125 protein-coding genes, 3 tRNA genes and 3 pseudogenes (2 of these 131 only partly in view) are annotated in these 109,282 nt (G+C 61.7%); 58 read left to right on the top strand and 73 right to left on the bottom strand.

Going from position 1 to position 109,282, the window contains the following annotated elements:
* A protein-coding gene (locus BSL82_RS05425; RefSeq protein WP_072596366.1) for a ligase-associated DNA damage response exonuclease crosses the window boundary here: on the bottom strand, positions 1-173 show its beginning. The gene continues 829 nt to the left of window position 1, outside the view; 173 of the gene's 1,002 nt are visible here — the first part of the coding sequence; its start codon is at positions 171-173; the stop codon falls past the left edge of the window.
* Positions 174-192: 19 nt separating this feature from the next.
* On the opposite strand from BSL82_RS05425, the gene BSL82_RS05420 reads away from it, so the two are divergent.
* Genes BSL82_RS05420 through ku (BSL82_RS05410) form a run of 3 tightly spaced genes read left to right on the top strand, consistent with a single transcriptional unit; the run spans position 193 to position 4,157 of the window.
* The gene (locus BSL82_RS05420) at positions 193-2,610 is read left to right on the top strand and encodes a ligase-associated DNA damage response DEXH box helicase (RefSeq protein ID WP_072598615.1); all 2,418 of its coding nucleotides are present in this window, start codon (positions 193-195) and stop codon (positions 2,608-2,610) included.
* 40 nt (positions 2,611-2,650) lie between these two features.
* Positions 2,651-3,310: a ligase-associated DNA damage response endonuclease PdeM gene (pdeM, locus tag BSL82_RS05415; protein WP_072596365.1), complete on the top strand. Its 660-nt coding sequence runs from the start codon at positions 2,651-2,653 to the stop codon at positions 3,308-3,310.
* A 37-nt stretch (positions 3,311-3,347) separates the two neighbouring features.
* Positions 3,348-4,157 (top strand): non-homologous end joining protein Ku, encoded by an 810-nt coding sequence (ku, locus tag BSL82_RS05410; protein WP_072596364.1) that lies wholly within the window; start codon positions 3,348-3,350, stop codon positions 4,155-4,157.
* 23 nt (positions 4,158-4,180) lie between these two features.
* Here the strand turns inward: ku (BSL82_RS05410) and ligD are convergent, their stop codons facing one another.
* Together ligD and ku (BSL82_RS05400) are read right to left on the bottom strand one after the other, a co-directional pair.
* Complete coding sequence (gene ligD / locus BSL82_RS05405; RefSeq protein WP_072596363.1) at positions 4,181-6,670, bottom strand: DNA ligase D; 2,490 nt, start codon at positions 6,668-6,670, stop codon at positions 4,181-4,183.
* Positions 6,670-7,545 (bottom strand): non-homologous end joining protein Ku, encoded by an 876-nt coding sequence (gene ku / locus BSL82_RS05400; protein ID WP_072596362.1) that lies wholly within the window; start codon positions 7,543-7,545, stop codon positions 6,670-6,672. The genes ligD and ku (BSL82_RS05400) overlap by 1 nt, the downstream gene beginning before the upstream one ends.
* Before the next feature lie 296 nt (positions 7,546-7,841).
* Here ku (BSL82_RS05400) and ccmA point away from each other — a divergent pair, with 296 nt between their 5' ends.
* From ccmA to BSL82_RS05385, 3 genes are all read left to right on the top strand, one after another.
* Positions 7,842-8,432: a heme ABC exporter ATP-binding protein CcmA gene (gene ccmA / locus BSL82_RS05395; RefSeq protein ID WP_072596361.1), complete on the top strand. Its 591-nt coding sequence runs from the start codon at positions 7,842-7,844 to the stop codon at positions 8,430-8,432.
* Positions 8,429-9,076: a heme exporter protein CcmB gene (locus tag BSL82_RS05390; RefSeq protein ID WP_072596360.1), complete on the top strand. Its 648-nt coding sequence runs from the start codon at positions 8,429-8,431 to the stop codon at positions 9,074-9,076. The genes ccmA and BSL82_RS05390 overlap by 4 nt, the downstream gene beginning before the upstream one ends.
* Positions 9,077-9,394: 318 nt before the next feature.
* Positions 9,395-9,604, top strand: coding sequence for a dodecin (locus BSL82_RS05385; protein ID WP_072596359.1), 210 nt, complete (start codon positions 9,395-9,397; stop codon positions 9,602-9,604).
* Between the two features lie 43 nt (positions 9,605-9,647).
* On the opposite strand, the gene BSL82_RS21735 is transcribed toward BSL82_RS05385, so the two are convergent.
* From BSL82_RS21735 to BSL82_RS20395, 10 genes are all read right to left on the bottom strand, one after another.
* Positions 9,648-9,797: a hypothetical protein gene (locus BSL82_RS21735; RefSeq protein ID WP_418361272.1), complete on the bottom strand. Its 150-nt coding sequence runs from the start codon at positions 9,795-9,797 to the stop codon at positions 9,648-9,650.
* The gene (locus BSL82_RS19915) at positions 9,742-10,422 is read right to left on the bottom strand and encodes a hypothetical protein (protein WP_158010706.1); all 681 of its coding nucleotides are present in this window, start codon (positions 10,420-10,422) and stop codon (positions 9,742-9,744) included. The genes BSL82_RS21735 and BSL82_RS19915 overlap by 56 nt, the downstream gene beginning before the upstream one ends.
* Positions 10,419-11,210 (bottom strand): hypothetical protein, encoded by a 792-nt coding sequence (locus tag BSL82_RS05375; protein ID WP_226998636.1) that lies wholly within the window; start codon positions 11,208-11,210, stop codon positions 10,419-10,421. The genes BSL82_RS19915 and BSL82_RS05375 overlap by 4 nt, the downstream gene beginning before the upstream one ends.
* Positions 11,200-11,388, bottom strand: a complete 189-nt coding sequence (locus BSL82_RS05370) for a helix-turn-helix domain-containing protein (RefSeq protein ID WP_226998635.1) — start codon at positions 11,386-11,388, stop codon at positions 11,200-11,202. The genes BSL82_RS05375 and BSL82_RS05370 overlap by 11 nt, the downstream gene beginning before the upstream one ends.
* 89 nt (positions 11,389-11,477) lie before the next feature.
* The gene (locus BSL82_RS05365; RefSeq protein WP_072596357.1) at positions 11,478-12,254 is read right to left on the bottom strand and encodes a hypothetical protein; all 777 of its coding nucleotides are present in this window, start codon (positions 12,252-12,254) and stop codon (positions 11,478-11,480) included.
* Positions 12,255-12,335: 81 nt separating this feature from the next.
* A complete protein-coding gene (locus tag BSL82_RS05360) occupies positions 12,336-15,137 on the bottom strand; it encodes a DNA methyltransferase (protein ID WP_072596356.1) in 2,802 nt (933 codons plus the stop codon).
* A gap of 66 nt (positions 15,138-15,203) precedes the next feature.
* Positions 15,204-16,427: a tyrosine-type recombinase/integrase gene (locus BSL82_RS05355; protein WP_072596355.1), complete on the bottom strand. Its 1,224-nt coding sequence runs from the start codon at positions 16,425-16,427 to the stop codon at positions 15,204-15,206.
* 189 nt (positions 16,428-16,616) lie between these two features.
* Positions 16,617-16,692: transfer RNA gene (locus BSL82_RS05350), tRNA-Val, on the bottom strand.
* A 70-nt stretch (positions 16,693-16,762) separates the two neighbouring features.
* A complete protein-coding gene (locus tag BSL82_RS05345; protein ID WP_072598612.1) occupies positions 16,763-17,389 on the bottom strand; it encodes a sigma-70 family RNA polymerase sigma factor in 627 nt (208 codons plus the stop codon).
* A complete protein-coding gene (locus BSL82_RS20395) occupies positions 17,370-17,606 on the bottom strand; it encodes a NepR family anti-sigma factor (protein ID WP_226998634.1) in 237 nt (78 codons plus the stop codon). Before BSL82_RS20395 ends, BSL82_RS05345 begins: the two co-directional genes overlap by 20 nt.
* On the opposite strand from BSL82_RS20395, the gene BSL82_RS05340 reads away from it, so the two are divergent.
* Entirely contained in the window at positions 17,605-19,410 is a 1,806-nt protein-coding gene (locus BSL82_RS05340) for a CHASE domain-containing protein (protein ID WP_072596354.1), read from the top strand. The two genes, BSL82_RS20395 and BSL82_RS05340, sit on opposite strands and share 2 nt — an antisense overlap.
* 19 nt (positions 19,411-19,429) lie before the next feature.
* On the opposite strand, the gene BSL82_RS05335 is transcribed toward BSL82_RS05340, so the two are convergent.
* Together BSL82_RS05335 and BSL82_RS20390 are read right to left on the bottom strand one after the other, a co-directional pair.
* Positions 19,430-20,230 (bottom strand): response regulator, encoded by an 801-nt coding sequence (locus tag BSL82_RS05335; RefSeq protein WP_072596353.1) that lies wholly within the window; start codon positions 20,228-20,230, stop codon positions 19,430-19,432.
* A gap of 97 nt (positions 20,231-20,327) precedes the next feature.
* A complete protein-coding gene (locus tag BSL82_RS20390) occupies positions 20,328-20,723 on the bottom strand; it encodes a DNA-binding transcriptional response regulator (RefSeq protein ID WP_162274357.1) in 396 nt (131 codons plus the stop codon).
* Between the two features lie 79 nt (positions 20,724-20,802).
* Between BSL82_RS20390 and BSL82_RS05325 the strand changes: the two genes are divergently transcribed.
* Positions 20,803-21,564 carry a Crp/Fnr family transcriptional regulator gene (locus BSL82_RS05325; protein ID WP_072596351.1) on the top strand — a complete coding sequence of 254 codons (762 nt, stop codon included), beginning with the start codon at positions 20,803-20,805 and terminating at the stop codon, positions 21,562-21,564.
* 33 nt (positions 21,565-21,597) lie between these two features.
* Here the strand turns inward: BSL82_RS05325 and BSL82_RS05320 are convergent, their stop codons facing one another.
* A complete protein-coding gene (locus BSL82_RS05320) occupies positions 21,598-22,437 on the bottom strand; it encodes an ABC transporter substrate-binding protein (RefSeq protein WP_072596350.1) in 840 nt (279 codons plus the stop codon).
* Positions 22,438-22,563: 126 nt separating this feature from the next.
* Here BSL82_RS05320 and BSL82_RS05315 point away from each other — a divergent pair, with 126 nt between their 5' ends.
* The 10 genes and pseudogenes from BSL82_RS05315 to BSL82_RS05270 all read left to right on the top strand — a co-directional run.
* Positions 22,564-23,562 carry a FecCD family ABC transporter permease gene (locus BSL82_RS05315; RefSeq protein ID WP_072596349.1) on the top strand — a complete coding sequence of 333 codons (999 nt, stop codon included), beginning with the start codon at positions 22,564-22,566 and terminating at the stop codon, positions 23,560-23,562.
* On the top strand, positions 23,556-24,329 hold the full coding sequence (locus BSL82_RS05310; RefSeq protein ID WP_072596348.1) for an ABC transporter ATP-binding protein: 774 nt from the start codon (positions 23,556-23,558) through the stop codon (positions 24,327-24,329). Before BSL82_RS05315 ends, BSL82_RS05310 begins: the two co-directional genes overlap by 7 nt.
* A 129-nt stretch (positions 24,330-24,458) precedes the next feature.
* A complete protein-coding gene (locus BSL82_RS05305) occupies positions 24,459-25,730 on the top strand; it encodes a 3-methyl-2-oxobutanoate dehydrogenase (2-methylpropanoyl-transferring) subunit alpha (RefSeq protein WP_072596347.1) in 1,272 nt (423 codons plus the stop codon).
* A gap of 17 nt (positions 25,731-25,747) precedes the next feature.
* Positions 25,748-26,752: an alpha-ketoacid dehydrogenase subunit beta gene (locus BSL82_RS05300; protein ID WP_072598611.1), complete on the top strand. Its 1,005-nt coding sequence runs from the start codon at positions 25,748-25,750 to the stop codon at positions 26,750-26,752.
* A gap of 2 nt (positions 26,753-26,754) precedes the next feature.
* Positions 26,755-27,969, top strand: a complete 1,215-nt coding sequence (locus BSL82_RS05295) for a dihydrolipoamide acetyltransferase family protein (protein WP_072596346.1) — start codon at positions 26,755-26,757, stop codon at positions 27,967-27,969.
* 141 nt (positions 27,970-28,110) lie between these two features.
* Entirely contained in the window at positions 28,111-29,019 is a 909-nt protein-coding gene (cysD, locus tag BSL82_RS05290) for a sulfate adenylyltransferase subunit CysD (RefSeq protein ID WP_072598610.1), read from the top strand.
* Positions 29,019-30,926 carry a sulfate adenylyltransferase subunit CysN gene (gene cysN, locus BSL82_RS05285; protein ID WP_072596345.1) on the top strand — a complete coding sequence of 636 codons (1,908 nt, stop codon included), beginning with the start codon at positions 29,019-29,021 and terminating at the stop codon, positions 30,924-30,926. The genes cysD and cysN overlap by 1 nt, the downstream gene beginning before the upstream one ends.
* Before the next feature lie 17 nt (positions 30,927-30,943).
* On the top strand, positions 30,944-31,672 hold the full coding sequence (locus BSL82_RS05280; RefSeq protein ID WP_072598609.1) for a 3'(2'),5'-bisphosphate nucleotidase CysQ: 729 nt from the start codon (positions 30,944-30,946) through the stop codon (positions 31,670-31,672).
* Positions 31,673-32,261: 589 nt separating this feature from the next.
* A complete protein-coding gene (locus BSL82_RS05275) occupies positions 32,262-33,533 on the top strand; it encodes a tyrosine-type recombinase/integrase (protein ID WP_158010703.1) in 1,272 nt (423 codons plus the stop codon).
* 142 nt (positions 33,534-33,675) lie between these two features.
* A pseudogene (locus BSL82_RS05270) lies at positions 33,676-33,920 on the top strand (integrase core domain-containing protein); the annotation flags it as partial.
* A gap of 18 nt (positions 33,921-33,938) precedes the next feature.
* Here the strand turns inward: BSL82_RS05270 and BSL82_RS05265 are convergent.
* On the bottom strand, positions 33,939-34,658 hold the full coding sequence (locus tag BSL82_RS05265) for a sigma-70 family RNA polymerase sigma factor (protein ID WP_226998633.1): 720 nt from the start codon (positions 34,656-34,658) through the stop codon (positions 33,939-33,941).
* 545 nt (positions 34,659-35,203) lie between these two features.
* Between BSL82_RS05265 and BSL82_RS20940 the strand changes: the two are divergent.
* Positions 35,204-35,995, top strand: a pseudogene (locus tag BSL82_RS20940) (phosphohexomutase domain-containing protein); the annotation flags it as partial.
* A 169-nt stretch (positions 35,996-36,164) separates the two neighbouring features.
* A complete protein-coding gene (locus tag BSL82_RS20935) occupies positions 36,165-36,770 on the top strand; it encodes a phosphohexomutase domain-containing protein (RefSeq protein ID WP_226998632.1) in 606 nt (201 codons plus the stop codon).
* Between the two features lie 9 nt (positions 36,771-36,779).
* Here the strand turns inward: BSL82_RS20935 and BSL82_RS05255 are convergent, their stop codons facing one another.
* From BSL82_RS05255 to BSL82_RS05235, 5 genes are all read right to left on the bottom strand, one after another.
* The gene (locus BSL82_RS05255; RefSeq protein WP_072596343.1) at positions 36,780-37,325 is read right to left on the bottom strand and encodes a DUF488 domain-containing protein; all 546 of its coding nucleotides are present in this window, start codon (positions 37,323-37,325) and stop codon (positions 36,780-36,782) included.
* 7 nt (positions 37,326-37,332) lie between these two features.
* Positions 37,333-37,866 (bottom strand): uracil-DNA glycosylase family protein, encoded by a 534-nt coding sequence (locus tag BSL82_RS05250; RefSeq protein WP_226998631.1) that lies wholly within the window; start codon positions 37,864-37,866, stop codon positions 37,333-37,335.
* 86 nt (positions 37,867-37,952) lie between these two features.
* Positions 37,953-38,528: a hypothetical protein gene (locus BSL82_RS20385; RefSeq protein WP_072596341.1), complete on the bottom strand. Its 576-nt coding sequence runs from the start codon at positions 38,526-38,528 to the stop codon at positions 37,953-37,955.
* Between the two features lie 65 nt (positions 38,529-38,593).
* A complete protein-coding gene (locus BSL82_RS05240; RefSeq protein ID WP_193408596.1) occupies positions 38,594-38,998 on the bottom strand; it encodes a c-type cytochrome in 405 nt (134 codons plus the stop codon).
* Positions 38,999-39,003: 5 nt separating this feature from the next.
* Positions 39,004-39,579 carry a ferritin-like domain-containing protein gene (locus tag BSL82_RS05235; protein ID WP_072596340.1) on the bottom strand — a complete coding sequence of 192 codons (576 nt, stop codon included), beginning with the start codon at positions 39,577-39,579 and terminating at the stop codon, positions 39,004-39,006.
* Between the two features lie 508 nt (positions 39,580-40,087).
* On the opposite strand from BSL82_RS05235, the gene BSL82_RS05230 reads away from it, so the two are divergent.
* Both BSL82_RS05230 and BSL82_RS20930 read left to right on the top strand, forming a co-directional pair.
* Positions 40,088-40,915 (top strand): two-component system sensor histidine kinase NtrB, encoded by an 828-nt coding sequence (locus BSL82_RS05230; protein WP_226998630.1) that lies wholly within the window; start codon positions 40,088-40,090, stop codon positions 40,913-40,915.
* Between the two features lie 107 nt (positions 40,916-41,022).
* Entirely contained in the window at positions 41,023-41,307 is a 285-nt protein-coding gene (locus BSL82_RS20930; protein ID WP_072596339.1) for a hypothetical protein, read from the top strand.
* 2 nt (positions 41,308-41,309) lie between these two features.
* Here the strand turns inward: BSL82_RS20930 and BSL82_RS20925 are convergent, their stop codons facing one another.
* The 7 genes from BSL82_RS20925 to BSL82_RS05190 all read right to left on the bottom strand — a co-directional run bounded on the left by BSL82_RS20925 (position 41,310) and on the right by BSL82_RS05190 (position 44,759).
* A complete protein-coding gene (locus BSL82_RS20925; RefSeq protein WP_237267732.1) occupies positions 41,310-41,507 on the bottom strand; it encodes a response regulator in 198 nt (65 codons plus the stop codon).
* Positions 41,508-41,654: 147 nt separating this feature from the next.
* A complete protein-coding gene (locus BSL82_RS05215) occupies positions 41,655-41,912 on the bottom strand; it encodes a hypothetical protein (protein ID WP_072596337.1) in 258 nt (85 codons plus the stop codon).
* A 12-nt stretch (positions 41,913-41,924) separates the two neighbouring features.
* Positions 41,925-42,623 (bottom strand): superoxide dismutase, encoded by a 699-nt coding sequence (locus BSL82_RS05210; protein ID WP_072596336.1) that lies wholly within the window; start codon positions 42,621-42,623, stop codon positions 41,925-41,927.
* 75 nt (positions 42,624-42,698) lie between these two features.
* Positions 42,699-43,097 (bottom strand): hypothetical protein, encoded by a 399-nt coding sequence (locus tag BSL82_RS05205; protein WP_072596335.1) that lies wholly within the window; start codon positions 43,095-43,097, stop codon positions 42,699-42,701.
* On the bottom strand, positions 43,094-43,783 hold the full coding sequence (locus tag BSL82_RS05200; RefSeq protein ID WP_083579058.1) for a carbonic anhydrase: 690 nt from the start codon (positions 43,781-43,783) through the stop codon (positions 43,094-43,096). Before BSL82_RS05200 ends, BSL82_RS05205 begins: the two co-directional genes overlap by 4 nt.
* Positions 43,783-44,424, bottom strand: a complete 642-nt coding sequence (locus BSL82_RS05195) for a peroxiredoxin (RefSeq protein WP_072596334.1) — start codon at positions 44,422-44,424, stop codon at positions 43,783-43,785. The genes BSL82_RS05200 and BSL82_RS05195 overlap by 1 nt, the downstream gene beginning before the upstream one ends.
* A gap of 98 nt (positions 44,425-44,522) precedes the next feature.
* Positions 44,523-44,759: a hypothetical protein gene (locus tag BSL82_RS05190; RefSeq protein WP_072596333.1), complete on the bottom strand. Its 237-nt coding sequence runs from the start codon at positions 44,757-44,759 to the stop codon at positions 44,523-44,525.
* 89 nt (positions 44,760-44,848) lie between these two features.
* Between BSL82_RS05190 and BSL82_RS20380 the strand changes: the two genes are divergently transcribed.
* The 4 genes from BSL82_RS20380 (at position 44,849) to BSL82_RS05170 (ending at position 47,668) form a co-directional block, all read left to right on the top strand.
* Positions 44,849-45,025 carry a hypothetical protein gene (locus BSL82_RS20380; protein WP_158010702.1) on the top strand — a complete coding sequence of 59 codons (177 nt, stop codon included), beginning with the start codon at positions 44,849-44,851 and terminating at the stop codon, positions 45,023-45,025.
* Between the two features lie 238 nt (positions 45,026-45,263).
* Positions 45,264-46,112, top strand: coding sequence for a LysR family transcriptional regulator (locus BSL82_RS05180; RefSeq protein WP_072596331.1), 849 nt, complete (start codon positions 45,264-45,266; stop codon positions 46,110-46,112).
* A gap of 13 nt (positions 46,113-46,125) precedes the next feature.
* Complete coding sequence (locus tag BSL82_RS05175) at positions 46,126-46,620, top strand: DUF6306 domain-containing protein (RefSeq protein WP_158011036.1); 495 nt, start codon at positions 46,126-46,128, stop codon at positions 46,618-46,620.
* A gap of 199 nt (positions 46,621-46,819) precedes the next feature.
* Complete coding sequence (locus BSL82_RS05170) at positions 46,820-47,668, top strand: LysR family transcriptional regulator (protein ID WP_072596329.1); 849 nt, start codon at positions 46,820-46,822, stop codon at positions 47,666-47,668.
* A 95-nt stretch (positions 47,669-47,763) separates the two neighbouring features.
* Here the strand turns inward: BSL82_RS05170 and BSL82_RS05165 are convergent, their stop codons facing one another.
* Complete coding sequence (locus tag BSL82_RS05165) at positions 47,764-49,542, bottom strand: chloride channel protein (RefSeq protein ID WP_072596328.1); 1,779 nt, start codon at positions 49,540-49,542, stop codon at positions 47,764-47,766.
* A gap of 47 nt (positions 49,543-49,589) precedes the next feature.
* On the opposite strand from BSL82_RS05165, the gene BSL82_RS05160 reads away from it, so the two are divergent.
* Positions 49,590-50,033, top strand: coding sequence for a MarR family winged helix-turn-helix transcriptional regulator (locus tag BSL82_RS05160; RefSeq protein WP_072598604.1), 444 nt, complete (start codon positions 49,590-49,592; stop codon positions 50,031-50,033).
* Positions 50,034-50,360: 327 nt separating this feature from the next.
* Here the strand turns inward: BSL82_RS05160 and BSL82_RS05155 are convergent, their stop codons facing one another.
* Genes BSL82_RS05155 through BSL82_RS05125 form a run of 7 tightly spaced genes read right to left on the bottom strand, consistent with a single transcriptional unit; the run spans position 50,361 to position 56,554 of the window.
* Positions 50,361-50,735, bottom strand: a complete 375-nt coding sequence (locus BSL82_RS05155; RefSeq protein ID WP_072596327.1) for a DUF488 domain-containing protein — start codon at positions 50,733-50,735, stop codon at positions 50,361-50,363.
* A complete protein-coding gene (locus BSL82_RS05150; protein ID WP_072596326.1) occupies positions 50,735-51,064 on the bottom strand; it encodes a hypothetical protein in 330 nt (109 codons plus the stop codon). Before BSL82_RS05150 ends, BSL82_RS05155 begins: the two co-directional genes overlap by 1 nt.
* Entirely contained in the window at positions 51,048-51,548 is a 501-nt protein-coding gene (locus BSL82_RS05145; protein WP_072596325.1) for a redoxin domain-containing protein, read from the bottom strand. Before BSL82_RS05145 ends, BSL82_RS05150 begins: the two co-directional genes overlap by 17 nt.
* A gap of 31 nt (positions 51,549-51,579) precedes the next feature.
* Positions 51,580-51,825 (bottom strand): hypothetical protein, encoded by a 246-nt coding sequence (locus BSL82_RS05140; RefSeq protein WP_072596324.1) that lies wholly within the window; start codon positions 51,823-51,825, stop codon positions 51,580-51,582.
* 37 nt (positions 51,826-51,862) lie between these two features.
* Positions 51,863-53,035 (bottom strand): cystathionine gamma-synthase, encoded by a 1,173-nt coding sequence (gene metB / locus BSL82_RS05135; protein WP_072596323.1) that lies wholly within the window; start codon positions 53,033-53,035, stop codon positions 51,863-51,865.
* Entirely contained in the window at positions 53,028-54,746 is a 1,719-nt protein-coding gene (locus BSL82_RS05130) for an NADPH-dependent assimilatory sulfite reductase hemoprotein subunit (RefSeq protein WP_072596322.1), read from the bottom strand. Before BSL82_RS05130 ends, metB begins: the two co-directional genes overlap by 8 nt.
* 11 nt (positions 54,747-54,757) lie before the next feature.
* On the bottom strand, positions 54,758-56,554 hold the full coding sequence (locus BSL82_RS05125; protein WP_072596321.1) for an assimilatory sulfite reductase (NADPH) flavoprotein subunit: 1,797 nt from the start codon (positions 56,552-56,554) through the stop codon (positions 54,758-54,760).
* 405 nt (positions 56,555-56,959) lie between these two features.
* Between BSL82_RS05125 and BSL82_RS05120 the strand changes: the two genes are divergently transcribed.
* The 5 genes from BSL82_RS05120 (at position 56,960) to BSL82_RS05100 (ending at position 61,450) form a co-directional block, all read left to right on the top strand.
* Entirely contained in the window at positions 56,960-57,937 is a 978-nt protein-coding gene (locus BSL82_RS05120) for a universal stress protein (RefSeq protein ID WP_083579057.1), read from the top strand.
* 136 nt (positions 57,938-58,073) lie between these two features.
* Positions 58,074-58,487 (top strand): hypothetical protein, encoded by a 414-nt coding sequence (locus tag BSL82_RS05115; protein ID WP_158010701.1) that lies wholly within the window; start codon positions 58,074-58,076, stop codon positions 58,485-58,487.
* 388 nt (positions 58,488-58,875) lie between these two features.
* Positions 58,876-59,301 carry a nucleoside diphosphate kinase regulator gene (rnk, locus tag BSL82_RS05110; RefSeq protein WP_072598603.1) on the top strand — a complete coding sequence of 142 codons (426 nt, stop codon included), beginning with the start codon at positions 58,876-58,878 and terminating at the stop codon, positions 59,299-59,301.
* A gap of 119 nt (positions 59,302-59,420) precedes the next feature.
* Positions 59,421-60,221 (top strand): Glu/Leu/Phe/Val family dehydrogenase, encoded by an 801-nt coding sequence (locus BSL82_RS05105; protein WP_226998628.1) that lies wholly within the window; start codon positions 59,421-59,423, stop codon positions 60,219-60,221.
* Between the two features lie 260 nt (positions 60,222-60,481).
* Positions 60,482-61,450, top strand: a complete 969-nt coding sequence (locus tag BSL82_RS05100; RefSeq protein WP_237267730.1) for a rod shape-determining protein — start codon at positions 60,482-60,484, stop codon at positions 61,448-61,450.
* 212 nt (positions 61,451-61,662) lie between these two features.
* Here BSL82_RS05100 and BSL82_RS05095 read toward each other — a convergent pair whose 3' ends face one another.
* From BSL82_RS05095 to BSL82_RS20375, 3 genes are read right to left on the bottom strand one after another with little or no spacing between them, the layout of a single operon-like run.
* Complete coding sequence (locus BSL82_RS05095) at positions 61,663-61,863, bottom strand: hypothetical protein (RefSeq protein ID WP_226998627.1); 201 nt, start codon at positions 61,861-61,863, stop codon at positions 61,663-61,665.
* A 3-nt stretch (positions 61,864-61,866) separates the two neighbouring features.
* On the bottom strand, positions 61,867-62,430 hold the full coding sequence (locus BSL82_RS05090) for a hypothetical protein (RefSeq protein ID WP_072596318.1): 564 nt from the start codon (positions 62,428-62,430) through the stop codon (positions 61,867-61,869).
* A 22-nt stretch (positions 62,431-62,452) separates the two neighbouring features.
* On the bottom strand, positions 62,453-62,614 hold the full coding sequence (locus BSL82_RS20375; protein ID WP_158010700.1) for a hypothetical protein: 162 nt from the start codon (positions 62,612-62,614) through the stop codon (positions 62,453-62,455).
* Between the two features lie 714 nt (positions 62,615-63,328).
* Between BSL82_RS20375 and BSL82_RS05080 the strand changes: the two genes are divergently transcribed.
* Positions 63,329-64,123 (top strand): pseudouridine synthase, encoded by a 795-nt coding sequence (locus BSL82_RS05080; RefSeq protein WP_072596316.1) that lies wholly within the window; start codon positions 63,329-63,331, stop codon positions 64,121-64,123.
* Positions 64,120-65,736, top strand: a complete 1,617-nt coding sequence (locus tag BSL82_RS05075) for an FMN-binding glutamate synthase family protein (RefSeq protein ID WP_072596315.1) — start codon at positions 64,120-64,122, stop codon at positions 65,734-65,736. The genes BSL82_RS05080 and BSL82_RS05075 overlap by 4 nt, the downstream gene beginning before the upstream one ends.
* A gap of 11 nt (positions 65,737-65,747) precedes the next feature.
* Here BSL82_RS05075 and BSL82_RS05070 read toward each other — a convergent pair whose 3' ends face one another.
* A complete protein-coding gene (locus BSL82_RS05070) occupies positions 65,748-66,194 on the bottom strand; it encodes an Lrp/AsnC family transcriptional regulator (RefSeq protein ID WP_072596314.1) in 447 nt (148 codons plus the stop codon).
* A gap of 121 nt (positions 66,195-66,315) precedes the next feature.
* Here BSL82_RS05070 and alr point away from each other — a divergent pair, with 121 nt between their 5' ends.
* From alr to BSL82_RS05050, 4 genes are all read left to right on the top strand, one after another.
* On the top strand, positions 66,316-67,458 hold the full coding sequence (gene alr, locus BSL82_RS05065) for an alanine racemase (RefSeq protein ID WP_072596313.1): 1,143 nt from the start codon (positions 66,316-66,318) through the stop codon (positions 67,456-67,458).
* Entirely contained in the window at positions 67,455-68,714 is a 1,260-nt protein-coding gene (locus BSL82_RS05060) for a D-amino acid dehydrogenase (RefSeq protein ID WP_072596312.1), read from the top strand. Before alr ends, BSL82_RS05060 begins: the two co-directional genes overlap by 4 nt.
* A 249-nt stretch (positions 68,715-68,963) precedes the next feature.
* Positions 68,964-70,007 (top strand): IS110 family RNA-guided transposase, encoded by a 1,044-nt coding sequence (locus BSL82_RS05055; RefSeq protein ID WP_072595607.1) that lies wholly within the window; start codon positions 68,964-68,966, stop codon positions 70,005-70,007.
* 9 nt (positions 70,008-70,016) lie between these two features.
* Positions 70,017-70,364, top strand: a complete 348-nt coding sequence (locus BSL82_RS05050) for a RidA family protein (protein ID WP_072596311.1) — start codon at positions 70,017-70,019, stop codon at positions 70,362-70,364.
* A 31-nt stretch (positions 70,365-70,395) separates the two neighbouring features.
* On the opposite strand, the gene BSL82_RS05045 is transcribed toward BSL82_RS05050, so the two are convergent.
* The 3 genes from BSL82_RS05045 to BSL82_RS05035 form a co-directional block, all read right to left on the bottom strand.
* On the bottom strand, positions 70,396-71,133 hold the full coding sequence (locus BSL82_RS05045) for a uroporphyrinogen-III synthase (protein ID WP_072596310.1): 738 nt from the start codon (positions 71,131-71,133) through the stop codon (positions 70,396-70,398).
* Complete coding sequence (locus tag BSL82_RS05040) at positions 71,106-71,606, bottom strand: globin family protein (RefSeq protein ID WP_193408595.1); 501 nt, start codon at positions 71,604-71,606, stop codon at positions 71,106-71,108. Before BSL82_RS05040 ends, BSL82_RS05045 begins: the two co-directional genes overlap by 28 nt.
* A 238-nt stretch (positions 71,607-71,844) precedes the next feature.
* A complete protein-coding gene (locus tag BSL82_RS05035; RefSeq protein ID WP_158010699.1) occupies positions 71,845-72,306 on the bottom strand; it encodes an NUDIX hydrolase in 462 nt (153 codons plus the stop codon).
* A 667-nt stretch (positions 72,307-72,973) separates the two neighbouring features.
* Between BSL82_RS05035 and BSL82_RS21535 the strand changes: the two genes are divergently transcribed.
* Together BSL82_RS21535 and BSL82_RS05025 are read left to right on the top strand one after the other, a co-directional pair.
* Positions 72,974-73,105, top strand: a complete 132-nt coding sequence (locus BSL82_RS21535; RefSeq protein WP_257786821.1) for a hypothetical protein — start codon at positions 72,974-72,976, stop codon at positions 73,103-73,105.
* A gap of 38 nt (positions 73,106-73,143) precedes the next feature.
* A complete protein-coding gene (locus BSL82_RS05025; protein ID WP_072596308.1) occupies positions 73,144-73,317 on the top strand; it encodes a DUF465 domain-containing protein in 174 nt (57 codons plus the stop codon).
* Between the two features lie 133 nt (positions 73,318-73,450).
* Here BSL82_RS05025 and BSL82_RS21530 read toward each other — a convergent pair whose 3' ends face one another.
* From BSL82_RS21530 to BSL82_RS20370, 4 genes and pseudogenes are all read right to left on the bottom strand, one after another.
* The gene (locus BSL82_RS21530) at positions 73,451-73,582 is read right to left on the bottom strand and encodes a hypothetical protein (protein ID WP_257786820.1); all 132 of its coding nucleotides are present in this window, start codon (positions 73,580-73,582) and stop codon (positions 73,451-73,453) included.
* Positions 73,583-73,816: 234 nt separating this feature from the next.
* Complete coding sequence (locus BSL82_RS20920) at positions 73,817-74,215, bottom strand: hypothetical protein (RefSeq protein ID WP_226998626.1); 399 nt, start codon at positions 74,213-74,215, stop codon at positions 73,817-73,819.
* A 273-nt stretch (positions 74,216-74,488) separates the two neighbouring features.
* Positions 74,489-74,725: pseudogene (locus tag BSL82_RS05015) on the bottom strand (transposase); the annotation flags it as partial.
* 125 nt (positions 74,726-74,850) lie between these two features.
* Positions 74,851-74,965: transfer RNA gene (locus tag BSL82_RS20370), tRNA-OTHER, on the bottom strand.
* Between the two features lie 81 nt (positions 74,966-75,046).
* On the opposite strand from BSL82_RS20370, the gene BSL82_RS05010 reads away from it, so the two are divergent.
* Positions 75,047-76,264, top strand: a complete 1,218-nt coding sequence (locus tag BSL82_RS05010) for a tyrosine-type recombinase/integrase (RefSeq protein ID WP_072596307.1) — start codon at positions 75,047-75,049, stop codon at positions 76,262-76,264.
* On the opposite strand, the gene BSL82_RS05005 is transcribed toward BSL82_RS05010, so the two are convergent.
* Entirely contained in the window at positions 76,261-76,839 is a 579-nt protein-coding gene (locus BSL82_RS05005; protein WP_072596306.1) for a hypothetical protein, read from the bottom strand. The genes BSL82_RS05010 and BSL82_RS05005 overlap by 4 nt on opposite strands.
* 108 nt (positions 76,840-76,947) lie before the next feature.
* Between BSL82_RS05005 and BSL82_RS05000 the strand changes: the two genes are divergently transcribed.
* The 9 genes from BSL82_RS05000 to BSL82_RS04965 all read left to right on the top strand — a co-directional run bounded on the left by BSL82_RS05000 (position 76,948) and on the right by BSL82_RS04965 (position 82,835).
* On the top strand, positions 76,948-77,142 hold the full coding sequence (locus tag BSL82_RS05000) for a helix-turn-helix transcriptional regulator (protein ID WP_072596305.1): 195 nt from the start codon (positions 76,948-76,950) through the stop codon (positions 77,140-77,142).
* Positions 77,139-77,342, top strand: coding sequence for a hypothetical protein (locus BSL82_RS04995; protein WP_072596304.1), 204 nt, complete (start codon positions 77,139-77,141; stop codon positions 77,340-77,342). Before BSL82_RS05000 ends, BSL82_RS04995 begins: the two co-directional genes overlap by 4 nt.
* Positions 77,342-78,172 carry a helix-turn-helix domain-containing protein gene (locus BSL82_RS04990; protein ID WP_072596303.1) on the top strand — a complete coding sequence of 277 codons (831 nt, stop codon included), beginning with the start codon at positions 77,342-77,344 and terminating at the stop codon, positions 78,170-78,172. The genes BSL82_RS04995 and BSL82_RS04990 overlap by 1 nt, the downstream gene beginning before the upstream one ends.
* 145 nt (positions 78,173-78,317) lie before the next feature.
* Positions 78,318-78,935, top strand: coding sequence for a HEAT repeat domain-containing protein (locus BSL82_RS04985; RefSeq protein WP_072596302.1), 618 nt, complete (start codon positions 78,318-78,320; stop codon positions 78,933-78,935).
* On the top strand, positions 78,932-79,489 hold the full coding sequence (locus BSL82_RS04980; protein ID WP_072596301.1) for a hypothetical protein: 558 nt from the start codon (positions 78,932-78,934) through the stop codon (positions 79,487-79,489). Before BSL82_RS04985 ends, BSL82_RS04980 begins: the two co-directional genes overlap by 4 nt.
* A gap of 1 nt (position 79,490) precedes the next feature.
* Complete coding sequence (locus BSL82_RS04975; RefSeq protein WP_072596300.1) at positions 79,491-79,967, top strand: hypothetical protein; 477 nt, start codon at positions 79,491-79,493, stop codon at positions 79,965-79,967.
* Complete coding sequence (locus BSL82_RS04970) at positions 79,967-80,584, top strand: hypothetical protein (RefSeq protein WP_072596299.1); 618 nt, start codon at positions 79,967-79,969, stop codon at positions 80,582-80,584. The genes BSL82_RS04975 and BSL82_RS04970 overlap by 1 nt, the downstream gene beginning before the upstream one ends.
* On the top strand, positions 80,581-80,727 hold the full coding sequence (locus BSL82_RS20365; RefSeq protein ID WP_158010698.1) for a hypothetical protein: 147 nt from the start codon (positions 80,581-80,583) through the stop codon (positions 80,725-80,727). Before BSL82_RS04970 ends, BSL82_RS20365 begins: the two co-directional genes overlap by 4 nt.
* An 11-nt stretch (positions 80,728-80,738) precedes the next feature.
* Positions 80,739-82,835, top strand: coding sequence for a transglycosylase SLT domain-containing protein (locus BSL82_RS04965; protein WP_158010697.1), 2,097 nt, complete (start codon positions 80,739-80,741; stop codon positions 82,833-82,835).
* A gap of 267 nt (positions 82,836-83,102) precedes the next feature.
* On the opposite strand, the gene BSL82_RS20915 is transcribed toward BSL82_RS04965, so the two are convergent.
* From BSL82_RS20915 to BSL82_RS21730, 3 genes are all read right to left on the bottom strand, one after another.
* Positions 83,103-83,702 carry a PEPxxWA-CTERM sorting domain-containing protein gene (locus tag BSL82_RS20915; protein ID WP_072596297.1) on the bottom strand — a complete coding sequence of 200 codons (600 nt, stop codon included), beginning with the start codon at positions 83,700-83,702 and terminating at the stop codon, positions 83,103-83,105.
* A 187-nt stretch (positions 83,703-83,889) separates the two neighbouring features.
* On the bottom strand, positions 83,890-84,408 hold the full coding sequence (locus BSL82_RS04955; protein ID WP_072596296.1) for a hypothetical protein: 519 nt from the start codon (positions 84,406-84,408) through the stop codon (positions 83,890-83,892).
* Positions 84,409-84,588 carry a CopG family ribbon-helix-helix protein gene (locus BSL82_RS21730; RefSeq protein ID WP_083579054.1) on the bottom strand — a complete coding sequence of 60 codons (180 nt, stop codon included), beginning with the start codon at positions 84,586-84,588 and terminating at the stop codon, positions 84,409-84,411.
* Positions 84,589-84,675: 87 nt separating this feature from the next.
* Between BSL82_RS21730 and BSL82_RS04945 the strand changes: the two genes are divergently transcribed.
* Positions 84,676-84,984: a hypothetical protein gene (locus BSL82_RS04945; protein WP_072596294.1), complete on the top strand. Its 309-nt coding sequence runs from the start codon at positions 84,676-84,678 to the stop codon at positions 84,982-84,984.
* 2 nt (positions 84,985-84,986) lie between these two features.
* Positions 84,987-85,394, top strand: a complete 408-nt coding sequence (locus BSL82_RS04940; protein ID WP_072596293.1) for a hypothetical protein — start codon at positions 84,987-84,989, stop codon at positions 85,392-85,394.
* Positions 85,395-85,523: 129 nt separating this feature from the next.
* Here BSL82_RS04940 and BSL82_RS04935 read toward each other — a convergent pair.
* Positions 85,524-85,599, bottom strand: a tRNA-Lys gene (locus BSL82_RS04935).
* A 266-nt stretch (positions 85,600-85,865) separates the two neighbouring features.
* Between BSL82_RS04935 and BSL82_RS04930 the strand changes: the two genes are divergently transcribed.
* A complete protein-coding gene (locus tag BSL82_RS04930; RefSeq protein WP_072596292.1) occupies positions 85,866-87,287 on the top strand; it encodes a tyrosine-type recombinase/integrase in 1,422 nt (473 codons plus the stop codon).
* Here BSL82_RS04930 and BSL82_RS04925 read toward each other — a convergent pair.
* From BSL82_RS04925 to BSL82_RS04895, 7 genes are all read right to left on the bottom strand, one after another.
* Entirely contained in the window at positions 87,269-87,475 is a 207-nt protein-coding gene (locus tag BSL82_RS04925; protein WP_072596291.1) for a helix-turn-helix transcriptional regulator, read from the bottom strand. The two genes, BSL82_RS04930 and BSL82_RS04925, sit on opposite strands and share 19 nt — an antisense overlap.
* Positions 87,476-87,664: 189 nt before the next feature.
* Positions 87,665-88,228 (bottom strand): 2-phospho-L-lactate guanylyltransferase, encoded by a 564-nt coding sequence (cofC, locus tag BSL82_RS04920; RefSeq protein ID WP_072596290.1) that lies wholly within the window; start codon positions 88,226-88,228, stop codon positions 87,665-87,667.
* Positions 88,225-89,160: a 2-phospho-L-lactate transferase gene (cofD, locus tag BSL82_RS04915; RefSeq protein ID WP_072596289.1), complete on the bottom strand. Its 936-nt coding sequence runs from the start codon at positions 89,158-89,160 to the stop codon at positions 88,225-88,227. The genes cofC and cofD overlap by 4 nt, the downstream gene beginning before the upstream one ends.
* Positions 89,157-89,912, bottom strand: coding sequence for a coenzyme F420-0:L-glutamate ligase (gene cofE / locus BSL82_RS04910; protein ID WP_072596288.1), 756 nt, complete (start codon positions 89,910-89,912; stop codon positions 89,157-89,159). The genes cofD and cofE overlap by 4 nt, the downstream gene beginning before the upstream one ends.
* Positions 89,909-90,580, bottom strand: coding sequence for an NADPH-dependent F420 reductase (gene npdG / locus BSL82_RS04905; RefSeq protein WP_072596287.1), 672 nt, complete (start codon positions 90,578-90,580; stop codon positions 89,909-89,911). The genes cofE and npdG overlap by 4 nt, the downstream gene beginning before the upstream one ends.
* A gap of 10 nt (positions 90,581-90,590) precedes the next feature.
* Entirely contained in the window at positions 90,591-92,807 is a 2,217-nt protein-coding gene (gene cofH / locus BSL82_RS04900) for a 5-amino-6-(D-ribitylamino)uracil--L-tyrosine 4-hydroxyphenyl transferase CofH (RefSeq protein WP_083579053.1), read from the bottom strand.
* An 85-nt stretch (positions 92,808-92,892) separates the two neighbouring features.
* A complete protein-coding gene (locus tag BSL82_RS04895; RefSeq protein WP_158010696.1) occupies positions 92,893-94,170 on the bottom strand; it encodes a phosphotransferase in 1,278 nt (425 codons plus the stop codon).
* A gap of 27 nt (positions 94,171-94,197) precedes the next feature.
* On the opposite strand from BSL82_RS04895, the gene BSL82_RS04890 reads away from it, so the two are divergent.
* Positions 94,198-95,220 carry an IS1595 family transposase gene (locus BSL82_RS04890; protein ID WP_048575010.1) on the top strand — a complete coding sequence of 341 codons (1,023 nt, stop codon included), beginning with the start codon at positions 94,198-94,200 and terminating at the stop codon, positions 95,218-95,220.
* 34 nt (positions 95,221-95,254) lie between these two features.
* On the opposite strand, the gene BSL82_RS04885 is transcribed toward BSL82_RS04890, so the two are convergent.
* Entirely contained in the window at positions 95,255-95,578 is a 324-nt protein-coding gene (locus BSL82_RS04885; protein ID WP_072596284.1) for an alpha/beta fold hydrolase, read from the bottom strand.
* Between the two features lie 265 nt (positions 95,579-95,843).
* On the opposite strand from BSL82_RS04885, the gene BSL82_RS04880 reads away from it, so the two are divergent.
* A complete protein-coding gene (locus tag BSL82_RS04880; protein ID WP_048575010.1) occupies positions 95,844-96,866 on the top strand; it encodes an IS1595 family transposase in 1,023 nt (340 codons plus the stop codon).
* On the opposite strand, the gene BSL82_RS04875 is transcribed toward BSL82_RS04880, so the two are convergent.
* From BSL82_RS04875 to BSL82_RS04865, 3 genes are all read right to left on the bottom strand, one after another.
* The gene (locus tag BSL82_RS04875) at positions 96,863-97,567 is read right to left on the bottom strand and encodes an epoxide hydrolase family protein (protein WP_072596283.1); all 705 of its coding nucleotides are present in this window, start codon (positions 97,565-97,567) and stop codon (positions 96,863-96,865) included. The genes BSL82_RS04880 and BSL82_RS04875 overlap by 4 nt on opposite strands.
* A 1-nt stretch (position 97,568) precedes the next feature.
* Positions 97,569-98,411, bottom strand: coding sequence for an enoyl-CoA hydratase/isomerase family protein (locus tag BSL82_RS04870; RefSeq protein ID WP_072596282.1), 843 nt, complete (start codon positions 98,409-98,411; stop codon positions 97,569-97,571).
* A 105-nt stretch (positions 98,412-98,516) separates the two neighbouring features.
* Positions 98,517-99,272, bottom strand: coding sequence for an SDR family NAD(P)-dependent oxidoreductase (locus BSL82_RS04865; RefSeq protein ID WP_226998625.1), 756 nt, complete (start codon positions 99,270-99,272; stop codon positions 98,517-98,519).
* A gap of 181 nt (positions 99,273-99,453) precedes the next feature.
* Here BSL82_RS04865 and BSL82_RS04860 point away from each other — a divergent pair, with 181 nt between their 5' ends.
* The 3 genes from BSL82_RS04860 (at position 99,454) to BSL82_RS04850 (ending at position 101,782) form a co-directional block, all read left to right on the top strand.
* Positions 99,454-99,849, top strand: coding sequence for a GlcG/HbpS family heme-binding protein (locus BSL82_RS04860; protein WP_072596280.1), 396 nt, complete (start codon positions 99,454-99,456; stop codon positions 99,847-99,849).
* Between the two features lie 119 nt (positions 99,850-99,968).
* A complete protein-coding gene (locus BSL82_RS04855) occupies positions 99,969-100,709 on the top strand; it encodes a glucose 1-dehydrogenase (RefSeq protein WP_072596279.1) in 741 nt (246 codons plus the stop codon).
* A gap of 203 nt (positions 100,710-100,912) precedes the next feature.
* On the top strand, positions 100,913-101,782 hold the full coding sequence (locus BSL82_RS04850; protein ID WP_072596278.1) for a haloalkane dehalogenase: 870 nt from the start codon (positions 100,913-100,915) through the stop codon (positions 101,780-101,782).
* 97 nt (positions 101,783-101,879) lie between these two features.
* Here BSL82_RS04850 and BSL82_RS04845 read toward each other — a convergent pair whose 3' ends face one another.
* The 9 genes from BSL82_RS04845 to BSL82_RS04805 all read right to left on the bottom strand — a co-directional run.
* Positions 101,880-102,674: an SDR family NAD(P)-dependent oxidoreductase gene (locus tag BSL82_RS04845; RefSeq protein WP_072596277.1), complete on the bottom strand. Its 795-nt coding sequence runs from the start codon at positions 102,672-102,674 to the stop codon at positions 101,880-101,882.
* A 129-nt stretch (positions 102,675-102,803) separates the two neighbouring features.
* Positions 102,804-103,970, bottom strand: coding sequence for a phosphotransferase family protein (locus BSL82_RS04840; protein WP_158010695.1), 1,167 nt, complete (start codon positions 103,968-103,970; stop codon positions 102,804-102,806).
* A gap of 41 nt (positions 103,971-104,011) precedes the next feature.
* Positions 104,012-105,118 carry a Gfo/Idh/MocA family protein gene (locus tag BSL82_RS04835; RefSeq protein ID WP_072596275.1) on the bottom strand — a complete coding sequence of 369 codons (1,107 nt, stop codon included), beginning with the start codon at positions 105,116-105,118 and terminating at the stop codon, positions 104,012-104,014.
* A 61-nt stretch (positions 105,119-105,179) separates the two neighbouring features.
* Positions 105,180-105,995, bottom strand: coding sequence for an SDR family NAD(P)-dependent oxidoreductase (locus BSL82_RS04830; RefSeq protein ID WP_072596274.1), 816 nt, complete (start codon positions 105,993-105,995; stop codon positions 105,180-105,182).
* Positions 105,996-106,007: 12 nt separating this feature from the next.
* A complete protein-coding gene (locus tag BSL82_RS04825) occupies positions 106,008-106,763 on the bottom strand; it encodes an SDR family NAD(P)-dependent oxidoreductase (RefSeq protein ID WP_072596273.1) in 756 nt (251 codons plus the stop codon).
* Between the two features lie 105 nt (positions 106,764-106,868).
* A complete protein-coding gene (locus BSL82_RS04820) occupies positions 106,869-107,678 on the bottom strand; it encodes a sugar phosphate isomerase/epimerase family protein (RefSeq protein ID WP_158010694.1) in 810 nt (269 codons plus the stop codon).
* Positions 107,679-107,785: 107 nt separating this feature from the next.
* On the bottom strand, positions 107,786-108,454 hold the full coding sequence (locus BSL82_RS04815; protein ID WP_072596271.1) for a 3-oxoacid CoA-transferase subunit B: 669 nt from the start codon (positions 108,452-108,454) through the stop codon (positions 107,786-107,788).
* Positions 108,454-109,161: a CoA transferase subunit A gene (locus BSL82_RS04810; protein ID WP_072596270.1), complete on the bottom strand. Its 708-nt coding sequence runs from the start codon at positions 109,159-109,161 to the stop codon at positions 108,454-108,456. Before BSL82_RS04810 ends, BSL82_RS04815 begins: the two co-directional genes overlap by 1 nt.
* 29 nt (positions 109,162-109,190) lie before the next feature.
* Positions 109,191-109,282, bottom strand: the 3' portion of a protein-coding gene (locus BSL82_RS04805; RefSeq protein WP_072598600.1) for a nuclear transport factor 2 family protein. 556 nt of this gene lie beyond the right edge of the window; 92 of the gene's 648 nt are visible here — the last part of the coding sequence; its start codon lies off the right edge, out of view; it ends in the stop codon at positions 109,191-109,193.

The raw sequence follows: 109,282 nt of genomic DNA, 5'->3' as shown, positions 1-109,282 counted from the left end.
GCGAGCGTCTCAGGCGTGGCGAGCACATGGCCGTGGCCGCCGCGCGCATGGTCCGAATGGCCGTGGGTGATGAGCGCGCGTTCCGTCGAAAGCGCCGGATCGATCCAGAAATCCCCGGCAGGCACGTGGATGCCAGTTGCATGCGCTTCAATCCAGGAACCAAGTCGAGCCATTGGTGACTATATAGCGATGATGGCCGAAAGTTCCCTTCCCGTCACATTGCAGAACTGGTTCGATGCGCGCGGCTGGCGCGTGCGCGGTCATCAGCTTGCGATGCTGGATGCGGCGCGCGCCGGAGCCAGCGCATTGCTGGTCGCGCCGACGGGATCGGGCAAGACGCTTTCGGGCTTTCTGCCGAGCCTTGCCGAATTGATCGCCCAGCCGGGGTTCGATGGCCTCCACACCCTCTATGTGTCGCCGCTGAAGGCGCTTGCAGTCGACGTCCAGCGCAACCTGCTGACCCCGATTGAAGAAATGGGCTTGGGCATCAGGGTGGAGACGCGGACGGGTGACACGCCCCACGCGCGCAAGGCCCGGCAGCGGATCATGCCGCCGCAGATGCTGCTGACCACTCCGGAATCGCTGAGCCTGATGCTGTCCTGGCCCGATGCGGAGCGCATGTTCGGATCGCTCAGCACCGTCATCATCGACGAGGTCCACGCCTTTGCGCCCACCAAGCGCGGCGACCTGCTGAACCTGGCCCTGTCGCGGCTGGAGCGGTTCCGGCCCGGTTTCAGGCGCGTGGCACTGTCGGCCACCGTGCAGGACCCCGCCGCCTATGTGCACTGGCTCGCGCCTGCGGACAAGCAGGACAGCGTGCGGCTGGTGATGGGAGAGAAAGGCGCGGATCCGCAGGTCACCATCCTCATCCCTGAAGGGCGGGTGCCGTGGCAGGGCCATTCCGGCCGCTATGCCATCGATCAGGTCTATGAGCAGATCAAGGCGCATCGGCTGACGCTGATCTTCTGCAACACACGCGGCCTGGCCGAACTCATCTTTCAGGATTTGTGGAAGATCAATGAGGACGATCTGCCGATCGGGGTCCATCACGGCTCGCTTTCGGTCGAGGTGCGGCGGCGCATGGAAGCCGCAATGGGCGAAGGCAGGCTTCGCGCTCTGGTGGCGACGGCAAGCCTCGACCTCGGCGTCGACTGGGGCGACGTCGATCTCGTCATCCAGATGGGCGCGCCAAAGGGCTCGTCGCGGCTGACCCAGCGGATCGGCCGCGCCAATCACCGGCTGGAAGAGCCTTCGCAGGCGCTCGTCATTCCCGGCAACCGCTTTGAATATCTGGAGGCGCGCGCCGCGCTGGATGCGGTCGAAGGCGGCGATCTTGATCCCGACGGGTTCCGTCCAGGCGCGCTCGATGTGCTGGCGCAACATGTCATGGCCTGCGCCTGTTCCGCGCCGTTCGATGCGGACGTTATGTTCGACGAGGTGCGCCGGTCCGCGCCCTATGTGGCGCTGGAAAGGGAGACGTTCGACCGGCTGATCGATTTCATCTCGACCGGAGGCTATGCGTTGCGGGCCTATGACCGGTTTCGCCGCCTTCGTCAGGGCGCGGACGGCCTGTGGCATGTCTCGCACCCCCGCTTCGTAGAGCAGCACCGCATGAACGCGGGCGTTATCGTCGATGCGCCGCTGATCGAGGTGCGCTTCAAGAGGGGACGCAAGCTCGGCACGCTGGAAGAAGGCTTTGCCTCCACCCTGTCCCCCGGAGACACCTTCGCCTTTGCGGGCCTTTCGCTTGAGGTGGAGCGGATCGACACGACCGAGATGATCGTGCGCGCGACCAGCAAATCGCCGCGCATCCCCACCTATGGCGGCACGCGCCTTGCGCTTTCGACCAATCTCGCGGCCCGGGTCCGCCGGTTCCTGCACGAGCCGGAGGAATGGCGGCGCTTTCCCGATGACGTGCGCGAATGGCTGGAGGTGCAGGGCAGGCGGTCGCTGCTGCCCCGGCCGGACCAGATGCTGGTCGAAACCTTCCCGCACGAAGGCACACACTATATGGTCGCCTTTCCGTTCGAAGGCTGGAACGCGCACCAGTCGCTCGGCATGCTCCTCACTCGCCGCATGGAGACGGCGGGCTATGGCCCACTGGGCTTCATCGCCACCGATTATGCGCTTGGCGCGTGGTCGGTGAAGCCGGTTATCGATCCCCGCCCGCTCTTTTCGCCGGACATATTGGAGCATGAGTTCGTCGAATGGGTGCAGCGCTCCCACCTGTTGAAGCGCGCCTTTCGCGAGGTCGCGCTGATCGGCGGCCTGATCGACCGCCAGCATCCCGGCAAGCGCAAGACCGGGCGTCAGGTCACCTTCTCGACCGATCTCATCTATGACGTTCTGCGCCGTTACGAGCCTGATCACATGCTGCTGCGCGCGGCGTGGGAGGATGCGCGCACCCGCCTGACCGATGTCGGGCGGCTGGCCGATCTGCTCAATCGCTCCAATGAAGCAATCGTCCACATGGCGCTGGACCGGGTGTCGCCCATGTCGGTGCCGCTGATGATGATCATCGGCCGGGAAAGCGTGCGGCAGGAAGCGACCGAGGACATGCTGCTTGCGGAAGCCGATGCGCTGGTCGCCGAAGCCATGCGGCTCGATTGATCGGGCTTGCGGCCACGCGCGGCGCGGCGTAGGCGGGGGCATGGTTCCCTTTTCGTTCGCGGGCGAGGATTTCCTGATCATGGGCCAGGGCGCGCTGTTCTGGCCCGCACGCAAGGCGCTGTTGATCGCCGACCTGCATCTGGAAAAGGCAAGTTTCTTTGCGCGTTTCGGGCAGATGCTGCCACCTTATGACAGCAATGCGACATTGGCGGCGATAGAGGCGCTGGTCGATGAAACCGGCGCGCGCGAACTCTGGTGCCTTGGCGACAGCTTCCATGATGGGGAGGGACCATTTCGACTGGACGAGCAGGCACGGAGGCGGCTTCTGACGCTGACCGCACGGCTCGACTGGACATGGATCACCGGCAACCATGATCCGCTCACAGCCGCGCCGGGCGGCCGCGTGCTGGACGAGGCGTGCCTCCACGGCATCTGCCTGCGCCATGAAACGCTTGGCAGCGACCGAAGGCCCGAGATTTCCGGGCATTGGCATCCCAAGCTGCGCATGCGCGTGCGCGGGCAGAATCTCTCCCGCCGATGCTTCGTCCATGCGCCGGGCCGGTTGATCCTTCCCGCCTTCGGCGCATTCACGGGGGGCATGCGGGCGGACGACCCCGCCATAACAAGGGCTGTCGGGACACCGGCCGAAGCGCTTGTCCCTGCAAACGGGCGGCTGCTGCGCTTTCCGCTGGCGGGGTGAGGAGGAACCGTTTCGCGCGTCCGCTGGTTGATCCGCCATGGCGCAGCGCACCTTCTGGAAGGGCTATCTGAAGCTCTCCCTCGTCACCTGTCCGGTGGCGATGATGCCGGCCACGACGGAATCGGCAAAGATCCGCTTCCACACCATCAATCGCGCCACCGGCAATCGCATCATGAGCCGTTATGTCGACAGCGTGACGCACAAGGTGGTGGACGATGACGAGCAGGTGAAGGGCTATGAAACGGGCGAGGGCGAGTATGTGATGCTGGAGGAGGACGAGATCGCCTCCGTCGCGCTTGAAAGCACGCGCACGATCGACATCGAGCAGTTCGTGCCGAGGGATTCAATTGAATGGCTCTGGTATGACAAGCCGCACTATCTGGTGCCGGACGACCCGGTGGGGGAGGAAGCCTTTTCGGTCATCCGCTCCGCGATGGAATCGACGCAAACGGTGGGCATCGCCCGGCTGGTGCTGTACCGGCGCGAGCGGGCGGTGATGCTGGTTCCGCGCGACCAGGGCATCACCTTGTGGACGCTTCGCTATGGCGACGAGGTGCGCGACCCGGATGACTATTTCGACGCGATAAAGCCCGAAAAGCCCGAGGCCAAGCTGCTGTCCCTGGCCCTGTCGCTGATCAAGGAACGGACGGAGCGCTGGGACCAGAAAATGGTGAGCGACCCGGTGCAGGACAATCTGCGCAAGATTATCGCCGCCCGGAAAAAGGGGGCCCGCAAGACGCCGAAGGCCAAGGCGGCGGAGCCAGTCGAACAGGCCGGCAATGTCGTCAACATCATGGACGCGCTGAAGCGCAGCATCGCGGCGGAACAGAAGGGCAAGGGCCGCTAGACGAGCAAAGCGGGGGTGACCGCCTATTTCTTCCCCGGCAAAGCTACCGCGCTCTTCCGAAAATCGGCCCAGGGATCGCTCTGCTGGTGCGCCAGCCGCGTCAGCGCATTGGCGACGGTGAAATATGCCGGGCCGATCTCGCCGCCCAGTTCATCCCAGCCGATCGGCATAGATACGGGCGCGCCGGGCCGCGATCGGGTGGAAAAGGGCGCAACCGCCGTCGCGCCGCGACCGTTCCTGAGATAATCGACCAATATCTTGCCCTTGCGCTTCGATTTGGTGACCGTCGCGACAAAGCGGTCGGGGCTGTCGGCGGCCATCGCATCGGCGATGCGCTTCGTGAACGGCTTCACGACATCCCATCCGGCGTCCGGCTTCAGCGGGGACACAACGTGCAGTCCCTTGCCGCCCGATGTCTTGAGGAAGGCGGCGAGACCCAGCTTTTCCAGCCGCTCGCGCACCTCCTGCGCCGCTTCGATCACCTGTTGCCATTCGACGCCGGGGCCGGGGTCCAGGTCCATGATGATCATGTCCGGCTGTTCCATCGCTGCAAGCGTCGATCCCCAGGGATGGATCTCCAGCACGCCCGCCTGAACCAGACCGTAGAGGCCTTCCAGATTGTCGATGCTCAGCACCGGCTCCTTTGACGATGACTTTGGGTCGGGCGTCTGCCTGATGCTTTTGCTCAGCCCTTTCCAGGCGCGCTTCTGGAAGAAGCATTGTTCGGTGATCCCGCCCGGACAGCGGACGAGCGAAAGCGGGCGGCCGGTGACATAGGGCGCGATGTGCGGCCACACCTCGGCGTAATAGTCCGCGAGACCCGCCTTGGTGACTCCCGCGTCGGGCCAGTAGAGCCGGTCGGGATGGGTGAGCACGGCCTTGGGGCGCTGCTGCCTGCTGGTGCTTGCGGGCGCGACTTCCGTCTCGATCACGATGTCCGATGCGGGCTTGTCCTCTCGCAGCCCGCGAAACGCCGCGTGGCGCAGGTTGCGGTCGGCCGTCCAGCCGCGAAACTCCACCTCGGCGACCAGTTCGGGCTTTACATAGCGGACCTGCCGCGCCTGTTCGGCAGACAGCTTTTTAGCGAACGGGCTGGAACTGGTCCTGATCTTCTCCAGCCGCCGATACAGGTCTTCGGCGGCGCGGACGGTGTATCCGGTGCCCACGCGGCCGACATGGATCAGATTGCCCTTGGCGTCATGATAGCCAAGCACCAGCGATCCGATCGCCTTGTTGGAGACGGTGGACGGCACATAGCCCGCCACGACGAACTCCTGCCGCTCGGAACACTTCGATTTCACCCATTCCTTCGTCCGCCCGTTCCGATACTTTCCGTTGGCCTGCTTGGAGATGATGCCTTCCAGGCTCAGGCGGCAGGCGTGGCGCAGAACGATTGCCGCTTCGGCCTCAAAATGCTCGCTGAAGCGCAGGACGGCGGCATCGCTTGCCGACATGATTTCCTGGAGTGCGGCCTTGCGCGAGAGAAGGGGAACGCCTTGCAGGTCATGGCCGTCCAGGTGGAGCAGGTCGAAGGCGTAGAACACGAAGCGGCTGGCGCGCCCGGCGCTCAACTCCGCCTGAAGCGCTGAAAAGTCCGACGCGCCCGCGTCATTTTCGACAACCAGTTCGCCGTCGATCACAGCTTCCTTGACAGGAAGCGCCGCCAGCGCCTGTGCGATCGCCTTGCCGAAGCGGCCGGTCCAGTCCAGCCCGCCGCGCGTGATGAGCTTCACCTTGCCCTTGGCGATGTGCGCCTGAAGCCGGTAACCGTCGAGCTTGATCTCGTGGAGCCATTTCTTGCCCGTCGGAGGCTTCGGCACCAGCGTTGCAAGCATCGGCGGAACGAAATCGGGCATCGTCGCCTTGACCGCGCCCTTGAGCTTGGCGGGAGCGGCCTTGGGCGGCGGGGGCGCGATCTTGCCGGTCTTTGACGACCAGCCCGGCGCTTCACCCGCGATTTCGTCCACCGTCCGTCCGGTCTTCACCGATTCCGGCCGTTCCTCCAGGATATCGGGGTCATCCTCCGCCCGGGCGGCGTCATCGTCGCTCTTGATGAGCAGCCAGTTGTCGGCCTTTTCGCGCGGCTTTGGCTTCAGTCGGACAAGGTGCCATTTGCCATTCAGCTTTTCGCCGAACAGCTCGAAATCCAGATGCCCCTTGGCGAGGCCCTTCTTGGCGTCTCCCACCGGCTTCCACTGTCCGCGATCCCACAGAACAACGGTGCCGCCGCCATATTCGCCCTTGGGGATCGTGCCTTCAAAGTCGCCATATTCCAGCGGGTGATCCTCGACATGAACGGCAAGCCGCTTTTCGCCGGGCACCAGGCTTGGCCCGCGCGTCACCGCCCAGCTCAGCAGCACACCGTCCAGCTCAAGCCGTAGATCGTAGTGCAGCCGTCGCGCGGCGTGTTTCTGGATCAGATAGGCGTTGCTGTCCTTGGCGGGTTTCGCCGCGCCTTCGGGCTCGGCGGTTTTCGTGAAATCCCGTTTCTGCCGATAGACCTCCAGCGCCATCAGCCGGCCTTCCGTTGCCGGGCGGTCGTCTCGGCCTTGCGCTTGCCGCCGGAGGGCGATTTCGGCTTGGCCGCCGCCCGTTTCGGCGCGGCCTTGGTCTTCTTCACCCCGGCGCTTTCACGCAACGCGTCGAGCAGGTTGACGACATTGGTGGGCGCAGGGGCTTTCCTCGGCTTGATCTCGCGCCCTTCAAGCTTGGCCTTCACCAGATCGGCAAGCGCTTCCTCATAGCGGTCGTCATATTTCGCCGGGTCGAAACTGCCCCGCTTGGTCTTGATGATGTGCTCGGCCAGCTCCAGCATTTCGGCCGAGATTTTCCTCTTGGGGATGGAGGAAAAGGCGTCTTTGGCTGAACGCACCTCATAATCGAAGTTCAGCGTCGTCGCGACCAGTCCGCATTCGTGCGTACGGATCAGCAGCGTCCTCACGCGCCTGAACAGCACGGTGCGGGCAAGCGCCGCGACATTGGCCTTTCGCATCGCCTCGCGGATCACAGCATAGGGCTTTTCCGCAACGCCATCGGCGGGGGTCAGGTAATAGGGCTTGTCGAAATAGACGTCGTCCACTTCGGAGCAGGGGATGAAGGCCTCGATCTCCAGCGTCTTGTCGCTTTCGGGTATGGCTGCGGCGACTTCCTCCGGCTCCAGCACGATATAGTCGCCGTTGCTCGTCTCATAGCCTTTCACCTGGTCGTCGCGTTCGACGGGCTTGCCTGTCTCCTGATCGACATATTGCCGCGACACCCGATGGCCGGTCGCGCGGTTGAGGGTATGGAAGCTGATCCGCTCGGACGTTGACGCAGCCGTATAGAGGCCGACCCGGCACGCCAGCTCGGCCACCGTCAAAAAGCCCTTCCAATTGGCCCTTGCCGCCAAATCCAGCACTCCAGTCGGCCGATGTGTCCACGTCTTAACCCTTCAGGGCTGGCGCTGGTTGCATTGGCTCGTGAACCGCTTGACGTACAACTGACACCGATGTAAGCCCGCGCCTCCCGTGGGTGAGCCGCGCCATATGGTCCCCCCTGAGAAGCGCGGCTCCTCCCTTCGGGTCGCCGCATCACCCCTTGAGGGTTGAGCAAGGCGGGCGGCGTTCCTGCACATGCACGGGGCGTCGCCCATTGCCGACAAAGCCTTTTCCCCTTTCCGTCAAATTGGATTAATGGCTTGCCGGGATGACAGGGGCGGTTCTCCTCAGCTTTGATGGCGTGGCCTGCCGCCGTGGCGGCCGGCGGCTGTTCAGCGGCCTTTCCATTGACCTGCGCGCGGGCGAGGCATTGGTGCTGACGGGGCCCAACGGCGCGGGGAAGTCCAGCATCATCCGGCTGTCGGCGGGCTTGCTGGCGCCGGACGAGGGACGGGTGGCCGCTTCCGCATCGCCCGGCCTCTTGACCCACGATCTTGCGCTTGACGACATGCTCGGCGTTGAACGCGCGCTTCGTTTCTGGGCGCGCCTTGATGGCGTGGAGGAAGCGGCGGTGCGCGAGGCGATGGACTCGATGGACCTGATGCCGCTCGCCCCGGTGCCCGTCCGAATGCTTTCTTCGGGGCAGAAACGCCGCGTTGCGCTTGCCCGCGTGATTGCCGGCGGATCGCGGCTGTGGCTTCTGGATGAACCGGGTGTCGGCCTTGATGCCCATTCGTTGACGCTGCTGGCCGATGCGATGCGGCGGCACCGAGCAGCCGGTGGTGGCGTGCTTGCCGCCACCCATATGGATATCGGCCTGGAGAATGCGCGCGTGCTCGATGTCGGGGCAATGGCTTGAGCGCCTTCTCGGGCATAGCGCTGCGCGAGTTTCGTCGGGCATGGCGGGGGGGAGGCCTGTGGCCGCCAATCGCCTTTTTCGTACTGGTGGCGATCCTGTTCCCGTTCGCCATCGGCCCGGACTCGCGCCTTCTTGCACGGGCGGGGGCGGGGGTGGCCTGGGTCGCGGCCCTGCTTGCCGCCCTGCTTCCGGTTGAACGGCTGGTGGAGCCTGATCGCGCCGATGGAGTGCTGGACCAGTTCGCCGTGCGCGGCATCGCCGATGAGAGCGTGGCGGCTGCAAAGATTGTGGGGCACTGGCTTGGCTTTGCACCCGCGCTGCTGATCGCTGCGCTGGTCGCGGCCGCCCTGTTTCAGATGGACGGAGCGGCGATGCTGCGGCTTATCGCGGCTCTTGCGGTCGGGACTCCGGCCTTGGCCGCGCTCGGCGTGACGGCGGCTGCGTTGACTGCGGGCCTGCGCGGCGCGGGGGCCATCGCCGGCCTGCTCGTGCTGCCACTGGCGATTCCGGTCGTCATTTTCGGCGCGGCCGCCGCCGCAGAGGATGGATCGGCGGCGCTGAAGCTGCTTGCCGCGTCCAGCCTGGTGCTGACGGCGCTTGGCCCATTCGCGTCGGGCGCAGCCATTCGCGCCTCCCGAAGCTAGGGAGCCGCGTCCCTCCTACGCCAGCCTACTGTCAAAAAACCGCGCTTTTCCGCGGTTCTGGTGGTGGGCGGTGACGGGCTCACATTACGGGGCAATTTTGGCTGATATCAGCCGTTTTCTCCGCGTGTGGTTTTCTACGTACCCCCAATAATACCCCCAGAAGGCGCCAGATAGCTCACTTTGCCATAGATCGTCACTCGCCTATCTCGGCAATTCGGCAGGCATGACCCATAGCTTTCTGCAAAGGCCTCGCCGCAGACCTACCTGCAAAGTGTCTGCCGAAAGGTGTATGCTCCGTTGCAGAAAAAGGAGGATGCCATGTCAGACCATGTTTATAAATTGACCGAAATTGTCGGCACATCCCATGAAGGGGCTGATCAGGCGATCAAAATGGCACTTTCGAAGGCCGGGAAGACACTTCACAATATCCGCTGGTTCGAAGTGGTGGCAACGCGCGGGATCGTTGATAAAGATGGAGCGGTCCAATATCAGGTCACGCTCAAGGTTGGATTCACTCTAGATGAGTGATCGCAGGCGCTGAATCTCGCCGCACTCCTCGCATTCCGCTAGATCAATCCAGCAGCCGCGCCAATTCCCGCAGGTAGCGCGCTGCCGACAGCGTAGCAGCAGAGCGCCCGCCATGCTTCCAGGCGTTGCGATTGCATTCAGGTGCTCCGCTGCCCTTGCCGCCGTGCATCCTGCATCGCCGTCTCCCCTTCACCGCCGGGGATTGGCACGCTGTTCCCGAACGGGTCCGGGCCAGACAGCGTCGGGCTTGCGCCAGCCGTTCCGGTTGCATGGGGTTGTTCGCTCGCTTTTCCATTTTCCCTGCTCCCCCCATGATGGTGGAAATGATCGGCAACAACAGCCTGTCCGCCCTCGCTGACATGAACATGGCGCACCGTCTGTTCGCGCGGCTGGTGTAGCTTGGCTAGTGCCTCCAGCGCGGCACGGCAGTTGGATTGGGCCTTGAACGCCAGACGGGCATAGCGTTCTGCCGCCAGCGGATAATCGCCCAGGTTCATCGTGGCGCGCCGGGCCAGTTCTGTGAACATGGTATCAAGCGAGAGCGCCTGCGCCGTCAGCAATTCGCTTGCCAATGACGTATCACCTTTCAGGGATGTTTCAGCCTTCGCTTTGATCGCCTTGCCGAAGTCGTCGAAGTTCGGTTCACCCGGCAGCTTGCCGACCATCTTCTTGGCAATATCGCTGCCGACGATCCCGTGCCGCAGATAGGGCCCGACCATTACGCGCGCCATGGTGTCGGGTTCAGTCTCGTCCTTCTCGGCTTTCACCACCAATGGCCTTTGCTCGCCAGTCTGTTTGGTCTTGTTTGATTTCGTCATGCCGCGACCTTTCGATTTGACGCCCCAGCCGATGTTGCCTTGGCGAGCGCGGCCGCGAATGCCACCCCTGCCAGCGACGGGGTCCAATCCGGTTGCCACCAGCCAAGCAGCCCTTTCGTTGCCCCCAGACCCCATGGTGTAGCTATATGTGCAGCGGAATCCCGAACGCGGCTGTCTGGCGGAAAACCGCCATTTCCTGAAATGAGCGTATCGGAATCCAATACCGTAATGGCCTGCGGCGCGGGCCGAAATGGGCTGAATGTACCGGAATCCAACACCGGCAATCGGCCTTGATCCCTTGCTTTATGATACGCCTTCAACGTCTTGAGCCCCCGTTCCATTCGCCTGCGCGCCTTGGTTTGCGGTTCGGGTTCTCGCTCCAGGAACTCCCATGACGGCGCTTTGCGTCCCGGCCCGACAAGCCAGGTCAGCCGCCAGCACCGGGCGCGGGATGATTCCGATGCCTTTACCTTGAAATAAGCCTCTTGCGCCAGTTCGATGAAACCGAGACTCGTTAGTTCATCGAATGACCGGCTGGCCGCTGTCAGGTCCGCGATGCCCATGCGGTGCGCTGCATCCCGCACTCCAAGATAAAGACTGCCGTTATTCTCGCCGTTGTAGAGCATGATCAGTTCGACAAGCAGCGAGCGGGCATTGGGGCACAGGCTGCGATAGGCGTTGCTGTTCAGAATGCGATAATCGAGGCGAACAAATCGGCTGGTATTGTTCCGCCCCGTCGCGTTCACCCGATTGCGGTTGCGCCGCTTTGCCACGCGCTCAACCTTCACCGCCAATGAGTGCGCGAAGCGATGCTGCGGGAATGAGTGTGCGCTTGCCGATCTTGCGCACCTCCAGCCGCCCTTCACCGATCAATTGGTAAAGACGGGTGCGGCCCAGCGATGAAACGCGACAGGCCTCGCTGACAGAATAGGCAAGCGGTTCAATAATGACATTTGCGCTGTTCACTGGAAAACCTCCGTTCAGTTGCGAACGGGGTCATACTGCGCCGGTTGCGTACATCCGGTCCGCCAGGAACTGCGGGAATTTGCCAGTTATCAGCCAGTATTGAGGTTCTTGGCAGATCGCAACTTTACCGCGTTAAGTTCAGTTATGAAGCGTTTTCCATAATCACGAAGCTGACTGTCTTCCGGTGCTTTGTCGCTGGTGCCAATAAACCATTCCTGCAAGTGCCGCGCGATGTCGGATTGATTAGGCTCGCCACCATCCTTGCGATGCAAGCCGTCCGCCCCATGGTGCGCTATAGCTGCAAGATGGAGCAAAGCTCCATCCCAATCCCATTTGCGAGGCGCGCCACCCTGCCTGCGTGACGGACTGGCCGCTGTGGTATCGGCCGCATCGACACCGGCATCATCCTTCACATCCATGGCAACTGCGGGCAGCCCGGCTAGATCAAATCTTACCCCATGGGCAAATCCATCAGTTTCGATACAGTTATCGACTTCACGGGAGAATGAAAAGTCGCCAGCGATCCAGTCGGCATGCCGTTCGGCATCTCTATGTTTGAATTCACGCCAAAAGCGTTTCGGTATCGTGCTGCTTGGTTCATCAAGCGATAGTTCATCAAAAACAAAGCGGAAATTAAAAGTCGAAGGCCGTGCTAGCAACGAGCCCTGCTCGAGACGCAGCAAGATGGCTTCGGTTGCAGAGTGCATTGCCGCCGACCGCGCGATTTCTTCGCTGTAATAGTCGGTGAAATCGAACCGAGCATAGGTGGCGGCAACCTGTTGAACCGCTGCACATGATGAAATCCATTGTCGGAATTCGTCGGCCTGCCCAAACGAATCAGGGCGCAAACGGGCGATGTTCTCCATTTTTCCAGGATAAGAACATACGGTGAAAATTCAAGTGCGTCCGTTACCGTATTTTGTTGTCCGCCTTATCGGGCATAGGTTCTATGCAGAGCAATCATTCTGTTCTGCCATGCGCGCCACGCGCCGGTTCTTTGCCGCACCGATGCGCTCCAGCGGGTTCACCAGCGCCTCATAGCGGCCGAACAGATGTTCCACCCGGTCGCGGTCGGAAGCGAACGGGGCGGAGCGATACAGCCGGTCCACGGCAGCATCGAGCGCGGCATGGGCCTTGCGCAGATTGGCGGGCATGGTGTCGGGGTCGTACAGGTCGGCAAGGCTGGAGGTGGGATGCGCGGCGCGAGCATCGAGCACCGCTTGGGCCAGTGCTTCGATCTTGGCACGCTGCGCCAGTGTGGTGTCCGGCCAGGGGAAGGTATTGTAGACAAGGCCGATGGAGTAGCGGAAATCGCTTTTCAGCCGTCCACCGATATGGGCAAGCCATGCCATATGAGCACGGCTTGTGAGGATAGCAAAATCGAACAGGTTGGCATTTGGGATGAACAGGCAGCTGTCATGCGCAACGCTGTCAGCCGGACAGAAGCCGAATGGTACGAAATCACGCCGTTCAGACGAGTGCCTAGGAACCAATACGTAGGGCTGCTCAGTATGTCGTATCTCTCCAAACAAACCGGGAAAGTCCGCCAACTGCTTCGTCGTCTTCCGCGTGCTGGCAGCCCGGTATTCTCTATTTCTTCGTAGGCGTTCGACGACGGGTGGAACCGACCTGATAATGGTCGAATCCGCGCCGGGCAACCAAAGGCAATATCGAAAATTGCCATCGATGAAGTCTTTGGCCCCGTATAGCGGCCGAACATATGGGGCCATCTGGGGGTATGCATCCAATAGGTCAGCTCTCTCACTAGGCGAAAGGATCAAGTTGCCATCATCGTTTGGCATGTTCCCAAAGGAAATGACCGGGCGAGTGGAAAGTGGCCTTGTCGATTCAACTACCACAAGATGCCGGTTCGCCACGCCACGTGCGTCGAACAGATAGGCGGTCAATGCCGCATGGCGGCTTTCCACCGGATCGCCCTTTATGTCGGGATAGCTGAACAGCCGCTTTTCAGCCGGTTCATGGTCGCGGTGCGCCAGCCCGATGATAACGACGTGAACATGCGCCTTGCCGCGCGCTTCGCTGCCCCATGAAAAGGTGCGGTGGGCGAAGGCAATTTCCAGCCCGTGGCGGTCGAACAGGATCGGCCAGAGCTGCGCCACCTGTTCGCCCTGGGTGATCGAATTGGTCGCAACAAAGGCGATACGGATGCGGCGGTTAAGCTGGAGATACTGCCCCGCCTTGATGAACCAGGCCGCCACATAATCCAGCGTGCCGCCGCTGCCGCCAAGGCCCGCCACGCGCCGCACCTGCGCGCGCTGGACTTCGCTCTGGTATTTCGCACCGACAAACGGCGGGTTGCCCATGATGTAGCTGCATTTTTCAGGCCGGAGCAGGCTCGACCAATCCGTCTCCAGCGCGTCGCCGTGCAGGATGTGCGCGGAATCCTTCAGCGGGATGCGCGCATAGTTCAGCCGGAACGCCTCGTTGATCTCGTTGTTGGCGATATGGTCCATCATCCACATTGCCACTTCGGCGATCTTCGCCGGGAACTCCTCATATTCGATGCCGTAGAATTGATCGACTGTGACGCGCGACAGCAGCGCGGCCTCGATCTGTTGATCGCCGTAGAGCGCCTTCAGGCATTCCAGCTCCAGCCGCCGGATTTCCCGATAGGCGATGACAAGAAAGTTGCCGCAGCCGCACGCCGGATCGAAAAACGTCAGGCGCGTGAGCTTGGCCTGAAACTCCAGCAATGCCTTGTCGCGCCCGGTCTTGCGCTGGATGATGGCCGCCAGCTCGGCTCTCAAATCGTCAAGGAACAGCGGGCCGATGACCTTCAGGATATTGGCCTCGGTTGTGTAGTGCGCGCCCTTTGCCCTGCGTTCCTTGGCATCCATCACCGACTGGAATAGCGAACCGAAGATCGCGGGTGAAACGCCGGACCAATCGTGCCGCGCGGCGTCCAGCAGATGGTCCCGCATGATCTGGGTGAAATGTGGCGTGCGCAGCCGTCCGGCAAACAGTCGGCCATTCACATAGGGAAAGGCGTTCAGTTCGGCTTGCAGGGTCGATTGGCGCGCATCTTCGGGCGTGTCGAGCACGTCGAACAGATCGTTGAGCACGCGGCCAACGTCGCTGCCGTCCGGCCGAGTATCGTTCTCGACCAGCTGAAGGAAAATGTCCTTTGGCTGGAATATGCCCGTGTCATCGGCAAACAGGCAGAACAGCAAACGCACCAGCAACTGTTCCAGATCGTGCCCGACATAGCCGGATTCCTCCAGCGCATCGTGCAGCTTGCCCATCAATTCCGCCGCCGTGATGGTGACGCCCGCCTGCGTCTCAAAGCTGACCTTGCGGCCCAGCATGAAATCAAAGGCGGTGATGTGCTTGTGCAGGTCGGCCAGCCGGAAACGAAGCTCCTTGCCGGTATCCAGGTCCAGCAGCACCCAGGTCTGGAAATCGCAGGTCAGCACCCAGCGCGGTTGCAGGGTGGGGTGGATGCCTTCCACATAGTCAAGCGCCTGCCCTTGCGCCTTGCCAAGGTCCAGGCGGCTGGACTTTTGTTCGACAAGCAGGGTGCCCGGCCAGAACAGGTCTATGAAGCCGTGCCGGTTGGAAAGTAGCTTTACCCGTTGTTCGTAGATCGCCACCTGTTTGCGGCGGATGCCGAAAATCTCGAAGAACTCGTTGTAGAAGGTCTGCGTCTCGCCCTTTTCGTAATGGGCGTCCTTCCATTCTTCGCTGAACGCCTTGGCGCGCCGCTTTATATCATCCCAGCCAAGCCGCATTAGTTCCCCCCAGTTGTAAGAAGGACTTAGCGGCGGAAATGCCAGTGCGGCAAGCCGGGAAAGGACTTAAACGGCTTGCCGGTCAGGAAACTTCACAATGTCCGCGCCTTTCCGCAGCTGATCGAGATAGTCCGACCACCATTGCGCCATTTCCACCCGCTCTTTCCAGTGTGCCCCCCGATGATAGGCAGCGCGCACCCTGTCATCATCGCCGTGGGCCAGGGCGCGTTCAATCGCATCCGGGTGCCATTTGCCGGACTCATTCAGCAGGGTGCTTGCCATGGCACGGAAGCCATGCGCCGTCATTTCATCGCCAGAGAACCCCAGCCGCCGCAAACCGGCGTTGACGGTATTCTCGCTCATCGGGCGGGTGCGGGTGCGAATCGAAGGAAAGACATAGCCGGAAGGGCCGGTAATCGCATGAAGCTGCCGGAACAGTTCAACCGACTGGCGCGACAGGGGCACATGATGGGGCTTGCGCATTTTCATCTTGCTTGCCGGAATGATCCAGAGTCCCGCGTCCAGATCAATTTCCTCCCATTCGGCATGACGCATTTCACCGGGGCGGACAAAAACGTGCGGTGAAAGTAGCAAGGCCAATTTCGTAACAATCTGGCCTTCATATCCATCCATGGCCCGAAGCAACTCGCCTGTTCGCTTGGCCTCTATGATTGCCCCGTAATGCTTTGGCTGGGGCGCTGTCAGGGCTCCCCGCAGGTCGCGGCTGGGGTCCGATGTCAGCCGCGCCGTCGCCACGGCATAGCGAAACACCCGGCCTGCCAGTTGCAGCACGCGGCGCGCGGTTTCGTAGTTTCCCTTGGCCTCAATGCGGCGAAGCACGGCAAGCAGGTCAGGCGCGGCTATCTCTGCTATCGGCATCCGGGCAATCACCGGGCCCATGCGGGAAATATAATACTCGCTTTTGTCGGCAGTGGACGTGGAAAGGCCTTCGCGCCTGCGCTTGTCGATAAACTCTTGCGCGATTTCGCCAAAGCTGTTCGCAGCCGAAACCTTCGCCCGGTGTTTGGCCTGCTGCTTCTCTCGCGCGGGATCGGCTCCGGCCGCCAACGCCTCTCTCGCTTTGTCCCGTTCCTTCCTCACCACGGCAAGACTCACGTCCGGCCAGCAGCCCAGCGATAGCAGCTTTTCCTTCCCGGCGACCCGGAACTTCAACCGCCACAGCTTTCCGCCCGCTGGAGTGACAAGCAGATAAAGGCCACCAGAGTCGGCCAGCTTGTAGGGCTTGGCGGCGGGCCGTGCATTGCGGATTGCTACATCGGTCAGCGCCATGGCCTTGGTTCCCCCGTTGCTAGCTTGGGGGTATTTTGTCAGGGGGTTTTTAGGATACCCCGCATCATACCCCCAGATCGGTGAGGCTGCCAGTGAACAAGCCTGAACGCCTGCGGCCTCACAGGCGATGTAATAGCTAGGTTTTCAGGGATTTGTCCAGACGAATGCGAACGTCAATGGATGGAAATATGGTGGGCGGTGACGGGCTCGAACCGCCGACCCTCTCGGTGTAAACGAGATGCTCTACCAACTGAGCTAACCGCCCTCGCAACTGCCGGCGCTCAATGCCGCGCTTTCCCGCCGGAGGCAACCCCCGACGGACTCGGTTGGCGCAGCTAGCCGGCCGGTCCGGACAGCCGGTCGACGGAAGCGAGGATGGCGGCGTGGGGATCGCTCAGATTTGCGCCCTCGGTGCTTTCGGTAAAGCCGCCCTCCGTGACGATCTTTTCCAGTGCCACCCGGGCGCGCGCGACGCGGCTCTTCACCGTGCCGACCGCGCAGCCGCAGATCTCGGCCGCTTCCTCATAGGAAAAGCCGCCCGCGCCGACGAGGATCAACGCCTCTCTCTGACTTTCAGGAAGTTCCAGAAGGCCGCGCTGGACGTCGGACAGATGGAGGCTGTGGTCCTGCCCCGCCGGGGCCGACAACATCCGGTTCATCGATTCCTCGTCCACCTCCCCACGAAAGCGCGAGCGGCGCAAAATGGTGAGATAGCTGTTTCTGAGGATGACGAAGGTCCAGGATTTCATGCGCGTGCCGGGTGCATAGCGATCCCGCGCCGCCCAGGCCTTCAGCAGGGTTTCCTGGACAAGATCATCCGCAAGATCGGCGCGTCCCGTCAGGCTGCGCGCAAAGGCCCGCAGGTGCGGAATGACCGTCAGCAGTTCCTGTTTGAATTCGTCCCGCGCAGCGCCGGATGTGGACCGAGCTGTTGATTCAGCATCATTTTTTTCTGCTGTCATCATCAGCCTTGTCTAGTTTTTCCAGCAATTTCTCAAACGCATCCGGCAACGGCTCCTCAAGCACGGAACTGTAGATGCGCTTCAGTCCTTCGGCCCAAGGTGGGTTTGACGGAGATGAGGTTTGCCGCTTCACTTTATCCTTCATCATTGGTCCCTGCGGGGGATAATCACGGCCGGAACCAATATGCCCAAGTTCATGCGTCGATAACGCCGACATGCGGCGGTGGTTCCACGGTCGTGAAACGCTGACGCACAATTCTTATGTTTATGAACGCCAATGGACAAGGCTGCTTGGCGAGGCTGCCGCGAAGGGCTATCGAAAAAATGTGAAGCCCGTAAAGATCGTCAAGGCCCTTCTGGCCGATCAAAGCGATTTTCTGCTTCGATATCGGCGTGTCCTGCCGGCGGCGGTGTTGTCGCTGACGCTTTTGCTCGCCCTTGGCTTCGGCCTGTTGCTGACCCGCTACGTCGAACGGCAGGAGCGGGCGATGCTCAGGATTCAGGTGGTCGAGCTGGCGTCGGGGATCGAACAGCGGATGAACGCCTCCGAGGCGCTGCTGAGAGCGTCGGCAACCGCCTTCGCCTTTGTGCCGCGTATCGACGCCGATTTCTTCTCTTCCTATTTCAAGGGCCTGCAGCTGGATGTCGCATCGCGCGGTATGATTGCCATGGGGTGGACCGCGCCTGTCGGCCGTGATCGGCTCCACGAGCTGGAAACCATGATGAGATCGGAAGGAGACGACGATTTCTTTACCTGGCCGGTCACCAGTGAAAAGCAGATATATCCCGTGCTTTACCTGGAGCCGCAAAACCCGGTGAACCATTCCGCCATTGGGTTTAACGCCTATAGCGATTCGGCGCGGCGCGCGGCGATGGTTCGTGCGTTCGATGCTGGAGCGCCCCGGGCGACCGCGCCGACCGTCCTTCGGCAGGAAGGCTGGGAGACGGACCCCACAGGCTTTCTCGTCTATGCGCCGGTGCATGATGCGATCTCCTCAGCGCGTAGGGAGGCGCCGTCGAGAAGGAGCTTCAAGGGTTTTATTTTCGGCGTCTTCCGGGCCGAGGATCTTATCCGCACCTCGATACCCGCCGACCAGGCGCAAAAGCTGGACCTGGAACTTTATGACATCACGGGTGGCAGGCGGCGGCTCCTTTATGATTCCCGGCCGGAAATGTGGTCGGCGCGCAGCGTCGATGAAGGCAACCGAACCACCCTTGTGGTCTCCGGCCGCAGATGGGAACTGGTCGTGGCTCCGGTTTCTGCCTGGGAATATCGCGACCTGCCGCAAAGGCTGCTCATCTATTTCCTGATCGGCACCGCGGTTGTGGTTTCCTGTCTTCTTGCAGGGATCATGTGGTTTGCGATGCGCGCCGCCGCGGCGACCCGCGAGGCGCTGGACCGGGAGACGGAGCAGGTGGAAATGCGCACCATCCTGCTTCGCGAGCTGAACCATCGCGTAAAGAACACGCTGGCCACGGTGAACAGCCTTGCGGCTCTGTCGCGGGAAGGGGCGACCGATGTCGCGAGCTATTATGCCGCGCTCAACGGACGCCTGCGCGCGCTGTCGGCGACGCACGACCTGCTCACCTCCTCCGACTGGGGAGATACGGAGCTACGCGACATCGCCGAGGCGGAGCTTGCCCCCTTTATGGGTGTGAAAGGGCAGATCGTCATTGAAGGACCGCCCGTGCGCTTCGAGCCCACCAAGGCGCTGTCGCTTGGCCTCAGCCTGCACGAACTCGCGACCAATGCCTCCAAATATGGGGCGCTTTCCACAATCACGGGCCAGGTGTTTCTCAACTGGCACTTCGACCGGGAAAATCGTCTTCACCTTCGCTGGGCGGAAAGCGGCGGGCCGGCAATCGTGGAAGATCGCAAGCAGGGTTTCGGCAGCATGCTGGTGGAAAAGCTGATGGCGCGCCAGCTGAAGGCCGATGTGAAGCTCAGCTTCCCGCCGACCGGCGCGGTTTGCGAATTCGTGATCCCGCTGGACAAGCAGAAGGGAGCGGCAGAGCGCTGAGCGCCGCTCCCCTCGGGCATCAGGCTGCGATCTTGCGACTTTCCGTCGTGCCCAGGAACAACGCCTGGCTGATCGCCGCGCGCACGGTCTCTTCCTGGAAAGGCTTGGTGATCAGATAGGTCGGCTCCGGCCGCTCGCCCGTGAGCAGGCGTTCGGGGAAGGCCGTGACGAAGATCACCGGCACCGAGAATTGCTCCAGAATGTCGTAAACCGCGTCGATTCCCGAACTTCCGTCACCCAGCTGAATGTCCGCAAGCACAATGCCGGGCCGTGCTTCGGCGACGGCCGCCAAGGCTTCCTTGTGCGTGGCGGCCGTTCCGCTGACCTGATGCCCAAGCTGGGTCACAAGCTGCTCCAGCTGCATCGAGATCAGCGGTTCATCCTCGATGATAAGGACGGTCGTCGCCGTCTGCCGTTCAATCTCGGCCACCGCCTCATCGACCAGTTCCGCCAGTTCATCCTCGCTGCGCGACATGATCGCGCCCGCTTCGTCAGGCGAAAAGCCCTCAAGCGTCGTGAGCAGCATCGCCTGGCGGCAGGCCGGTGCGATCGTGCTCAGCCGGCGCTGGGCGGCGCGCTCCAGATTGTCGCCTTCGCCATCGCCTTCCACTTCGATATGGGCGCTGTCGTAAATGCGTTGAAACGCCTTGTAGAGGGCGACTCGCGGCCGTGGATCGGCCTCCAGCATCTCAGGCTCCGCGATGATCGCTTCCAGCGTCGCCTTCACGAAATTGTCACCGGATGTCTGGCTGCCCGTCAGCGCACGCGCATAGCGACGAAGATAGGGAAGGCTTTTGGCCACTTGCTGTGAAGTCGTCATTATTGTTTCCGCTCCGAAATCCCACTGCGACTACGCACAGCCGGACATGGAGTTCCAAGCTCCATGACGGGCTGGTTAATTTTTCGGATGATAGACCCTATTCGCTCCGCTGCGAAGCCGCCCCCGCCAACTGCGCCTCGATATAGGCGACGATCTCGTCCGCAGGGCACGGCTTGGCGAAGATTTTGGCCCCCGCCACCGACGGATCGTCCGGGGCAAAGTCATAGCCGGTCAGCACGGCATAGGGCACGCCATGCGCGATTGCGGCGGCGATGGCGCATTTGCTGTCGGCGTCGGTGAGCATATGGTCGGTCAGCAGAAAGTCCACCGGCCTCTCCCGAATTGCCGAGATGCCCGCTCCAATGGTGGTGCACAGATGCACTTCCGCCCCCGCCTCTTCCAGCGCGGTCTCAACTTCCATTGCGATCAGAATATTGTCCTCGATCAAGAGGATGCTCTTGCCGGACAGGTCCGGCGCCTTCAAATTACTCAACGCAATCCCCTTAACGTGCTTGACCTGTCTACCGGCGCGCGCGAAGCACCGCATTAAACTTTCACACAGGCGGCGTCGGGTGACCGGAAAAATCAGCCAGAGCGACAAGCTGACGCAGACACCCTGCTTTCAGTGTCCGCTGCGCGAGTGCGAGGGGCTGCGGCCCCTGTCGGACGAGCAGCTTGAATTCACCTGGTCGCTCAAGAGCGGCGAACTGCACCTGGAGCGAGGCGGCGATATTCTGGTGCAGGGGTCCATCAGCCCGCATCTCTACACCCTGCTCCGGGGCATAGCGTTTCGCTTCAAGGAGCTGGAAGACGGCAGGCGGCAGATCGTCAACTATCTGTTTCCGGGCGACCTGGTCGGGTTGCAGGGCGCGATGGCGGAACCGCTCGGCCACGGTGTGGAAGCGCTCACTCCTGTGACGCTATGCGTGCTGCCGCGCGGCAAGCTCTATGAGATTTTTCGCGTCCATCCGGAACTGGGTTTCGACATGACCTGGCTGGGGGCCAAGGAGGAAGAAGCGCTGGACGGGCATCTTCTTGCTCTGGGAAGACGCAAGGCGGACGAGCGCATCGTCCACTTTGCGCTCTATCTGTTCCATCGCGGACAGCAGACGGGCCTTTCACGGAAGAACACGCTTGAAATCCCCGTGACGCAATCGCAGCTCGCCGACTCGCTCGGCATTTCGCTGGTTCACACCAACAAGACGCTGCAGTCGCTCAGGAAGCGGCGCATCCTCGACTGGCAGCCGAACCAGATCACCTTTCTCGATATGGAGAAGGCCGAAGCGCTCGCCGGTCCCGATTTTTCCCGTGAACTGCCGCGCCCCTATATCTGACGCAATCGCAACGCCGGGGTTCGACCGGCCAGCCTATTTCCCTGCGTCGGACCTGCGGATCTGATCGGCGAGCATCGCCACTGCCAGCGGATAGCTGGCGCCGCCGCAGACTGCGATCGCCTGTGGAAGGTAGAGCCTGCGTTCGGGCGGCACCACATGGTCAAGCGCCGGATGATGCAGCATCTCGCTGCCCCGGTCGTTCACGCGGCGGGTCGCGGATTCCATGAGCAGGAAATCGGGGCGGCTCCGCGCCATTTCCTCCAGCGATAGCCGGGATAGCGCGGGCCGGCCGAGTCGTTCCGCCAGGTTCACAAGGCCCGCCCGTTCCATGATCTCGTCGATCAGCGTGCCGGTGCCGGTCAGATAGCCCCGTCGCTGGTAATAGGCGGCGATACGGCCTTTGCCGGGCCTGTCCTGTGAAAGCCTTTCGAGGTCGGCCTCCATCCGCCGGATCATCGCTTCTCCGCGCGCCGGATGGCCTATGGCTCCGGCAAGCCTTCTGATGTCGGCGTAGATCGCCTCAAGGCTGTCGGCAAAGCCGACAGTGACGATCTTCACGCTCCGTCCGTTCAGCAATGAAAGCGCTTCTTTGCGCTGAAAGGGAGGTGAGACGACAAGGTCGGGACGCAGCATCAGCACTTCTTCCGCGCTGCCGCCGGCGACGGGGTAGGATTGTGCCCGATCGGCGTGGAATGACAGGACCGGATCGCGCGACAATTCCGTGAGCGCCGCAATCTGGCTGTGATCGGCAAGCTCGATCAGCAGTTGATCCGCGCACATGTTCATCGACACGATGCGCCGCGGCTGTGCGGCGGCCGTGACAGAGCAGGCCATTGCAATGGCGAGAACCGTCAGGCGAACCAGTCTGGGCATTCGGCAGCGGGTTTCCAACAGGATCGGTTGCGGTTACGGATGCCGCCGGGCGGCGCTCGGCCCTGTGTTCCCGCAGCGCCGATGAAGCGGGGTCTTACCGTGACTGGAACCGTTGCGCGAGGGGGAATGACGGAGGCGGGGACGCGCCGCTGGCTGCTGTTTGCGCTCGCCCTTTGCGCGCTTGGTCTTTCCGCTGTCTCGCTGACCATCGGTCCCGCCCCGCTTTCCACCGCGCAGGTGGTCGACGTGCTTCTGGGCGGCGGCGATCCCATAGAGCGGGCGATCGTGGTCGATCTGCGCCTGCCGAGGGCGCTGCTCGCGCTGCTCGTCGGCGGTGTGCTTGGCCTCGGCGGTGCGGCCATGCAGGGCTATCTGCGCAATCCGCTGGCGGAGCCGTCGGTGCTTGGCGCGTCGAACATGGCTGCGCTCGGCGCGGTGATCGCCTTTTACTTCGGCCTTGCCCTCATCCATCCGCTGCTGCTGCCGCTGATGGCGGTCGCGGGCGCGATCATCGCGCTGGCCCCGCTGATGCTGCTGGCGCGGCGTGCGGAGAGTCCGCTTGGGCTGATCCTCGCCGGAATTGCCATCAGCACGCTGGCGGGGGCGGGCATCTCGCTGGCGCTCAACCTTGCGCCCAATCCCTTTGCCGCCATGGAGATCATGACCTGGCTGCTCGGCTCGCTGGAAAACCGTTCGTTCGATCATCTCTGGATCGCGCTTCCGTGTATTGCGGCGGGCGCGGTCCTTCTGCTGTGGGACGGGCGGGCGCTCGACGCGCTCACTCTGGGGGAGGACGGCGCGCGCTCGCTCGGCATGCGGCTGGACATGGTGCGGCTCAGGCTATTGCTGGGCGTTGGCATCGGCGTCGGCGGGGCGGTGGCGGTGTCGGGCGCGATCGGCTTCGTCGGGCTGGTCGTGCCGCATATCGTCAGGCCCTTCACCGACCGAAGCCCCGGGGCGGTGTTGCTGCCGTCGGCACTGGCGGGCGCGGCGTTGCTGTGTGCCGCCGATATTCTGGTGCGCCTCGTGCCAACCGCAAACGAGTTGCGGCTGGGCGTGGTGACCGCCTTTGTCGGAGTGCCGGTGTTTCTCTATCATCTGATGCGCGAGCGACGGCTGTGGTGACTCTGGCGGCCCAGCAACTGCACGTCTCGATCGGCGGGCGTCCGATCCTGCATGGCGTGGATTGCACGCTTGCGCCGGGCGTGCTGACGGGAGTCATCGGTCCGAACGGTGCGGGCAAGACCACCTTGCTGAAAGCGCTCATGTGCCTGCTGGGCGCGGATCGCGGCCGGGTTCTTATCGATGGTCGTCCCGCCGCGCAGATGACGGCGGGGGAACGCGCCCGGCTGCTTTCCTATCTGCCGCAGGGTCAGGATGTGCATTGGCCGCTCAGCGTCGAAAGGCTGGTCGCGCTGGGACGATTGCCGCATCTCGCGCCCTTTTCACGGCTGGACGAGGCGGACCGGGAGGCGGTGCACCGGGCCATGGCCGCCGCCGATGTGCTGCATCTGACCGGACGGGTCGCGACCGAGCTTTCGGGCGGGGAAAGGGCGAGGGTGCTTCTTGCCCGCGCCTTGAGCGTCGAAGCGCCGGTGCTCATCATCGACGAACCGCTCGCCGCGCTCGACCCCGGACATCAGTTGCAGACCATGGCGCTGCTCCGCAGGCTGGCGGGCGAGGGCAGGCTGGTGATGGTGGTCATGCATGACCTGGGGATGGCCTCCCGCTTTTGCGACCGGCTGTTGCTGTTGTCTGAGGGTCGTCTCGCCGCGGATGGCGGCTCGGCCGAGGTGCTGACGGAGGAGACGCTGCGCGCCGTCTATGGGGTGGAGGCCTTGATCGGCCACCATCAGGGGCAGCGCTATGTGATGCCTTGGAGCGAAGCCTGAGCCGCGGTTGGCGGCCGGCATCTTAAAACCGATCTGGTACATTCGTGAAATAATGTTATAAAGGCCTTGAACATCATCGCTGCGGTTGCCAGACCTGTAGGGTCAGGACCGGCAAGTGGAAGAGGGCTAATGAGCGACACGGACAGACGCACGAACCTGCCCCCGCTCAGGCTTCACGTCCCGGAGCCGCCTTTCCGTCCCGGGGATCCCGTCGACTATAGTCACATGGAGATTCCGGCCGCCGGCGCGCTCGATCGTCCCGCCGTGGACGCGCCCGCTGCCACCATGCGGGAAATGCCATATGGCTTGATCCGCGTTCTGGACGGGGAGGGTAGGGCCACCGGCCCGTGGAACCCCCGCCTGGAGCCGGAGCGCCTTGTCGCAATGCTCCGCAACATGGCGCTTACCCGTGCTTTTGACGAACGCATGTACCGCGCCCAGCGTCAGGGCAAGACCAGCTTCTATATGAAGTCGACAGGCGAGGAGGCGGTGGCGGTTGCCGCAGCCGAGGCGCTGGACCGCGACGACATGTGCTTTCCTTCCTACCGCCAGCAGGGTTTGCTGATCGTGCGGGGCTGGCCACTCGTCGACATGATGAACCAGATCTATTCGAACAAGGCGGACAGGCTGAAAGGACGCCAGCTTCCGGTCCTGTATTCGGCGAAGGAGGCTGGCTTTTTCTCCATTTCGGGCAATCTGGCGACACAGATGCCGCAGGCTGTGGGCTGGGCGCTTGCGTCGGCGGCCCAAGGCGACACGCGGATCGCGGCCACGTGGTGCGGGGAGGGATCTACCGCCGAAGGGGATTTCCACGCCGCGATGACCTTTGCGACCGTCTATCGCGCGCCGGTGATCGTGAACGTGGTCAACAATCAATGGGCGATCTCATCCTTTGCGGGCTTTGCGGGCGGCGACGAAACGACTTTCGCGGCGCGGGCGCTGGGCTATGGCATGGCGGGGCTCAGGGTGGACGGCAATGATCCGCTCGCCGTCTATGCGGCGACGGATTGGGCGGCGGAGCGGGCGCGAACCAACCACGGACCGACGCTGATCGAGCATTTCACCTATCGCGCCGAAGGTCATTCGACGAGCGACGATCCCGCCCAGTATCGTTCGGCCGAAGAGCGGTCGGCATGGCCGCTGGGCGACCCGATCATCCGCCTGAAGCAGCATTTGATCGGCCTTGGCGTATGGGATGAGGAACGGCACGCCGAAATGGATCGGGAACTGGCGGAGCAGGTGAAGGCGGCCGCCAAGGAGGCCGAGAAGAACGGTGTCCTGGGCATCGGCCTCCATCAGCCGTTCGATACCATGTTCGAGGATGTGTTCGAGGAAATGCCCTGGCACCTGAAGGAGCAGCGCGCACAGATGAGGGCGGAACGGGAGTCGGCCGGCATATGAGCGAGAGCGTCCGCCGGATGAACATGATCGAGGCGATCAACTCGGCGATGGATGTCGCGATGGAGCGCGACCCGATGGTGACCGTGCTTGGCGAGGATGTCGGCTATTTCGGCGGCGTCTTCCGCGCCACGGCGGGCCTCCAGAAGAAATATGGCAAGACGCGGGTGTTCGACACGCCGATCACCGAATGCGGCATAGCGGGCGTTGCGGTCGGCATGGCCGCCTATGGCTTGCGGCCCGTGCCCGAGATCCAGTTCGCCGATTACATCTATCCGGCGCTGGACCAGCTTGTGTCGGAGGCGGCGCGGCTGCGCTATCGCTCGGCAGGCGAGTTCACTGCCCCCATCACCGTCCGCTCGCCCTTTGGCGGCGGCATCTTCGGCGGGCAGACCCACAGCCAGTCGCCGGAGGGCATCTTCACCCATGTGTCGGGATTGAAGACGGTGATCCCGTCCACGCCCTATGACGCCAAGGGGCTGCTGATCGCCGCGATCGAAGACAATGATCCGGTGATCTTCTTCGAGCCCAAACGCATCTACAACGGCCCGTTCGACGGACATTACGACCGGCCGATTTCCCCCTGGTCGAAGCATGAGGGGAGCGAGGTTCCGGAAGGCTATTACACCGTTCCGCTGGGCAAGGCCGCCGTCCGCCGCGAGGGCGGGGACGTCACCATCCTCGCCTATGGCACCATGGTGCATGTCGTGCTTGGCGTGGTGAACGACCTCGGCATCGACGCGGAGGTGATCGATCTCAGGACTTTGCTGCCCCTCGACATCGAGACGATCGACGCCTCGGTGATGAAGACCGGCCGCTGCGTCGTCGTTCACGAGGCGACGCGCACCAGCGGCTTCGGCGCGGAGCTGGCCGCGCTGGTGCAGGAGCGCTGCTTCTATCACCTGGAAGCGCCTGTCGCCCGCGTGACCGGCTTTGACACGCCTTATCCGCACTCGCTGGAATGGGCCTATTTCCCCGGCCCGGTCCGCATCGGCAAGGCGCTCAAACGGATATTGGAGGACTGACGGTGGCCCGGTTCGAATTCAAGCTGCCCGACATCGGAGAAGGAATCGCCGAGGCGGAAGTCGTCGCCTGGCACGTGAAGCCGGGCGATGTGGTGGAAGAGGACGCGCCGCTTGCGGACATGATGACGGACAAGGCCACGGTCGAACTGTCCGCCCCGGTCGGCGGCAAGGTGATCGAGATCAACGGCAAGGTGGGGGAGACTGTTGCGATAGGCTCCGTGCTGGCGGTGTTCGAAACGGACGGAGAAGCGGCGGAGACCGAAGCCGAAGAAGAAGCGACTCCGCCCCAAGCAACCGCGCCGGAAAAGGCGCCGCGCGAAGAGGTCCAGGCTGAAAGCACAGCCCGAAAGGGCAGGGTGCTTGCATCCCCCGCTGTGCGGAAGCGGGCGCTGGACCTTGGCGTCGATCTTGCGCTGGTCCGTCCGGCCGAAGGCGGGCGCGTCCGCCACGGCGATCTGGACAGCTATCTGCGCTATTCCTCCCGCTCGGGAGGCGCGGCTGAAAGATCAGCGCCTGACCGGGTGGAGGAAGTCAAGGTTGTCGGCCTTCGCCGCCGCATTGCTGATAATATGGCGGAATCAAAGCGCCATATCCCGCATTTTTCATATGTCGAGGAAAGCGACGTCACCGCGCTTGAAGCGCTGCGTGGGGAGATGAACGCCAATCGCGGGGACAGGCCGAAGCTCACGCTGCTGCCGTTTCTGATCAAGGCGATCGCCGGCGCCATTCCCGGCTTTCCGATGGTGAATGCGCGCTATGACGACGAGGCTGGCGTCGTCCGTCGCCATTCGGCGGTGCATCTGGGGCTCGCCACGCAAACCGACGCCGGGCTGATGGTGCCGGTCATCCGGGATGCCGCCTCCCGCTCCGTCTGGAACATTGCCGCCGAGATCGCCCGTCTGTCGGATGGGGCGCGGGCAGGCAAGCTTTCGCGGGACGATCTTTCCGGCTCCACCATCACGCTCACCTCGCTGGGCGCGCTCGGGGGAATCGTCTCCACGCCCGTCATCAACCGGCCCGAAGTGGCGATCGTCGGCGTCAACCGCATCGTGGAGCGCCCAGCCGTGATCGATGGCCGGGTCGAGATAAGGAAGTTGATGAACCTGTCTTCATCCTTCGATCACCGCGTCGTCGACGGCTATGACGCGGCGCGCTTCATCCAGGCGGTCAAGCGGCTGATCGAAACTCCTGCGCTTGTTTTTGTCGATCAGGACTGATCCGCGGCCGTTTAACAAAAACTTTGGTGGTTGAAGCATATTCAATGTCGCCGTGGCGCAAGCATCGGTGGCATAGCAGCCCTTATTGGGCATTTTTGGAGATTTTCATTGTCGCGTGCTTTGGCGGCTGGCTCGCAATCCGTGGATTCATTGACCCTTACCCATCTTGAGCGACTGGAGGCCGAGAGCATCCACATCATGCGCGAGGTGGTGGCGGAGGCTGAAAAGCCCGTGATGCTCTATTCCGTGGGCAAGGATTCGGCGGTGATGCTGCATCTGGCGCGCAAGGCCTTTTACCCGTCGCCGCCGCCCTTTCCGCTGCTGCATGTGGATACGACGTGGAAGTTCCGGGCGATGTACGAGCTTCGCGACCGCATGGCGCAGGAAAGCGGGATGGACCTGCTCGTCTATCACAATCCCGAGGCGATGGCGCGCGGGATCAACCCCTTCGATCATGGCCCGCTGCACACCGACATGTGGAAGACGGAAGGGCTGAAGCAGGCGCTCGACAAATATGGTTTCGACGCGGCGTTCGGCGGCGCTCGGCGCGACGAAGAGAAGAGCCGCGCCAAGGAGCGCATCTTCTCCTTTCGCTCGGCCAACCATCGCTGGGACCCGAAGAACCAGCGGCCTGAGCTGTGGAAGCTCTACAACGCCAGGAAGAACAAGGGCGAGAGCGTTCGCGTCTTCCCGATCTCCAACTGGACCGAGCTGGACATCTGGCAATATATCCACCTCAACAACATTCCGATCGTTCCGCTCTATTTTGCTGCCCCGCGCCCGACGGTGGAGCGCGACGGGCTGCTCTTGATGGTGGACGACGACCGCTTCCCGCTGAAGCCCGGTGAGGTGCCGGTAGAACGCTCGATCCGGTTCCGCACGCTTGGCTGCTATCCGCTGACGGGCGCTGTCGAGAGCACGGCGGACACGTTGCCGCAGGTGATACAGGAGACGCTTCTGACAACCACGTCGGAACGGCAGGGGCGCGCGATCGACAAGGACGCGGGCGGCGCCGGCATGGAGAAGAAGAAGCAGGAGGGCTATTTCTGATGTCGGACGGTGACGTCATCTACAAGACCGACGCGCTCATCGCCGAGGACATCGATCAGTATCTCGAAATCCATCAGCACAAGTCGCTGCTGCGCTTCATCACCTGCGGATCGGTGGACGACGGCAAGTCGACGCTGATCGGCCGGCTGCTCTATGATTCCAAGATGATCTTCGAGGATCAGCTTGCCGCGCTTGAGGCCGACAGCAAGCGCGTTGGCACGCAAGGACAGGAGATCGACTTCGCGCTGCTGGTGGACGGGCTTGCCGCCGAGCGGGAGCAGGGCATCACCATCGACGTCGCCTACCGCTTTTTCGCGACCGAAAAGCGCAAGTTCATCGTCGCCGACACGCCGGGGCACGAGCAATATACGCGCAACATGGTGACGGGCGCGTCCACCGCCGACCTCGCCGTCATCCTGATCGACGCGCGCAAGGGGGTGCTGACCCAGACGCGGCGGCACAGTTATCTCGCGCACCTGATCGGCATCCGGAACATCGTGCTTGCCGTCAACAAGATGGACCTCGTCGATTACAGCGAGGCGCGCTTCAACGAGATCGTCGAAGACTATTCGGCGTTCGCAAAAAGCATCGGCATCGACAGCTTCGTTGCAATGCCGATCTCGGGCTTCAAGGGCGACAACATCACCAGCCTTTCGCCGAACACGCCCTGGTACACGGGTCCGGCGCTGATCGAGCATCTGGAGACGGTGCCGCTCGACAACGACCGGCTGGCCGCCGCTCCATTCCGAATGGCGGTGCAATGGGTCAACCGGCCCAATCTCGATTTTCGTGGCTTTTCAGGGTTCGTGAACAGCGGGACGGTTCGCCCGGGCGATGTCGTGCGGGTGCTCCCGTCGGGCAAGACCTCCAAGGTGTCGCGCATCGTGACCCTGGACGGCGATCTGGACCAGGCGGTGGCGGGCCAGTCGGTGACGATCTGCCTGGCCGATGAGATCGACTGTTCGCGCGGCGACGTCATCACCATCGCCGACAGCCCGCTGGAAGTCGCCGATCAGTTCGAGACCACGATCGTGTGGATGGCCGATGAGCCGATGCTTCCCGGACGGCCCTATTGGCTGAAGACCGCTACAACGACGGTATCGGCAACGGTGACCGACGAGAAATATCAGGTCAACGTCAACACCATGGAGCATATCGCCGGCAAGACGCTGGATCTGAACGCGATCGGCGTGTGCAACATCGCGCTCGACCGGCCGGTGGCCTTTGCCCCCTATGCCGAAAACCACGACCTTGGCGGCTTCATCCTCATCGACCGGATGACCAATACGACGGTGGGCGCGGGGATCATCCATTATGCGCTTCGCCGCAGCCAGAATATCCATTGGCAGGCGGTCGACATCACCCGCGAGGCGCATGCAAAACAGAAGAACCAGAAGCCGAAGCTCTTGTGGTTCACCGGCCTTTCCGGCGCGGGCAAATCGACCATCGCCAATCTGGTCGAGAAGAAGCTGCACGCCCTTGGCAGGCACAGCTTCCTGCTGGACGGCGACAATGTCCGCCACGGGCTGAACAAGGATCTTGGCTTCACTGATGCCGACCGCGTGGAGAACATCCGCCGGGTTGGCGAGGTCGCCAAGCTGATGACGGACGCCGGGCTCATCGTGCTCACCGCCTTCATCAGCCCGTTCCGCGCTGAGCGCGACATGGTGCGGCGTATGCTGCCTGACGGCGAGTTCATCGAGGTGCACATCGACACGCCGCTGTCCGAGGCCGAGAAGCGCGACGTCAAGGGTCTTTACAAGAAGGCGAGGGAAGGCCAGCTCAAGAACTTCACCGGCATCGACAGCCCTTATGAGCCGCCCGAATCCCCCGAAATTCGCATCGACACGACGAAGATGAGCGCCGAAGAAGCAGCCGAACTCATCGTCGGGGAATTGCTGAAGTGACGGACGCCTCCAATGCAATGACCGACGCCGAACTCGCCGCCCATATCGCCCATGTGGCGGGCGATCTGCTCCTCTCCCTCCAGCGTTCCGGCCTGTTTCAGGGCAAGGCGCTGGGCAGGGCCGGCGACCGCACCGCCAACGCCTTCATCATGGAGGCGCTGAGGGCGAACCGTCCGGACGACGCCGTACTTTCCGAAGAGGAAAAGGACAATGCCGCGCGGCTTGACGCCGAGCGGGTGTGGATCGTTGATCCGCTCGACGGCACGCGCGAATATGGCGAGGCCCGCACCGACTGGGCCGTCCATGTCGCGCTCGCGATCAATGGAAAGCCCGCCGTCGGCGCGGTGGCGCTGCCGGGTCTCGATCTCGTCCTTCGTTCCGACCGGCCGCAACCGCTGCCCGCCGCCAATTCTCCGCTCAGGATGCTCGTCAGCCGCACGCGCCCGGCGGCGGAGGCCGTCGCGGTTGCCGAGCGCCTTGGCGCGGAGCTGCTTCCGATGGGATCGGCGGGCGCCAAGGCGATGGCGGTCGTTCGCGGCGAGGCGGACATCTACCTGCACTCCGGCGGGCAATATGAATGGGACAATTGCGCCCCGGCGGCGGTTGCTCTCGCCGCGGGCCTCCACGTCAGCCGCATCAACGGCGAGCCGCTCGTCTACAATCAACAGGACGTCTATCTGCCCGACCTGCTGATCTGCAAAACGGAACATGCCGGGCTCGTGCTTGAGACCCTGCAGACATTATAGGGGCAAGACTGGCGGTCCCCGCCTCAGCCTTCCCCGGCGGAGCCGGTCAGCACAATCGCCAGACCTTCAGCGAAGTTCGCAAAATCAGCGCCGACGGCGGCGATGTCTGATTCAACACCGGCTTTTGGAGGCTGGTGTGGAAGGCGATGCACCCAGGGACGATCAGCGGACGCGGTGGCGGACGTTTGTTGACTGCTACTAACCTCCCCGGCGCAGCAACCCGACAGAGATCAAGCCGCCGCTTACGATTGGCCTATGGGGAAACCATGCACCTTTCGGAGTGACGTGCGCTCCATGCACCTATTTGGTTTTAACAGCAAAATATGGTGGACGCACCAGGGCTCGAACCTGGGACCCGCTGATTAAGAGGCGTTGGGGTCGGCGGCGTGCGGGCGCTCTCTGGTCGTCCACACTCGTTCACTGAGGTCCAAAAAAGTCATGTTAAGCTATATGGTTGGGTAAGTTCATATCATCGGGTCCGGTCTCTGGTCGTCCGCCACCGTCCATGAGCGTCTCGTATCGTTCAATCTCAGGTGGGACCTATACGGAGCCTATCCGAAGCGGTATACTTGCGCTCATGTCCACCGGATTGACGAAAGCAGATATTGAAGCCGCAATCGATGCAGCGCGAGGCCGGAAAGGGCCGCAGATCGAACTCAGGGATCTGCGCGAGCCTGGTCTGCGCTTCAGGGCAGGGGAGCGCTCGGCCAAATGGTCGCTGATGATTCGGCTGCACACCGGCGAGCGAAGCCGGATCGCATTGGGGTCGTGGCCGGCGCTCAGCATCAATGATGCACGCGCAGCAGCGCGCGAGGCCCGGCGGAAAGTGGAGGAGGGGCGTAATCCCAACGAGGAACGACGCAATCTCGCGCGCGAGGCGCAGATCCGTGCCCGGTCCCGCAAGGCCCTTGTGCAGATGCTGGACCAATATGAGCGCGAGGTCCTGAGCCATCACCGCCGCGGCGATCAGACCCGGCGAGCGCTCGACGGCAAGGAGGGATTGCTCCGCACACTTCAGGCCAGGAATGTGAAAGAGATCACCCGCGACGAGATACAGGAATTGCTCAAGCGGCGGGCCAAACGCTCGCCGATATCGGCGAACCGCCAGCTTGCCTATGCGAAGGCCTTCTTTAACTGGTGCGTATCGGAAGGCGTGATCGAGTCCAATCCAATCGCCAGCCTCAGGCGCCCTGTGCCCGAGCGTACTCGGGAACGATATCATTCGGTCCAGGAACTAAGAGATATCTGGGCGGCGGCCGGAGACCTCGGATATCCGTTCGGGCCTCTGTGTCGATTGCTCATCGTCCTGCCCATGCGCCGGGATGAACTTGCCGGCCTGCTCGTCAATGAACTGACGCTGCAGGGCGACGAGCCGCAATGGGTTCTGCCATCGGAGCGAACCAAGCGCGCCAATGCGCTTCGGGTGCCGCTGCTTCCGATGGCGCGGTCCATCATCACATCGGCGCTCGGCGACGCCGATCGACTGAAGGAGTCTGCCTACCTCTTCACCACGACGGGAGAGACGCCGGTATCAGGCTTTGCCAAGGCCAAGCGACGCCTGGATGGCGCCGTTGAGAAACATCGCGAGGAAATGGCGGCGAAACAGGGCAGGGAGGTGGAGCCGATGCTGCCCTGGACGATCCATGATCTGCGGACCACGTTCAACACCATCGCCTGTGAGCGGCTCAAGATCGATGCGAATGTTGCTGATCGCATTCTGAACCATGTCGCGACCGCGACGACGTCGAAGATCATGCGCGTCTACAACCGCTCCGAACTGTTCGAGGAGCGCAAGCGGGCGTTGCGACTGTGGGAGCAATGGCTCGAGAAGGAGGTGGTCGCTGCCGCGGTAAATCGCTGAGTTCCCAAACATCTCTGCAGGTTTCGTTGCCCCTGCTCTCTTCAGAATCGTACCAAATCTCGATGAAGGCGGCGGGCGCTACGCGCCTCGTCTTCATAAAGGCAATGCGGCCCTCCGAGGGACCCACCTCCCAATGTGATATGGCAGTGAATTTGTCGCGACAGCCGCCCAGAAATGGCTGAGTCAGATCGGCGTGAAGACGCTCTACATCGCATCGGATCACCATGGGAGAACGGTTACATTGAATTCTTCAACGGGTCACTTCGCTACGAACTGCTCAATGACGGAATCTTCTACAGCCTCGCCGAGGCCAAGGTGCTGATCGAAGCCTGGCGGCGGCATTACACACCGTTCGCCCACTCTTCGCGGAAGCTTTCGCGGCAGTGATGCCGTCGCGGTCGTGCTTCATGCGATCTCTCCCCGCGCCTCCGAACAGTCTCCGTGCGTCGCCGCCTGAGGTGATCGACCCACCGCGTGCTCTCGGGCGTCGCCGGCAAACGGGAACATGCTCGCGGGCGCAGCCCCGAGAGCTGGAGCAAGGGTGCGCTGGAGCCGCCGTCGCGCGCGCAGGTGTCGGGTCTTGACCGTGGCGGTATTGATGCCGAGCAGTTCGGCGACCTCGCCAACATCGAGTTCCTCGATCTGTCGCAACACGAAGACGGTGCGGAACTGAGGGGGCAACCGGTCGATCGCATCATTGATCAGTTGCAGGATCTGGTGGTGCGCATAGGCCCGTTCGGGCGAACTCGCGATCGAGCCGCGCATCAGCGTCTCGCAATATGTCTCCGCCATCGACGTAGGCTCGTCGAGCCATGTTCGGCGCCGGTGGACCAAGCGGGCATGTGCAAGCGCTGCATTGGTGACGATGCGCGTCAACCAGGTCGAAAGTGTCGATCGTCCTGCGAAGCCGCTGATACCTGCCAACGCGTTGAGATAGGCGCTTTGAACGGCATCTTCGGCGTCCTCGCGATTGCGCAGGATCCGCCAGGCGGTGCGCTGCAACTGCCGATCATTGCGCTGCATGACGAGGGCGAGCTCCGAGGCCAGCTCAAGTTCGGAATGGGCGTCGCCGCGCGGAGGAGCGGAAATGCCGGGATGAAACTCGGCACCAGAACAAGCGGACATATTTGCCTCCATTCACCTCGCATCCGGGGAAGAGAGATGCGACAAGCACCGCGATCGGCTGCGCCGCGGTTCACTCCGCGTTACGAGGGTTGCGAAGGCCTGATTTCACGCCAGATCGGCAATCTGTCGTCGCGACGGACAGCGCGCCGGGTCCCCGTCGCTTCGCGAAGGGGGAGACCCAGTGCCTGGAAGCGTGCCGTGCTACTGCCCGGATGAATTCCAAGGCGCCGAACCGTTAGAACACTGGCCATTTGCGCTTTCAATATTCGTCTCAACCACACAATGTTCGAGATGATGTTCGCGGATGCTTTTGGGCGAGCGCGCAAACTCCATCTTGCAGAAGGCATCATCTGCCTGCTAATCTCATGTAGCAAATGAATATTATTTGGCATCTATATGAAAGATATTGCCGTTAAATATTCACCTCGTCCGCGCTTCCATGCGTTCGCGCCATGAGCGGCGAGCGCGTCGATCCGGCAGCGGGGAAGCTGTTGGAGCCCGCCCAGCTGATCGAGGCCTATTAGGCCGGCATTCCGGACCCATCGGTGGCAACGCAGCTCATCCATTTCGGCACCTCGGGCCACCGTGGCTCTGCATTCCACAATGCCTTCAACGAGGCGCATATCGTCGCCATCGCCGAGGCCGTCTGCCTGTATCGCAAGCGCGAGGGGATTGATGGGCCGCTATTCGTTGGCATCGACACCCACGCCCTCTCGCGGCCGGCATTTGTGACCGCGCTGGAGGTGTTCGTCGCCAACGACGTGGAGACGATGATCGATGCCGACGAGGGCTTCACGCCGACCCCCGTCATTTCCCATGCCATCCTGACCTATAACCGTGGCCGAACGGCCAGCTTGGCCGATGGCGTCGTGCTCACCCCCTCGCACAATCCCCCGGAAGATGGCGGCTTCAAATATAATCCGCCGACGGGCGGCCCCGCTGGCTCCGACGTTACCAGCTGGATCGAAGCCACCGCGAACGAACTGCTGAAGGCGGGCATTCAAAAGGTCCGACGTATTCCTTATGCACGGGCGCGCCAATCGGTGTGCGTGCACCCCCACGACTATATGGATCCCTATATCGGAGATCTCGCGGGCGTGATTGACATGGAGACTATTGCGGGGTCAGGGCTGGCACTCGGCATCGATCCTTTGGGTGGCGCCAGCGTGCACTATTGGCCCAAGATCATCGACCGCTACGGTCTCAATGGAACTGTCGTCGAGGGCATGGTCGACCCCACGTTCGGCTTCATGACCGCGGACTGGGACGGGAAGATCCGGATGGATTGCTCGTCGCCTTATGCCCTGACCCGGCTGATCGGCATGCGCGACCGTTTCGACCTTGCGTTCGGCAACGATACCGACGCCGACCGCCATGGCATCGTCACGCCGACGGGTGGCCTGATGACGCCCAATCATTTTCTGGCGGCGGCGATCGCGTATCTGATCGATCATCGCCCGCATTGGACGCCGCGCTGCGGTATCGGCAAGACCATGGTGAGCAGCAGTGATCGATCGCATCGCAAACCGCGCTGGTCGGCCGCTTGTCGAAGTTCCCTTCGGATTCAAATGGTTCGTCGACGGTCTCTACTCGGGTGCTCTTGGCTTTGCCGGCGAGGAAAGTGCCGGCTCCTCCTTGCTTCGGCGCGATGGTTCGGTCTGGACGACCGACAAGGGCGGCTTGGCGCTTGGCCTGTTGGCGGCCGAGATCACGGCGCACTCCGGGTCCGATCCGAACCAGGCCTATGACGCGCTGATGCAAGAATTCGGGCAATTCTGGTACGAACGGATCGACGCACTGGTAGCGCCCGAGCAGATGGATGTGCTGCGCCGCGCCACGGCCGATCGGATCTCTGCCACCGAACTCGCTGGCGAACCGATCGAGGCGAAGCTGACCACCGCGCCTGCCGGGGGCGAACCGTTCTGCGGCATCAAGATCACAACCGCGGGTGGCTGGTTTGCGGCGCGCCCATCCGGAACGGAGCTGATCTACAAGCTGTACGCCGAGAGCTTCCGCAGTGCCGACCATTTGCGCGCGATTCAACGCGAGGCCCGGACGATCATCCAAGGCGTGTTCGGCCGGGGACAAGCCGCTGGCGATCATGGACACTGAAGGACCGGCTCAATCCGCAGCAACAGCCGGATAGACGAGACCACCCGCGCCGACCCGTGCAGCGGCGTTCATGACGGCAGGTTGGGTGCGGGAAAGCCCTATCAGGTGGAAGACGTCCTGCTGCTTCAGCAGGAGATAGTCGGCCACGATCCGGCGATGGCATCGCCACCAGACGGCCTCGGCACACATGATCGCGCAGCGTCGATCCGCCGCATGCGCGAGGAGAAGATCCAGACCAGTCCGAAACGCGTCGGACAGGGCAGAGTCGGCATAGTTATGGAAACTCGGATTAGTCCAGAAGCCATTGAGCTCCGGGGGGATCGTCTTCGATTTCTTGCGCAGCCCGCCCAATGCCAGGATCTGCTCATAGTCGATCTGCCATGACGCAAGGGTCGCTGGCAGCGTGTCGCGGTTGAATTGGGGATTGGCGCGCGAGCGGGAGATGCTGCGAATATCCACCACCAGTTCCACCCTGCCGACTTGGAGCAACACGACGAAATCCGCGATCGACCGTGTCGAATGCCCGATCGTATAGATGGGTTGGGCGGCCGACATCGACCGCTCAGCCACGGATGTCGGTCGCGGCACCAGGATGCCGCTCGATCTTTTCCAGCTCGGGCCAGGCCTGCCGGATCGCGGCGCGCAGGTGTGGAAGAACCTCCTCCTCGAACCAGGGGTGTTTGCGCGCCCAAATCGTCACGCGCCATGAGGGGTGCGGAAGTGGGAATAAGGCCGGCAGATAGGATCTGAAATCGCGGACCCGCTCCGTAAGGTGACCCGGACCGAGCACATGATTTTGGGCATGGCTTCCCACCAGGAGCGTCAGGCGAAGCCTTGGCATTGCTGCGAGCAGCCGTTCCCGCCACAACCGTGCGCATTCCGGGCGGGGCGGTGCATCGCCCTGTCCAGCGCGTCCGGGATAGCACAGACCCATGGGCAGGATGGCGATATTGGCCGCGTCGTAGAACTGATCCTCGGATATGCCCATCCAGTCGCGCAACCGATCGCCCGATGGATCGGAAAAGGGAACGCCGCTCGCGTGGACCTTAGTGCCTGGCGCCTGGCTTGTGATCAGGATGCGGGCGGTTGCGGACATCTGCAGGACCGGTCTCGGACCGAGGGGCAAGAGGTCGCCGCATGCGTTGCAAGCCCGGACCTCCGCCAGCAAGTGTTCCAGATCGCTCACGCGTCCAGCGCGGGGTGGGGCAGGCTGTGCATGTGAATTTGATCGGCTGAGTATTTCCTCAGAATATCGATAGCGCGCACCTCGCTGGCAGGGTTGCGCGTTCTTATCCACAGCAGCAGTCCGCCGCGTATGAGCTGTTCCTCGAGATAATGCGCATGATGCTCTCCCAGCCATTTGGCGAGCACCGAGCCAACGAGCCCACCGGCGCCACCCGCGAGGGCGGCGCCGGTGATGACGGCGAGCAGCGTACCACCTGTCGCGACGATCGCACCGACCGCGGCAAGCGCGCCGACATACACCAGCCCGCCGATGATACCGCCCTCCGCGTCGCCAATCGCTTCGGTCGACACAAAGGCGGCGCGTGGCACGTCTGGGTCGTCGGCGAGAATATCTACTCTGGAATAGCGATGGCCCAGCTTCTCCTGCACCGCCTGTTCGCTCGCCAGCAGACTGAGCTCGGACCGATGAAAGCCCGAACTGAGCAGCGCGTCGATCGCGTCCTGCAACTGCTCCGAACTGTGAAAAATGCCGACCGCTTCGCGCGGCAAGTCTGCGGCGTCATCGATCGCCATGAGGTTTCTCCATTTCTTGGGGCCATCGGCACATCGACCGAAATCCCTTGGTCATCGTCCGTCGCTCACCGGCGCGATGGATTTTGCGCGAGATATGCGATGATATCGGCTCGCTCTTGCGGCGAACTCACACGAAAGCCCATCATAGTGCCGGGCACCATCACCGTCGGCGCCCTCAACCAGCGGTCGAGATTGGCCGGGGTCCAGACAATGTGCGACGCGCTGAGCGCTTTTGAATAGCGGAAGTCGGCGACGCGGCCTGCTCGCCGCCCGACAACGCCGCGATGTGCCGGGCCGACGCGATTGCTATCCAGCGAATGGCATGCGCCACATTTCGCCTGATAGAGGTCGACTCCCCGGACCGCATCGCCGCGTGGCAGGCCGGCGCCCGCGAACGCCGCGCCGCTGACCGCCATCGCCGCCGCGAGCGTCAGTGCGCGCGTCGCCGCTCGGAAGGTGGCGCGGGCCATAAAGACTATCCGAAAATCGGTGCCTGTTGCGGAATAGGCTCGTTCAGGACATTCCCGAGGACAGCGGCATGAAATGCCTCATCGCCGGCCAGACGGGCGGAGAGCACATGAAACTCGGTCGCCTGGAGCGACGGGATAAGGCCCAGATAGGCATTTGCGGCACCGCGCTCGAGGCGTAGCGCGAGCTTGAGGACATCAGTCTGGGTCTTCAAAGCGCCGGCGCCGAGCGAAGCGGCATAGTCAGCGATCGGTTTGCTGGTCGCGGCCACGCCACCCAAGCGTCCGATTGCCGCCGCCAGATCATCGCGATGCGTTTTGTGATGGCTCTGGAAGGTAATGCCCACCTTGAGAACATCCGGTGACAGCAGTCCGCTTTGTGCGGCGATTTGATAGGCGGCGATCCCTTCGTGCTCCAGCGCCAAGGCGGCATTGAGAAGCTGCGCATCCTGCGCCGGCAGATCGGCCTTCCTCGCGGCAGCGGGAACGCTGCCGCCAAGTAAAGCAACCAGGCCGGCCGCGGAAAGCGTGGTCACGCCACCTGTAAGAACGGAGCGGCGACTGCTGCTGGGGATATCGATCATCTCGCTGGTCCTCCTTCTTGGATCACTATTGTTTGTCGGACATCTCCCGCTGCCGCTCTGCGAAGAGTTCGTCGGTTCAGAGCAACTTGTGGTCGCCCCATCGCCGATTGTTTCCTTTTGTCTATTTGATGAGACGCGTCGCAAAAGGTTCCCGGAAAGTGGGAAGGGAACGTAGCGTCAGGCAGACCAGACTGCCGGCCACACCGATGGACGCTTACAAAGTAGGAGGCGTCGCGACGAGCGGTTAGGGTTCGACACCCGGCCCTGGGGGCCGGTCAGGGGCCCTATGCGCCGCAGTGCAGGGGAGGATGGCGCAACCAGAGCGTCAGCACTGCGGAAGGCATCTATACTACTCGTGTCGCTCGTAAGGCGAGATTAAATGCAATATTAGTGTTGCGAACAGGCAATAATATTAATTGGACGTCGTTTAAGAGGCCGCGCAATTATTGACAAACGAATCGCGTAGGGATGACGCTCGGCGTCAAGTGGCAGGAAGGGACACCCTCATATGCCGGTCGATACACCGTTGAGCTCGTCGGTCGGTTTGGAGATGTCAGGCAATGCGCGCGGCATTGCAGCGCCAACCAACAAGATTCACGCGTCACCAGCACTGAGCTCCAGCCCGATCGAGCGAATGCTCGCTCTAGGTCAGATGAGCAGGGGTTTCGTGCATGATTTCAGGAACGTCCTTGGCGTGATTTCCGCAGCGGTGCGTCTGGCCGAACGACATGCTGACGATCCTTTGTTGGTCACCGACTTTCTCGTGGGCGCGCAGGAGGGAGTGGAGCGCGGGTTGCGGATGACCACGCGACTGCTCAACTTCGCGAGCGGGCATGATTGCGACATCCATGCTCACAACGTCAATGATGCCCTGGTACGATTGGAAATCCTGCTGCGATATGCTGCCGGATCGGGGATTCGGATTGTGGTGCAGCTCGGTCCCGACGTCCCGGATGTTGAATTTGAATTTCCGCAGTTCAACGCCGCGATCATGAATCTCGTCGTCAACGCGCGGGATGCCATGCCCGACGGCGGGACCATCCAGATCAGCACTGCCCTGATTTCGCGACCCGTATCGCGCGACCAAGGGCCGGATCATTACGTGCGGGTTCGCGTGAGAGACAATGGTACGGGCATGGACGCGGGGGTCAGGCGCAAGATCTTCGACCCTTTCTTTACTACCAAGGCCGGTGCCGGGACGGGACTGGGGATCCCGCAGGTTGATGCGTTCGTGCGGCAGTCCGGCGGCTTCTTGAGGATCGACACCGCGATCGGTGTCGGCACCACCTTCGATCTCTTTTTCCCCTGTGCCGACGGTTCCGCCGATCTCCACTAGCCGTCGCGTAAGCTCGCTGGATCGACCGATTTTTCAGTGGCAAGGACCGGCTGGCCACCCGAGTCATTCCCTTATGGGCGCGGAGGCGGCCTGTCGGGGAAGCGCGCATGATAGACAGCGGAACGAGCGCCGTACCCAAAGCGGGCAATCGCCATCTGCTCGGCTGCCACGGCGCGCGCGAGAAGGGTGGGTTTATCGAAAGGGTCGGCGCTCGCGTGCCCAAGTTCGGCCGCGCACCACGCTTCGAGAATATGGTCGTCGGAGCGCCGATGGACGCCGTTTTGCTCCAACAATATCTCAAGTTTGTCCACCAGATCGCTTATGCGATAGGGCCTGGCGATAAAGCCCGCGACGATCGGCAAGGTATTGGGCTCGGGGCGAATCCGTCCTGAATTTATGAGAATGACCGTTTCGGGCCAGGTTCGCGGATCGTGCCGGCGAGCGCCAAGTTATCCATGCCACCCGGCATTTCGACGTCGGTGAGGACAACGCCAATATCACAACGATGGTCGAGAATCGCGAGTGCGTCACGAGCATCGTGGGCTTCGAATACGCGGTATCCCTCGTCCATAAGAGCTTCCGCGGCGAACATGCGCGCAAGCGGTTCGTCCTCAACGACGAGGACGATATTGTGATCCGGCGCGGACCTTTCGGGTTCTCCATTATACATCTCTCCGCACGCCGCGCCGCTCGAGGGATTCTTCCGCAGCGCGTCGGTGACATTGCCGCGGACCGGGCGCTAAACCACTTCTCCAGCCACGTCATAGGCGGGGGTTGACGGTTCCAGCTCGTCGACCGGCGCCACCTGCTCGCTTATCAAAATGGCGAATTTCGCACCGGCATAACAGCTGCCCGGCTGATGCCAGGCTCGGGTGACGACCCGGATCTTGCCATTGATTTCGACCTGCTCGCCCGGGGTTGGGGAGCGCGCGAAATGAAAGCATCCGGTGGGTGTGGCATTCTTATGGTCGCGACCAGCGAAGACATCGACTAGCATCTCGTTTCCTCTCTATTTGACGGGAACAGGGGACGGCGCGGGATATTGCCAGGGCTCGCCTCGGCCGAGGGCGGCGTCATATTGTTTCTCGGCGAAGGACCAGTTGGCGAGCTTGGTCCACCATAGCGTCAGCCACTGGGCGCGATCCTGCCGATAATCGATGTAATAGGCATGTTCCCACACGTCGCAGCACAGGAGCGGGGTGACACCATCGTCCAAAACGGGACATCCGGCATCATGGGTTGAGATGACCTCAAGCCTGTTGCCTCGCGCCACGAGCCAGACCCAGCCGGACGCGAAATGGCCGGTGCCTTCTGCGACGAAGCGCGTTCCGAGCGCTTCCAGCCCGCCAAAGCTGGCTTTGATGGCAGTGGTGAGCCCATTGCCCGGTTGAGCGGGCGCCGGCGTCATGCTTTCCCAGAAGAAGCCATGGTTCCAGGCTTGGGCTGCATTGTTGAACAACCCTTGGGTGCCGCTCGCATGGGCCGCGCGAATGACGGACTCGAGTGTCGATACCGCTTCATTCCGTTCGGCCAGCAGACGATTGAGCGTCTCGACATAGCGCGCATGATGCTTGCCGTGATGGATCGCCAACGTCTCCGCGGAGAGGACGGGCACCAGAGCATCGATGCCATAGGGAAGGGGAGGGAGCTCGAATGCGACGGCGCCTGCGATAGAGGACCGTAAGGTGCTTGAGCCTAGATCAGCCATAGCAAATCTCCAGATTTTGGGGAAAAGAAAGCAGTTCGCCGGCACGGGTGACGGACGGACGCGCTGTTCGGCGGCTCAGTGGGCATGGCCAGCTCCTGCGGCGCGGGCGCTGAGGGCCGCGATGCAGAGCGAAATCGCATGATGCGCGTGGTCGCCCGCCCATGTCCCTTGCGCGCCCGCGACGATCACATGGGCGCCGTCCTCTTCGATCCAACAGCCTGGCGGGACGAGGGTCGCGGCTGCCGAGCGGACTTCGGAATAGCGCAGCGCCCGCACGCGTGTGCCGTCAGCTTGCGACCAGATCCCGGCCTCGACACGCGGTAGTTCGATCAAAGCGGGGAACACGGCCAGGGCGATCTCGCCATCGAGCGCGCGACTTGGCGTGATGGCCAGTTGGCAGGCCGCAATGGTGACCGCGAGCTGCGCTCCACCACTGTCGCCCGCCAAGGCCGATGGTGAGCGAAGCATGCTCATCGAGCGCGCCCCGTGCCGTCAGGTGGAGGCACGCCCCGACCGTCCCGGTGGACCGGCTCGCAGACCGCGCGCAACAGACCATCGCTGATGGCATAAACCCATCCGTGCAGCGTCAGGTCGGCTTGCGCCGCCCATGCAGTACGTACGAGGCGGTTGGCGGCGAGGGCTCCAACTTGAGCGACGACGTTCCGCTCGCACAGCGCATTCGCGTCGGCCTGATCGGGTGCGGCGTTGCAGGGATGCGCGTGGTGAACCGCCCGCACCGGTGCGAGCCAATTTCCGATCGCATCGGGGGTTGCGGGCGCCATGGCGGCCTGGATGCCGCCACAGCCATAATGGCCGACGACGATAATATGTTGTACGTGCAGCGCCTCGATCGCGAATTGCAGCGCTGCTGCAAAGTTGGGATCATTCTCCACTGCGAGATTGGCGACGTTGCGGTGGACGAACATCTCGCCGGGATCGAGGTTGACGATCTCGGTCGCAGGCACGCGGCTATCTGAACATCCTATCCAGAAGTAGCTGGGCCTCTGCTGGCCCACGAGGCGGCTGAAGAAGCTCGGATCGACCAAAGTCTTGGACTTTGCCCAAGCCTGATTGCGGGCGAACAGGTCGGCGAGGTCATTATCGTCACCGCGCGTCACGGTGGCCGGTTTTTCGGCCGCCCTATTCTCCCGCAGGCTCATCACTGAGCAGCCTTCTCGAGGTCGACGACCCGGAGATAAGGTTTGAGGGTAGTGTACCCTTGCGGGAACAGGCGGGATGCCTCTTCCTCCGACAATTTGGGCGAGATGACGACAGGCTCGCCTGGGTTCCAGTTGACCGGCGTTGCGATGCTGCGGGCGTCGGTAAGCTGGAGGCTGTCGATCGCGCGCAGGATCTCCGCAAAGTTGCGCCCCGTCGAGGGTGGATACGTCAGAATGAGGCGGACCTTGCGCAAAGGATCGATGACGAACACCGATCGCACGGTGACGGTGGGGTCACTCTCCGGATGGATCATGTCGTACAGCGTCGAGACGCGGGCATCGGGATCGGCGATCATCGGAAAATCGAGCTTCGCGCCTTGGGTTTCCTCGATGTCGACCTCCCATCTGCGATGCGCTTCCACCGGATCGACCGAGAGTCCGATCGGCTTGACGTCGCGCTTGTCCCATTCAGGGCGGAGCTTGGCGACTTCGCCGAGTTCGGTGGTGCATACCGGGGTGAAGTTCTTCGGATGGCTGAACAGGACGCCCCAGCTGGACCCAAGCCAGTCGTGGAACCGGAGGAGGCCGTGCGTGCTGCTCTGTTCGAAGTCGGGGGCAATCTGCCCAAGTTGGATGGTCATGGACGCTCCTTCATGCTGCGCGACCCATTGTGAAGCGCTGGCAAACATCAAACAAGAGAATGATATTCATGTTTCACATCAACAATATTGTTATGAACCTAGGGCTTGGGCGCGAGCCATCCGATAGAGAACAGCGCCGCGACTGAGGCGAGGAGCATCGCGACGGCGTCGTCATTCTTGTCCACGACACGGGCCTCTTCGAGCAGCCACAACATGACCCGGATCGAAAAGATGGCGCCCGCGATCGCGACCATCCAGTAGGCATGCGGCGGTCGGACATTCTCATCCTTGCCCGTCTGGATGCGGGCTTCGCGGAGGTCTTTCTTCATCGCCATAGCCGGCTCCGTCGCTGTCCGCTCCGTCGCTGGCTCCCATCCTCGCGATGCGTTGGTCTGGATGGGCCGGAGACGGGAGGCCAAACGGAATGAATGTCGAAAGGCGGCGGAATCTCGTGCGAACTTTCACGCGCCTGGCGCTGTACCGACCGTTCGATGTGAAGGCTGACGACAATGCCGAGGCAGACCGCTGCAAAGAACGTCATCGCGGCGATCGAGAAGCCGGTACTGAAAAAGCCGCGATCGCGAAAATAGAGGATTCCTAGGCCCACGCCGACCAGCAGGAGGGTGAGCGCAGCTATGGTTGCGTACAGCTCAGATTTCCTGGGCGGGCGATCGGGCCGGAAGGATCGTGGATGTCTCACTGGGCATTATGCTCGAACGTTGCAGGCTCTTCCATGCTGGTTGGGGGTGAGGGTCTCACCTTGCACTGGCATCATCCATCCGCTAGCATCTATAAAGCAACTGAATAGTATTGCGCTTTGAGCATAAGGAATTTGCTGTATGGACATCAGCGCCGCCCGCACTTTTCTCGAAGTCGTCAAGACCGGCAGCTTCGTGAGTGCGGCGGCCAATCTCCATTTAACCCAAACCGCGGTCAGCGCCCGTATCCGGGTGTTGGAGGACCAGCTCGATCGGCCGCTGTTCGTCCGCAACAAGGCTGGCGCGAAACTGACACCTGCCGGCGAGCAGTTCCTGCGATTTGCAACCACATTGGTTCAGGTCTGGGCGCGGGCGCAGCGCGCGGTTGCGCTGCCGCCCGGCCGGGAAACGGTCGTCACCGTGGGGGTCGAACTCAGCCTATGGAGCCCGCTCTTGCGGCACTGGCTGCTGTGGATGCGGCGCGAATGCCCGGACATCGCCGTCAGTACACATATCGATGCCTCCGAGCGTCTGATGGAGCAGGTGCAGGAGGGATCGCTGGACGTTGCCGTGCTTTACGCGGCGCCGAGCCGGCCGGGGATCATCGCGGAGCTGCTGTTTGAAGAGAAGCTGATCCTGGTCCGCACGACACCGACCGACCGGCCTCTTGCCCGCGAGGATCATGTACTGGTGGATTGGGGTGAGGAATTTGCCGCGAGCCACCAGGCGGCCTTTCCCGATGAACCCAATGCGGTGGTGTCGATCAGCTATGGTCCGCTCGCCCTCGACTATATCCTTGCGACGGGTGGTTGCGGCTATTTTCGCCAAGGTTTCATCCGGTCCTATCTCGATGAAGGGCGGCTCGCGCTCGTGCCGAACAGCCCGGAATTCTCTTACTCCGCCTATGTCGTGCATTCGACGAAAGCCGACCAGGAGGTGATGAACCGCATCCGAGCGGGCCTCCGGGAGGCTGCGGTGCTTTCAGTGTGAGAGGTGACTCATGATACCAGAGGACGAGCCTTCATCTCCGGTCTGCTACATGGCCGAGGCAGACGACGTCTATATGGGCTACGCTGGCCGCGACGAACTTCTCAAGAGTCTCGACGAGTTGCTTGAGGCCGAGCGAGCGGGGGCCAAGGTCGCGCTCGCCAGCAGCAGGATGCCAGCGACGCCCGCCTATACGGCGCTGATGCGTACGGTTCGGGCCGATGAAGCGCGTTGGTGCGCGATGCTCGCCGAGCAGATTGGGCGCCTCAAGGCCGCACCGTCGCACAAGACGGGCGCATTTCGGGAAAAGGCGTTGGCGATCGCGGATCCATTCGACCGGCTGGCTTTCCTCAATCGGGGCCAAGCATGGGTTGTTCGAAAGCTGGAAGAGATGCTCCCGCGTGTGCGCGACGAGCAGCTTCACGGCGTCCTCAAGGACATGCTGGAAAGCCACAGGCGCAATATCCGGAGCGCCGCCGAGCTCCTTGATACGGAAAACGCGGCGCGTTGAACCCGCGCCCGACACATGCACGTCGTGGGGCGTCAGGGCGGTCAGGTCGTGGCACAACGGGTTATTTGTCCCGATCTAGCCAGACGCAGGATTGATGGAGCTCGACCCAACCCGCTCTGCCCTTGAGTAAGCGCGTGTCGCGCACTATTGCAATCGAAACTCGAATATGATTGCGCGTTGTACGCAAGGAATCTGTACAATGGACATTGCGATAGCGCGGACCTTTCTCGAGGTTGTGAAGACCGGCAGCTTCGTGGGGGCGGCCGCAAATCTCAACCTCACGCAGACTGCTGTCAGCGCACGAATTCGGAGCTTGGAAGAGCAACTCGACTGCCCGGTGTTTATCCGCAACAAGGCCGGCGCCAAATTGACCCCCGCAGGCGAGCAGTTCCTTCGGTTCGCCACGACGCTGGTGCAGGTGTGGTCCCGGGCACGCCGCGCGGTGGCCTTGCCGCCGGGTCGTGAGACGGTGGTCACAGTGGGCGCGGAACTGAGCCTCTGGAATCCGCTGCTGCGCCACTGGCTCCTGTGGATGCGGCGCGAATGTCCCGAAATCGCGGTTCGGACGCAGATCGACACAGCGGATAATCTGATGGAGCAGGTCCAGGATGGATCGCTCGACGTCGCGATCCTTTATGCCGCACCGCACCGGCCGGGCGTCGTCGCAGAGCTCTTGTTCGAAGAGAAGCTGGTGATGGTGAGAACCACACCCACGACAGCACCCCTATCGCCGCAGGACCATGTCGAGATCGATTGGGGCGATGAGTTTGCGGCGAGTTTCCAGGCTGCCTTTCCCGATCATCCCAACGCCGTGGTCTCAATTAGCTATGGTCCGTTGGCGCTGGAATATATTCTGGCGACGGGCGGCGGGGGTTATTTCCGGAAAGGCTTCATCCGCTCCTATCTCGAGGAGAACCGGCTTGTCCTTGTCCCGGACAGCCCGGAATTCTCCTATTCCGCTTATGTCGTGCACTCCACCAAAACCGATCCGGGCGTGATGGATCGCATTCGCGAGGGGCTCCGTGCCGCCGCCAAGATCGCCGTCTGATCGCCCGCGACCGAGATCGCGCTGCGGCGCGCCAGGCCGGAGCCGGCTCCGACGCACAGCCTGACCCCTCATCTGAGCTTCATTGACTGCTACCCTCAGGACGCGGGATTGGTTCGGCCGACAAACCGATCCCGTCCGGTTTCAGCAAGCCGGTTCGCACTGCGAGCCTTTAGGAGATCCTGACGCGACAATATCCCGAGCACCTTGCGGGTTTCGCGGTCGACGATGGGGATCCGGCCTACTCCAGTTTCGATGATCAGATCGGCCACGACTCCGCTGGGCGTGTCGGGATAGGCTACCGGTTGCACTGAATCTGAGATGGCATCGGAGAGCAGGGTCTTCGCGAGGCTCTGATCGACCTGCCAGCGCAGCGCATCGGTTCGGGACACGAGGCCGATCAGCCGCCCTTCGGCATCGACCACCGGATAGCTGCGATGTTTGGCCTGCGTCGTGAAAAAGGCCAGGGTCTGTTCGATCGTCATACCGCCCGAAAGCGTCTGCGGATGCGGGGTCATGAGTTGGGCCGCCTGCAGGAGATCGAGCGGATCGACGGTATATTCCTGAAGGATATGACGTCCGCGCCGCGCAATCTTTTCGGTGAGGATCGACCGGCGCATCAGCAAGACGCTGATCGCATAGGCGGCGCCGGCGGCGGTGATGGTGTAGGGGACCGCTTCGAAATGTCCGGTGAGTTCGACAGCGAACAGCGCACCGGTCATCGGTGCGCGCATCGCGCCGCTCATGATGCCGGCCATGCCGATCATCGCCCAGACGCTCGCGTCGCCGGGGAGGAACTGGCCGATCAGGAAGCCGGCCGCGCCGCCGAGAATGAGAAGGGGCGCAAGGACGCCGCCTGACGTTCCCGAGCCCAGCGCTACGAGCCAGACCAGCGCTTTGACCGCGAGGAGCGCGACGACGACCTTGAGCGCCAGCGAACCCGTCAGCAGGGCTTCGATGCTCGCATAGCCCGCGCCCAGGACGTGCGCGTCGATCAAGCCGCCCAGACCAACGATGATCGCGCCGATCGCGGGCCACCACATCCAATGGACCGGCAATTTGTGGAACAGATCTTCGATCCTGTAGAGCGACGTCGACAGCAACATTGCCTCAAAGCCGACCAGAAGGCCGATGCCGGCGGCGGCGAGCAAGCCCCAGCTTGAATCGGGCGCGGTTGCGATCATCGGAAACATCGGTCCCGAACCAAGGAAAAGGGGCCGCCACGCCAAAGAAACGATCGCCGCGACGACGACGGGTACGAAGCTGCGCGGTTTCCATTCGAACAGGAGCACCTCGACCGCCAGAAGAATGGCGGCGAGCGGGGTGCCGAAAATCGCGGTCATACCTGCGGCCGCGCCCGCAACGAGCAAAGTCTTTCGTTCCGCGGCGCTCAGATGGAAGCATTGGGCGAAGAGCGACCCTATGGCGCCGCCGGTCATGATGATGGGTCCTTCAGCGCCAAAGGGTCCGCCGCTGCCGATGGAAATGGCCGAAGACAGCGGCTTGAGCAGCGCAACCTTAAGCGAGAGCCGGCTCTCCCCGAACAGGATCGTCTCAATCGCTTCGGGTATGCCATGTCCTCTAATTTTTTCGGACCCAAAGCGCGCCATCAACCCGACCAGAAGACTTCCGATCACGGGGACGACGACCACCAGAAGGCCGACATTGCTGTCCGTGATGACTGAATCGTCGGCAGAGATGCGTCCGAACCAGAACAAGTTGGTTGCGATCGCGATCAGCTTCACCAGCACCCACGCGCCGACCGCACCGCCGGTTCCCACGACCACAGCCATGAGCGCCAGCAGCGGCATCCGCAGATCGACGGAATGGTCTGCTAGTTGATGAGTCTCAACGACTCGCGTGGGGGTTAGGGACATAGGGCGGGCATAACCTCTTGCTGTTGGATGAGGCGCATTATATCGCAATGCGATATGGTTCAACGCGGAGATTGGTTGTGCGTGAAAAGGGCGCTTTACTGGCCGAGGAAGAATATCGCGCTCTGGCGGATTTTCGGCACGAGATTCGGCGCTTTCAGGCGTTTAGCGAGGCGCATGCGAGCAAGGTCGGGCTGACTCCGCAACAGCATCAGGCGTTGCTGGCCATTCGTGCCGCCGATGCCGATCAGGCGACTGTCGGCTATATCGCCGAGCGGCTGATTCTGAAGGCGCATAGCGCGACAGGCTTGGTCGATCGCCTGGATGCATTGGATCTGATCATCCGCGAGGTGTCGCCGGACGATCGTCGTCGTACGCTCCTGCGGTTGACCCCAAAGGCCTATGACATTCTCGCGTCGCTTTCCGCGGTGCACCGCGAGGAAATCCGGCGGCTGCGGCCGTTGCTGCTCGAGATTTTCGATAAATTCGATTGAAACGTTGGACCGCGCGAGGTGATCAAGCGGGGAGTGTCCAGCGCCAGTCTCCAGAAACCCAGCGGCGACCGACCCAGTATCGGCCAGGTACACCGAACGGGGGCTGAGCGTTGGCCTGGCATGGCTGGGCGGCGCAGCGGTCAGACGATGTCCGTTCTAGTTGCAGGCTGGAACGGTAGTACGGGCCTGGAAAACGAAACTCATGCTCGGCAATATAGACGCCGCCGGGCCGGGAGGCTAGGCAGCAGCAGTTCGCGCATCGACCCTTGCGCTACGCGCCGCGCTCTGGCGCGTGTCCACGAAAAGACGATGCGGTCGAATGCCTGTTCAGGTATCGCGCTCGAAATGTAGTCCTTGCCCGGCAAGAAATTCCGCGAGGACAACCGCCTGATTCGCATGCGTATCGTGCGCTCCATACAGCAGGGTGGTGTCACGGGCTTTGGCGATGCCGCGAAGGTGGTCGACCGCCTCGACGTTGGTCTTCAGCTCGGAACGGTACCGCGTCGCAAACTCGCCGAACCGAGCTGGGTCATGGCCGAACCATTCCCGCAGCTCCGCTGACGGTGCAATCTCCTTGAGCCAGAGATTGAGGGCGGCCGTTGCCTTGGACACACCTCTGGGCCAAAGCCGGTCGACCAGAACACGGAAGCCGTCACTCGGCAGCGCGGGCTCATAGATGCGCTTGACGCGCAGCGTGCTCATCACTTTTCTCCCGGCGGTCTGTGCCCGATCCACGCGGGCGGGTCGCTGGCGGGAAAGGACTCGATCGATGCTTCGTCGATGGCGTCGATGACAGTCCCGCTCGCGAGTAAGAGGCGGACCTGGCGGCAGATCTCGATGACGCAATCCGAATGGGCGCTGCCTTTGCGAGCGGCTTGGTTTGGTGACAGGCGAGTGCGGAAGCGCTCATCGACGACTTCTTCTGCCACCACTTCGAGCGGGCGATCTTCCGCGCGGTGGCGCTGCGCGATGTAGCGGACGGTGTCGGCCAGCTCGCCGGGATCGATCGGATCGTCACAGTCGTGTGTCATTGGACAGCTCCCGTTCTGCTAACAGAAAGGCGATATCGGCCCCGACGCGCATGTCATCCTCCGTCCCGAACGCGTGTTTGCGCAGGCGGCCACGGCGGTCGATCAGGATCAGCGTCGGCGTCCCCTGCATAGCATAAGCGGTCATGGTCGGGGGGATCGGGCCCGACAGTCCTGGGAGGTCCACAGCGATGGGGAAGCCCAGCTGAAACTCCCGAATGAAGACGGCGAGGACCTGCGGTGTCATCACGTCGTGATGCTCGAATTCGGTATGGATGCCGATGACCGCGAGGTGGGCGGGATCGAAGGCGCGCGCGATGCGCTGAGCTTGCGGGATGCTGATCGTAACGCAGCCCGGACACAGCATTTGAAAGGCGTGAAGGACGACCACCTTGCCGCGCAAGTCCTCAAGGGTAAGCGGGCTGGCGGCATTGAACCATTGCGCCACATGCCAGTCCGGGGCGATCGAGGCGGCGGCGCTGTCCATCGAGATATCCTTCCGTGACCTGCGGCTATCGCTAGGCAAGGCTGAACAGGGTCACCATGCCCCCAATCGCGATGCCGAAAACCATCACCATGACGCCGGCGATGCGCAGGATGTAGGTGATCGGCTCCTCATCGCTGTTCGCCGCGACGATCGTTGGGGCTGGTGGTGGGGGTCGACCGATAAGGCGTCGGACGAACGACTGGCGAAACGCCATCGAAAAGCCGGTGACCACGAGGATGACGGCGAAGAAATCGACTAGAAATACATATCCGGACATCGTTGCTGCTCCTTCCTTTTCGTGCAACTGGCGGCCATCAGCCGCTGCAGGCCGCAAGGCCCGCCTCAAGGCCCGCGACCAGATCCTGTTCGGCCTCCAGACCTACCGAAAGTCGCAACAGGCTATCGCTGATCCCGGCCGTCGCGCGCGCCTCCTCCCCCATGTCCGCGTGGGTCATCGTCGCTGGATGGGCGACGAGACTTTCGACGCCGCCGAGCGATTCCGCGAGCGTGAAGAACTGTACCGCGCTAATGAAGTGGCGAACGGCGGGAACGCCGCCGTGCAACTCGAAGCTCAACATCGCGCCAAAACCGCGCTGCTGCCGAGAGGCAATGGCATGTCCCGGATGCGAGGCCAGACCTGGATAGTGAACCTTTGCCACGGCGGGATGCTTCTCGAGGAAGTTCGCAACAATCATGGCGTTGATCTGCTGCTGCTCCATGCGCGGGAAGAGCGTGCGCAGGCCGCGCAATGTAAGCCAGGCATCGAACGGAGCGCCGGCGCTCCCGACAACATTCGCCCAATACCGCAATTGCTCGACCTGCGCGGGGTCCGCCGCCACGACCGCCCCGCCGATCACGTCCGAATGACCATTGAGATATTTGGTGGTGGAATGGATCACATAGTCCGCACCGAGTTCGATTGGGCGCTGGATGGCGGGGGACAGAAACGTATTGTCGACGGCGATCGCCGCGCCGGCTGCTCGCGCCTCGCGCGCGAGGTCGGCGATATCGACGACGCGCATTAAGGGATTGCTTGGGGACTCGATCAGGACGAGCGCGGGCACTTCCTCGAGCGCGGCCTCGAACGCGCCCTTGTTGGATTGGTCGACGAACCGTACGCTGCAATGACCGAGATCCGCGCGCGCCTTGAGGAGCCGCATGGTGCCGCCATAGCAATCATGCGGTGCGAGGATCAGATCGTCCGGCCGGTGCCGTCCGACCAGGAGATCGAGCGCGGACATGCCGCTCGACGTGACGACGGCGCCGGCGCCGCCTTCGAGCTTGGCGAGGGCATCGCCAAGCAATTCCCGGTTCGGGTTTCCGGCGCGACCATAATCATAGATGCGCGGTTCGTCATAGCCAGCGAACTCGAAGGTGCTCGAGAGGTAGAGCGGCGGCGCCACGGCGCCGAATGCGGTATCGCTGACCACGCCATAGGCGGCGGTGATGGTCTGCGGGCGCGGAAGGCTGTCTATGGGTTCAGTCATTGAAAAAACGCCCTTCGATTACTTCGCAGACGATGCCGGCGCGAATGGTGAAATCTCCAAAGTGCTCGCCGGGCTGCCGCTCGCGGGCATAGCGGGCGAGGAGTTCGGCCAGCACCTCGAGGATCGTGGCTTCCCCGACATTCTCCCGGACCATGCGGTTCAGTCGCTCGCCATGGAAACCACCGCCTAGATAGAGATTATACTTGCCGGGCGCCCGCCCTGTCAGCCCAATCTCGGCGATATAGGGCCGCGAGCAGCCATTCGGGCAGCCACTCATGCGGATGGTGATTGGCTCGTCCGAAAGGCCGTTCTCGGCGAGGATCGTCTCGATCTTGTCGAGCAGCGATGGCAGATAGCGCTCGCTTTCCGCCATCGCGAGACCGCAGGTCGGCAGGGCAACACAGGCGATCGCATTGCGCCGCAGGATCGAAAAGTTATCGATCTCCGGAAAATGCTCGGCCAGGATGGCGTCGATCGCCGCCCGATCCTCTGCCTGTACGCCGGCGACGATGAGGTTCTGGTTGGCTGTCAGCCGGAACGTCCCGCGATGGACGCGGGCGATATCCCGGAGCGCATCGAGCAGCTTGAGATTGAGGCGTCCGTTCTCGATGATGAGTGTGCGATGGTGGCGACCGTCAGGGGTTATGTTCCAGCCATAGCTGTCGCCGTTCGATGTGAGCTCGAACGGGCGCGCGCTTTTGAACGGGACGCCCATGCGCTGCTCGATCTCGGCCTTGACCCAGTCGAGGCCCTTGTCGTCGATCGTATATTTGAAGCGCGCGCGCTGGCGATCCTTGCGGTCGCCATAGTCACGCTGGACGGACATGACCGCATCGGCACAGGCGATGACGCGGTCGGCGGGCACGAATCCGATCAGGCTGGCGAGCCGCGGATAGGTCTCGGGCGCTTGGTCGGTGCGGCCCATGCCGCCGCCAATCGCCACGTTGAACCCGGCCAGCCCTTCTTTGCCCGCAATCGCGATGAACCCGAGATCCTGGGCATAGACATCGATGTCGTTGGACGGTGGCAACGCGAAGCCGATCTTGAACTTCCGGGGCAGATAAGTGCGGCCGTAGAACGGCTCTTCAGGCTCTGACGTCGCGACCCGCTCGTTGCCATACCAGATCTCGTGATAGGCCCGGGTCTTGGGAATGACATGGTCGCTGACGCGCTTTGCCAGGGTAGCGACCTCAGCATGGAAGCGCGAGCTTTGCGGATCGACCGTGCACATCACGCCGCGGCTGTCGTCGCCGCACGCCGCGATGGTGTCGAGCAGCGTCTCGTGCAATGCTTGGATGATGGGCCGCAGGCTGTCTTTCAGGACCCAATGGAACTGAAAGGTCTGGCGGGTGGTGATGCGCAGGGTTTCGCCGCCGTACGAGCGGGCGAGCTCGTCGAGCTTCAGCCATTGCGCGGGCGTGCAGACGCCGCCCGGCAGTCGAACCCGGATCATGAACTGAAAGGCAGGCTCGAGTTTCTGGCGCCGGCGTTCGTCGCGCAGGTCGCGATCGTCCTGCTGGTAGATGCCGTGAAACTTCATCAGCTTCACGTCATCGGCCGAGGGAACGGCGCCGGTGATCTGGTCGAGCAGCCCGTCCGTGATGGTACCGCGCAGATAGTTGCTGCGGTCCTTCATGCTCTCGTCCGGACCAAGCCGTTCGAGTGGCTGCGACAGGTCGCGCGTGCGGTCGATGGCCGTCGCATCAGTCATTTCAGGCCTCTTCAATAGACATCGCGCTGGTAGCGATGGTCGGCCTGGAGGAAGCGGATATAGTCCTCCGCTGCCTCGCGTCCGGTATGCGCTTCATGTGCCACGATATTTATCAGGGCTTCGTGGACGTCCGGTGCGAGATTGGCGGCATCGCCGCAGACGTAAACATGGGCACCCTCTTCCAACCAGGCGAAGAGGTCGCGGCTTTGCGCTTTCATCCTGTGCTGGACATACACTTTGTCGACGCGGTCGCGCGAGAAAGCGACGTCCATGCGGCTGAGCCTCCCGTCCTTGAGCCAGTCCTGCCATTCGCTCTGATAAAGAAAATCGGTGCGAAAGTTCCGCTCGCCGAAGAACAACCAACTCTTGCCGGAAATGGCCTTGGCCTCGCGATCCTGCAGGAACGCCCGGTAGGGCGCGACCCCGGTTCCGGCGCCGATCATCAGGATTGGCGCATCGGTTAGGGGCAATCGGAAATGCTGGTTGCTCTGGATATAGACAGGCAGCACGGTGTCGACATCCGCGCGGTCTGCAAGGAGACCGGAGGCGACCCCGCTGCGCGAAGCACCGTGGAGGGTGTACCGCAAGGGCGCGACCGTGAGATGCGCTTCCTCGGGCGCGGCACTGAGGCTCGACGCCAGCGAATAAAGCCGGGGTTGGAGCGGCCGAAGTGCTGAGACGAAGCCTTGCGGCATAATGTCCCGCACGGGAAAGCGGCGGACAATGTCGATGATGTGATGGGTGCGCAGGAACACCGAGCGCTCGCCGACGCGGTCTTCTTCGTGCAATTGTTTGATCAGCGCGACATCGCTGACGAGCGTCCAATAGTCGAGGAAGCGCGGCGTCGCTGCCGTGATCTCGAAGCGATGGGTCAAAGCCTCGCCGAGGGTGCAGTGGTTGCCTTTGATCTCGAGATCGGCCTCGGGTGCGAGCCCGAGAGCCTCCAGCAGTTCGGCGACGACAGCGGGATCGTTGGGGGTCGCGATACCGAGCGCGTCGCCGGGCTCATAGGTGAGCCCCGAGCCTGCCAGCGAGAATTCGATGTGACGGGTTTCTTTGGTGGAACCCCGGCCGACGATCGCGATGTTCTCGATGATCGCAGCCGGAAAGGGGGTGCGCTTGTCATAGGCAGCCGCCGGCGCGCCGGCGGCTGCGGCGAACCGCGGGACACTCGGTGCGCGATTGGCGGCGACTTCCGCTACGAGCATGTCCACGGTCGCCGCGATCCAGGCCTTAGCGGGTTCTTCATAGTCAACATCGCAATCGACACGGGCTGCAAGGCGCTCACCACCGAGTTCCTCGAAGCGCTGATCGAGGCGCTTCCCGGCCTGGCAGTAATATTCATAGGTTGAATCGCCGAGGGCCAGGACGGCGAACCGGACGCCCTCGAGTGTAGGTGCCTTGCGGCCCTCGGCAAATTCGAAGAAGCCCGTCGCCGGTTGTGGTGGGTCGCCTTCGCCATAGGTACTGACGATGATCAGCAGATCCTGCTCCTGGCCGAGCTGGCGCACTTTATAGTCGGCCATGTCGTGGAGGGTGCAGGTCAGCCCCTTGTCCGTGACGGCAGCCGCGAGCATTTGCGCCAGCTCTGCGGCGTTGCCGGTTTCGGTGCCGTAGAGAATGGTGAGCGTACGCGCTGCGGCAAACGACGCCGGCTGCGGTTGCGGCATCCGCAAACCGGCGTCGAGCCCGGCGAAATAGCCGCTGAGCCAGCGCACCTGCATCGGTTCGAGTGACCGGGTTAGTCCTTCGACCTGTCGCCATTGTTCCAGGGTCAGGGGGTTCCCTGAAAGCTCAGATGCAGACATGCGTTCGTTCCTCGGCGTCCAGCTTCCTTTCCTGGCGTCGGTGTGATCGGGCGGATCGTTCCAAGGCGCCGTCGTTGAAGCGTCTTTCGCTCAGGAAAGACATTGTGAGCGGCGACGATGTATAAGGCAAATGACTATTATTGGTATTTTAGCGCAAACATATTGCTGTAATGAGCGCTCCGTCTGAGGGAGGAGGCGCATGCTTACCGTACCGAGCATCCCCAACGCCTCGCCGATACGATACACAAAACACCAAATAAGTTGCGGTTAAGCGGCAATAGCATTCGCTTGTTCGCAGACAAATTTAGATCACTATGACGGCGAGATGCTTTTGCATCTTACGCGCGGTCCAGCGGGCTCCGTCGAGCCGGGCATCGGGATGGCGCATGATCGAAGGAGCCGATGATGGTCTGGACCAACATTCTCGTGCCTGTTCTTGGGGCCACCAGCGATGCACAGCCGCTGTCAGTCGCAAAGGCGCTCGCCGCCCCGTTTGATGCGACCATCTCCGTGGTGTTCGCTTCGCCATCGGCACACAGTCTCTTCAATTGGGCGAACGAAGGCGGGTTCGGTGTGACCGATGTTGCGGTGGCCGCGATCCAGGAGGAGACCGAGCGTGGGCGCGCGCGGTGGCGCGAATTTCTGGAAGCGCTGGATTATTCCAAGAGCCTGTTCGAGGCGGTGACCACGGACGGCTGGCTCGGGCTACGGACCGCCACCCGCTTGGCCGATGTCGTTGTCTGGGAACGATCGGCCGCGGGCGGTCACGGCTTCTTTGCCAGCGCATTCCAGCAGATTTCGCTCGACGAACGCCGGCCGGCATTCCTGGCCGACAGACCACCGGAAGTCGGGGGAACAATTGCGGTCGCATGGGACGGCGGACGCGAAGCGTCTCGGGCTCTCCGGCGGGCGGTCCCGCTGCTCCAAAAGGCTGATCGCGTCGTTCTCCTGACGGTCCCCCATGCGATGGCGCGGCCGTGCGATGGTGCGCGCGCGGTCCAATATCTTGACGATCATGGCATCCGTGCTTCAACAGATGTGGTGCACACGCATGGCGACGCCAGCCCGGCGATTCTCAATGCCGCCAGGAAAATGGACACGAATATCCTGGTCGCCGGCGCGTTTGGTCACCCGCGACTCCAGCGATTCATCTTTGGTGGCACGACGCAATATCTGCTGGAGAGCCAGTTCCGACCCCGCATTGTTCCTGTCGCACTGAAAGAGCGTGTCGTCTGGACTGTCAGACATCTGCAAACGGCCGCAAGCCGCGCACTTTTCGGCTATACCACCCGCATTCGATCGATACGGTCGTGTGTTGAATCCACGGTCCAAAAGGTCCGGCAGCGACTTGAATTAATATCGTACTACGATATATACATATAAGTTGCCGTTCTGCTCGAAGGGAGGAGAAAATGGCGAGCCGGATTCCGCGTTTTGATACGGGAGCGGAGCGATGCTTATGTTGAGCATCCTCCTTGGGTCTCTTGGTCTGGTTATCGGCAGTGTCGGAGCAGCCGTCGTGATCGTGCTGCTCCTGCTCTTCCCAAAAAGTTTCCAGAACCGCGAGCTGGTGCGGACCGCCATCGTTTTCGCCGGCGTTGCCGCTATCGCTCTGATTTTCGTGGGTCGCGCCGCGCCAGTACCGGGAACACTCGGGCGGGATCGATCGGCACGTCGACAAAAAAATCCAAACCTGGTCAGAGAGGAGAAGATCATGGCGACCAGCTCGCTTCGTCAGAGATATCCGGTGCTCATCGCGTGCATCGGCGAAGCCAGGCGCCCCAATGCCCGCGAGGTCAAATCGGTCGCTAAACGAATTTTGCGCGAAGCATTTCCGGAACGCGAAGCCCATCGGCAAAGCGGTACGAGGCTTTATCGCGACATGCTGCGTGTCGCTCGCGCCACCTTGGGCATGGGGTCGCGCCCAGCTTGAAACAGGAGAGGGACGGATGATCGATAGTTCGACTCTCTGCGTCCTATTGTTCGCCTGCGCTTTGGTACTAGGACGCATTTTCCTCCAGGATCGAGCGGCTAAGGACGAGCGCGAACACCATGAATTGTAAAGGAAAGTTTCGTCGTTCGGCGCGTTAGGCCCTCCGTGGCAACCGCCTGCATTGACTTCGGATGGGGAAGGCGACATCATCCGACGATGCACCTACGGATTGCTCTATTGCGCTTCCGCCACCATGCGGGCCAACTTCTCGCGGGCAAATAGCCCCGGGTTCCGGTGCGGCACGCCCCGAGCTCGGGGCGCACTCTCGATCCCACAATGCGTGCGGCCAGGCGGCTGCGCGTTCATCGATTCCGAGAAAGCCAGCACCATGAAGACCACAAGCGCGGCCCGCAGGCCGTCCATCCATTTGATCGATAGTGAAGCGGACTCACTTACCAATCTTGCCGATAGCGTCGAAGAACGACTCCCCCAGGTCAGCGAACTCCTTATCGGCGAGATCGCGCGCGCGACCATTCACACGGCCGACCGCCTGCCTCGCGATGTGGTCGCGATGCTCTCGACGGTTGAGTTTAGCGATGCCGCAAGCGGGACGACGCGGATTGTACAACTCGTGTATCCGCGCGAGGCAGATATCTCGGCGGGCCGCATTTCCATTCTCACGCCGATAGGCGCGGGTCTCATCGGCCTGCGCGAAGGCCAGTCGATTGTCTGGCCCGATCGCGAAGGCAATGAGCGCAAGCTGACCATCGTCAAGGTCACCCAAAATGGCCTGTCGCCAGCACCCACGACGTGAGGGACGCAGCCATGATGTCTTCGATGCTCGAGCAGGCCTAGGCCTTTGCCGGCATTGTCGGTACGGATCGCGATATTCCGGCACCCGACGTCTATACCAATTCGATGATCATGGGCTGGATGGCCGCCGATGAATATGCCACGATCGTCGGCAAGGTCACCCCGGCCGTGATCACCTGCAAGCCGATCGCGCTCGGTGGGTCGCTTGGCCGCGACCCTGCGACGGCGCGCGGGGGCTTCTATTTACTGCGGCATCTGGAGACTGAACTCGGGGTGGGACCGGGCTCGCGCGTCGCCATTCAGGGCTTTGGCAATGCCGGCAGCCACATGGCGCGTCTGCTGAGGGCGGCCGGCTACAAGGTCATCGCCGTCTCCGACTCGCGAGCGGCGGTCGGCGCCTCCGACGGTCTCGATATCGAAGCGCTGTTGGAAGCGAAACGGACCAGCGGTCTGCAGGGTCTCGCCGGAACTAACGGCATCACCGCGCTCGATCCCCATACGATCGTCGGCGTTGACTGCGAAATCCTGGTCCCTGCGGCGCTGGAGAATCTCATCCACCGCGACAATGCCGGTGATGTGCGTGCAAAAGTGGTCCTTGAGCTTGCCTACGGCCCGTTGACCCCAGAGGCCGATGACATCCTGTCGGCCAACAATGTCATCGTCCTGCCGGATATTCTGGCAAATGCGGTCGCGGTCACCGTTTCCTATTTTGAATGGGTGCAAAATCGCCAAGGCTATTACTGGACCGTTTCAGAAATCCACGATCGCCTGAAGGCCGGTATGGAAGCCGAAGGGCGGGCCATTTGGGCGCTCTCGGCGTCTCGCGGCATCAGCATGCGCAGCGCAGCCTATGTCCATGCCTTGCAGCGGCTTGCCGAGGCAACTGAAGCGCATGGAACACAGCAGTTCTTTACGTCCTGATACGCCGCCTCCCGGCGGTTGCTTCCATGGGATCCGTTCAAAGTGGCCGCTACCGCCGTCCGCATTCGCCACACATGAACTGAGGCTCTGAGTATCGGGTGGCGTATCGGCGCAACTGCGTTTTTCGATTTTGCGCGGCAGCGTTCGCGATGCATGCGCAGCTGCCGCGCGACTTCCTGCTGACCAAAGCAGACAATATAACCGGAGTGGGCTAGGCACGGGGAATGATAAGCTCTTTTTCTTGGAGAAGCGCGCCACGCTTGGCATTTGACGTCGGCACAGCGAATCTGCGCGTCATTTCATCCGAGCGCGGTATTCTGTTCGACGAGCCGTCGATCTGCTGCTTTGACGCCGATGACTATAACGGTGCATTGGTCGCAGCGGGCGCCAAGGCGTTGCCGATGGCAGACCGTACGCCGCCAAAGCTGCGGATCGGACGGCCCCTCCGTCGTGGAGTTCTGCAGGATCTCGCTGCGGCGCGGGCCCTGCTACGCTATGCTGGTGAATGTGTTGGCGTACGCGGGCGTATATCGGCCAAATCAACGCTCATTGGCGTCCCGGCCGATGCTACGCAGGCCGAACGGCGCGCATTTATGACCGCTGCGCGTGACGCGAACCTTGGGGTTGTTCAACTCGTCAGCGAACCCGTGGTCGCGGCGATCGGTGCAGGGCTCCCCATCATGGAGGCAACGGGATGCATGCTGGTCGAGTGCGGGGCGGGCACGACCGAGGTGGTGGTCATCTCCTTAGGCGGTGTGTGCGTCAGCCGGACGGTGCGGGTCGGTGGCGCCAGCCTTGACCAGGCCATCACCGATTTCCTGCATTTGCGCCATAAGTTCTTGATCGGAGAGCAATCGGCCGAGAGACTCAAACTCGAACTCGCGGACGAATCCGTGACAGGATCTGGTGCGGACTGCGACATGCAGGTTCGCGGCCGCTGTATTGAGGCGGGATTGCCAACCGTCCTGACCTTGCCGCGGCAAGCCTTCGACGATGTCCTGGTGAAGCATTTTACTATGATCGTCGAAGCGGTGGTCGATACGTTGAACGAGACGCCACCTGAGCTCAGTCACGACATATTGGAGCGCGGTATCATTCTGACCGGCGGCAGTGCGCCATTTCCATTGCTTTCGACGATGTTGGCCAAGGCAACCGGGCTTGATGTCATGGTCGCCGACGATTCCCGCTACTGTGTCGCGCGGGGCCTCCAGGCATTGCTGGCAGGCTGAATTGCTGATCCGGTGCGACTGATCGAGCGGCTGTAACCCCGTCGGCACCAGGACGCGGACGCTGAGCCGCCGCTAGATCCTTCGGATAAGGTCAGGCACCGCCGAACCGTTGGAGGATCTGGGCGCCCGTCGGTTGCCCAGACCAAATTCTCTCGTGTTGCGGGCAGCTGCCTCGCCGCACCTGAAAAGGGATCCAGAAGCCACCGCCTCGGCTATGCACGAGGACTGATCCAGATCAGTCCCGCCATAAGCGCAAGAGTGACTACGGCCGTCGTCCACCAGCGCCGCTTGGCAGGCCGGGTGAGCGCGAACGTCACTGCGTAGAGCATGACGACGACCAAGATGACCACCCATCCTAGGATTTCATCAAGGGTGAAGGGCCACCAGAGAAACGGTGTCCGGATATCGGGCATGGCTCATCTGCCCTCCAGCGATGCCCCCCCGCAGGCCAATTCATGGAGCCGTGTGACCATTGTTACCATGATACGCCGCACCGAAATCGGAGCCCCTATTCGTGGATCGCACCACAAATCGGCATAGAGGTCTGCATAGGCGCGGAAGAATGCGGATCGGTCACGTATGCAGGACAGATTTTCGGCTTCGATCAACGCGTCGACGGCCCGGGCCGCGGCAGCCAGGGGCAATCCGGAACCCGGTAGATCCGCCATGACAGCGCGGCGATGGGCTTCAACCGTAAAGCTCGAAAGTCCGGACTCAAAGACCTGGATCAAGTCTTCCCGCAGGTCCGTTCCGTCAAGCCGACCTGCTCGGCGGAAGGCAAGTGCAAGCAACTGGTCATCGGCCTGCGGCGATAACTCCAGTCTTTCGATCCGGCTCAAGCCATCATCCTCAACGCGCTTCGCGATCAGGATGCCGGAGGGCAGGCGCAGCACATCATCCGCACGCCGCGCAGCCCGGTCTATCAAGTCGACCAAAAGGTCAGCCTGACACGCGGTATTACTCGACAATTTCTTCTCCATCGGATGGACCCAAGCCAGCGCTTCACGCCGCTGCCGGCGGGTCAGGGTCCTCCTCGTCCGGGATAGGCGGGGCTGACTTGCGCTGGGACGCGAAGGGCACAACGACCCTCGCGTCCGCAGTCTGCGTCGTACCGGTACGCGCCTCGTCCTTCGCGGACGCCACGTCTTTTCGATTCTTATTCATGTCATGCTCCCGGCGGCGTTCGCCGCCGCCTCCATCGACCTATGGGAAGGGTGATGACCCCGAGCCCTGTAATGGGCTCGGGGAGGCTAGCCTCGGAGCTGGCGGCCTGCGTGGTGCGTCAAGCGCCCAATGGACACGACATTAGACATATCACCACTCAAGATGGACTAAATGGGGTCGATGTCAATCCATCGCCCTGACCTTGACTAACCCTGCTGGAATACCGATCTTCTTGTTATGAGCAGTTTTTCTTTCCGACGCTCTCGCGAGCTTCAAGCCGGCAGCATCGTCGCGGGCTCCTGAGCCCCGGCCGGCGCCTGCCCTTCGCTGGCACGACCGGGGCCACTCCTGTCACTTGATGTAAGCCGCCGACTGCTCGTTCCGCTCAACCGACCTGCAGCCGACGGCATAGACCGGAGGTCAGAATGTCGGACTCTTTTGTGGTGGAAGCCAATCGCCGCGTTGTAGGCATCGCGATCCGCTGTCGCGGAGGCTATAAGTTTCATGCGTCAGAACCTAAATTTCGCGCGCTCGAGAAGCAGACGTTCCGCCGCGCGAAGAGCCTAGCCCACAGCGTCGGGGAGTTCGCCCGGAAACTGTTGGAAGCGGGCGACCCAGCAAATCGCACACTCCATTAAGCCGCGTTTGCACGGCTCCTTGTACCGCCGGAGCTGCATGCCAGCGCATGCGGCTCCGCTACGTTGATAGGCTCCCATGTCGTTTCCCAGATCCAATACGGGTGCCTCTCCCGTAAAACGAGGGCGGGCTCGACCATCGGCCGATGTCGCCAGCCTTCCACGCGCTCTGTCGAAGCTTGGTTTTTGTTCACGAACTGAAGCCACAGCGCTGATCGAGTCAGGCCGCGTTATGGTCGATGGTCGCGTTGCACGATCGATGCGGCAACGCGTAGATCTGAAGACTGCGCGGATCGTCGTCGATGGCGAGCGGCTGCGCGACGAGCCGAAAATTTATCTGAAACTCAATAAGCCACGCGGGTATGTCACCACCTATCGCGATCCGAGCGGCCGCCCCACCGTATATGACTGCATGCCCGAAGACCTGCCGTTCCTGTTCCCCGTCGGACGCCTGGATCGGGCAAGCGAGGGGCTGCTGCTCATGACCAACGATACCCTTTGGTCCGAGCGCCTCCTCAATCCTCTGAACGGCGTGAGGAAGTGCTATCATGTCAAAGTCGACCGTGCGCTCGAATTGGACGATGTCCTCGCCATCGCGCATCCGGTCGAGGATGGCGCGGATATATTGACCACCGCGTCCGTGCGTCTCCTGCGTCGCGGACCGCGCAGCTGCTGGCTGGAGATCGTCCTCACCGAGGGCCGTAACCGTCAGATTCGCCGGATCCTCGCTGCTAAAGGGCTGAGCGTCATGCGCCTGGTGCGCGTGGCGTTTGCGGGCCTTCCGCTCGGCGACTTACCGAAGGGCGGGATTGCCCTGTTCGACGGCGCTTCAGCATTGCGGTCGATCGAACCTTCTTCCGGGCCAGCGGCATGAGAGAGGTCGGTCGCGTCGCCGCCTGGGCGCTGTGCGCCGTCATCGCGCTGACCGCCTTCGCGCTCGTGCCGCATAATCATGGCTTGTGGAGCCTTGCCCTTGTCGCATCACTGCTGGTTGCCCTGGGCGCCTGGGACTGGCGGCAGCCCAAACATAGCTTGCGGCGCAACTATCCGATCATCGCGCATATCCGCTGGCTGGTGGAGGCCGTACGGCCCGCGCTGCGTCAATATCTTTTCGAGGCGGATGAAGAGGCGGTTCCCTTCTCGAGGGCACAGCGATCTCTCGTCTATCGGCGTGCCAAGGTTGAGCAGGACGATCAGCCATTCGGCACGCTGCTTGACGTCTATCAGGATGGCTATGAGTTCATCAGCCACTCGACCAGGTCGGTCGACGTCCCCGATCCCAGAGATTTCCGGATTGTCATTGGCGGCGGTCAGTGCGCAGAACCTTACAGCGCGTCGATCCTGAACATCTCGGCGATGAGTTTCGGCTCGTTGTCGGCCAATGCGATCCGCGCCCTCAACCGGGGCGCGAAGCTAGGCGGCTTCTATCATGATACCGGCGAAGGCAGCATCAGCTCCTATCATCGCGAAGCGGGAGGTGATCTGGTGTGGGAGATCGGGAGCGGCTATTTCGGCTGCCGCGATGCGCTCGGCCGCTTCGACCCTGAGAGTTTTGCAGCGCAGGCCGCCTCGGAGCAGGTCCGCATGATCGAGCTCAAGCTCAGTCAGGGCGCGAAGCCTGGCCATCGCGGTATTCTCCCGGCGGCCAAGGTCACCCCTGAGATCGCTGCGACGCGCCATGTCAGCGCGGGGCAGGATTGTATTTCTCCGGCGCGCCATTCCGCCTTTTCGACACCTCTGGAGATGATGATGTTTATCGCGGAGCTGCGGTCGCTCTCGGGTGGCAAGCCCGTGGGGTTCAAGCTCTGCATCGGCCATCCCTGGGAGTTCATGGGGATGGTGAAGGCGATGTTGGAAACAGGGATCTTCCCCGATTTCATCGTCGTCGATGGCGCCGAGGGCGGCACCGGCGCCGCGCCGTCGGAATTCTCGAACCATATCGGCGTCCCCATGCGCGAGGGCCTGTTGTTCGTCCACAATGTGCTGACGGGTGCGGGCATCCGCGATCGGATCAGGATCGGCGCGGCGGGCAAGATCATCAGCGCCTTCGATATCGCAAGCGTGCTCGCCATCGGCGCGGACTGGGTGAACAGCGCGCGCGGCTTCATGTTCGCGCTCGGATGCGTGCAATCGCTGTCCTGCAATACCAACCGCTGCCCGACCGGGGTCGCGACACAGAGTGAACGCCGCCAGCGCGGTCTTGTCGTCGGCGACAAGGCCATGCGTGTGCAGCACTTCCACGCCAATTCCTTGCGGGCCCTTGCGGAAATCCTGGCCGCCGCCGGTCTGCGACACCCTTCCGAGTTAGGGCCGCACCATCTGGTGCGCCGCGTCAGCACCACCAAGGTGCAGCAGTTCGCTCAGCTCCACGTCTTTCTGGAAAAAGGTGCTCTGCTCGCTCCTGGCCTGAACGACGGATTTTACGCGCAGAACTGGCGGTTCGCGCGCGCCGACAATTTCGATGCCCCTCCCGCACTCACACTCTGAACCGCCGCGGCCTATCCGCGCCGCCCACTTCGCATCGCAAAACTGCTGGTGATCCGGATCACACCCGGCAATAGGGACAGCACTTCCCGATGGAACCGTTCGTAATCGTCGATACCTGCAATTTGGATTCGCAGGAAATAGTCTCCTTCGCCTGTCATTAAATACCATTCGCGGATCTCCGGATGCCCGCGCACCGCCGCCTCGAAACGGTTGAGACAATCCTGCGTTTGCTGCGCCAGCGTGACTTGGACCATGGCCGTTGTCCCCTCTTCGGGCAGCGAGCCTCCGAGCAAGATGGTGTATCCACGGATGGCGCCGCTTTGTTCGAGGTTGCGCACGCGACGCAAGCAGGCCGATGGCGACAAGCCGACCGCCTCTCCGAGCACCTGGTTGGTGACACGGGCATTGAGCCGCAGCTGTGTCAGGATCTTGCGATCATAATCATCGATACCGGCCATCACGTTTTCACCATTCTACGACGAATTATGTCGATGAGGCGGTGCATTTCGCCAATTCGAGCACAATACGACCATTAAGTGATCAAGATCAGCGTTATGCTTTCTTCGAGAGGAAGGCAAATTGGTACGCAGCATCTGTCCGGCCACGGCTAGTCGGTTAATCGTCGATCTCGACGCATTGAGCGGAAATTATGCTTCCCTGTCCCGCAAGCTGGCGCCTGCGGCGTGCGGCGCGGTCGTGAAAGCCAACGCTTATGGTTTGGGAGCGGTGCCAGTCGTTGAGGCGCTGCAGGCTGCAGGCTGCAGGCTGTTTTTCACGGCGCATCTGGCGGAGGCACTCGACCTGATGTCGGTTGTCGATCCGACATGCGAGATCGTCATCCTCAACGGCCTGGATCCTGATTGCGAGCCTGTCTGTGCCGAGCATGGCTTTGTGCCCGCCCTCAATTCAATGGCACAAATTGAGCGCTGGCGAGCCCTTGCGATCGCTCAGGGCCGGCGCCTCCCGGCCGCACTGCAGGTGGACAGCGGGATGTCGCGGCTCGGACTGACCCTCGACGACGCCCAAGCGCTAAGCGCGACCGCGATCGGCGACAATATCGATCTCCGGCTGATCCTTACCCATCTTGCCTGTGCGGATGATCCATGCCGCGAGGAAAACCGGATGCAACGCGCGCGTTTCGAGGAGATCAACCGCCTGTTCCCGGGGATCCCGGCCTCCATCGCGAACAGCGGTGCTGCTTTCCTGACACCGGACTTCCACCTGGACATCGCACGGTGTGGCATCGCCCTATACGGGGTGGCGCCAACATTGGCACAGCCGGGCGAACTGCGATCGGTCGTGCGCCTCGACGCCCGCGTCATCCAAATCCGCGACATCGAAGTCGGCACGGGGATAGGCTACGGCTTCGACCATGTTGCGCGCTGTCCCATGCGGATCGCGACCGTCGGCATCGGATATGCCGACGGCATCTCGCGAAGGTTCGCACAGAGCGGCGCTGCCTGGTATCAAAAGCACCGCCTTCCGCTTGTCGGCCGCATCTCGATGGACAGTCTTGCCATCGACATTTCGGGTCTGCCGGACGGCCTCCTACGCGAAGGAGGATTCGTCGAGCTGATCGGCCCGAACCAACCACTGGAGGCCATGGCGGACGCGGTAGGAACGATCCCCTACGAGATCCTCACAGGGCTCGGTCGTCGGCACGAGCGTCTCTACGTTCAGAACCATCGTTCGGAACGCCAGAGTGCGGGAGCATGGTCATGAAGGTTGCCGTGCTTGGGGCAGGCGTCATCGGCGTAACGACAGCCTATTATCTGCATCGCGCGGGCCATGAGGTGGTGGTTATCGACCGCCAGCCGGGTGCTGCGCTTGAGACCAGCTTCGCCAACGCTGGCGAGATCTCGCCCGGCTATGCTTCGCCTTGGGCCGCGCCGGGCATCCCTTTGAAGGCGATGCGATGGTTGATGATGCGCCACGCTCCGCTCATCATAAGGCCGCGCTTGGACATGGCCATGGCAGGATGGCTCTACGCTATGCTGCGCAACTGCAACGCCACCAGCTATGCTCTTAACAAGACTCGCATGGTACGGCTCGCCGAGTTCAGCCGGGATCAGCTCGTCGAACTGCGCCAGACACTCGCGATCGCATATGATCATCGCAGCCTGGGTACTTTGCAGCTCTTTCGAACCGCCGCGCAAGCCGGCGCAAGTGCGAAGGACATCGCGGTCCTCGAACATTATGGCGTTTCCTATCAACGCCTGGACCAGGATGGCTGCATCGCGTTTGAGCCTGGCCTTGAGGCGTCGCGCGACCGCTTCATCGGGGGGTTGCAACTGCCCGGCGACGAAACAGGCGATTGCCATTTGTTTACGAGGCAGCTGGCAGCGTATCTCGCCGGCAAGGGCGTGGAATTCCGCTATAATAACCGCATCGAGAAGATCCATGTGGAGCGCGGGCAGATCGCGCGGGTTCAAACCGATAAGGGGATGGTCACGGCAGATCGCTATGTCGTCGCGCTCGCTGCGCACGGTCCGGCCCTGCTCCGGCCACTAGGGATCGACATCCCGGTCTATCCCGTCAAGGGCTATTCGCTCACGGCGCAAATCGCCGATCCCTCGCGGGCGCCCGTGTCCACGCTGCTCGATGAAACATGCAAGATTGCGATAACCCGCCTAGGCGATCGCATTCGCGTAGGCGGGATGGCGGAAATATCGGGTTTTTCAACTGATCTGCCTGAGCGTCGCCGTGCAACGCTGGTCCATTGTCTATCCGACCTGTTTCCTGATGCAGCGCGTGCCAGCGGAATGTCCTTCTGGTCGGGCTTTCGCCCGATGACCCCGGATGGACCGCCAATCGTCGGCCCAACCGAAATCCCGAACCTATATCTCAACATCGGTCATGGGACGCTTGGATGGACCATGGCGTGCGGTTCGGGCCACCTGCTGAACAGCCTCATCAGTGGCGAACCGCCCGCCATTGAAGCGGGCGACCTCGCCCTCACTCGATATCTTCGGTCCTGAATAAAGGAGCTGGCATGAATGAGCGGTGAGCGGTCTTGGCGCCCGATGCTAGAGCATTGGGTGAGGCGGATAGGTTGCAGGCTGGATTGGCATTTTAGGGCTTTTGACCCTGTGAAGGAGCTTACCCGCCGCCTGCCGCCGAACGACCAGCTTGAGGCCCGGAAGCATCCGGTGACCTCGGATAGGAGTTTGGCCGGGCCGTTCACACCCATTGAGGGTTCCGCCTCACCCAACGAGCGGAGAATAGCCATGTCCTTTATCGGTGTCGATCTTCATCAGAACAGCATCACGGTGTGCCGGCGCGAGCCGGACGGGGCTCAGAGCTTCGAGACGCTCACGTTGTCGGCCGCCGACATGGAGCGATTCTGCCTGAGCCTCGACGCCGACGACGAGGTGGCGATCGAGGCGACCGGCAACAGCGCCTGGTTCCGCGATCAGGTGCTGCCCTGCGTCGGGCGGGTGGTGGTGGTCAATCCATCGCAGTTCAAGGTGATCAGGAAGTCGGTGAAGAAGACCGACCGCAACGACGCTGCGGCGCTTGCACTGTTCCTGTCCAAGGACATGCTGCCCGAGACGCGGGCCAGGACGCAGGACCAGAGCGAGCTGGCCTCGCTCACCCATACGCGCGACGTTCTGGTCAAGCAGCGCACGCGGCTGCTCAACAAGATCCACGCGCTGCATGTGCGCAAGGGGCTGAAGCTCAAAAAGGAAAGCCTCGGATCGAAGCGAGGGCTCGCCGCCATCGACCTGGACCTCTTCTCCCGCTGCGAAGTAATCGAGATCGAGGTGCTGCGCGAGCAGGCGCTGTCGCTGAGCGCCAGCCTTGCCCATCTCGACCGCGAGATCGAAGGCGTTGCCGCGACCTTTGACGGCTACGAAGGGCTGACCAGCATCAAGGGCGTGGGGCCGCGCTCGGCCGCAGTGCTGCTCACCGCCATCGGCAACGTCCATGACTTTGCCAGCGCCGACAAGCTCGCCGCCTACTTCGGCATCGTGCCGCGCGTCAGACAGTCGAACGAAACCGATCATCGCGGCCGCATCACGAAACAAGGCAACCGCCTCGCGCGGACCACGCTGGTGCAATGCACGCTCAGTGCCATCCGCTACTCGCCCTATCTCAAGGGCTATCACAATCGCATCCGAGAGCGCCGCGGCTTCGGCAAGGCCATTATCGCCACTGCCCGCAAGCTGCTGACGATCATCTATGACACCCTCAAAAACGGATGGGTGTTCAATGACTTCACTCAGTTCCAGCGCCGGGAAGATCTCATCCCCGCTGGACAATCATCATAGGAGATTGCCATGACCATCCGCCATATGAATCCCGGTCCCCGCATGAGCCCAGCGACGATCCACGCCGGCGTCGTCTATCTTTCCGGCCAGATTGCAGCTCCGGGGGAAGACGTTGCCGTACAAACCGAGGCAGTGCTAAATGCGATCGACACGCTGCTGCAAGAGGCCGGATCGGATCGCGCGCATTTGCTTCAGGCGACGATCTGGCTCTCGGACATGGCCGATTTTCCCGTAATGAACGAGATTTGGGAAAAGTGGCTGACGGACGTTAAAGCTCCGGCCCGCGCGACGGGCGAGGTGAAGCTCGCAAGCCCCGATTATAAAATCGAGATCCTGGTGACCGCCGCCCTACGGTGATCACACGCCGCAAGGACGGCGCGCGCATCTATCAGGCGCGCGCCGTGGCAGTTGACGGGGCGTGCTTACCGCTCTCGCCGACCAGGGCAATCAAGGCATTTTCCGTGGGAAATTGTGCCACCAGCACCGGCGCCCTGGTCACCGCGCTGATCGGCTCCGCCGCCGCGTGGGAGATGCAAAAGGCGGTACCGTGCCAAAGATCTCCGCATTCCATGAGAAAGCGGGCCAAACGCCGCCCGGCTTTTGGTGAATGTACCAGGACACCGTCGATCCAGGGCAGTGCGGCGAGTGCCGGCCGGAGCGTGCTGCTTGGGACGTCCAGGCTTTCGTAAACGGCGACATGCCGCGCGGAAAATCCTTGGCCGACAAGATCGCGCGCAAGGTTGCCCGCAGGCTCCGCCGCGCCAAGATGCACAATGGACGATCCCCGCGCCGCACGGGCGATAATGAGGTCGTAGAGATCGCCGACGTTACCGTCGGCAGAGGCTACGTTGCGATAGCCTGCATCCCGTGCCGTCCGCGCGGTCCGCTGGCCAACGGCATAGACCGGCACTTCAGCCATTTCCGGGTCGAACAGATGATGGGCGACGCCGTGCGTGCTGGTGAAGACCAGCGCGTCCGGCGGTTTGGTAAGGGGCTCATGAGAAACGCGGTGGATGGTGAGGACCGGCGCGATCAAGGGCTCGTGCCCGGCTGCGCGCAAATGATGGCCGGTTAGGAAAGCATAGGGCGAGGATCGGGTCACCCAGAGAAAGTGCGGCGAAGGCATGGCGGTCTCCCGGCACTGCAACAGGCCAAGACAATCGTGCGGGGCCAGGCCCCGCACGATGTCGGCAGCCGGTCAAGCGGCTTGGCTGAGCGGGCTGGCATGCCCCAATAGACATCGCCCCAGGCAGCGCAAAGGCGGTCTGTCGCATCGGCACCAAGCACATCCTGGAAGACCGGCTTCAGCACGTCTCCGGCGACCGCATAACCCGAACGATGCATCTGGAAGCTTCCAAGCTGATCCGAAAAGCGTTCCCTGGCATCGGGTGCGCCGATATTGCTCGCGACGTCGCGAACAAAGGTCGCGATGCTCGCGACGCATTGGGTGTCGAGGCCAGATTCCTCGTCGTCGCCGGCCTTGGTCGACCTTCTCTTGAGTTGGTTATAAATACCAAGTGAGATCTCGTCGGCTGCGGCGGTTACAAGATCCGCAGAGTTCGCAATAGTCGCGACGGTAGCGTCATCAAATGGCTTCACGATATGCTCCTCACGGACGCGGCACTGAAAGCACCGGCGCGCGCATCCTCGAATAAGAAGGAGAATAGGGGACGATGTCAGGCCCTGACGGCGTCCCGTCAGGGCGAATTAGCGCGCGAGCGCGCTGCTGCCACGGTGGAATGTTTGACGGAAGCTATGATCGTCCCGAGCCATGCCACTAACATAGGCTTGGGTGGCCCGACAGACAAGGCAAGAACCGCCGGCAGGACGATCCATGTCAGGCGATCGATATCGGTATGTTGACGATCAAATCCGCCAGCTCTTCCTCCTCGACCTGGCTTGCCGCCTGCGCGCGGGCGAACCACTGCAGGCGCCGCTTCGATCGCTCCGGCCAATCCTTCGATTGCGTGACGGATCGCATCGGAAAGACCGTCACCTCGCAAGGCACATCATCACCACCCGCGCCCATATGCTTGCCATATCGGTACGAACCGATCGGTTGCGGTAGGAGATCGCCTTTTATGCCCGCCTCCTCATAGGCTTCGACGGCAGCCGTCTGTGGCCCGTCCATATCTGGGATAGGCCAGCCCTTTGGGATGACCCAGCGCCGGGTTCTGCGGGAAGTTATGAGCAGAATCTCAAGCTCGTCGCCGTTCACCACGCGCATCGGCAGCGCGGCATATTGGACATACAGTCCGCATTCGTTGCGGACGAACTTCAGCGATCGCGCGTTCTTCAACACTCTAACTCGGCTGATGCTTTCGAACGCAAGATCGCTCGAAAGACAGTTGGAAGGCGTCTGACTTTCCCCGAACGCCCACCAAATGGACGTCCGGCTACCTGCGTGTCTGAACGCGCCTAACCCTTTCAAATGACCGTAAAACATCCTCTGCCACCCAGGCAATCTATGCCAGGCTACCAAGAAGTCAACGGCACCCTGTTACAACCGCCGCCGACGAATCCTCGGGCGTGCAGCACTTGACTTACCGTGGATATCTGGCATCCTCTAACCGTCATGCAAATGCACCCTGACATGCTGGCGATACCGCTTAGAAAGAAGCCGATCATCGGCCTCTGAGCCCTATTCGACGTTTCAGTCGGTTAGGGCATTGCACAATTTACTGGTTCGTCAAGATATAAATCTTGGATCTTAGTGAATTCTCTTCCGTGAGAAGAGCGAATTATTCTTCACAATATTTGCGACACCCCGCGGCAAGCGGCGTTCACGCGCACGCACCATGCAGATTGCCGAGTCCGCGGTGAAGCAGGGATCGATCATGACATTTTCCCCCTATCTCAGGCTCCCCCCCGAACCGCTTCCTTATCCCTGATCGGTCGCCGCTGTCCGATCAGGCGCACGATGTGAATCACATCACCATTGGGTGATCATGCGAAGGACTATGTTCATGGGTAAGAAGAAAATGTCGGGGAGCCGCGAGCCTCGCAAGCCGAAAAAGGAGAAACGTCCTAAGTCGGCCGCCAACACTGTCAGCAATGTTCTGAACGGGGACAAGGCATCGGCGAAGGCGAGCAAATAACTCGTCCATCCCATTTCATTCCAGGAAAGGAGGAGCATATGTCTGCTCGACTTATTGAACGGTTGAAGGCCGCTCATGAGAGGATCAACAAGCAGATCGAGTTTGAGAACAGCCTTCTGCAGCCCGACGAAGCTCGATTGAGCAAGCTGAAGAAGACCAAACTCTCGCTGAAGGATCGCATGACGCGCATTTCGGCGAGCCTAGTCATCTAAAATGAAGGCGAAGGCCGGCGAACCTGCCGCCGGCCTTCATTTAAGATAATCAACTGGCGCCGGGCTTCATGCCTGATGGCGCCGATGGCGCCGCCACCTCGATATGAAAGGCGCGCAGTCAGCTCACGAGCCATCACAGTGCTCCGACGGCGACGAATGGAAACGCCAGCAAGACCAGCAACGATTTAACCGGTGCTCGGAAAATATGCCCATGATCGGCGTGAAACGTCTCCAAGGGCTTGGACAGCTGTTCATCGGTGGTCATCAGCGCCGTGTCGATTAGTGGCAATTTGGGAAATATCTCAATCAGGGTGGCAAGTTCGGACGCACTTATCGCCGGATACCGTAGCAGAAGCTGTTGCTGCGCGCACTGATCGCCACCGGCAGTGGCGAGCTGTTTCGTAACCCCGTTCTCAAGCGCTTCGTTGACGACGCAGCTCTTGCCGATGGCGCGGCTCCGCGCCGCGTCCTAAACAAGGCGCATCATCAGGACCGGGCGTCAATCACCTACATGGACGTGAAGGACGTCGAACCGGCGTTCGTCCGCTTGCGAACCGGCGTAGAGAAAGTCCACGAGCAGTTCCGGCTCCACCGTTGGCGCGAGCCGCTTGCATCGACCGACCCCACCGATAACGCCGTCGTGGCGTTGTCGGTCATGACGCGGCCGAGCTTTTCGGTGCAGATCTGCCCGGACATTGCCGCCTTCGCCGGCGCGATGCCCGCGGGCGGTTCGCAGGACACCGCCGTTGAGCATCTCGACGGGGAGTGGTTCGAGAACAAGGCGCTGTTCTATGTTCGCGGCGAGACGCTCGGCTTCTCGATCCCGTCCGGCGCGATCGCCATCGTCGAGACAGAACCTTATCCCGGTCGTGACCGCAACCTCGTGATCGCCCGGCATAAGGGCAACGTGCTAGCGCGCCGGCTGATAAAGGCACCCGGCTCGCTGGGAATCTCGCTCGCGGCCCAGACGCCCGACCCGCGAAACCCGCACCCCACCATGACCTATGACGAGAGCAAGGTGCGCCTGTATCGCATTGTCGGCGCGATCCTTACCGACATGCCCCCACCGCCGGCCGGGGGCGGCGAGGCCACTCCGGTCGAGGCCGCGCCTGAGTTGACGCGAATCGAGGTCGCCTGTCGTGTCATCGTCCAGCAAGTCTCAAAAAGTCAGCTTCGACGCCTCCTGGAGGATCGCCTTGTCCAGCGCGAGATCTGCCACCAGATCCTTCATCCGCCGCACCTGATCGACCTTCAGGCCGCCATATTCCTTGCGCCAGCGATACAGCGTCTGTTCGACGATCCCAATCTGTCGGCAGGCTTCCACCGCCGTCGCGCCGCGCCCCACCAATACCTCCACCTCACGCAGCTTCGCGATAATCTGCTCCGGTGTAAAACGTTGACGTCCCATCCAATTCTCCATTCGAATTGCCCCGCAGGGCTCTCTTCAGAATTGGACCAATTTTCTCAAGGCAGACCAAACTAGGCTCCGGCCCAATTTCCCCCGAAAAAAATCGTTCGTTTTTAAGGAGAAGGTGGTGGACGCACCAGGGCTCGAACCTGGGACCCGCTGATTAAGAGTGAGAGATTTACGTTTGCACGTCCGTGCATAATCAGAAAATAACCCTTGCAAATCCACGTAAATACGTCCTTTATGGTGGGCAACTCTTGCATGGGCTAACATAGTCGTGACCGACGGAAGTTAGCCTGATGTTAGCCCAAGGAGGGTGGAATGGCAACGCCAGCAAATCTATTGAAGGGGTGGGCGAGGGTCGTCGCGAACGCCAAGCCGGACCCCCTGAAGCGCATTACGATCTCCGATCCGGATACGCGCGGGCTGTATGTTCGCATCACCCCGAAGGGTGCGAAGACGTGGACGATCGTTGCCCGCGATCCTGCGGGCAAACAGGTCTGGCGCGAGATTGGTCCGGTGGACGAGTACACGTTGGAAGAGGCACGCCAGAAGGCGCGCGAGGGAGTGAAGCTCATCAAGCAGGGGGAGGAACCTTTCCCCGCGCCGATGCCGAAGAAGATCCCGGATACCTTCAAGTTCGTTGCCGAGAACTTCATTGATCGTCATGTCAAAAAGCAGGGGCTGCGCACCGCGCCGGAGACGGAGCGCATTTTCAAGAAATACGTCTACCCGGAATGGAACAAGGCGGGGGAGGAGCGGGCGTTCCTGTCGATCAAGCGTGGGGATGTTTCACGGCTCCTGGACAAGATCGAGGACGAGAACGGCGCGGTCATGGCAACTCGCGTCCTTGCCGTGGTGAGCAAGCTGTTCAACTGGTACGCCAGTCGCGAGGATGATTATTCGTCGCCGATCGTGCGGGGGATGGGGAGGGCGAACAGTCGGGATCGTGCCCGCAAGCGCATCCTGTCAGATGACGATATCCGCGCCATATGGAAGGCCTGCGGTGATCTCGGCACCTTCGGCGCGTTCGTTCGCACCTGCCTCCTGACGGGGCAGCGTAGAGCCAAGGTGGCTGCAATGCGCTGGGGGGATATCCAGGACGGTGTGTGGACCATCCCGGCTGAGGCGCGCGAGAAGGTCAACGCGGGCGAGCTGAAGCTTCCGAAGCAGGCGCTCGAAATCATCAATGCCCAGCCGGTGATCGAGAAGAATCCCTATGTGTTCGCAGGGCGCGGCAAAAAGGCCATGGCGGGCTTCTCTGTGGGCAAGCGAGACCTGGACGAAAAGGCCCCATTGCAGGAGCCCTGGGTACTCCACGATCTTCGCCGTACCGCGAAGAGCCTGATGGCCCGCGCCAACGTCCGGCCCGACATATCAGAGCGGGTGCTGGGGCACGTCATCGCTGGTGTTGAAGGCGTCTATGATCGCCATTCCTATGCTGCCGAGAAGGCCGACGCGCTGGAGAAGCTGGCGAGCTTGGTCGATCTGATCCTCAATCCGCCCAAGGGCAACGTGGTTGAGTTGCGCCAAGCCTAGTCACCGTGTTCCTCAGCGAGGATGGAGATGTCCCATTGCCGGCGAGCTTTATTGAAAGCACCTTCCGGCAACCCGTTCGTTTCTAAATGGGCTTTCATCAGCTGCAAAATCAACGACAGATTAATGATGGCAAGCCGCCTAATATGCTGAGGCTGTTCCAGTTTTTCCCGAAGGATGCCGGCTCCAGCGAAAAAGAAGGTGTCCGAGGCGCTGTTTTCCTCGCCAAGAATGGTCTTCCCCAAGTTTTCGAGTGCAGCCGGGTCACAATAGATGAATATCCCATCCGTGCGCATTGCCAGCGCAGTGGCCTGGCGGACATATCCCCAATTCTCCCGCAGCACATCAACCGCTCTCTCTGGCGTCAGACCAATCTGTAGCAGTTCAAACCCCAGGCAAAGCCCGAGAACGGCTCCGAAGTCGTAAGTCGCAGCGCGGCCTCGTCCCGTGTTGGTTCCGCCCGGCCATCCATACCGCTGAAAATGACGCACCCGCGCTTGGAGCGCTAATCTTCCCTCCTCTCTGATACCATGCAGCTCTGCGAGGAGACCTTCGACCTGTCGATATGTGAGCTTCACACGATTCCTTCCTCAATACGCTAACGTTGGCTTTTCAGTTGCGCCCCGTCAAGCGGCATGATAGGCAAACACTAACGTTAGCGTATCACTGAAGGAGGCACATGCAACATGACTGATCGAATTATTCGACGCGGCGATCTGAAGGCAATTACCGGCTTCGAATGGCGTCATATCCACGACATGGAGAAGCGGGGCGACTTCCCCAGGCGCTTTCGCCCAGACCCTCATAGCAAGATCGTAGGCTGGAGCCTGCTGGAGATTCAGGACTGGATTGCCCAGCGCAAGGCGGCGCGAGGGGGATGACCATGGATGTTCGCCGCCTGATCACCATTAGGCGAGATCTCTGGGGCCATCGTTTCCGTCTGACGGTCGAGCCCGCTAGCGTCCTGCATCCGTCGCGATCGTTTCACGAGATCGCTGATGCTCAAACGGCGGCCGCAGAATTGTCAGATGCCACCGGCTGGCCCTGGACCGATCTGAGCGGGGAGGGCGATGACGCCTAATGGGGAAGAAGGCGAAGGCCGATCAGCGCGCTGAGACCAGGGGCGGCGGGTTTTCTGGCCTGCCGCATATTGTTCAAGACAGCGCGGCCTATCAGACGCTGAGCGACAGAGCAGTGCGCGTGCTGATGGAGATCGTCCGCACCTTCAACGGCTACAATAATGGACGCCTAGGATGCAGCGTTCGCACAATAGCCGAACGATGTGGTCATAAAAATTATGGATCGATCAGCCGCGCGATTGCTGAGCTGGTGCAACATGGCCTCCTCGACGTTGTGTTGGAGGGCGCTTGGAAACAGCGTAAAGCCCGCGAATATCGACTGACATTCATCTCGACGACCGCCAATGGGCAACACCGCCAGGCGACGAATGAATACCTGAAATGGCAGCCGGAAGAAAAATCCAGCGCTGAGACCGCCTCAACAGACACCCCCCGATCTGCTGAGACCGCCTCAGCAGCGCCCCGAAAGTTTGATGAGACCGCCTCAACAAGGGTTTCACAGAAGCGGCGGAAATCCGTTGATCGCCAAAATTCTCCTGCTGAGACGGTATCAGCACATATAACTAAGCCATATCCCCCCGGTGAATCTTCCGAGGATAGCAGCCATCGCCAGCGCAAGGCGGCGTTGGTCAAAAACGAGTTGGTGGCGCTTCGACAGGCCAAGGGCATCCTGGGCATTTCGAACCTAGCTCAGCGCGCCGGTGTTTCCTCGCAACGGGTGCAGTCGTTCATAGGTGGATCAGACCTGCTTGAGCCTGCCAGCATCTCAAGATTGGCGGCCGAATTGTCGCGCATTCCCGGAGACACTCAATCGAACTTGGCTTCTGAATGAAGCGCGTATGCACGGGCTCGTGGCTTGAGCACCTGATATGCAAACAGAAACTTAGCTATAGAAAAGCACGCGATTTCATAGTATTAACGATCATATGGAATCATTGGGCAATCATCAGGCTAACTCTGAGGGCGAAAACCCCTCTGTGGGCCGTCGTCCTGGCAAGCCCAAGGGCCATCCCAAGCCGCCCGGTAGTGGACGCCAGAAGGGTACGCCGAACCGCATCACCCGCGATGTTCGCGAGGCGGCGCAGAAGCACAGCGCCAAGGCCATCGCAGAGCTTGTCCGGTTGCTGAAGGATACGGACTCCCGCGTCCGGGTAGCCGCCGCTCGTGAGTTGCTGGACCGCGCCCACGGCAAGCCCGTCAGCCCGCAGGAGATCACCGGCAGGGATGGTGGGCCGGTAGCATGGGAGAGCTCTTCGCCGGTCCAGAGGCGGGAGACCGCCCGTAGCATTGCCTTCGTCCTAGCCCAAGGGTTGCGCGGTGCCGACGACGGCAACGTGCTGGACCTGAAGGCAACCGACCCCGCAAGACAGAGCTGGCACAACGCTCCGCAGGGGGAAGCCGCGCCGCCTCCCGAACCGGAGCCGGAGGAACGTCAATCGACGCATTCTGCTGCAATTGAACCCGTGCCCGTCCCCAAGCTTGTCTTCGATCAGGGCGCTTTCGTCACGCCCGAAGATGCCGAGGAGCGCCAGCTTCAGCGTCGCATCCTTTCGCAATCCAACACGCGCCCCAGCGTAATCATGAGGAAACGATGATAGACCTTGCCGATCGCCGCATGGCGCTGTCCGTGGAACTGGACGAACTGGAGGCAGCGCAGGGCGCGGCGGTGCTGGACGGCAAACCGTTCGATCCTGCCACCATATCCGCCAAGCGTTCCGAACTGGCCGCTATCGATGCGGCTGAAGCTGAGAACACCCGTCGTGAACGCGTCGCCGCTGCTGCCGTCCAGGCAGAGCGCAGGGCCGCGATCCGCGATGAGATGAAGGTTTCCCTGGCTGGCTATGAGGATGCGCTAGTACGCGCTCAGAGAGCCGCCAAGGCGCTTGCGGAGGCTGTGGGCGATGCGCGCACTCGTGCCCGCGAATTGAACCGCCAGGCCGGTTCCTATGGCATGAAGACCCCGGTCGCCGTCGATCCGCACAATGTCGAGACGGTGCTGTCCCGCCTCATTGCAGGCGAACTGCTGCCGGTGGCGTCGCCGTCCGGCTTTGGCGTGATGTCGTGGATCAGCGTCCCGTCGCCTGAATGGTCCACGGAATACGAGAAGAGCATCCGCCCTGTGTTTCAGGCGGTCATTGAGGAGAATTGATATGGCTGTTGCAAAACCCGAAGCTGTCGCTGCCGAACCCACGATAAAGCGCCCCTGCCTCCCTCCCGGCAATATCATGCCTATGGAGCACATGCGCCGTCACTTCATGCTGAAAGCCCCTCCGGGTATGACGCAGGAGGATGCGCGCTATCTGGAGGCGTGGAAGCACGTCGGCAAGCAGTTCCAGCGCCACGATATCGTTTACCTGCTGGCGGATGATGAAAGCTGGGAACTGGAAATCTGCATCGAGGCTGTCCGGCTGAACGGGTGCGAGGTTTCGGTGCGAAAGGTCTTCAGCCGCAAGCCGGTCAACACCGTCGCCACCATCCTTTCCGATGACTTCCGGGCGGAATGGCGTGCAGGCATGGGTTTCTGCGTCGTGCGCATTCACGACGATGTGCCGGTGGTGAAGGGCCATCATTCCGAAGCCGCCGCGATACTCGAATGGCAGCGCACCCAGCCGAAGAAGGCGGTCTGATGAGCAACGACCTTCAGCCTATCCAGACGATCCTTGGTGAAATCGCCCAGATCGAGGGGGAGATGGGCACGCAGGCTTATTGGAAGGATGAGGGCAAGCAGGCCCGCTATCGCTCGCTGGTAAGCCAGAAGCAGTCGCTGGGGAGTGTGTCGGGGACAATCCTCTCCGATGCAGCTCCGGTCCCGATCGTGTCCATGAAGGAGTTCATGGCGGCTGGTAACGATCCGGCGCACTACAATTATTATTTCAAGATGTCGGCCGCCGCCGCCGATGTGATGATGCACCTGGACCGGGACGAACAACTGGCATTTGAGCGGAGCTTCGAAGCCCTGCCGGATGAGGTGGCGGAAGCCGCTCTTTTGGAGTTGATGAGCGCCAAGCCGTCCGTTCCCTGGGTTTCCGATGAGGCGGCTGCGAACTTCGCGAAGCTGCCCGAAGGGGCGATCCTCTGCCACGAATGGGGGCATGACGCGCGGCGAAACATCGCGGTTGCCCGTGCGCGGCTGAACCGGCTTCGTGATCGTCTCGATGAACATGATGATGCGAGTTTCATGGCGTGGTTCGAGAACCTGTCCGACGCGGCGATGTGCGCCATTCTCAGAAAGCTGGTGGCATGAACGAGATGGACGAAGAGGATTTGCCGCCCGGCTGGGAAGAGGACGATCTCTGCCGGTTTTACATGGGCATGCCGCTCCTGTCGGAAATGAAGCGGGATGCGGTTGCCGAACTGGCGTCCGATAGCCCTCCCACCATTCAGTAGAGGACACGCCATTGCCGAGACTCCCTACAGTCGATGACCTTGGCGCGCGCCCCGTTCCGCAGTCGCGGCGTGGGGTTGTGTCCGTCCGCAATGCGGGAGCCTGGGGCGAGGGCTTCGCCAGCCTCGGCCGCACGATCTCCGGAATTGGCGATGATCTTCAGGAAACCCAGGATCAGCTCGATCTTGCCAAGGGGCGTTCGCAATATCTGATCGAGAAGGCCCGGCTCGATGCCGAAGCTGCGGAAGATCAGGAATATGGCACGGTTGAATCGCGCTATGAGGGGAAGCTTCGCACGATCGGCGACAATGCCCTGAAGAATATCCGCTCCAGCCGGGCGCGGGCGTTGTTCTCGGAGACGATCAAGACCGACACCGAGCGCGGGATTGCCGCTGTTCGTGGTTACGCCTTCGGCAAGCGAAAGGATGCGGAGCGCGGCCAGCTTCTGTCGGACCTGCCGGCGCTCAAGGTGGCGGCCGTATCGGCAGCGACCGAAGATGATGCGATTGCCGCATTGGAAACGGCGCGGCAGCGTCTCGCGACCGCCCGCGCGGCTGGCTATATCAGCGCCACGGAAGAGGTTGCGCAACGGCAGGATTTTACCGGCAGCTTCGCCAAGCTGAAAATCTCGTCGCTGCTCCAGGAGAACGACATTCCCGGCGCAAAGAAGCTCGCCGCGCGCTATCGCGAGTTCATGTCGGCGGAGACGATCGCCGATGCCGACAGGATCATCCGCGAACATGAAAACACATGGACCGGCATGGCGGTTGCGACCGAGAAGTTCGCCGGTAGGGTCCGCAGCATCTTCCCCACGGATATTGATCGCATCGTCGGCATCACGATCCAGGCGGAAAGCAACGGGCGTCGCTTTGGCGACGACGGCAAGGTTCTGACCAGCCGCAAGGGCGCGCGTGGGGAAATGCAGGTCATGCCCGCCACGGAGCGAGATCCGGGCTTTGGTGTGCGTCCTGCGGCCGATGACGGCCATGAAGAACGTGCGCGGGTAGGGAGGGACTACCTCGGGGCGATGCTCAAACGCTATGGCTCGGTGGACCTCGCCTGGGGCGCGTACAACGCCGGGCCGGGTGCCGTTGACAAGGCAGTGAAGAAGGGCGGCGCAAACTGGCTGGCGTTCATGCCTCCCGAAACCCAGGCTTACGTGGCCCGCAACATGGCCGCGCTCGAAGCTGGCGATGGCGCTCCGCGTCAACCGACGCTGATCGAATTGCAGGCCGAAGTGATGCGCGATCCGCGCCTCCAGAATAACCCGGTGGCGTTGAAGACGGCGCTGGCTCAGGTCGAATCCCAGTTCAACGATGCGCGTTCGTCAAAGCAGCAGGTCGACGACGAAGCGGTTGCCGACGCCATGGAGGTGCTGCTTCAGAACGGCGGGCGCTATTCCGAATTGCCGGTCAGCATTCGCTCGCGGGTGCCTGCCGAAAAGCGTGTCGAGCTGCTCAACTATGCGCAGCGCGTGGCGAAGGGCGACGATAGCACCGATCCCGCCGTGTATCTGAGCCTGATGGACGACCGCACCTTGCGGAGTCTGTCCGATCAGCAGTTCTACCAGTTGCGCGCCCGGCTGTCGGAGAGCGATTTCCAGCAGCTTGCGAAGGAACGTTCGGAATTGATCCAGGGCGGTGGCGAGAAGTCGCCGCAGAGCGTAGATAGGACCGCGCTCAATGCAGTCCTGAGAGATCGGCTGATGGCGTTGGGGGTGGATGCTTCTCAGGCTGCGCCCGGCAATAAGAAAGCGGCCCTCCAGCGTCAGGCTGCAATCACGTCACACATCCGGACCGGGCTTCTGGCGGAGCAGGTAAAGGCAGGCCATAAGTTTTCCGACGCCGAGATCGAAAAGTACGTCGATCGACAATTTGCACGCACAGCCAATCTCGCAGCGCCAGTGCCCTGGCACAACCGCGCCATCGTGACGCTGTTCGGTGATAACGGCGACACCATTCCCCAGCAGCTCATCACGATGCGGGAGCGGGATATCCCGGACGACACCAGGAAAAAGATCAGGGACGGCCTCAAGGCTCGCGGTGTCGAGCCGACTGAGGGTGCTGTGCTGGGTGTGTATTGGGACTGGAAACGGAAGAGGGGCGGATGATGGTGGAGGCCGTCTCGCTGCTCTGGGCGCTGGAATATGCGGTGCTGCGCCTCTGGCGGCGTGGCGGTAGCTGAAACAAAAACTCCCGGAACACGGCTGGGTAGCAGCAAAGCCACTGCCGGAACCGGGAGCATTCCAAGGCCCGCTGGATACTAGCAGCAAAGCCAGTCCTGGAACCCAGAAATGAGGTCGCTGCATCCGCCAAGGAGACCGGTAGCAATCACGGGCTTAGCGGAGCAGCGGACCCGATAACAGTTATAGCAGATGTCACGAAATCGGGGAAGCGGTGCGTAGCCGTCGACGATAGGCCAGCCCGATCATCCCGAAGCCCGATATCATCATGAGCCATGTGGCTGGCTCCGGCACGGGCGGCGGGTAGTTCGTTATCTCAAGGCGGTACGCGAACTCCTGATCGTCTTGCCACATGGGATCTATGTAAAGGTGATGGTCGTTAATTATCCAACCGGTGAACCCCGTGATGCCACAGGTCATACCGACTACGCCCGGCGTCTCTCCGCAGTGATCATAGGAGTTGATGCCTTCAATCCGATATCGGTAGTGCGTAGGCTCGATGATGAGTGGCTGCGGCGTCGTTGAGGGACCAACAAGACGGTGCTCTAGTTTGCCTTCGTTGCTCCAGTACATCTCGTAATATATGCCGAAGAGGTAGACGAACGAGAATGTCGTTGAGATCGGACCCTGTGCTTCCGTTGGAAAGATCTGAAGGTCAAAGATCGTGTGGCCACCGATGCTCGGTGTGGTGTGATTGATCGTGAGATCGTAATTCTTGATGATCCCCTCTCTCACCGTATTGGCGTCGGCAGTTACTGGAACCATGAGCGCCAAAAGGCTGAGCAACCACTTCATGTCTGATCTCCCTGTTTTCAGAGAGATAAGCAAGAACGGGACCAACCAAGGTTAACGGGCGAGTCGCATCAATTCGGCACAGGAACGATAGGGGAACGCTGTAAAGCAGGCCGACATGGCGCGGGGGCGGTACGACGGTGAGCGCCCCCGGCTTACCCCAGGCTCATCCCCTGGAGGCCATGGCATGCTATAATGGAATGAGGTGATTAACTGCGGTGCCAGCAATCGCGCCCAAGATGAGCAGTCCAATGGCGTAAATGACTGGGTGACGTTCGTTCCAAGGCTTTGGGCGGGGCGAAGTCCACCCGTCGCGGAACTCCGCTAAGATACCATTCAAAGTTGCGCGCGCGGCAGCAAGAAGTGGCTCGGCGAGCTGCGGACCGTCCTTCTTGGCGACGAGAAACGTCCTTTTCAGGAAATCAGGCGCGGCATCCATTTGGGCGTCAAGGGCCTCTTGGACGTCATTTAGCATCTTGCGCCATTCCCGCCCGCGATGATCGGTGCGCGTAGTTACGGATTCAAATATCGTCCCGAGAGCTTCCGCTGACCGGGTCTCAAACGCTCGGACAGTGCGCGTGATTGTCGCGCCGCTTTGAAGTCTACCAACTGCAGAATGCTCTGCCAGAATGGCGTTGATGTCATCCTGCACGTTTTCGCGGCATCTGGCGAAAATTTTATCGGCGCGCCGCCGGATCGTCTCCGCCACCTATCGCTCCCCAAGGCCGGCTTCCACCAGCCGCCTGATGGCTTCGGAGCGGCTGGCACTGCCTCGCATGGCGTCAATCTTTGCCAATAATTCGGATGGAAGTCTGACACTAACGGACGGGTCTCTTCCCGTCGCTGGACGCCCTCTAGATTTTTGGTGTGCCGATATTGACGCCTTCATGTTTTTGGCATACCAATAATATCGAACCGAAGCAAGGTTGCCGCCTCGCTCCGGCTCTAACCCCAACCGTCTACACAGGAGACGATCATGGCTGATGCCAATCTACAGGCGGAGTCCGCCGACAGCAAACCCGATACATTCGAGCAGCGCCTGGGATCTTTCACGATCAATGGGGTCCGGGAGTTCTACGAATCTTCAGCTGAAAAGGTCACGCTTCTGACAGGTTTCATTCACGCGCTTAGTGCTGTCATCGGCAGCGCTCACCTTGAATGCGCCCATTGCGGTCAAAGTTCCAGAGCCCATGAACTCAATGGTGACCTGAAGGAGCGGGCTACCGAAGCGATTGGTTATCTGGCTGCGCTGGCGAACTTTTACGCCAGTGAAGGAGGGGACTGACGATGGAAAACACGAAAACCATGTCACCGCGAGTGGAAGCTTTCGTGAAGGCCTTCGCGCTCTATGACGGGAAGACCACGGGTTCTTTCAAAGATGACCCCGAATATACTTTTGCCGTCTACGCGTACACTGGGGCCCAGAACCTGGCGCTCGCTCGGCGGCCCACGACGAAGGACGAAGCAGCATTGGCCGCTCTTATGGCACTCACCAAGCTTCAATCGATCCTGGTAGGGCACGAGAGTGGCGATGGCTATGAAGCCACCGTGGAACTGAACCGCGTTGTGCGGGACGGGTTTGCCGAGGTTCAGAGGGGCATGAAGTACGTGTTCGAATGGCTTGATGGATACGAGATCGGCGAACTGCAATCCTACGTAGCGGAGCACGAGGAGCTCTTGTTCTCACTTGGTTGATCCACCCACACCACAGCCCCAGCCTCACCGCTGGGGCTTTTTGTAGGCCTGAGAAGTTAGCCAGAACGTTAGCCCAGCGTTTGTTAGCCCGGACCGATCCGGAGAAAATCGTTTATTTTCAGTGGTTTATGGTGGACGCACCAGGGCTCGAACCTGGGACCCGCTGATTAAGAGTCAGCTGCTCTACCAACTGAGCTATGCATCCCCATCCGCGTGAAACCTCGGAAATCCGGGGATTTCCGCTGCGTCGAAGCTCATTTAACAGCGGTTTTCGGCCCTGTAAACCCGATCACGGTACCGAAGCGGCCGATGTCTCACGCCGTCTCAGTAAGGTATTAGGAAAAATAGATAATCCTAAGGATTTTGGATCAGGGCGGCGCGGCCTGTCTCTCGGCAGCGCAGAGAAAGTGTGGCCAAAAGTGTGGCCAAAAACATTGCGCTCTCGAGCGTCGTATGAGAGTCTTTTTTGCTATGGAACGCGTCGAATTTACCCCCAAGTGGTTGGACAATCTGAAGCCAGCAATGGGGGCTCCGCAGTACGAAATCGCCGACACGGTGGTCGGCGGCCTACGCGTTCGCGTGGGGAGCAAGTCCGTTCCCGATGGGCGCTATAAGGGCAAGGCCCTAATCATCTCGTTCGTCCTGGTTGCCCGCTTCCCGCCCGCCAAACAACCGACGCGGCGAGTGATCGGGCAGTACGGTCGATCTGAGAGCGGCCTCTCGCTTGGTGACGCGCGCGCCACCGCCATCGCCTGGAAGGAGGCTGTCCGGTCCGGGATCGATCCGACCGCCATCAAATCCGATCCTGATGAAGCGCGAGAAACCCTTGCTCCAGACGCTGAGACGGCGGCCACCACGTCCGTCAGCGACGCCCTCGATCTCTATGAAACCAACAGGCTCAAGCAACTTCAACGAGGAGGGGCCGTGCGGCGGGCCTTGGACGGAAAGGAAGGCATTCTAAAGGATCTCAAGGATTATCCCATACGGGCGCTCACAAGGGCCGACCTTGCTCAGCGTGTTCGGGATCGCGCTAAGATTGCGCCAATCTCGGCCAACCGTCAGCTTTCCTATTTGAAGACATTCATTGGCTGGTGTGTCGATGAGGAACTGGTCGACACAAACGTGGCGGAGACAATCAAGAAGCCCTCCGCTGAGAATGAGCGCGACCGCTATCATACTCTTTCGGAGCTTGCCCAGATATGGAGGGCTGCAGGAACCCTGGAATACCCGTTTGGACCTTTGATCCAACTTTTGATAACGCTGCCCATGCGGCGCGAAGAAGTGGCGGCCATGAAAGTGGGAGAGCTGTTCCTTGGCGATGATAAGCGTCCCGACGATGCGGAATGGGTTCTTCCAGCCGATCGTACCAAGAAGAAGAATGCGCTGCGCGTTCCTCTCTCGGCCTTGTCGCGGGAGATCATCAAGGCCGCCATCGCCGACTCGGAGCGGCCGGCTGATTCTGACTATGTTTTCAGCACGACCTCCGAAACGTCCGTTTCCGGCTTCAGCAAAGCCAGGAAGCGTCTTGATGCCGCGATCAAGACGGCTCGGGAGAAGGTGGCCGCGCTAGAGGGTGCCGAAGCGGAGGAGATGCCCCACTGGGTGCTTCATGATCTTCGAACGACCTTTAACACACACGCCTGTGAACGTTTGGGGGTCGACGCTGCAGTAGCCGACAGAATCCTCAACCACGTCGCAACCGCAACCAGGTCCAAGATCATGCGCATCTACAACCGTTCGGAGCTGTATGAGCCTCGCAAGTCTGCTCTCGCATCATGGGCTGAGTTGCTGAAGCGCGAGGTGATAAAGGCCGACAAAAGACCATCGGCTGCGCGGCGAACTTCCGGACGGAAGCGACTCGAACGAAACCCGCCTCATTCAGCGACGTCATGAGCCTTGTAGTCGCGGGGGTTGGAGACCCAGCGAGCAACCTCGGAGGCATGCCAACCTGATGCGTTCTCGCTGATCGGAAGCTGCCTAGGAAACGTTCCCTTTGAAATCTTGCGGTAGATTGTGGCGCGGCTCAATCCCGTCCGCCGCAGCACTTCGCCAATCCGAAGAATCCGCTCGTCATTCTGCATCTGGCACGACCTCGAAAGGTCTGCCCGCCACACATCTGATATTGAATGAAATGTCGCACATTTGCAATCTGCCAACTCGCGGCGCTGGCCGGCGACAAATAGGACAGTGATCGATCCAGCGGCCCTGCGGGCCGGCGGTTCTTCCCCTACGCTGATCGAACTTGTTTGAAGGGCACTTGCCGGCGTCGCCTAGCAGACCTCGACGCCCAGGCTTTCGGCAATTTTGAGATCATCCTTCGTGTCGAGATCAAGCTCGAACCCGCCGCGTTTGACCACTTCGGCATCCGGACGCTGCTTTCGATGCAGGCGGTAGCTATCGGCGCCGAAGGCGAAATCGATTTCTTCTCCCCCTTTTATCGCTATGCTGTTCGTACCAGTGCCGTGCCGGTCGGGAGCAATCGCGAGGCCTCGCCGCGCCGCCGCCGCTATCAGCGCAATCACATCTTCACTTGCGAGCAAGGGCAGGTCGGCGTGCAACACGATCAGGTCGCCTGTCACTGCCTTGCGCACCAAGTCGAGCTCGGCATTGAGACCGCGCCCCGAATCAGCGATCCAATCGCTGTCCCAACCGGAGGGGCGCTGGTCCGCAAGCACGACGATCCGGCCGATGGCAGGAATATCTGCAAGCACATCAACGACGTGGCGGAACATGCGGATGCTCAGTGCGGCTCGTTCTTCTGCCGAAAGCAATTCGGCGAGACGGCTTTTGCGCTCACCCCTCGTCTTGAGCGGGACGACCGCCGTCCAGCTCATCGGCGGACCGAAGCTGCCAGATCGAGGGCGGTGCGGGCCACGCGAATGCGATCATGCAGCGTCGTCATCAGCGTATCCGCCCGCGCCGATGGGATTGCGAGGTCCTGTGGCGGGTCGCGCTCGTCGACCAGCATAGCGTCGATCACCCCGGCATAATGATCGGCGACCGCCGCCGCGCTGATATCCAGCCCGAGCTCGGTCATCATCTTGGCGGTCGGCCCCTTGACCGCCTTGCCGCTGACGATCGGCGAGACGGCGATCACCGGCGCGCGTGATCCGGCCAGCGCCTCCCTGATGCCCGGCACCGAGAGGATCGGATCGACGCTCAGAAAAGGGTTGGATGGCGCGATCAGCACGGCTTCGCAATCGGGATTCGAGAGCGCCTTGATCACACCCGGCCCCGGCCTTGCCGCCGTCGCGCCTTCGAAGCGGATCGAGCGGACGACGGGCTCGCAGCGGCGGCGCACGAAATAATGCTGGAAGTCCAGCAGCCCCTCGTTGGTTTCGACCTTGGTCGCGACGACATCGTCGGTCATCGGCAGCATGGGCGCCGCAATGCCCCATGCTGCAGCGAAATCAGCGATGATCGCAGAAAGTGGATCGCCCGTCCGCAATCTCTCGCTGCGCAGCACGTGCAGCGCGAGATCGCCGTCGCCGAGCTGGAACCAGTCCTCGCCACCCAGCGAGCGCACAGCATCCATGAAGCTCCAGCTTTCGCCTTCGCGGCCCCAGCCCTGTGCAGCATTGGCCTTGCCCGACAGCGTGTAAAGCAGCGTATCGATATCGGGCGAGATCGAGAGGCCGAGATGCCGGAAATCATCGCCGGTATTGACGATCGCGGTCACTGTGTCGGCCGGGATCGCATGGCAGAGGCCGAGCACGAGCTTGGCGCCACCGACGCCCCCTGTGAGGATTGTGACCCGGCCGCTCACTGGAAAAGATCCTCTTCAAGTGGACGAACGAGAGCCGATGCGGGATTGTCCGCGACGGCCCACTCCAGTCCGCGCACCAGCGCGGCGGGCACGCTTTCTGCTCCCTCGCCCGTGGCAAGACCAGCAGCGGTCGCGATCATGTCGCCAAGGGCGATCTGGGTGACCTCGAGCGTCCGCCCGTCGCGATCGATGTCGCCCCGGCGATCGACCAGCGAGGGCATTCCGCTCGCTCCGATCGCGACGCAGGTGACGCCGTAACGCCAGGGACGCCCGAAACTGTCGGTGATCAACACCGCCGGCGGCTCCGGCCAGATCGCCGCCAACGCCTCGCGCAGCCGCGCAGCGGAAGCGTCGGCATCAACGGGCAGCAACAGCGCGCGCTCGCCACCACCCGGACCGATGTTTGAGCGATCGATCCCGGCGTTGGCCATGACATGACCGGAGCGATGGCGCGTGATCAGCACATGCGGCACCGCCCGCACCACATTCTGCGATTCCGCCAGCACGAGCTCGACCAGCCGCGGGTCCTTGCGCGTCACATCAGCAAGCTCACGCGCCCTGGAACCGGGCGTCACCGTATCGAGGTCGACGAAGCGCCCTTCGGCCTTGGAGACGATCTTCTGGGTGACGGCCAGCACGTCCGATGTGACCGGCGTGATCCCGGCCGCATGGACGGCATCGGCCAGCATCCGCGCCAGATCGTCCCCCGGCTGGACATCACCAATGGCCGGGAGGGGATGGATCTGGATCATGCGGACTTTAAGGCGTCGTGTTCGATCAGCTTTCCTGTGATGGTAATGCCCGCGCCGTCAACCTGATAGGTCTTGTTGATGAAGATGAGGATCGAGGTCAGCGCCTCGGCCGCCGCCGAATTGACCAGCGCGCCGCCATGGATGCCACGCAAGCCCGCCTGGTTGGCAAGTTCGACCACCTTGCCGCGCGCGGCCTTGTCATCCCCGAACACGAGCACGTCGCAGCCGATATCGGCGTCGGTCGCCAACTTGTGCGCGGCGACGTTGTGGAAACCGGAGACGACCGTCACGCTTTCGCCCAATATGTTCTGGGTACGGGTTGCGGCACTCCCTTCCTCGGGCAACTTGACGCGCATCACCTTCGGCGGCACGAGTGGGACGGTCGTGTCGACCACGATCTTGCCTTGGACGAACGGCCTGATCTCGGCGAGCGTTGCGTCCTGCGCCTGGAACGGCACGGTCACGATCACGATGTCACCCGCCTTGGCCGCATCGGCGTTGGCGAGGCCGGTCAGCCCGAACCCAACCTCGGTCGCAGCCTTTTCGGCGCTTTCCGCCGAGCGCGAACCGATGATCACCGTGCGTCCCGCTTTGGCGAGCCGGCGCGCGATCGCCGCGCCCAGCTTCCCGGTCCCGCCAACCACGGCGATCACTGAATTATCCGTCATGCTAGTCCTCTCATTCGGCGGCGGTCATCGGTTGATAAAGTGTCGTGCGCTGCATCGCGAAGCGGCCGGCCGCCTCCGCGATCGTGACCATATGGTCGGCATCCCAGATCTGACCGTTGACCCCACCCGCCGCGCGCGTGATCGATTCGTCCATCAGCACGCCGCCGAGATCGTTCGCCCCCGATCGCAGCGCCGCGATCACGCCCTGCTCGCCCAGCTTCACCCAGCTCGTCTGGATGTTGGGGATCAGCGGGTGCAGCACCAGCCGCGCCACCGCCTGCATCAGCAGCGTCTCGCGCGCGCTCGGCCCCGAACGCGCCTGCCCGCGCCGCCAGATCGGCGCTTCCATATGGACGAAGGGCAGGGGCACGAACTCGGTGAAGCCGCCGGTCTCTTCCTGCAGATCGCGGATGCGAAGCAGGTGACGCGCCCAATTGGCATAGCGATCGACATGACCGAACATGATCGTCGCGGTCGAGCGCAGGCCGACGGCGTGCGCGGTGCGCATCACTTCGAGCCATTCCGCCGTATTCACCTTGTCGGGGCAGATGATCGCGCGAACTTCATCGTCCAGCACCTCGGCGGCCGTGCCCGGCAGGGTCGAAAGCCCCTCGGCCTTCAGCATCGACAGGAAGTCATGGAGCGACAGGCCGAGCGTGCTCGCGCCATGCGTCACTTCGAGCGGCGAGAAGGCATGGATGTGGATCGACGGCGCCGCCGCGCGCACCGCGCGCAGGACGTTGAGATAGGTGTGGCCGTCATAATCGGGATGGATGCCGCCCTGCAGGCAGACCTCGGTCGCACCGCGATCATCCGCCTCGGCCGCGCGCCGCCCGACTTCCTCGAAATCGAGCTTGTAGGCCGGGCCGCGCAAATCCTTCGCCGTCCCCTTGGAGAAGGCGCAGAAGCCGCATTTGTAGAGGCAGATATTGGTGTAGTTGATGTTGCGGTTGACGACGTAGGTGATCGCATCACCCGCCATCCGGCGCCGCAATCCGTCGGCCGCATTGGCCACCAGCGCCACATCCGGCCCGTCGGTTTCGAACAGCCGGACGATGTCCGCTTCCTCGAGCCGCACACCTTCGAGCGCACGCCCCAGTATCTCGCGCACCGAATTTGAGCGGACGGTCGTGCCGTCGCGATGTTCGATCGGCATGGGCACGGACGTACCGGGGTGCCAGCCGTCGACGATCGGCAGACCCCGCGCATCGACCGAGCGCCGCACCACCTTTGCTAGCGCCGGTTCCATCCACGCCTCGGGCTGCCGCGCATAGGCTGGACCGATCGCGAGCCGCTCGCGCAGCACCCGCCCAGCGGCCGCGGTCGCCCGGTCGAGCAGATCGAGATGCGGCCAGGGCGCTTCGGGATTCACGTGATCGGGCGTGACCGGCGAAACGCCGCCCCAATCGTTGACGCCGGCGCGCAACACCGCCGCAAGCTCTTCGGGCGAATGAAGGTTCGGCGGGGCCTGGATGACCATGTCCGGCCCGAGGATCAGCCGCGCGACCGCGATCGTCCAAAGATGCTCGTCAAGCGACGGCTCGGCGTGATCGGCCATCCGCGTGCCGGGCTTGGCGCGGAAGTTCTGGATGATCACTTCCTGGATATGGCCATGGCGGCGGTGCGTGTCACGGATTGCCAGCAACGCCTCGATCCGTTCCTCGCGCGTCTCGCCGATCCCGATCAGCAGGCCGGTCGTGAACGGCACCTTCGCGCGCCCGGCGGCCTCAATCGCTTCCAAGCGACGCGCTGGCACCTTGTCGGGCGATCCATGATGCGGACCGCCCCTTTCGGACAGGCGATCCGATGCCGTCTCCAGCATCAAGCCCATCGACGCCGACACGGGGCGCAACGCGGCGTAATCGGCGTCATCCATCAGCCCGGCATTGAGATGCGGCAGCAGCCCGGTCTCGTCGAGCACGGCCTTCGCCATAGCGCCGAGATAGGCCAGCGTGCTCTCAAACCCCATCGCCGCCAGCGCATCGCGCGCGGCGCCGTAGCGCGCCTCGGGACGATCGCCGAGCGTGAACAGCGCCTCGCGGCATCCCGCCTCGACACCGGTACGAGCGATCGTGAGGACCTCGTCACGGCTGAGATAAGGCGACCGCACCTCACGCGGGGCCTTGGCAAACGTACAATAATGACAAACGTCGCGGCAGAGCATCGTGAGCGGGATGAACACCTTGCGCGAATATGTGACGACCGACCCGCTGGCTTCGATTGTCATCTGCTCACTTAGGTTGAGTAGATCAGCTAGCGGGCGTTCGTAGACGCATTCAGGTGAAGACCCTCGGGAAAAAATGATCTGGGTCCTATGAAATTTGGGCTACGAGGCGATGGGTGTCATGGTCGGAGAAGGCCACCGCAACACGCTGCATCGCCGTGGCAAGGAGATCCCAGCCGTAACTTTCGGCGGGGCATGGAATCCAGCCGTTGTACAATGACCAGTGCGTTGCCCGGCGATGCTCGTTCCAGAGCGTCTCCTCATCGGGCGGCGATGCGACCCCAAAGCTGAGCAGCTTCTCCCGATAATAACGCAGCAGTTCGCGCTCATGCTTGCGCCGCAAGTCGATCGACAGGGCCGTCGTGATAAAATAGGATACGTCGTTCAGGGCGTAGCCGCGCACGCACAGCTGCCAGTCATGCAATCCTCCAGTGCCGTCAGGCAGCCGATACGTGTTCATGAGGTGGCTATCACCGTGCAGAAGCGTCTGCGGAAGCGTCGCCTGATGCGCCTTAAGCGCGCACATACCTGCAAAGAGCTGCGGTTCGGTCGTACCGAGCCACTCCAGCGTTTCACGTTTGAATTTGTGAAGCGAAAGTTCGTTGCGGATGCCGACAGGGATGGCGCTACGCATGAGCGTTTCGACACCGCCCTCCAGATGGGTTTCAACCCAGGAAAGGTCCTGCGAAAAGCGGCTGCTGCCCCAAAAGGTCGCGTGTAGCTTCGCATAGGTGTCCAGCACGTGTTGGACGTCGCTGACCTCGACGACGTCGAGCATCGTCGGAAAGCTTGCATTCCGCTCGCTGAGATCTTCCAGAACCAGCAGATATTGTTTGGTTTCGGGATCGAAATAGCCGCCGAGCGTCCGCGGGGCCTCGATCTCCAACTCAGGGCGGATGCCGTTGTAAAAGTTCACTTCGTTTCTGAACAGGGCATAGAGTTGAAGATACCAGGCATCAGGATCCTGATCCGGCGATCCAAGCGACAGCTTCAGCATGACGCGTTTTGGAAGGTCAGGCGCACCCGGCCCATATTCCAGCTCGAAAGTCGCGCGCTCGGTCGTGGACACGTTGCCTTCGCCATATGCGTGCAACTTGATGAGCTTCGCGTTCGTGACCGTTAGGTCGGGATATAGTTGGCGGGCGACTTTTGTAAAAAGATCCGGGGTGAAATCAGCAGCCGACTGAGGAATTGCAATCGTCATCAGATTATTTTCCTTTTTTTCCTCGAATATTTGATTTTTCCAACATCCTTGTCGGGTCGATCGAAATGTTGGTCTCGTGCCTATCCGCTTGACGCATACACCCACTACATCTAGTGGCTGCCTTGTGGCGCGCGCCTGACTTTTCCTGCGGCTTGGTGCCACCCAAAGCGGTTGTAAAGGGTGGGGATTGTGGACGTTCTTGACCGCGACAAGCTGCCGTTCCCGAAATCCCTCCCCGAGTTCCAGCGGCTTTTCCCGGATGATGGCGCTTGCGCGTCCTGGCTTGAAAAAGCTCGCTGGCCTGATGGATTTGCGTGCCCACGCTGTGGCGTCGTCGGCGATCCGTTTCGTTTCACCACTCGGCCTGTCATCCTGATGTGCCGCTCGTGTCGCCGTCAGACCGGCCTGATGGTCGGCACGGCCATGGAACGAAGCCACATCCCGCTCAGCGTGTGGTTCTGGGCCGCTTACCTGGTTGCGAGTCAGACGACCGGCATATCTGCCGTCCAGTTGCAGCGCCAGCTTGGCCTGACCCGGTACGAGACGGCCTTTGGCCTGCTCCATAAACTGCGCGCCGCGATGGTGCGCCCCGATCAGGATCGGATCGGCGGGCAGAGCGGTCAGCATGTCGAGGTCGATGAGACCTGGATCGGCGGGCGAACGCGCGGCGAAGGCCGGGGAACCCACCACAAAACGCTGGTGGTCGCCGCCGTCGAAGTTCGTCACCGGGAGCCTGGCACTGGCCAGGACCGCCGCCGGAACGGACGCTATGCCGGAAGGGTTCGATTGGCCATCGGTGCAGACCGCAGTGCCGGTGCCCTTGGTGGCTTTGTACAGAGCGCGGTCGAGCCGGGAACGCTGGTCATCACCGATGATTGGAGCGGCTATAGCGGGTTGCAGGGCGGCGGTTACGACCATCACGCCATCGCCCAGTGTGGCGACCCGGAGGTGTCCGAAGAGTTCCTGCCCATCGTCCATCTGGTGTTCTCAAACCTCAAAGCGTGGCTCAACGGCATCCACCACGGCGTCAGCACCAAGCATCTGCAAGCCTACCTCAACGAGTTCACTTTCCGCTTCAATCGCCGCTTCTACCCGTTCAACGCCTTCCGATCCCTCCTCGGGATCGCCAGTGATATCGAGGCGCCGACCTTTGCCGAACTCTACTCAGGCCAATGGACCCACCATACCATATCTAGTGGGTGTATGCCTTAAGCGGATAGGCACGGTTGGTCTTTCTGAGATCGCGTCAAAGCATTTTGAAAAAGTCACGTATGTCGCTGATCAAGGTGTCAGGCTCTTCCATCGCGGCAAAATGCCCTCCGCTTTCGTGCACACGCAGCTGTTTGACGTTATAGTAGCGCTCCAGCCAGCGCCTTGGCCGAGGAACGACGTCGTGCGTAAAAAGGCCTAGGCCCGTTGGTGCCTCGACCACAGGCATGCGGTTATGCGAGGGCCGCCATGGTTGATGAACCGCTTCGTAATAATAGCGCGCCGACGTCCCATAACTCTGGGTGATCCAGTAGATCATGGCATTGTCGATCAGGTCGTCTTTCGTGAAGCGCCGCTCCACGTCGCCTTCGCCGTGGCTCCACGTGCGCCGCTTCTCAACCAGCCAAGCGAGCAGGCCAGCCGGCGAGTCATTCAGACCGATGGCAGGAGTCTGGGGTTTAGTCGCCTGAAGAACGTAATAGCCCGCTTCGTCCTTCCAGAAAGCTTCGTTGCGTGCCTATCCGCTTGACGCATACACCCACTACATCTAGTGGCTGCCTTGTGGCGCGCGCCTGACTTTTCCTGCGGCTTGGTGCCACCCAAAGCGGTTGTAAAGGGTGGGGATTGTGGACGTTCTTGACCGCGACAAGCTGCCGTTCCCGAAATCCCTCCCCGAGTTCCAGCGGCTTTTCCCGGATGATGGCGCTTGCGCGTCCTGGCTTGAAAAAGCTCGCTGGCCTGATGGATTTGCGTGCCCACGCTGTGGCGTCGTCGGCGATCCGTTTCGTTTCACCACTCGGCCTGTCATCCTGATGTGCCGCTCGTGTCGCCGTCAGACCGGCCTGATGGTCGGCACGGCCATGGAACGAAGCCACATCCCGCTCAGCGTGTGGTTCTGGGCCGCTTACCTGGTTGCGAGTCAGACGACCGGCATATCTGCCGTCCAGTTGCAGCGCCAGCTTGGCCTGACCCGGTACGAGACGGCCTTTGGCCTGCTCCATAAACTGCGCGCCGCGATGGTGCGCCCCGATCAGGATCGGATCGGCGGGCAGAGCGGTCAGCATGTCGAGGTCGATGAGACCTGGATCGGCGGGCGAACGCGCGGCGAAGGCCGGGGAACCCACCACAAAACGCTGGTGGTCGCCGCCGTCGAAGTTCGTCACCGGGAGCCTGGCACTGGCCAGGACCGCCGCCGGAACGGACGCTATGCCGGAAGGGTTCGATTGGCCATCGGTGCAGACCGCAGTGCCGGTGCCCTTGGTGGCTTTGTACAGAGCGCGGTCGAGCCGGGAACGCTGGTCATCACCGATGATTGGAGCGGCTATAGCGGGTTGCAGGGCGGCGGTTACGACCATCACGCCATCGCCCAGTGTGGCGACCCGGAGGTGTCCGAAGAGTTCCTGCCCATCGTCCATCTGGTGTTCTCAAACCTCAAAGCGTGGCTCAACGGCATCCACCACGGCGTCAGCACCAAGCATCTGCAAGCCTACCTCAACGAGTTCACTTTCCGCTTCAATCGCCGCTTCTACCCGTTCAACGCCTTCCGATCCCTCCTCGGGATCGCCAGTGATATCGAGGCGCCGACCTTTGCCGAACTCTACTCAGGCCAATGGACCCACCATACCATATCTAGTGGGTGTATGCCTTAAGCGGATAGGCACGCTTCGTTGATCGCCGGCCAGTGTTCCTCGCCAGGTCCAAAATCCTCGAGAGGGATTGAGCCACCCTCGTACATGTCTAGTGGCGCCATCAAGTGGACATAGCAGCCGATCATCTGGCTCACATATTTGTGACCAAGCTGCGCAGTAACAAATGCGCCATAATCGCCACCGACCGACGCGAACCGGTCATAGCCAAGGACATCGCGCATCAACTTGACCCATAGATCGGCGGTGCGCGCCCAGTTCATGCCGGTTTCAACCAGAGGGGTCGAGAATCCGAAGCCGGGCAGGGAAGGGACGATCAGGGTAAAAGCGTCCTTGCTGTCGCCGCCGAAGGCTGCCGGATCCGAAAGCGGTCCGAGCAGCTTGCGGTAATCCCAGAACGTCCAGGGCCAGCCGTGATTGAGGATCAGCGGCTTGGGATTCGGACCTTTTCCGGCAATGTGCAGGAAATGAACAGGGACGTTTTCGATTGTCGTGCGGAAATGAGGATAGCGGTTCATCTCCGCTTCCCGCGCCCGCCAGTCATAGTCGCGGCGCCAATAGTCTACCAACTCGCGGAGGTAGGAGGTATTGGCGCCGTAACGCCAATCGTCGTTCCCGAAATCCTGGACCCAGCGCGTGCGCTCCAAACGGTGTTGGAGATCGTCCAGTTCGTCCTCGGGCACCTTTATGACGAAGGGTTCCATCTCACTCGCTCGGTTCTGTGGTAGCAAAGCTCCGCCACGACGGATCGGACACGTCGGCGAAGGCGGGGTTGCGTCTCTCGACGAAAGCCGCGATGCCCTCGCGGCTTTCGGGCCGCGCAGCGGCTTCGCAAATCGACCGCGATTCCGCCGCCAACTGCTCCTCTAACGTTGAAGATGTGGCATCGGCGACAAGCCGCCGGATCGATCCGAGCGCGCGAACGGGACCTTCCGCCAGCGAGATTGCGACTGCAAGCGCCTCGTCCATCAGACGTTCGTCGGGAACTACGCGAGTGATAAGCCCGGCGCCTTCGGCCTCGTGGCTCGACATGCGGCGGTTGGTAAGCAGCATGTCCTGCGCCGTCCGTATTCCGACCAGACGCGGCAACAGCCAGGTCACGCCGGCGTCTCCGGTAAAGCCGATCGCAGAGTAGGCGGTCGAAAAATGGGCACCAGGCGCCGCAAGGACCACGTCGCCCAAGGCCGCGAGCCCCAATCCGGCACCGGCCGCAGGGCCGTTCACGGCGGTCACGACCGGCTTCGGCATGCGCATCAGAGCGCTCACGGCGGCATGAAGGTTGATCGTGATCTTCTGGATAAGCGAAGGCAGGTCGGCCCCGGCTGCCTGGAAATCGCCGAGGGCGCCACCGACGCAGAAGAAGCGGCCGGTGCCGGTGAGCAGTACGCATCGCACGTCGGGATCGTTATCAAGCTCTGCCGTGGCGTAGGCGAGCGCCTGCGAGGTCGCGAGGTCGATGGCGTTTCCCGCCGCAGGACGGTTGAGCCGCAATGTGGCGACGCCCCGATCCCGGTCGATAACGATCGCGCTCTCGGTGGTCCCCTCCATATGCTCCCGCTCAATGCTTGTGCATGGTTTCTGACGTTCTAGCGCACGCTGCGCATGTTCGGTGTCACCATCGCCCGTTACAGCCCGAGCAGTCTTCAAAAAGAACTAGATCGAAGTGTTCCCGCCATCCACGGCCATGGCAGAGCCCGTGACGTAGGACGCCTCATCCGAAATCAACCAGCGAATGGCCCTGCCGATTTCGTCCGGTTCAGCGAACCGTCCGATCGGATGCGTTGCCGCCACATAATCTTCGAGCCCGCTTGCCGCCATTGCGCCCTCGAACATCGGAGTGCGCGTCGCGCCGGGCAGCAAGGCGTTTACCCGCACGCCTCTTTTCGAATATTCGCAGCTCGCGCTACGTACCAGGCCCAGCACGCCAGCCTTCGACGCGCAATAAGCGGAGGTCAGTGGAAAACCGATCATCGAGGCCGTCGAGGACACCATGACGATGGAGCCGCCGCCCGTGTCCAGCATGGCGCGTGCCTGGTATTTCAGGCACAGGAACTGCGCCGTCAGATTGATGGAGATGACGCGGGACCATTCTTCCAGCGGCATGTCTTCGATCGCGATCGAAGATCCAACAATCCCGGCCGCATTAGCCGCTCCGTGCAGGCCGCCAAACCGGGAAACAGCGAGCTGCACCAAATCTCGAACCGCCGACTCACTCGTCACATCGATGCCACAGCTTTGGGCAACACCGCCCTTGGCTCCGATCATTTCGACGGTCTCGGTGCAGCCGGCCTCATTCCGATCCGCAACGGTGATCAACGCCCCTGCCTCAGCCAGCAGAAGCGCAGTGGAGCGCCCAATGCCGCTCGCTCCGCCGGTCACGATGACCGATTTCCCGTTGAGGTCGCGCAAAACCCACTCCTGCAATGCTCCGCCTTTCATCGCATGACGCTCCGTTTGCCACTGTCACCCCTGGCTGTGACAGGCAGTGGGAGGAACGGAAGATAATATCCCATAGGTACCGAGCCCCGAGGCTTCGCCTCGTCGATCGGATCCCAAGAGCAAACAGAGATGGGAGACACAGTCTGTGCCGATGAAACCTTATTTGACGCTCGCTCAAGCAGACGCGATCGGTCTCGCTGCGCGTGCGGAAGCCGAGGCACATGGCTTTGGCGTGACCATCGTCGTCACCGACGATGCGGGCAACGCCATTCGGCTGGATCGGCTTGACGCGGCCTCCCTGGTCTCCCTTACGGTTGCTGAAGCAAAGGCGAAGACCGCAGTGAACCTGCGCATGCCGACTTCTGCAATCGGCACGATGGCAGAATCAATGCCGAACATGATCGCCATTCCCGGCCTTATGCCGTTTCCAGGCGGATTGCCGCTCATGCATGAGGGGACTCTCGTCGGCGCGATCGGCGTGTCCGGAGCTCTCGGCCATGAGGATGAGCAAGTGGCCCAGGCCGGCGCGGGCGCTTTGCGCTGGTAGGCGACCAGTTTTCGGTGCGGAACGCCCCTATAGCGGTTTAACGCCCCTATAGCGGTTTAACGCCCCTATAGCGGTTTAACGCGGGAAGAGGGGCGTCGCGGAAGGTGGAGAAGGATGCGATGGGAAGAGCCTCTGGGAAGGTCGCGGTCATCACGGGAGGTGCGCGCGGAATGGGCGCCGCGTTCGCGCGGCGTCTGGTCGAGGAAGGGGCGAGCGTCGTTCTAACCGATGTGCTCTCCGACGAAGGCCTTGCCACCGCCGAGGCGCTAGGTGATCACGCGCATTTCATTGCGCATGATGTCACACAAGCCGATCAGTGGGCGAAGGTAGTCGAAGTGGCGGAACGACGCTTCGGGCCGATTTCGGTCCTAGTCAACAATGCGGGCATCGCGGCCTACGGGCCGATCGAAGATACCAGCGAGGTCGAATTCAGAAGGATCGTCGACATCAACATGGTGTCGATCTTCCTCGGCACAAAGGCCGTGATTCCTTCGATGCGACGCGCGGGCGGAGGCGCTATCATCAATATCTCATCGGCAGCGGGAATTGTCGGGCTTCCGCAGATGCTCGGCTACGTCGGCACGAAGTTCGCCGTGCGCGGCATGACGAAATCCGCAGCTTTGGAACTGGCTCCGCTCAACATCCGGGTGAACTCGATTCATCCTGGAACGATCGACACCCCCATGTCCCAACTGTCCGGGGATCCGGAACTTACCGCAGCGGTCAACAGCGTGACACCCGCCGGGCGCGTTGGTCAGCCCGATGAGATCGCAAGCGTCGTCGTGTTGCTGGCTTCAGACGAGTGCGCCTTTGCCACCGGTGCCGAATTCGTCATCGATGGCGGGCTGACCTGTCACTAGGAGGTGATCCGCAGGCCCAGAATGTGCGTGTATCGTCGGAAAAGCTGAGAGTTCGGGGATGCCCATGAGCGCAAGATCAACCATGAGGCCGTCTTAAACATGGCCGCGCTCTCCGCCATGCCGTCAGCGTCGGACGCACTCCGGCGCTTGCGATCGTCGCGAGGCAAATGTTCGACGCGCGATTTTGAAAATGAGAAGCGTCGGTGGGCGTGAACGCCTTCGCGTCTTTTGACCCCGGTCAAATCGAGACGCTCGGCTCGATGATGCATTACTTCGCCGGCGGCGTAGGGCGGCCCTTGCTGTTTCTTCATGGCAGCCCAACCTCATCCTATCTGTGGCGCAATGTGGCGCCCAGCCTTGCCAAATCGGGTCGCTGTATCGCCGTAGACCTGATCGGCATGGGGCAGTCAGGTAAGCCCGCGATCGAGTATCGCTATAGCGACCATTTGCGTTACTTGGACGCGTTCTGCGACAGCATGGGCCTGACCGATTGCGTTCTGGTGACACACGGATGGGGCGCCGCTCTCGGCGTGGACCGAGCCCGCCGCGTTCCGGGATTCGCACAGAAGATCGTTCTGATCGAACCGATCCGCGCATTTCGCGCTTGGGAAGATTTTCCCCCGCTTGCTGCCGAAACCTTTTGCGCCTTCCGTTCAGCCGACCGAGGCCGCGAAATGGTTATCGACCGCAATTTGTTCATCGAGGAGGTGCTGCCCAAGACCATTCTCCGTTCGCTGTCCGCAGACGAGATGGAAGGGTACCGCGCGCCGTTCCGGCAGCGCGCCGACAGGATGCCGCTGCATCGATTTGCATGCGAAGTTCCCATTGCCGGAGAACCGGCCGATGTTGCCGAGCGTCTGAGCGCGAATGAGAAATGGCTTGTCGACAATCTGTGTCCCAAGCTTCTCCTTTACGCACGCCCTGGCGCGAACATGCCGCCCAAGGACGCGCTGGCTTACGCCGCAAGTCTCGGCAACTGCGAAGCAGCCTTCGTCGGCGAGGCTCTGCACCAGGTGCCGGAGGATTGTCCCGCGGCAATTGCGGCGGCGATCGCAGAATGGCTCGCACGCTGAACCGTGCACGACTGCTTTTCTGAACCGTTCGCGACATTACCCAGTCAAGCGATGGCGACCTCTACCCGATCGGTATCAAGCGGGCTCCCGTCTCCCTTCAGATGCTTTCGATTGCCTGCATGCTGGGATCTATGATCGCGCCGCCGCCATCTGCGGTCAGCGCGGTTCCAGTTATGAACGAGGCGTCGTCGGACGCCAGGAAGGCAATCGGTCCTGCCATCTCCTCCGGCGTGGCCATCCGACGGAGCGGCGTCGGCTTCATAGCCTGCGCGAAAACATCCTCCAGGCTCCTTCCTCGCGAACGCGCAAGGTCACCGAATGTCGCGTCGGTCATCGCGCTACGCACCCAGGCGGGGCACAGCACGTTGCAGCGAATGCGATCTGGCCCGTAATCGATCGCGATCGAGCGGCTGAGTCCCAGCATCGCCGACTTGGCCGAGGTGTAGGCAATCAGGTCAGGGTAGGCAACGAAAGCGGCTTGCGACGACACAAGTACGATGGCGCCGCCGCCGCGCTGCCGCATATGCGGGATGGCGTACTTCGCAGCCAAGAGCGCGCCTTCGACATTGACGGCCATCGAGCGGCGGAACACGTCCATGTCGATTTCGACCACGGAGCCGGACATGGATACTCCCGCATTCGCAATGAGAATGTCGAGCGCGCCGAAATGCTCGACGGTGGCTGCCACGGCCGTGCGTACATGCGCCTCGTCGGCGATATCGCCGGCAACGGCGAGACCGCCGATGTCTTTTGCGACAGCTTCGATCAACGCCTGGCGCCGGCCGGTGACGACCACTTGCGCCCCTTCGGCTGCCAGGCGGCGCGCCGTCGCCTCGCCGATGCCTTCGCCGCCGCCCGTAATGAGCGCCACTTTTCCTTTAAACCGTTGCATTTGTCATTCTCCCGCCATGCGGCAACACTGAATGATGGCCGGTCGGATCGATGTTAACGTTTGCGCGATCAAGAGGTCGGAAAGGCAGCTTGCAAATCAGTCCGATGAATTCGGTCGCCTGCGTGCAAGTCAATCATAGCTGTCCATGGCGTCGAGATCGTCGATCGCGGTGGTCATCCGACCGATGAATTCCAGAGTGGCGTCTTCCGGCTGATAGTATTCGGGTCCGTTTTCCGGCGGTGCGTTAGTCACCGTCCACCAAGTGAGCGCGCTCAGAAAATGGCGCCGATAGAGCAGGAAAGCGTCGTCGAACGACACGGTCGGCCCACCGAACTCCCGCAGTTCTTCGACATAATATCTTATGAGATCGCTCTCCCAAAGGCGCCTGTTCTCGACCGTTAGATTGCAGGAAATCAGATAGGCGAGATCGAAGCCCCAGTGACCGCGGGCAAACGTCTGCCAATCGGACAGGCCCATGCGGCCTTCACCCGTTATGTACCAATTGCGCAGGTGGACGTCGTTGTGAGTGAAGGTGAGGGGTAGGGAGTTTTGCATCTCCACCGCCTTGAGCGTCGGCTCCCAGACTTCTGCCCTTCGGCGAAACAGCCTGTTCGGAATGACGCTTTCTGCGGCCGCAAATCCTTTGTCACAGGCGACTTCGAGTCCGAGCCACCGGTCGGTCGCTCTGAAAATGCCTTCCAAGGTCATTATCTTGGCATCTGCGACCTCGGAAGTCCCATAATAGCGACCATGAAGCTGCGCGAGCGTGGACAACTGGTTCTCGATACGACCACGGGTTATCGGAGTTTCATGGTTGCAAAAACCGGCGCCTCGTTCGTCAAGATCTTCCAGCATGATTATGGAATTATAGCTTACGGGGTCATACGCCGCGAAAATCGGATTTGGCGCTTCGATGTCGAACATTGGGCGATAGCGCGAATAAAACGCCACTTCGCCAATCACTAGCCCGATGTTGGCATGTTGGAGGCGGTGAACGAGTTTTTGCGAAGATTTGCAAAAAACGGTGGACGGCAGGCCCGCGGCTTGCCCGGCTGCGTTGTACCTCAAAAATATCCGTCGACGGTTCGATGTACCGTCATCGGGTGCTCCGAGCGAATAATCGGCGACCACCGCACCGTTCGTGTTCCGACAGAGGATCGATGTCAGCCAATCGGTTGAGATCGTGTCATAGGAATGCGGCAGTTCGCCAATATTTCGGGCGACGAAGCTGCTCTCAACCTCCTGTTGAAACGACTGCCTTATCCGGTCATCCCGCTCCGCCAAGCTAAGTTCCATGGTATCTCTTTCTGTTCGCGCCGTGACCGTCTTGCTTGAGCTCACCTCGAATCCGGTCGTACGCGGACACCGCTTGCCGCCGACGCTTCAATTGCGTCGATGATCTGGTGAATGCCGACTGCGTCTTCGAAGCTTGGTGCACGCTGCGTACCGCTCCGGATGTCGAGTGCCATGTCTGCATACATGCGGGCAACGTTTCCAGGGACAGCCGCGCTCGGCAGATTGTCCAGGTAGCGCTCGGGGATATCGAGCGGCGCTACGGCCGATCCTTCACCCTGGGCGCCGCTCAGTGCGAGGTCGACCATCTGGGCATGGCCTTGGCTTCCGGTGATCCGAAGATCGCCCTTCGTGCCAAGGATCTCCCATAGCAGGCCGGTACTCCGGCTGACGCCGCCCCGATAATGTATCGCGAGCGGTGCGCCGGATTCGAGGGTCGCGCTGACAATGATCTGGTCAGGAGCCGTCATCGGCTTCATCTCGCCGGTCTCGACGACTTTCACCAGGGGAAAGCGGGTCGTCACTGTCGCCAGAACGTCCGCGATCGGGCCAAGCATCTCCACTACCCCAGCGAGTGTATGACCTAGCGGGATTGTCAGCATCGTGGCGCCGTTGGCTCGATCAAGAATATAATCGTAGGCATTCGACGTTTCGGGTCCCCAGCTACCGCCGTCGCCGACAAGCGTGCTGGAGATGACATCGCCTACATAACCCTCCGCAATGAGGTCGGCCGCATACCGGATAGCAGGCGCCGCCGTTGCCTGGAGGCCCGCCACGGCTACGATCGACCGATTTTTCGCCAAATCCGCCAGTTCACGCGCCTCGGCAAGGCCATTGCCGAGGGGCCATTCGCAATAGATGTGCTTTCCAGCATCGATTGCTTGACGTGCGAGCGCGAGATGGTGTGGCACCTTCACCGTGACGGATACGATGTCGATGTCGTCTGCAGTCGCCATCTCGCCCACGCTTCCATAGGCTTGAAGCGAGCCGAGTTCGGCTGCCGCTCGTTTAGCACTCTCGGCGCTGGAATTCGCGACGGCGTTGAACGAGAATGTGTCAGACAATGCCTGTAGCGCGGGAACATGGGCGAACGCCGACCAGCTTCGCCCCGGTGTCAGTCCGACGATACCTACACCCAACTTCTCGCCCATCGCGTCATGCTCCTTCCTGATCGCCGACCACTGTTCAAAAGGGTCGGTAGAACGCATTCATCTAGTTTGCGCCGGCGTCCGCGGAGCCGTAGCTGCCAACGAAGCTGTAACTTCCCGCCGTCATGCCCCCGTCAATGTTCAAAACAGTGCCCAGTATCGGTGCTGCGGAATCGGACGCGAGGTACACGCAGAAGTCCGCCACCTCTTCGACCGCGATGGCGCGGCCCAGCGGGGAGGTTTTCTCGACCACGGCACGGACATCCAGATCGGGGCCACACGATTCAGCGAGCGCTTCCGTGTCCGTCGCACCCAGCGCTACGGCATTCACGCGAACACCGGTTCTCTGTGCCGCAAGCTCGAGACCGGCCACCTTTGACAGTGTCTCGAGGGCGCCCTTGTAGATGGAGTAGGGCGCGCGATACGGAACGGGTTGTTGCGCGGCCATGCTCGATATATTGAGAACCACTCCCTGACCCCGTTCGATCATGCCGGGGACAAGTTCCTGCATCAGCGTCAGCGGCGCCAAGAAGCACAATGCCTGGCTCAGATCCCAGAACGCATCGTCGCGCTTCAGCACACTCTGGAAGGTGGAAGAGGTCTCTGATGCGTTGTTGATCAGTACGTCCACCTCGCCGCAGGCTAAGGCAAGGCTGCGACAAGCCTCGCGGGTGGACAAATCGGCTGGACGCACTTCCGCACAGCCTCCTTCCGACCGTATCTCTTCGGCGATCGCCTCGAGCTTGTCGGCGCTGCGCGCTGTCAGAATGGCTGTGGCGCCGAGCCTGGCAAATGCCTTTGCAGTCGCGGCTCCGACGCCGCGGCTGGCGCCCGTTACGAGCACCCGCTTGCCAGCGAAATTGGGGTGAGAGGTTGTCATTGACGTCCCATCCTATTCCGCGGTCATTCCGCCGTCGACGGGCAGCGCCACGCCGGTGATGAAGGATGCGTCGTCGCTGGCCAGGAAGGCTGCGACCGAAGCGATCTCGCTCGGTTCGGCAAGCCGGCCGAGCGCGTGCTTCTTGATCCACTCGTTATTAGATGCTCCAGCATCCTGCTGTTCGTGAAACTGCCGGTTTAGCGGCGTCAGCACGCCTCCCGGGCAAATCGCGTTCACCCGCACATTGGCGCCGCCATACTCCCAAGCGGCCGCCCTGGTGAGCCCGATCACTCCGGACTTCGCCCCCGTATAAATCGCGAGCGTCGGGACTGCGATCAGTCCTGCCGCAGAAGCGATGTTGACGATCGATCCCCGTCCGGCCGCCTCCATGATCGGCAGGACAAGCTTCATCCCGAAGAAAACGCCCTTAAGGTCGATATCGGTGACTTCATCAAAGTCGGCCTCGGTGGCATCGCCCAGTTTGAGGCGCCTTCCGCTGATACCCGCGTTGTTGCAAAGGATGTCGACACGGCCGCCCCATTGCTCTTGCGTCGCTTCGACCATTGCGCGCATGCCGGCTTCGTTGGTCACGTCGACGACGGTCGAACGCGCGCGGTCGCCATACGCCGCGACGCTGTCGTGAACGGTGCTCTGATGGTCCGCGCACATAACGAACGCGCCTTCCTCGAGGAACCGCTGCGCGATTGCCTGGCCGATCCCCTGAGCAGCGCCGGTGACGATTGCCACCCTGCCTTCAAGTCGTTTCATGCCTCTCTCCCGTTTGACGCTTTGCTGCGCCGGTTGATGCCATCGCTGCCGCCGCTCCGTTCGGCGGGCAGAGGGTCACGCGTTCCTTCGGCGGCGCCTTTGCGCTCACGCGCAAGTCGAACGCAGCCCTTCATAAGCGGTCGCCAGCGCGCCGCGCACCGAGCGGTCGGTCCGAAGGGCGATCTCATCCGCGGACAAGTCGGCAAGTTCGGCGGAGAAGGGCTCGGCGCCCACACATTTCAATCCACCCTTTTTCAGGAGAGATGTCAGGACGCGGTCGACCGCCAACTCGCCCTCGCCAGGGAAGTCTCGGCCGTGCTTGATCAACTCACCGAATGTCGTGGTCTCTCGCATCTCGACCGTATCGTCGCAGAGCTGGAGCGCTCGTAGGAACCGCCCGGGGATCTCGTCGAACAAGGCCATGTCGGCTTCGAAATCGGCAGAGCCCTTTTGTAGATGCCAATTGTCGACAAGGATGCCGCAGTTATCCTTGTCGACCGCGGACAGGAGCCGCCATGCGGCAGGAAGGTCAGGAATTCCCCAGTGAGGAATGAACTCCAGGTCGACCCAAATGTCCTGCGCCTTAGCTTGGTCGCAAAAGTCCGCAAAGGATCTACAGATTTCGTCGAAGCCGATCGCCCCCTTCGAGAATGCACCTACCGCCGCGACCGACCGAATGTTGAACTTGCCCGCGAAATCGAGCAACTCACCAACGGAAAAGTCAAAAAGCGGATGCACTAGGCCGTAGGATGGATCGTCGCGATCAGGATGGCGCTCGGCCGCCCAACTCGACACCCCGTCGAGATGGCTGACATAAAGTCCCGCTGCCGCCAGTCGCTCCCCAAATCCTGCGCTCCCGTCCTTATCCTTCTCAATATCACGCAGAGTGAGAGGACTGAGGGAAATGCCGTCCATTCGGGCACGAGTGGCAATATCGATCAAATCGCGCCACGGTCGATTGATTCCTGCAGGCCATAGGATGAGCGCAGGATCCTCAGCCGGATACGATTGTTGATCGATGGTCATGCGCTGGCGCGCGTTCGAACGTCACCCAGCCTATTCACGAACTCGCCCGCAGTGGCTGCGGCCAGTTGCTCGTAAGAGACGCCCTCGGCGAGTTCCACAAGCTCGAATGGGCTCTGACGGTCAGCCCGTGACATCACGCAAAGCTCGGTGACGATCATATCGACGACGTTCTTGCCGGTCAGGGGCAGCGTGCAGGAGGGCACGAATTTGGGTGCGCCGGATTTCGACGAATGCTCCATCAGGACGATCACCCGCTTGACCCCTGCGACCAGGTCCATGGCGCCGCCCATGCCCTTGATCATCTTGCCGGGGATCAGCCAATTCGCCAGGTCACCGCCCTGCGACACCTCCATCGCGCCCAATATCGTCAGGTCGATATGCCCTCCACGGATCATGGCGAAGCTGTCCGACGACGAGAAATAAGAGGAAGAGGGCAGCTCCGATATCGTTTGCTTTCCAGCATTGATCAGATCGGCATCTTCCTCACCTTCAAAGGGGGAGGGGCCGATGCCGAGCATACCGTTCTCGGACTGGAACGTGACCGTCATCCCTTTCGGGACGTTATTGGCGACGAGCGTAGGAATGCCGATGCCGAGGTTTACATAGAAGCCTTCTTCAAGCTCCTGTGCAGCTCGGACGGCCATTTGGTCGCGGGTCCAGGCCATCATGCAATCTCCCGAGGCCGCGTCACGCGGAATTCAATCTTCTTCGGCAACGGCGTTCCGACGAACAGGCGCTTGATAAAAATTCCCGGCACATGGATTGTGTCGGGGTCCAAGGTCCCGATCGGCACGATCTCTTCGACTTCCGCCACGGTCATGGAACTCGCCGTCGCCATCGGTTGATTGAAGTTGCGTGCCGTTTTGCGGAATATGAGATTGCCCGCCTCGTCCGCCTTCCATCCCTTGATGATCGAAAGATCCGCCCGGATGCCCGTCTCGAGAAGGTACTCTTCCCCTCCGAATTCGCGCGTTTCCTTGCCTTCGGCGACCTGCGTCCCAACGCCAGTCTTCGTGTAAAAGCCTGGGATGCCAGCACCGCCAGCACGGCATCGCTCGGCAAGCGTGCCTTGCGGGCAGAACTCGATCTCGAGCTCCCCGGCAAGGTACTGCCGCTCGAACTCCTTGTTCTCCCCGACATAGGAAGAAATCATCTTGGCCACCTGCCGACTGCGCAGGAGCTTGCCCAAGCCCACGCCGTCGACGCCTGCATTATTGGAGACAATGATGAGGTCGCGCACTCCGGAATGCTCAATCGCGTCGATCAATTGTTCTGGAACCCCGCAGAGCCCAAATCCGCCGGCGCAAATCGTCATGCCGTCAAACAATAGTCCGTCCAACGCAGCAGCTGCGTCAGGATAAATGCGCGTCACCTGGTGACCTCCAAAATTTCAGGAAATAATTAGCTAGGAGCGAGCTCGGCAGTTGTGTCCGCCGGAGTAGCCACGGCGCTCTTGTAGCGCTCGACCCGTTCGGGCGCGACCCGAAGGGGGC

It is taken from the genome of Tardibacter chloracetimidivorans (genome assembly GCF_001890385.1).
GTDB classification, from domain to species: Bacteria; Pseudomonadota; Alphaproteobacteria; order Sphingomonadales; family Sphingomonadaceae; genus Tardibacter; species Tardibacter chloracetimidivorans.
This window is presented reverse-complemented; position numbering and strand designations above follow the sequence as displayed.

Coding starts and splice junctions, on each gene's coding strand:
- BSL82_RS05420 (WP_072598615.1), top strand. CDS start 193: ATGGCCGAAAGTTCCCTTCCCGTCACATTGCAGAACTGGTTCGATGCG.
- pdeM (WP_072596365.1), top strand. CDS start 2,651: ATGGTTCCCTTTTCGTTCGCGGGCGAGGATTTCCTGATCATGGGCCAG.
- ku (WP_072596364.1), top strand. CDS start 3,348: ATGGCGCAGCGCACCTTCTGGAAGGGCTATCTGAAGCTCTCCCTCGTC.
- ligD (WP_072596363.1), bottom strand. CDS start 6,670: ATGGCGCTGGAGGTCTATCGGCAGAAACGGGATTTCACGAAAACCGCC.
- ccmA (WP_072596361.1), top strand. CDS start 7,842: ATGACAGGGGCGGTTCTCCTCAGCTTTGATGGCGTGGCCTGCCGCCGT.
- BSL82_RS05385 (WP_072596359.1), top strand. CDS start 9,395: ATGTCAGACCATGTTTATAAATTGACCGAAATTGTCGGCACATCCCAT.
- BSL82_RS19915 (WP_158010706.1), bottom strand. CDS start 10,422: ATGACGAAATCAAACAAGACCAAACAGACTGGCGAGCAAAGGCCATTG.
- BSL82_RS05365 (WP_072596357.1), bottom strand. CDS start 12,254: ATGGAGAACATCGCCCGTTTGCGCCCTGATTCGTTTGGGCAGGCCGAC.
- BSL82_RS05360 (WP_072596356.1), bottom strand. CDS start 15,137: ATGCGGCTTGGCTGGGATGATATAAAGCGGCGCGCCAAGGCGTTCAGC.
- BSL82_RS05355 (WP_072596355.1), bottom strand. CDS start 16,427: ATGGCGCTGACCGATGTAGCAATCCGCAATGCACGGCCCGCCGCCAAG.
- BSL82_RS05345 (WP_072598612.1), bottom strand. CDS start 17,389: ATGACAGCAGAAAAAAATGATGCTGAATCAACAGCTCGGTCCACATCC.
- BSL82_RS05340 (WP_072596354.1), top strand. CDS start 17,605: ATGCGGCGGTGGTTCCACGGTCGTGAAACGCTGACGCACAATTCTTAT.
- BSL82_RS20395 (WP_226998634.1), bottom strand. CDS start 17,606: ATGTCGGCGTTATCGACGCATGAACTTGGGCATATTGGTTCCGGCCGT.
- BSL82_RS05335 (WP_072596353.1), bottom strand. CDS start 20,230: ATGACGACTTCACAGCAAGTGGCCAAAAGCCTTCCCTATCTTCGTCGC.
- BSL82_RS05320 (WP_072596350.1), bottom strand. CDS start 22,437: ATGCCCAGACTGGTTCGCCTGACGGTTCTCGCCATTGCAATGGCCTGC.
- BSL82_RS05315 (WP_072596349.1), top strand. CDS start 22,564: ATGACGGAGGCGGGGACGCGCCGCTGGCTGCTGTTTGCGCTCGCCCTT.
- BSL82_RS05305 (WP_072596347.1), top strand. CDS start 24,459: ATGAGCGACACGGACAGACGCACGAACCTGCCCCCGCTCAGGCTTCAC.
- BSL82_RS05300 (WP_072598611.1), top strand. CDS start 25,748: ATGAACATGATCGAGGCGATCAACTCGGCGATGGATGTCGCGATGGAG.
- cysN (WP_072596345.1), top strand. CDS start 29,019: ATGTCGGACGGTGACGTCATCTACAAGACCGACGCGCTCATCGCCGAG.
- BSL82_RS05280 (WP_072598609.1), top strand. CDS start 30,944: ATGACCGACGCCGAACTCGCCGCCCATATCGCCCATGTGGCGGGCGAT.
- BSL82_RS05265 (WP_226998633.1), bottom strand. CDS start 34,658: ATGTCCGCTTGTTCTGGTGCCGAGTTTCATCCCGGCATTTCCGCTCCT.
- BSL82_RS05255 (WP_072596343.1), bottom strand. CDS start 37,325: ATGTCGGCCGCCCAACCCATCTATACGATCGGGCATTCGACACGGTCG.
- BSL82_RS05250 (WP_226998631.1), bottom strand. CDS start 37,866: ATGTCCGCAACCGCCCGCATCCTGATCACAAGCCAGGCGCCAGGCACT.
- BSL82_RS20385 (WP_072596341.1), bottom strand. CDS start 38,528: ATGGCGATCGATGACGCCGCAGACTTGCCGCGCGAAGCGGTCGGCATT.
- BSL82_RS05240 (WP_193408596.1), bottom strand. CDS start 38,998: ATGGCCCGCGCCACCTTCCGAGCGGCGACGCGCGCACTGACGCTCGCG.
- BSL82_RS05235 (WP_072596340.1), bottom strand. CDS start 39,579: ATGATCGATATCCCCAGCAGCAGTCGCCGCTCCGTTCTTACAGGTGGC.
- BSL82_RS05230 (WP_226998630.1), top strand. CDS start 40,088: ATGCCGGTCGATACACCGTTGAGCTCGTCGGTCGGTTTGGAGATGTCA.
- BSL82_RS20930 (WP_072596339.1), top strand. CDS start 41,023: ATGATAGACAGCGGAACGAGCGCCGTACCCAAAGCGGGCAATCGCCAT.
- BSL82_RS20925 (WP_237267732.1), bottom strand. CDS start 41,507: ATGTTCGCCGCGGAAGCTCTTATGGACGAGGGATACCGCGTATTCGAA.
- BSL82_RS05215 (WP_072596337.1), bottom strand. CDS start 41,912: ATGCTAGTCGATGTCTTCGCTGGTCGCGACCATAAGAATGCCACACCC.
- BSL82_RS05210 (WP_072596336.1), bottom strand. CDS start 42,623: ATGGCTGATCTAGGCTCAAGCACCTTACGGTCCTCTATCGCAGGCGCC.
- BSL82_RS05205 (WP_072596335.1), bottom strand. CDS start 43,097: ATGAGCATGCTTCGCTCACCATCGGCCTTGGCGGGCGACAGTGGTGGA.
- BSL82_RS05200 (WP_083579058.1), bottom strand. CDS start 43,783: ATGAGCCTGCGGGAGAATAGGGCGGCCGAAAAACCGGCCACCGTGACG.
- BSL82_RS05195 (WP_072596334.1), bottom strand. CDS start 44,424: ATGACCATCCAACTTGGGCAGATTGCCCCCGACTTCGAACAGAGCAGC.
- BSL82_RS05190 (WP_072596333.1), bottom strand. CDS start 44,759: ATGGCGATGAAGAAAGACCTCCGCGAAGCCCGCATCCAGACGGGCAAG.
- BSL82_RS20380 (WP_158010702.1), top strand. CDS start 44,849: ATGAATGTCGAAAGGCGGCGGAATCTCGTGCGAACTTTCACGCGCCTG.
- BSL82_RS05180 (WP_072596331.1), top strand. CDS start 45,264: ATGGACATCAGCGCCGCCCGCACTTTTCTCGAAGTCGTCAAGACCGGC.
- BSL82_RS05170 (WP_072596329.1), top strand. CDS start 46,820: ATGGACATTGCGATAGCGCGGACCTTTCTCGAGGTTGTGAAGACCGGC.
- BSL82_RS05165 (WP_072596328.1), bottom strand. CDS start 49,542: ATGTCCCTAACCCCCACGCGAGTCGTTGAGACTCATCAACTAGCAGAC.
- BSL82_RS05160 (WP_072598604.1), top strand. CDS start 49,590: ATGCGATATGGTTCAACGCGGAGATTGGTTGTGCGTGAAAAGGGCGCT.
- BSL82_RS05155 (WP_072596327.1), bottom strand. CDS start 50,735: ATGAGCACGCTGCGCGTCAAGCGCATCTATGAGCCCGCGCTGCCGAGT.
- BSL82_RS05150 (WP_072596326.1), bottom strand. CDS start 51,064: ATGACACACGACTGTGACGATCCGATCGATCCCGGCGAGCTGGCCGAC.
- BSL82_RS05145 (WP_072596325.1), bottom strand. CDS start 51,548: ATGGACAGCGCCGCCGCCTCGATCGCCCCGGACTGGCATGTGGCGCAA.
- BSL82_RS05140 (WP_072596324.1), bottom strand. CDS start 51,825: ATGTCCGGATATGTATTTCTAGTCGATTTCTTCGCCGTCATCCTCGTG.
- metB (WP_072596323.1), bottom strand. CDS start 53,035: ATGACTGAACCCATAGACAGCCTTCCGCGCCCGCAGACCATCACCGCC.
- BSL82_RS05130 (WP_072596322.1), bottom strand. CDS start 54,746: ATGACTGATGCGACGGCCATCGACCGCACGCGCGACCTGTCGCAGCCA.
- BSL82_RS05125 (WP_072596321.1), bottom strand. CDS start 56,554: ATGTCTGCATCTGAGCTTTCAGGGAACCCCCTGACCCTGGAACAATGG.
- BSL82_RS05120 (WP_083579057.1), top strand. CDS start 56,960: ATGGTCTGGACCAACATTCTCGTGCCTGTTCTTGGGGCCACCAGCGAT.
- rnk (WP_072598603.1), top strand. CDS start 58,876: ATGAAGACCACAAGCGCGGCCCGCAGGCCGTCCATCCATTTGATCGAT.
- BSL82_RS05105 (WP_226998628.1), top strand. CDS start 59,421: ATGGCCGCCGATGAATATGCCACGATCGTCGGCAAGGTCACCCCGGCC.
- BSL82_RS05095 (WP_226998627.1), bottom strand. CDS start 61,863: ATGCCCGATATCCGGACACCGTTTCTCTGGTGGCCCTTCACCCTTGAT.
- BSL82_RS05090 (WP_072596318.1), bottom strand. CDS start 62,430: ATGGAGAAGAAATTGTCGAGTAATACCGCGTGTCAGGCTGACCTTTTG.
- BSL82_RS20375 (WP_158010700.1), bottom strand. CDS start 62,614: ATGAATAAGAATCGAAAAGACGTGGCGTCCGCGAAGGACGAGGCGCGT.
- BSL82_RS05080 (WP_072596316.1), top strand. CDS start 63,329: ATGTCGTTTCCCAGATCCAATACGGGTGCCTCTCCCGTAAAACGAGGG.
- BSL82_RS05075 (WP_072596315.1), top strand. CDS start 64,120: ATGAGAGAGGTCGGTCGCGTCGCCGCCTGGGCGCTGTGCGCCGTCATC.
- BSL82_RS05070 (WP_072596314.1), bottom strand. CDS start 66,194: ATGGCCGGTATCGATGATTATGATCGCAAGATCCTGACACAGCTGCGG.
- BSL82_RS05060 (WP_072596312.1), top strand. CDS start 67,455: ATGAAGGTTGCCGTGCTTGGGGCAGGCGTCATCGGCGTAACGACAGCC.
- BSL82_RS05055 (WP_072595607.1), top strand. CDS start 68,964: ATGTCCTTTATCGGTGTCGATCTTCATCAGAACAGCATCACGGTGTGC.
- BSL82_RS05050 (WP_072596311.1), top strand. CDS start 70,017: ATGACCATCCGCCATATGAATCCCGGTCCCCGCATGAGCCCAGCGACG.
- BSL82_RS05045 (WP_072596310.1), bottom strand. CDS start 71,133: ATGCCTTCGCCGCACTTTCTCTGGGTGACCCGATCCTCGCCCTATGCT.
- BSL82_RS21535 (WP_257786821.1), top strand. CDS start 72,974: ATGGGTAAGAAGAAAATGTCGGGGAGCCGCGAGCCTCGCAAGCCGAAA.
- BSL82_RS05025 (WP_072596308.1), top strand. CDS start 73,144: ATGTCTGCTCGACTTATTGAACGGTTGAAGGCCGCTCATGAGAGGATC.
- BSL82_RS21530 (WP_257786820.1), bottom strand. CDS start 73,582: ATGACCACCGATGAACAGCTGTCCAAGCCCTTGGAGACGTTTCACGCC.
- BSL82_RS20920 (WP_226998626.1), bottom strand. CDS start 74,215: ATGCCGGGCGATCACGAGGTTGCGGTCACGACCGGGATAAGGTTCTGT.
- BSL82_RS05010 (WP_072596307.1), top strand. CDS start 75,047: ATGGCAACGCCAGCAAATCTATTGAAGGGGTGGGCGAGGGTCGTCGCG.
- BSL82_RS05000 (WP_072596305.1), top strand. CDS start 76,948: ATGACTGATCGAATTATTCGACGCGGCGATCTGAAGGCAATTACCGGC.
- BSL82_RS04995 (WP_072596304.1), top strand. CDS start 77,139: ATGACCATGGATGTTCGCCGCCTGATCACCATTAGGCGAGATCTCTGG.
- BSL82_RS04990 (WP_072596303.1), top strand. CDS start 77,342: ATGGGGAAGAAGGCGAAGGCCGATCAGCGCGCTGAGACCAGGGGCGGC.
- BSL82_RS04980 (WP_072596301.1), top strand. CDS start 78,932: ATGATAGACCTTGCCGATCGCCGCATGGCGCTGTCCGTGGAACTGGAC.
- BSL82_RS04975 (WP_072596300.1), top strand. CDS start 79,491: ATGGCTGTTGCAAAACCCGAAGCTGTCGCTGCCGAACCCACGATAAAG.
- BSL82_RS04970 (WP_072596299.1), top strand. CDS start 79,967: ATGAGCAACGACCTTCAGCCTATCCAGACGATCCTTGGTGAAATCGCC.
- BSL82_RS20365 (WP_158010698.1), top strand. CDS start 80,581: ATGAACGAGATGGACGAAGAGGATTTGCCGCCCGGCTGGGAAGAGGAC.
- BSL82_RS20915 (WP_072596297.1), bottom strand. CDS start 83,702: ATGAAGTGGTTGCTCAGCCTTTTGGCGCTCATGGTTCCAGTAACTGCC.
- BSL82_RS21730 (WP_083579054.1), bottom strand. CDS start 84,588: ATGAAGGCGTCAATATCGGCACACCAAAAATCTAGAGGGCGTCCAGCG.
- BSL82_RS04945 (WP_072596294.1), top strand. CDS start 84,676: ATGGCTGATGCCAATCTACAGGCGGAGTCCGCCGACAGCAAACCCGAT.
- BSL82_RS04940 (WP_072596293.1), top strand. CDS start 84,987: ATGGAAAACACGAAAACCATGTCACCGCGAGTGGAAGCTTTCGTGAAG.
- BSL82_RS04930 (WP_072596292.1), top strand. CDS start 85,866: ATGGAACGCGTCGAATTTACCCCCAAGTGGTTGGACAATCTGAAGCCA.
- BSL82_RS04925 (WP_072596291.1), bottom strand. CDS start 87,475: ATGCAGAATGACGAGCGGATTCTTCGGATTGGCGAAGTGCTGCGGCGG.
- cofC (WP_072596290.1), bottom strand. CDS start 88,228: ATGAGCTGGACGGCGGTCGTCCCGCTCAAGACGAGGGGTGAGCGCAAA.
- cofE (WP_072596288.1), bottom strand. CDS start 89,912: ATGATCCAGATCCATCCCCTCCCGGCCATTGGTGATGTCCAGCCGGGG.
- npdG (WP_072596287.1), bottom strand. CDS start 90,580: ATGACGGATAATTCAGTGATCGCCGTGGTTGGCGGGACCGGGAAGCTG.
- cofH (WP_083579053.1), bottom strand. CDS start 92,807: ATGACAATCGAAGCCAGCGGGTCGGTCGTCACATATTCGCGCAAGGTG.
- BSL82_RS04875 (WP_072596283.1), bottom strand. CDS start 97,567: ATGGAACCCTTCGTCATAAAGGTGCCCGAGGACGAACTGGACGATCTC.
- BSL82_RS04870 (WP_072596282.1), bottom strand. CDS start 98,411: ATGGAGGGGACCACCGAGAGCGCGATCGTTATCGACCGGGATCGGGGC.
- BSL82_RS04860 (WP_072596280.1), top strand. CDS start 99,454: ATGAAACCTTATTTGACGCTCGCTCAAGCAGACGCGATCGGTCTCGCT.
- BSL82_RS04855 (WP_072596279.1), top strand. CDS start 99,969: ATGGGAAGAGCCTCTGGGAAGGTCGCGGTCATCACGGGAGGTGCGCGC.
- BSL82_RS04845 (WP_072596277.1), bottom strand. CDS start 102,674: ATGCAACGGTTTAAAGGAAAAGTGGCGCTCATTACGGGCGGCGGCGAA.
- BSL82_RS04840 (WP_158010695.1), bottom strand. CDS start 103,970: ATGGAACTTAGCTTGGCGGAGCGGGATGACCGGATAAGGCAGTCGTTT.
- BSL82_RS04835 (WP_072596275.1), bottom strand. CDS start 105,118: ATGGGCGAGAAGTTGGGTGTAGGTATCGTCGGACTGACACCGGGGCGA.
- BSL82_RS04830 (WP_072596274.1), bottom strand. CDS start 105,995: ATGACAACCTCTCACCCCAATTTCGCTGGCAAGCGGGTGCTCGTAACG.
- BSL82_RS04825 (WP_072596273.1), bottom strand. CDS start 106,763: ATGAAACGACTTGAAGGCAGGGTGGCAATCGTCACCGGCGCTGCTCAG.
- BSL82_RS04820 (WP_158010694.1), bottom strand. CDS start 107,678: ATGGACGGCATTTCCCTCAGTCCTCTCACTCTGCGTGATATTGAGAAG.
- BSL82_RS04815 (WP_072596271.1), bottom strand. CDS start 108,454: ATGGCCTGGACCCGCGACCAAATGGCCGTCCGAGCTGCACAGGAGCTT.